Below are 113,597 nucleotides of genomic sequence, written 5' to 3' on the forward strand. Positions count from 1 at the left end.
CGTAGAGTTCGGCCTGGCTGTCGGCGATCATCGCCTGGATGAGCTGGAATTCGGCAATGGGCTGGCCGAACTGCTTGCGCTCGGTGGCGTACTTCACGGCGTCGCGCAGCAGGCGGTCGGCAATGCCCACGCACAACGCGGAAATGTGCAGGCGGCCCTTGTCCAGCACGCGCATGGAGGTCCGGAAGCCATTGCCTTCCTCGCCGCCAAGCAAGGCGCTGGCCGGCACGCGGCAGTTGTCGAACACGACGTCGCTGGTCAGCGCGCCGGCCTGGCCCATCTTCTTGTCCGGCTTGCCGATGATGAGTCCCGGCGTGCCGGCCTCGACCAGGAAGCACGAGATGGAGTTGGCCCGGCGCTCGGGCGCCGTGCGCGCCATGACCGAAAACAGGCCGGCGATGGGCGCATTGGTGATGTAGCGCTTGGTGCCGTTCAGCACGTAGCAATCGCCGTCACGCTCGGCGGACACGCGCAGCGACATGGCGTCGGAGCCCGCATCGGGCTCGGTCAGCGCAAACGACCCGATCAGTTCGCCGCTGGCCAGCTTGGGCAGGTATCGGGCGCGCTGCTCGTCGGTGCCGGCCAGGACGATGGCCTGCGAGCCGATGCCGATGTTGGTGCCGGCCAGCGACCGGAACGCGGGCGAGGTCTGGCCCAGTTCGAACACGACGCGGACCTCTTCTTCCATCGTCAGGCCCAGTCCGCCGAAGTCCGGCGAGATGGACAGGCCGAACAGGCCCAGGTCGCGCATTTCATTGACGATGTCCGGCGGCACTTCGCCGCTGGCGGCCAGTTCGTCCTCGGCGGGAATCAGCCGTTCGTGCACGAAGCGGCGGACGGCGTCGATCAAAAGGTTCAGGGTTTCGGTGTCCAGGGCCATGAGGAAAGTCTCTTAGAGCGAATGCAGGTCAGGGGTTTGGTATGGCGGCGCGTTCAGGGACGCATGCCGCCCACCAGCAGATCGAAATAGCCGTCGGCGATGGTTTCGGCGCTGTCACCCTGCCCGGGCTTGTACCAGCGCACCATCCAGTTCAGCATCGACAGCACGGCACGGCCCGTGGCCGCCACGTCCAACGCGCGGAATGCGCCGTCGGCCACGCCTTGCGCGATCACGTCGCGCAACAGCTTTTCGTAGCTGTCTCGCAGGCGGGCCGCGTCTTCGCGTTCGGACAGCGCCATGCCGGAGTAGCCGATCAGCATGGTCACGAATTGGGCGTGGTGCTGCTCGAAATAACGGGCATGTCCCACCATGAACGCGCGCAGGCGGGCCACGCCGCCCACGGCGCCGGCCACGTCGCGGCCGACGGTTTGCGTCAGGCCTTCCAGCACCTGAAGGATGATGGCGTCGTAGATGTCCTGCTTGGTGGGGTAATAGTGATAGATGGCCGCCTTGGACACGCCGATGGCGGCGGCCAGGTCGGAAATGGAGCTGCCGTCGTAGCCGCTGCGGGCAAACAGCTTGGCGGCTTCTTCCAGGATGCGTTCGCGCGGGGCGGGCAGCGTGGGCGGCCTGCCGGCGCGGGCGCGTTTCTGTACGGGTGGGGCGGTAAGCGCCATGTCGGCCTTTGACAGGGGCCGCGCGGGGCCGAAAAGGTTCTGGCGAACCTCCATTGACAGCCCTTCCGCGCATGCCGTTAAATAAAGATTAATTAATTACCGGACGGTCGGTAGGTAATTAATATACTCCAAAACCAACAACGAGACGACGCCCCATGCCCCATCCCCTCGTGACTGATTTGTATGGCCAGATGTCCCTGCCGGTCATCAGCGCCCCGATGTTCATCGTCTCCAATCCCAAGCTGGTCATCGCCCAGTGCACGAGCGGCATCGTGGGGTCGTTTCCCGCGCTGAACGCGCGGCCGCAGACGCTCTTGACCGACTGGCTCGACGAAGTCCAGGCGGGGCTCGCGTCCCACCGCGAAGCCCACCCCGGCGACCGCGTCGCGCCGTTTGCCGTCAACCAGATCATCCACCAGTCCAATGACCGCCTGGAAGCGGACCTGGCTGTATGCGCCAGCCACCGCGTGCCCCTCATCATCACCAGCCTGCGCGCCCCCGGCGACCTGGTGAAGGGCGTTCACGATTGGGGCGGCAAGGTTTTCCATGACGTCACCACCATCCGCCACGCCGAAAAGGCGCTGGAAGCGGGGGTGGATGGGCTGATCCTGGTGTGCGCGGGCGCGGGCGGCCACGCCGGCACGCTGAGCCCCTTCGCGCTGATCTCCGAAGTTCGCCGCTTTTACGACGGCCCGCTGATCCTGTCGGGCGCCATCACCTCGGGCGCGCATGTGCTCGCCGCGCAGGCCATGGGCGCGGACTTTGCCTACATGGGCACGCGCTTCATCGCCAGCGAGGAAGCCAACGCCAGCGAGGGCTACAAGGCCGCCATCGTCGAGGCCAGCGCGTCGGACATCCTGTACACGCCGTTCTTCACGGGCATCCCGGGCAACTACCTGAAGGCCAGCATTGCCGCCGCCGGCCTGGACCCTGCCAACCTGCCCGCGCCCGATAGCGGCGCCTCCAATTTCGGCTCGACGCGCGTCAAGCCTTGGAAGGACATCTGGGGCGCCGGCCAGGGCGTGGGCGGCATCGCCAGCGTCGAACCCACGCGCAAGATCGTCGACACGCTGCGGCGCGAATACGCCGAGGCGAAAGCCCGCCTGGCCGCGGCCCCGCACGCATGAGCGCCGGCCTGAAGGTCCAGCGCGACGGCGCCGTCCTGACGCTGACGATCGACCGGCAGGACCGCCGCAACGCGCTAGACACCGCCACCTACGCGGCGCTGACCGAGCAACTCTCGCTGGCAAGCGCCGACGTGACGCTGTCCGCGGTCATCCTGACCGGCGCGGGCGATCACTTCACGGCGGGCAACGACTTGCGCGACTTCCAGGCCGAGCGTGGCGCGGGCGACAGCGCGGGCCTGACCTTCCTGCGCGCGCTGACCACGGCCGACGTGCCGGTCATCGCCGCCGTCGAGGGCTACGCCATCGGCATCGGCGTGACGCTGCTGCAGCATTGCGACTTTGTCCACATCGGCGAAGGCGCCACCCTGCGCATGCCGTTCGTCGCCCTGGGTTTGTGCCCGGAAGGCGCGTCCAGCCTGCTGATGCCGCGCCTGGCCGGCCGCCGGGCAGCGCAATGGCTGATGCAGGGCAAGGCCTTCACGGCGGACGACGCGGTGCAGGCCGGGCTGGCCACGTCGGCCACGCCCAAGGGCCAGGCGCTGGCCGAGGCCCAGGCCACCGCCGCGGACCTGGCGCGCCAGCCGCCCGCCGCGCTACGGCTCACCAAGGCGATGATGAAGCGGGCGGACCGGCAGGCCATCCAGGAGACGCTGGACTACGAAGCCCAGCAGTTTCGCGCGCGCCTGCAGACCGAAGAAGCGCAGGCGGCGTTCGCGAAGTTCTTCAAGAAGTAGGTCAGAACGGCGAATCGGGCCGGAAATTCGGCGCCCGGCGTTCGCGCAGGGAATTGATGCCCTCGCGCACATCCGGGCCGCCAAAGCCCATGAATTCCAGCGCCAGCGAGGTGTCGAAGGTCGGCCCCGCCATCCGCAGCCAGTTGTTCAACGAGTACTTGGTCCAGCGGATCGCCGTCTGCGACCCGGCCGCCAGCTTGTTGGCCACCTCGAAAGCCTTGCCGATCAGCTCGGCCTCGTCCACGCAGAGCGACACCAGGCCGATGCGCTCGGCTTCCTCGCCCGACACCGTCTCGCACAGCATCAGGTAGTACTTGGCCTTGGCCATGCCGCACAGCAGCGGCCAGACAATGGCGGCGTGGTCGCCCGCCGTCACCCCCAGGCGGGTATGGCCGTCGATGATGCGGGCGTCGCGCGCCGCGATGGAAATGTCGGCCAACAGCCCGGCCACCAGACCCGCCCCCACCGCCGCGCCGTGCATGGCGGACACGATCGGCTTGCTGCAATTGATGATGTTGTAGACCAGGTCGCGCGCCTCGCGCCAGACGCGGGTGCGCACGTGGAAGTCGTCGGCCATCTGCTGCACCAGCTCCAGGTCGCCGCCGCCCGAGAACCCCTTGCCCTCGCCGCGGATCACCACCACCCGCGTGTCCGGATCGGTGTCGATGTCGCGCCAGATGTCGGCCAGTTCGCGGTGCATGCGGTCGTCGGCCGTGGACAACTTGCCCGGCACGCCGCCCTTGGTCCCCATGATCAATTCCAGCACGCCGCCGGGGTGGCGGCGCAGCTTCAGGGATTCGTAGGCCGAATAGTGTTCCAGCGTAATGTCGGTCATTGTCTGCTCCGGGTCGTCTCTTGGTGGTTCGCGCCCCGCCCGAGGCGGCCGCGTTTTTGCGCACTATAGTGGATACGGCCGACCCGCCATGACGATTTCCCCCCCGGAGCCTCACCCCATGAACACCCCCGCCATCCCCATCGACCGCGCCGCGCTGCCTGCCCTGTTCGCCCCCCGCGCGCAGGATACGCACAAGGGCAGCTTCGGCACCGTGGGGGTGGTGGGCGGCGGCGCCGGCATGACGGGCGCGGCGCTGCTCGCCGCCCGCGCCGCCTTGAAGACCGGCGCCGGCAAGGTGCTGGTGGGCTTTGTCCAGGACACGCTGCCCTTGCCCTGCGACCCCCTGCAACCCGAACTGATGCTGCGCGACTTCCGCTCGCTGCTGGAAGAAGACTGGGGTGTGACCGCCTGGGTCGCCGGCTGCGGAATCGGCACGAGCCAGCTGGCCGCAAATGCGTTGTCGGAGTTGTTCGTCCTGCGGCGCGAGGCCCCGCTGGTGCTGGACGCCGACGGCCTGAACCTGCTGGCCCGGGGCGAAATCCATCCCAACTGGGGAGCCGGCCCCGTCGTGCTGACCCCCCACCCCGCCGAGGCCGCCCGCTTGCTGGGCGGCAGCACACCCGATATCCAGCGCGACCGCCCCGCCGCCGCCCGGCAGTTGGCGCAGCGCTTCCAGGCCTGGATCGTCCTCAAGGGTGCCGGCACCGTCGTATGCGCGCCCGACGGCAGTCTGCACATCAACACCAGCGGCAACCCGGGCCTGGCTACCGCGGGAACCGGGGACGTATTGGCCGGCATGCTGGGCTCCCTGCTTGCCCAGAAACTGCCGCTGGACCAGGCCGTGCACGGGGCGGTCTGGCTGCACGGCGCCGCCGCCGATGCGCTGGTCGCCCAGGGTGTCGGCCCCATCGGCCTGACGGCCGGAGAGCTTGCGGACGCGGCCCGCGCCCTGCGCAACGGGCGCTAAGTCCATGTCCCACAAACATTTTTACAACATACTAGGGTTTTCCCTTAAAATGACATTGCTATTTGCCTAGGGTTATCCCTATAATGGTTTACCCCATGACGAAACGGACTGGAGCCAAACCATGAGCGAACTGACCCTGAACAACACTGCCCGCCTGACCGACGCGCTGGAGCGTGACCTGTTCCGCGGCGCTCTCGAAAACCAACCGAATTCTCACCCGCTGACCAGCCTGAAGAAGGCTGGCCAATCCGTAGCAGCCGCTGTTGCCGCCGTCTTTGCCTTCATCGACGAAGTGAACGAATCGATGAACAAGGCTCGCGCCGCCAGCTCGCGCTTCTCCGGATCGCAGTGGTAATAACAGCCGCGCCAGGCTGATTCGCGACAGATCTCCCGCGAATCAGCCTGGCGCGCTGACGTTGCAGCGCCCGTCGGGTAAGCCCCGGCGCCCGCCGCAACGCATCGGCGCTGATCCCTCACCGGCGCCATCGCGCCGCGGGCGGCCCCTAAAGGCCCCGCGACGCCCTCTTTCCCTCCCCCCTCTCGGCGTTTTCCCTAGCGCCTCGATCGCCGCTGCGCATTGACAGCGCGCGAACCCCCTACCGATAATCGGCCCCTTGCCATCGTGCCCTGGCGACAATTTCCTCGCACGCCCCCGGCCGACGCAGTCGTCCCCAGGCACGCGAGGCCGCCCGCACGATCCGGTTCGTTCCCCATCCGGAGTTGTCACCATGAAGTTGCGCACTACCCTGGCCCTTGTGGCCGCCGCCATCCCCCTGGCAGCCGCCCAAGCCCAGACGCTGAAGATCGGCCTGTCGGCCGAACCCACCTCGGCGGACCCCCACTATCACAAGATGACGCAGAACGACGCGTTCTCCGCGCACGTCTACAACTCGCTGGTGGGCCGCAGCGCCGACATGAAGCTGATTCCCCAGCTTGCGACTTCCTGGAAGAACCTGGACGACCTGACCTGGGAATTCAAGCTGCGCGACGACGTCAAGTTCTCCAACGGCAAGCCGTTCACCTCCGAAGACGTGCTGTTCACGATCTGCCGGACGCTGAACAACGAAACCAACGTGTCGCAGTCCTACATGGACATGACCAAGCGCATCACCGACGTCCAGACGCCGGACGCGCACACCGTCATCATCAAGACGGGTGAACCCTTCCCCCTGATGCCCGCCGAACTGGCCCGCTCGCTGCCGATCATCTGGAACGGCATCGTCGAGCACGGCAAGCTCACGTACGACCCCAAGAAGGGTTGCGGCGTGACGGGCGCCTGGCCCACCGTGGTCGACTTCAACAACGGCAAGGACGCCATCGGCACCGGCCCCTACATGCTGAAGTCCTACGTCAAGGGCACCGGCATCGAACTCGTGCGCAACGAAAACTACTGGGGCGAGAAGCCGCACTGGAAGGAAGTGAAGTTCGTGCCGGTGCCCTCGGCCGGCCCGCGCCTGACCGGCCTTCTGTCCGGCGACTTCGACATGATCGAAAACCCCGCCGCCCGCGACCTGCCGCGCCTGAAGGACAATCCGAAGTTCGGCTTCGTGGCCACGCCGTCCACCCGCCTGGTGTTCTTCCAGCCCGACGTGGCCCGCAACCCGAGCCCGTTCGTCAAGAGCGCCGACGGCAAGAACCCGCTGCAGGACCTGCGCGTGCGCAAGGCCATCAACATGGCCATTGACCGCAAGACCATCACCGCCCGCATCATGGACGGCATGGCCACCCCCGCCTACCAGTACATGCCCGACGGCATGTTCGGCGCGCTGCCCAAGGCCCCGGAAATCAAGTACGACCCGGAAGGCGCCAAGAAGCTGCTGGCCGAAGCCGGCTATCCGAACGGCTTTGAACTGACGTTGTCGTCCACCAACGACCGTTACGTCAACGACGGCCAGATTGCCCAGGCCGTGGCCCAGTACCTGTCGCGCGTCGGCATCAAGACCAACGTGGACGCGATGACCGCCTCCATCTACTTCCCCAAGCGCGCCAAGCGCGAGTTCAGCTTCTCGATGGGCGGCTGGCCGGCGGAAACGGGTGAGGCCTCGGCGCTGTTCCAGCTGTGGGTCGCCACGCTGGATTCGCCCGTCAGCCTGGGCACCAGCAACTACGGCGGCTTCTCGAATGCCGACTTCGACAAGGTCTACAAGCAGGCCATCGTGACGGTCGATCCCGCCAAGCGCGAAAAGCTGCTGCAGGAATCCACCCAGATCGCCCTGGACAACGTGCCGCTGATCCCGCTGCACTTCGAGAGCAGCATCTGGGCGTACCGCAAGGGCATTTCGTACGAAGGCCGCCGCGACCAGTACACCCTGGCCACGTCGGTCAAGCCCGACGCGAAGTGAGCAGGCAGGGCTGAGTAAAGAAGAAACGGCTGCCTCGTGCAGCCGTTTTGCCTTGGGGCGGCGCAGTTGCCGTACCCAGGCCCGCAGCCCCCCGCCTCATCCCCTATACAATCGTCTGGCTTCATCGGAACTGCCATGCCCACGTCTTTGCCCCCGTCTTCGTCCGCGCCCCCGTCTCCCCTGCGTCCTTTCCTGCTGGCCTGTCCGGACCTGTCGGCCGAGCGCGTGGGCAACACCGACACGCCCGGCGTCTGGCATTTCGATTCCGGCGCGCCCGGCAAGCGCGTGCTGCTGAGCGCGCTGATCCACGGCAATGAGCTCTGTGGCGCCTGGGCGCTGAAGGACCTGCTTGCCGCCGGCCTGCGCCCGCGCCGCGGCACGCTGACGCTGGCGTTCTGCAACCTGGCCGCGTTCGACCGGTTCGACGCGCGCAACTACGCCCCCGCGCGCTTCGTGGACGAAGACATGAACCGCGTCTGGAGCGACGACAAGCTTTCCGTACCGACTTCGCAGGAGCGCCGCCGCGCCGCAGCCCTGCGCCCGTGGGTGGAACAGGCCGACTGGCTGCTGGACTTTCACTCGATGAGCAATTCCGACGTGCCGCTGCAGCTGACCGGCCTGGAACAGCGCAACATCGATCTGGCGCTCGCCCTGGGCAATCCCGCCACCATCATTGCCGACGCGGGCCACGCCGCCGGCGTGCGCATGCGCGATTTCGGCCGCTTCGGCGAAGCCGGCGACAACGGCACGCGGTCCCTCCTGATCGAATGCGGCTTTCACGGCGCCCCCGAGGCGCGCGGCGTGGCCGCCGACCAGATGGCGCGCTTTCTGGTGCAGGCCGGCACCGTGGACCGCGGCGACATCCCCGCCGCCTGGTTCGCGCCCGGCGCGCCGCTGCAGCGCGCGCTGCGCGTCACGCACGCCGTCGCCGCCAAGAGCGCCGACTTCCGTTTCGCCGAGCCCTGGAAGGGCCTGGAAACGCTGCCCCGCGCCGGCACCGTCATCGGCTGGTCGGAAGGCGAGCCCGTCACCACGCCCTACGACAACTGCGTGCTCATCATGCCGTCCACCGCCAACCTGCGGGCTGGCGTGACCGTCGTGCGCCTGGCGCAGCCGATCACCTAGCGTGCAGGCTGGCCTGACTTGAATATCCGGGCCCTGTCCGCCAGGCCCGCCCGATAACCCCGGCTTTTCCCCAACCCCGAGCCCACCAAGGAAATCATCACGTGGCCTTGTTCATCCTACGCAGACTGATACAGAGTCTGTTCGTGCTGCTGGCCGTTTCGGTCGTGGTCTTCTTCGCGGTGTATGCCGTGGGCGACCCGATCGAGCTGCTGGTCAGCCCCGAAGCCAGCCAGGCCGCGCGCGAGGCGATGATCGCCCGCCTGGGCCTGGACCTGCCCGTGTGGCAGCAGTACACCGGGTTCCTGTGGCGCGCGCTGCATGGCGACCTGGGCACCTCCTTCGTGCACGGCATTCCCGCGATCGAACTGATCGTGCAGCGCATTCCGGCCACGTTCGAACTGGTGTTCGTCGCGATCATGCTGACCTGTGTGATCGGCATTCCGCTGGGCCTGGTCGCGGGCCTGTACCGCGACGAGTACGTGGGCCGCGGCATCATGGCCTCGTCGGTGCTGGGCTTTTCGCTGCCGAACTTCTGGCAGGGCATGATGCTGATCCTGCTGTTCGCCGTCTGGCTGGGTTGGCTGCCCGCCACGGGCCGCGGCGACACGGTCGACGTGCTGGGCGTGCGCCTGTCCATCCTGACCGCCGACGGCTGGTCGCACCTGATCATGCCGGCGATCAACCTGGCGCTGGCCAACATCGCGCTGGTGCTGCGCATGACCGCCTCGGGCGTCGTCGAGGCCCGCAGCCAGGACTACGTGAAGTTCGCGCGCGCCAAGGGCGTCAAGCCGGGCCGCATCGTGCGCCGCCACATCCTGCGCAACATCCTGATCCCCGTGGTCACGGTGATCGGCATGGAATTCGGCACGCTCATCGCCTACTCCACCATCACCGAAACCGTGTTCGCGTGGCCCGGCATGGGCAAGCTGCTGATCGACAGCGTCTACCAGCTCGACCGTCCCGTGGTCGTTGCCTACGTGATGCTGGTCACGCTGATCTTCGTCGTCATCAACCTGGTTGTGGACATCCTGTACGCGGCGCTCGACCCGCGCGTGCAGCTCGTGGCCCCCGCTCAATAAACCGCCATGGCTAATACTCCGAATCCTGGCCGCACCCGCACCGTCCAGCCCCTGGCCGAGACGCCGCGGCGCGCCGCCATCCTGAAAAAACTGCACGCGCGCCCGACGGTGCGCGGCTCCGTCATCGCGCTGGCCGTCCTGGTGATCCTGGTGGTCTTCGCGCCGTTCTTCGCGCCGCAGAACCCTTACGACCTTGCCAACCTGTCGCTCATGGACGGCCGGCTTGCGCCGCGCCAGGCGCTGATGGACGGCAGCATCGCCTGGCTGGGCACCGACGACCAGGGCCGCGACATGCTCAGCGCCATTTTGTATGGCCTGCGCATCAGCCTGATGGTGGGCCTGTCCGCCGTCGTGCTGGCCACCGCCATCGGCGGCGCGATCGGCCTGGTTGCCGCCTACGTGGGCGGCTGGGTCGACACCGTGCTGATGCGCATCGTCGACTTCATCCTGGGCTTTCCGACCATTCTGGTGGCGCTGGTGCTGCTGGTGGTGCTGGGCCGCGGGGTCGACAAGGTGATTCTTGCGCTGGTCCTTGTGCAATGGGGGCACTACGCGCGCATCATGCGCAGCCGAGCCCTGCAGGAACGCCGCAAGGAATACGTCGAGGCGGCCGCCAACCTGGGCTTTCCGGCCTGGCGCATCATGCTGTATCACCTGCTGCCCAACTGCCTGGGGCCGGTGATGGTGTTCGCCACCATCCAGATCGCCACCGCGATCGCGCTGGAAGCGACGCTGTCGTTCCTGGGCGTGGGCGTGCCGATCACCGAACCGTCGCTGGGCCTGTTGATCTCCAACGGCTTCCAGTACCTGCTGTCGGGCGACTACTGGATCAGCCTGTTCCCGGGCATTGCGCTCCTGGTGCTGATCCTTTCCATCAACATCGTGGGCGACCGCCTGCGTGAAGCCCTGGACCCCCGCCGAGCATGAGCGACATTCTTCTTGATGTGCGCGGCCTGCGCACTGCATTCCATACCGAGGCCGGCGCGTGGCTGGCGGTCGACGGTGTCGACCTGACCGTGCGCCGTGGCGAGATCGTGGGCCTGGTGGGCGAATCCGGTTCCGGCAAGTCCGTGACGGGCTTTTCGCTGCTGGGGCTTATCGACACGCCGGGCGAAGTCGTCGACGGCGAGGTGAAGTTCAAGGGCACGGACCTGCGCAAGCTGTCCGAAGAGCAGATGCGCCAGTTACGCGGCAACCGCATCGCCATGATCTTCCAGGACCCGCTGATGACGCTGAACCCGGTGCTGCGCATCGGCGAGCAGATGATGGAAGCGATCCTGACGCACGAGGACGTGCCGCGCGCCCAGGCCGAGGAGCGCTGCCGCGAGGCGCTGGCCATGGTCGGCATCCCGTCGCCGGAAAAGCGCCTGAAGAGCTACCCGCACGAGTTCTCGGGCGGCATGCGCCAGCGCGTGGCGATCGCCATCGCGATGCTGAACAAGCCCGACCTCATCATCTGCGACGAGCCCACCACGGCGCTGGACGTGACCATCCAGGGCCAGATCCTCTACCGCATGCAGCAGATCTGCCGCGAGCACAACACGGCGCTGATCTGGATCACCCACGATCTGGGCGTGGTGGCCGAGCTGGCCGACCGCGTGGCCGTGATGTATGCCGGCCGCATCGTCGAAAGCGGCCCGGTCGAGCAGGTGCTGGATGCGCCGCGCCACCCCTACACCCGCGGCCTGTTGGACTCGATGCCCGGCGCCACGCAACCGGGCGCGCGCCTGCACCAGATCAATGGCATGGCGCCCAGCCTTGCCGCCCGTCCGGCGGGCTGTGCGTTCCGGCCGCGCTGCACCCACGCGGTCACGCGCTGCACCGAGCAAGCCCCCTCCGTCACCACCGAAGGTTCGCGCAGCTATCGCTGTTACGTGCCGATCGCCCGCGAGGCACAGTAAGCAATGAGCCAAGCCGATACCCCCGTCATCGAGCTCAAGAACGTCCACAAGCGCTTCGAGCAGCGGCCTGACCTGGCCCAACGCATTCTCGCCCTGACCGGCCGTCCCATCGACCGCCGCACCGTGTACGCGGTCAACGGCGTGGACCTGTCCATCAAGCGCGGCGAAGTCGTGGGCCTGGTGGGCGAGTCCGGTTGCGGCAAGTCCACGCTCGGCCGCGTCGTGGCCGGCCTGCACCGCCAGACCGAAGGCGAGCTGCTGTACCAGGGCATGGACGCAAACCGTCTGCGCGGCGCCGACAAGCTGGCGTACACGCTGGGCGTGCAGATGATCTTCCAGGACCCGCAGGCGTCGCTGAACCCGCGCCAGCGGCTGCGGCAGATCCTGGGCGAATCGCTGAAGGTGCACAAGCTGGCGCCTCCCAACGAGATCCCCGCCCGCATCGACCAGGCGCTGACCGAAGTGGGCCTCGCCACGGAATACCGCGACCGCTTCCCGCATCAGATCTCGGGCGGCCAGCGCCAGCGCATCGGCATCGCCCGCGCGCTGATGGTGGCCCCCAAGTTCCTGGTCTGCGACGAGCCCGTTGCCGCCTTGGACGTGTCGATCCAGGCGCAGGTGATCAACCTGTTCATGGACCTGCGCGAGCAGCACGGCTTCACGTATCTGTTCATCAGTCACGATCTGGGCGTGGTCAAGCACATCTCGGACCGCGTCGCGATCATGTACCTGGGCAAGATCGTCGAGATCTCGACGTCAGCCGAGATCTTCGCCCGCGCCAACCATCCGTACACGCAGGCGTTGATGGCCGAGGTGCCGGACGTGGCGCGCCGCGGCCGCAAGTTCACGCCGATCAAGGGCGAGATTCCGTCGCCGCTGAATCCGCCTTCCGGCTGCACGTTCAATCCCCGTTGTCCCCACGCGATGCCGCGCTGCCGTGAAGTGGCGCCGCCCTTGAAAGAAATCTCGGCTGGCCACTGGTCGGCCTGCCACCTGAACGAAGCGAGCGCCTGATGAAACCTTCCGACATGTCCAATGTGGACCGCATCGCCATCGAAATGGGCCATGCGGGCCGCAACGCCATCCTGTACGTGGATGAGGACCGCAACTACGACCGTCCGTTCAAGCTGCAGACCTACCGCCCTTACGGCTACACGCCGGACCGCCCGGTGGTGATCGTGCAGCACGGCGTGCTGCGCAACGGCGACGAATACCGCGACTTCTGGGTCGAAGCCGCCGACAAGCACAAGCTGCTGATCGTGGCGCTGACATTCTCGAACGAGATCTGGCCGGGCGTTGAAAGCTACAACAATGGCCGCGTGTTTTCGGCGGGCGGCAATCCGCGCCACATCGATGGCTGGACGTACGCGCTGGTGGGCAACGTCATCAGGGACATGATTGCCGGCGAGATCACCGACGGGCAGAACGTCTACCTGTTCGGCCACAGCGCGGGCGGCCAATTCGTCCATCGCCTGATGAGCAGCCAGCCGCATGCGCCCTTCAAGGCGGTGACGGCGGGCAATCCCGGCTGGTACACGCTGCCGACGTTCGACTATCCCTATCCCGAGGGCATGGACGGCGTGGGTCTGACCGAGGACCACCTGGTCAAGCTGCTGGCCTACCCGATGACCATCCTGGCAGGCGACAAGGACATCGAGACCAACGACCCGAACCTGCCGTCCGAACCCGCCGCCATGCGCCAAGGCCCGCACCGCTTCGCGCGCGCGCAGAATTACTTCGAATTCGGCCGCAAGGAAGCCGAGCGCCGCGGCGTGCCGTTCGGCTGGAAGCTGCATGTGGTGCCCGGCATCGGCCACGACGGCCGCGCCATGTCGGCCGTCTGCGCGAGCCTCTGGTTCGACGGCAAGATGCCCGACGACGCCGAACTCGCCCGCCTGGCCGGCCAGCAGGTCGCCTGAACCCTTTTCCCATCGCTGAACCCCGATATCGCCATGTCCAACACCCAGAGCACTGAACAGATCGTCGCCGGCATCCAGAGCTGGCTGCAATGCGAGTCGCCGTCGAACTTCCCCGAAGGCATCGCCGCGATGGCGCGCATCATCGCCGACTACGCGGCCGCCGCCGGCCTGACCGTTGAGCTGTCGTCGCTGGGCCCCACGACGGGGCCGCTGCTGTACGCGACCAACCGCGCCCCCGGCGACACGCGTCCGGGCATCCTGATCCTGGCGCACATGGACACGGTGCATCCGGTTGGCACGCTGCTGGAAAACCCCGTGCGCATCGACGGCGACCGTCTCTACGGCCCGGGCAGCTATGACATGAAGGCGGGCATCTACCTGGCGCTGACGGCCCTGGCCGGCGTGGCGCGTCCGGGCGCTACGCAACTGCCGGTGGACTTCCTGGTGGTTCCCGACGAAGAAACCGGCAGCCACGCCTCGCGCCCGCACATCGAGCGCTTCGCCGCGAACGCGAAGTACGCGCTGGTCTGCGAACCTGCCCGCCCCAACGGCGGCAAGTGCGTGACGGCGCGCAAGGGCACGGGCATGCTGAACCTGAACGTCAAGGGCCGCCCCGCCCACGCAGGCATGCAGCACGAGAAGGGCCGCAGCGCGATTCGCGAAATGGCCCACCAGGTGCTGGCGCTGGAAGCCATGACCGACTACGACCGCGGCATCACGGTCAGCGTGGGCACGATCGCCGGTGGCACCGTCACCAACACGGTGCCGGCCCTGTGCCGCTGCGTCGTCGACTTCCGCGTGCCCGACATGGGCGCCGCCGAAGACGTGCTGCGCCGCATGCGCGAACTGTGCGCGGTGGGTCCGGACGTTGAACTGGACATCGACGTCGAACTGAACCGCCCCCCCATGGTCAAGACGGAAGAAGCCGCTGCATTGCTGGCATTGGTGCAAGGTTTCGCGGACCGCGCGGGCTTCCTGCTTGAAGACGCGCCGATGACGGGTGGCGGCAGCGACGCCAACTTCACGTCGGCAATGGGTATTCCGACGCTGGACGGTCTCGGCGCGGATGGAGATGGGGCGCATACGCTGAACGAGTATGTGCTGGTGTCTACGTTGGAGCAGCGGTTGAAGTTTTGGGAATTGCTGCTGCGGGATTTGGCTTGAAGGTTTGGTTTTTTGGATGTTGTTGGTGGGGTTGATGGGGGTTGATGTCGCGCGGGGGGGGAGTTCTTTTGACGCCCGGCGCGGCGTGGGCCTGGGGTGGGCGGGGCTCCGATTGCGGTCCGGAGCCTTCGCTCCGGACTTGCCTAGGCGGCCCCCCCCGTGCACAACCTCGTCCGCCTTCGGCTCCCTTCGGTTTCCGCCGGGCGCATCTAAACGCCCCGCCCACCCCAGGCCCACGCCACACCGGGCTCTGCGGTTGAATCTTTACGGGCGGCGGGGCGAGTCGGGTTCTTGAGGTTCTTGCACGCAGTCGCTTGGAAGAGAAGCGTCTTGCGGTGCCCGTCCCCGTTCGGCCGCGCGGGCGGCCTCCGGGGACTTACGCGGCGTCTTGCGTCGTAGCTTTGACGCTTCGCGTGTGGCTGCTTCCTCTCAAGGTGTCTGACACCCTGGTGAAATTCCCGTCATGCCAAGTGCGTCTCCCTAGGGTGTCAGACACCGGCAGCAGCAGACGCGCTGGGCACGTTCAGGCAGAGACGCCAATAATCGCCACTTGAACCCCAGTGCGCGATGGGCGGCGCGTACGGGTCGGCAAGCTGTGGCGACCCGTCGCCGCGCCGCCCATCACCGCCCCTCCCCCCGTGACGGCGGCCCATTAGCTAACAACTCTCTGCCAGCGCGAAGCGCACAACGCCACGACGTCCCGCCGCCCCGATGCCGATTGCCGCCGCCCGGGCGGCAGCAATTCGGCGGCCCCGCAAATCCCCTTCCCTGACCACAGGTCTTACAGCGCCACATACCAAAGACCCTCGCAGCACGGCGTCGCGGGCACCGTGGGCGCGAGCGCCGTCGATGCGCCCGACGGAATCCGTAGGAGTCGCCGCAGGCGAGGACGAGGATGAGGACGGGGCAGTCCGGAGCGAAGGCTCCGGACCGCAATCGTGGGCGATCGTGCCCACGGTGACCGCGGCGTCGCGCGACCTACGAAGACGGTCGCAACGCACATCCGTAGACAAAAGCGCCACCAACCAAATACCACCAACATCCACCCCCATTCGCCTAGAATGTCGCCCACCAAAATCGCCATCAATCGCCCCCCGTCATGTCCGCCCCCCCCACAAGCGCCATCGCCTACGGTCTGGCAACGTTAGCCGCCGACGGCACCATCCTAGACACCTGGTATCCGCGGCCCTCGCTCGCCGATAACGCCCCGCCCACGGGAACGCGTCACTTAACGCCGGAAGAAGCGCGGGCCGCCCTCGGCGAGCACGTTGCCACCGCGCTCGTCCGTGACACCCGCCGCAAGGTGGATATCGTCGCCGTGCGGACCGCGATTTCGTCGCTGGATGAGCCGCCCGTCGATGCGCACGATGCGTACCTGCGGCTGCATCTGCTCAGCCATCGGCTCATCCGGCCGCACGGCGCCAATCTGGATGGGTTGTTTGGGGTGCTTGCCAACGTCGCGTGGACCTCAGTGGGGCCGTGTGCGGTGGAACAGGTGGACGCGCTGCGCTGGCATCTGCGCGCCACCGGGCAGGTGCTGGAAATTCGCAGCGTGGACAAGATCCCGCGCATGACCGATTACGTCGTGGCCAGTGGCGTGCGCATCGCGGACACCGCGCGTGTGCGGCTGGGCGCGCATCTGTCGCCGGGCACCACCGTGCTGCACGAAGGGTTCTGCAACTTCAACGCTGGCACGCTGGGTGCGTCCATGGTCGAAGGCCGCATCAGCGCGGGCGTGATCGTGGGCGATGGCACCGATATCGGCGGCGGCGCGTCGATCATGGGCACCATGTCGGGCGGCGGCAAGCAGGTGGTGTCGATTGGCAAGCGTTGCCTGCTGGGCGCCAATTCCGGCCTGGGCATTTCGCTGGGCGATGACTGCGTGGTCGAAGCCGGCTGCTATGTCACGGCCGGCACGCGGGTGCTGACGCCGGAAGGGGCCGTCGTGAAGGCGGTGTCGCTGGCGGGCCAGCATGGGCTGCTGTTCCGCCGCAACTCGCAGACGGGCGCGGTGGAGGCGCTGGTGCGCACCGCGGCCTGGGGCACGTTGAATCCTGCCCTGCATTCGGGGCATTGAATGAAACATGGCCGCCCCCCGGCGGCCATATCTTGAGAAGCGTGGCGCGATCGGCTTGCTGGGCCGGCGCCCGGCGTCAGGCGTATTGCGCCGTCTGACCCAACCGGTCGTAGACCAGGTTTACAAAGAGGTCGGAACTCAGGATGTTCGCGACACGGCACGTGAAGACCGTCTCGCCGTTGTCGTCCTGCAAGGTGACCGTGTCGGTCCAATCGTCCAGATCGATGGGCTGCAGCGACTCATACGGCCACGTGGCGCCGTCGATATGCAGGCCTTGCGCGGACAGGGACAGCTCGCGCGTCTTGAGGTCGGGGAAGGCGCCGCCCGCGATATAGCGGAACGCGACGCGCGCGCCTTGCGCCTGCAGCGCTTCCAGCACCGGTAGGCGTTGCGCCACGTACTGCGCGCGGAAGGCGTCCATGAAGGCGGGGAAATCGTCGACGCCGTCGGCGGTGGTCCAAGCGCCTTGCGGGGCGCTGCGAAACGCCAGGCTGTCGACGGGAGCCGCGGCCGTGTCCGGGCGGCTGGCGTACAGGCAGAGGTCGTGGATGTCCGCGAACGCGGTGTAGCAGCGGGCGCCGCCTTCCTGAGCGACTACGCCTTTTTCGTGCAATTCAAAGCAATCCGGGGCGCGCCCCGTGCGCGTAAACACCGCGAATGCGTCTATGGCCTGCGGGGTTTGGCTATCTGTCATGCAACTTCCTGATTGGATTGGGGTGCTCTCGCGGCCCAGGACGTCGCAATGTCTTGCGAGCCGTATTCTCGCCCATATGCGAAATACGTGCTTGATGACCCAATTCCCGCACTTTCGACGCAGATCACTCGCCCGGCGGAATCGGCGCAAACCGGAAGTGCTGCACGTTGCCGCGTCCCGCGATGATTGCCGTGGACTCGGGCACTTCTTCCCAGACGCCCGCCATGTCCGACAGGGGCTCGGACAGCAGCAGGAAGGCGTCGTCGTCCATGGCGGCGATCTGCGCGTTGTCGGGATAGAGTTCGCGCAGGTGGCGCACGCAGGTGTTGTGAAACAGCGTGCGCGAGTCGCTTTCGCTGGAATAACGCACGGCGATGAGACGTTCGCCGTCCAACGCGCACACCGTCATGTTGATGGGATGCGCCACGCCGTGACGCCGGCCGGCTTCCTCGACGGCGCCGACCATGCGGGCGATGGCCGCGATGGGATCCTCGTCCAGGCCGAACGTGAGGGCCAAGAGAAACATCACCTCGGAATCCGTGGAGCCTTCCAGCGACCCGAAATAGCCGGGCGCGATCATCAGCATCAGATCGCGCCGCAACAGCGGATAGTCGCGGATGAGGCCGTTGTGCACGAACAGCCAGTGCCCGTGGCGGAAGGGGTGGCAGTTGGTTTCCTGCGCGGGGGTATCGGTGGCGGCGCGGATGTGCGCGACGAAAAGCGGCGCATGGATGGCGCGCGCCGCCTCGCGCAGGTTGCGGTCGTTCCAGGCGGGGTGCACGCTGCGGTAGCGAAACGGCGGCTCGGCGGGCCGGCCTTCGATGGCGCGGCTGTACCACCCCAGCCCGAATCCGTCCCCGTTCGTGGTGGTCGCGCCCAGGCGCGAATGCAGGCTCTGTTCGATGAGCGAGTGCTTGGCCTTGAACAGCACGCTCTCCATCTGCAGGGGACTACCGGTATAAGCCAGCCAACGGCACATGATGCGCTCCTTCGATCCGGACAGGCCAGTGTAGGAGCGAGGCAGGGCTTTCTTCAAGCCCGCGCCGCCGGCCCTATTTGTTCAGCAGCGCCTTCAGCATGGCCATGCGCTCCTTGGGGCTCATGGCGGCCGTCGCGTCGTCTTCCTGGATGCGCACGTCGCCCAGTCCCATCTCCTCGATGAAGCGTGAGGGCTCGCGGACCAGGTCTTCGCGCGCACGGCGGCGGCGCTTGCACCAGCTCAGGTGCAGGCTGCGCTGCGCGCGCGTGATGCCGACATACATCAGTCGCCGTTCTTCCTGGATGCGGGTGGCCAGGTTTTCGGCGGCACGCGCCGGGTCGCCGACTTCGTCGTCCTTGCCCAAGTGAGGCAGCAGGCCTTCTTCCACGCCCGCGAGGTACACGTGCGGATACTCCAGGCCCTTGGAAGCGTGCAGCGTCGACATCTTCACGGCGTCGGGCTCTTCTTCCTCGCCGCGTTCCAGCATGGTGACCAGGGCGACGTGCTGCACCAGGTCAAAGAGCGTCATGTTGTCTTCCTCGGCCTTGCGCTTGAGCCAGCCGGTCAGCTCCAGCACGTTCTGCCAGCGCGTCTGCGCGGGCCGTTCCTCGAAGATTTCGAACAGGTGGCGCTCGTACTGAATGGCTTCGAGCAGGTCGTCGAGAATCGCGCCGGCCGGTTCCGCGGGCGCCGCGTCCTTGCCCGAGGCCGCGCCGCGACCGGCGCGCCACTGCATGCGGCGGATGAATTCGGCAAACGTGCGCAGCTGTTCAAGCTGGCGGGGCGCGAGCACGCTTTCGAGGCCGGTCTCGGCCACGGCGGCAAGCAGCGACAGTTCCCGGCTGGCCGCGTACTGGCCCAGCGCCTGCAGCGTGGCCTGGCCGATGCCGCGCTTGGGCGTGGTTGCGGCGCGGATGAAGGCGGGATCGTCATCGTCGTTGGCCAGCACGCGCAGATACGCCAGGATGTCGCGCACTTCTGCCTTGTCGAAAAAGCTTTGCCCGCCGGAAATCGTGTACGGGATCTTCAGGTTGCGCAGTGCCTGCTCCAGGATGCGCGACTGATGGTTGCTGCGGTACAGGATGGCGAAATCCTTCCACTGGGCCTGGCGCTCGAAGCGCGCCGCCGACACCTTCATGGCGATGGACTCGGCCTCCTGTTCCTCGCCGTCCATGGCCGCCACCGTGATGGGTTCGCCCACGCCCAGCTCGGACCACAGTTTTTTCTCGAAGAGCTTGGGGTTCTTTTCGATGACCTGGTTGGCCGCCGCCAGGATGCGCTGCACCGAGCGGTAGTTCTGCTCAAGCTTGATGAGCTTGATGTTGGGGTAGTCGGTAGTCAGCTTGGCCAGGTTCTCGATGGTGGCGCCGCGCCAGGCATAGATGGCCTGGTCATCGTCGCCCACCGCGGTGAACATGGCGCGCGGGCCCGTCAGCAATTGCACCAGCCGGTACTGGCACACGTTGGTGTCCTGGTACTCATCGACCAGCAGGTAGCGCACGCGGTTCTGCCAGCGGGTGCGCACTTCTTCGTTGCTGGCCAGCAGCTGCGCGGGAATGCGGATCAGGTCGTCGAAGTCGACGGCCTGATAGGCGGCCAGCGTGGCGGCATAGCTGCGATAGACGTTGGCGGCTTCGACGTCGCCCGGGGTGATGGCTTCACGCGCGGCGTCGTCCGGCTCCATCAGCGCGTTCTTCCACAGCGAGATGATGCCCTGCACGTGGCGCAGGCGGGCCTTGTCGGTGGTCGCCAGCAGTTCCTGGATGATCGACATGGCGTCGTCGGCATCCAGGATGGAGAACGTGGGCTTCAGGCCGGCGTTGCGCGCTTCTTCGCGCAGCATCTTCACGCCCAGCGAGTGAAAGGTGCTGATGATCAGGCCCTTGGACAGCTTGCGGTCCACCAGCGTCTTCACGCGCTCGTCCATTTCGCGCGCGGCCTTGTTGGTGAAGGTCAGCGCCACCACGTTGCGGCCCATGTAGCCGCATTCGCGCAGCAAATACGCGATCTTCTGCGTGATGACGCGCGTCTTGCCGCTGCCGGCGCCGGCCAGGACCAGGCAGGGGCCGTCCAGGTAAAGCGTCGCCTCCCGCTGCGCGGGATTCATGCCGTGGCCAATCGGTTCGCTTGCGGACATTGGAGAGTCAGATCGTCATGCGTTGCGGCGGCCATGCCAGGACAGCCGGCAAGCAAGGGGCCTGCCGCTGCCCGTCAATGGGCCGGAAAAACGCGAGAAAAAGGGGACGGGCGCAGCCGCCGCAGCGGGTCTGCCGCGCCGGTGCGATAGAGGAAGACGATCATAGAACAATCGGGTCGATGGCGCATCGGCGGGTGGCCGTAGAAGCGCCCCGCGTGGCCGCAGGTTCGCGACACCGGAGCATCGTCGCAGCGGCGAACTGTTGCCGCAGCGCCCCGTCGCCCGAGCGTCCCGCTTCGCCGCCGATCAGATTTCCAGCGGATCGACTTCCAGTTGCCAGCGCACGCGCGCCTCGTTGGCCAGATAAGGCAGGTGGTGCGACCATGAAGCCAGAAACGCCTGCAGGGCCGGCCGGCTGCTGCTTTCTGCCAGCAGTTGGGCGCGCTCGATGTTGGCCACGCGCACCACGCGCAGCGGCACGGGGTCATACAGCATGATCGCGTCCATGCCCGGAAAATCGGCGGCCCACTCGCCCTCGGGCAGCACGCGCGCCTGCTCCAGGAACGCCTGGGCCACCTTGAGCTCACGCGCTTCGGCGGTCAGCAGCGCTTGGTAAACGAAGGGCGGAAGCCCCGTGCTCTCGCGCTCGTGCAGCGCATGGCGCGCGAATCCGGCGTAATCGTGGCGCAGCAGGGCCTGGTACACCGGCTGCTCGGGGTAGCCGGTCTGGATCAGGACTTCTCCGTTGCCCTGGTGGCGGCCCGCGCGGCCGGCCACCTGCATCAATTGCGCAAAGAGGCGCTCGGGCGCGCGGAAATCATGGGCGAACAGCATCGAATCCGCGTTCAGCACGCCCACCAGTCCCAGGCGCGCAAAGTCGTGGCCCTTGGCCACCATCTGCGTGCCCACCAGAATGTCGACCTCGCCGGCGTGCACGGACGCGAACAACGCCTCGGCACTGCCCTTCTTGCGCGTGCTGTCGGCGTCGATGCGCAGGATGCGCGCCTCGGGAAAGAGTTCGGCCAGGTGTTCCTCGACACGCTGCGTGCCGCGGCCCATCGGCGCCAAGTCCTGATCACCGCATTCGGGGCAGGCGCGCGGCACGGGGGCCTGGTAACCGCAGTGATGGCATTGCAGGCGATGGCCGCGGCCATCGGTGCGATGCAGCACGGTAAAGGCCGTGCAGCGCGGACAGTTGCTGACCCAGGCGCAGGACTGGCAGTGCAGGACGGGCGAATAGCCGCGCCGGTTCAGGAAGATCAGCACCTGTTCCTTGCGCTCGAGCCGCTGGCCGATGGCCTCGACAAGCTGCGGCGACAGGCCTTGCTTCATTTGCAGGCGGCGCGTGTCCACCAGCCGGATCTTGGGCAGTTCGCTGGAGCGGGCGCGGCCCGGCAGCGTCAGGCGCAGGTAGCGGCCGCGTTCGGCGTGCTGCCAGGTCTCCAGCGACGGCGTGGCCGAGCCCAGCACGACCGGGATGTTCAGATCGTGAGCGCGCCACACGGCCAGGTCGCGCGCCGAATAACGCAGTCCGTCCTGCTGCTTGTAGGAGGCGTCGTGTTCCTCGTCGACCACGATCAGTCCTAGCTGCGTCAGCGGCGCGAAGATCGACATGCGCGTGCCCAGCAGCATGCGGGCTTGCCCGCGATGGGCGCGGGTCCAGGCCTGCAGCCGCTCGCCGTCGGACAGGCCGCTGTGCATGACCGCCAGCCCCTCGGGCCCGACCAGAGACTCCAGGCGCGCCCGCAGCGCGGCTTCAAGCTGCGGCGTCAGGTTGATTTCCGGGACAAGCAACAGCACCTGCCGCCCCGCCGCCAGGACCTTTTCGGCGGCACGCAGGTAGACCTCGGTCTTGCCGCTTCCCGTCACGCCATGCAGCAGCACCGGCTTGAATCCGTCCAGCGCGCCAATGGCTTGCACCGCGGCTTCCTGCGCGTCGTTCAGCGCGGGCGGCTGGTCGGGCGTGGCCGGCGCGCGCACAGTCTTGCGCTTGCGCGCATCCATGCGCGCCACGGGCCCTTCCCCGGACCGTTTGCCCTGATAGGACGTGGGCTTGCGCAGCGGCGGCGGCAGCGTGGGCAGCATCACCTCGCCCAGGGGCCGCTGATAGTAGTCGGCGGCAAAGCGCGCCATGCGCAACCACGCTTCGTCGAACGGCGGCAGATCGTCCAGCACCGCCTCGATGGGCCGAATCTGCTTGGGCTCGAAAGAAGGTTCGGCGGGATTGTCGACGACAACCCCGATCATCTTGCGCCGGCCGAACGGAACGATCACCCGCAGGCCGACGGCGATCGGCGCATCACTGCGGTAATCGAACGGGCCGGGCAACGGCACGTCCAGCGCGACGCGCACCCAGCACACCGCTGAGGAGTCGGGCTTTACTTGCGCGTCAGGCAGGGAATCGGGGGACATTCATCTACTGAAATAGGACTAGCCGAAAGGATGAGAAGCGCCAGGCGCGGCATGGGACGATTGTCGCCTGCCCGGACGCCATCGATCCACCGACGCCTGTGGATAACTTTGGGGAAAAGGCAAGAGCAACATCGGAAAATGGAATATGGCAAGAATGCACAAACTATTGCACCCCTGTTGATAAGCGACATTTTCCGATATAAAACAGGCACTTGAGGCCGGTTTCGAGAATGTAAGCCAGCTTGGGAAGGGTTTTCCCCGAGGCCGAATTTATTGTGCACAAGTCGCCTTCGCGGCCTGCTTGCTTCGGCCCTTCGGGCCGAAGCGTTCACTTACTTACGCGTGTAGGGCACGGCTGTGTTGGTGGACTTCATCGACCAATTCAGCTACCGCTTCTGGCGGAGTGAAGCGGGAAATGCCATGCCCCAGATTGAACACATGGCCGCCCTTGCCCACCGGTCCGAACGCGTCCAGCACCCGGCGCGCCTCTTTGCGGATGGCGCTGGCGCCACCAAAGAGCGCCATCGGATCCAGGTTGCCCTGGAACGCGACCGAATCCCCGGTGCGCCGGCGGGCCGCCGCCAGGTCCACCGTCCAGTCCAGGCCCACGGCGTCGCTGCCACAGGCCGCGATATCTTCAAGCCATTGGCCGCCGCCCTTCGTGAACACGATGACGGGCACGCGCCGGCCTTCGTGCTCGCGGGTCAGGCCCGCCACGACCTTCTTCGTGTAGGCCAGCGAGAACTGCTGAAAGAGGCCATCAGCCAGCACACCGCCCCAGCTGTCGAACAGCATGACGGCCTGAGCGCCCGCGGCGATCTGGCCATTCAGGTATTGCAGGGTAGCTTCGGCGTTGATCTCGAGGATGCGATGAAGCAGATCTGGGCGCGAGTACAGCAGGGTCTTGATGAGGCGGTAGTCGTCGCTGCCCTTGCCTTCAACCATGTAGCAGGCGATGGTCCAGGGGCTGCCGGCAAAACCGATCAGCGGCACCTTGCCGTCAAGATCGCGCCGGATGGTGCTGACCGCATCGAACACGTAGCGCAGCTTGTCCATGTCGGGCACCGCCAGGCGCGCGACGTCCTCTTCGGTGCGGATAGGATGCGCAAACCGCGGGCCCTCGCCTTCGGCGAAGTCCAGCCCCAGACCCATCGCGTGCGGCACGGTCAGGATGTCCGAGAACAGGATGGCCGCGTCCAGGTCATAGCGTTCCAACGGCTGCAGCGTGACTTCCGAAGCAAAGTCCGGATTCTGCGCCAGGCCCATGAACGAGCCCGCACGCGCGCGCGTCTCGCGGTACTCGGGCAGATAGCGGCCCGCCTGGCGCATCAGCCAGATGGGGGTATAAGGCACGGGTTCGCGCATCAGGGCGCGCAAGAACACATCGTTCTTCAAACGGGGAGCGGACACGGCTAACCTCGATGATCGGAAGCCGTGAGTTTACTTCCCCTGGCCGGCAAGGCGCGCGGCGGCCGTATCCGGGGGATTGCGCACGCGCAAGGGGCAGCGCAGGGGACGGGTTGGCGCCTTTGCGCCTTAGCCGCCTTCGTGCTGCAGGGAGGCCGCCTGCGCGGCCTGGCGGTAGGGTGCGGCTTCTATGCCGTGCTTGCGCATCAGCGCCCAGAACGCCCGGCGGTGCTTGGCGCACGCGCGCGCTGCCTGGGCCACGTTGCCCCCGTGACGCGACAGCGCATGGCGGATGTATTCGCGCTCGAATCCGTTCACCACCTGCGCCTTCGCCGCGCGAAAGGTCTCTGGCGCGCCCCGCTTGTATTGGTGGCGCATGCTGCTCAAGGCGTGTTCGATGACATCGACGGCCACCCTGGGACGCGCGGACGCCGCGTGGGGACCGATAGACGGGTGGTGCGCATGAGGCGAATGACGCCCGAGCAATGCGTGGGACGCGTGATGCGAGAGCGGCGCGCGCTCAAGCTCGCCCGCATCGGAGAAGCGTTGACCGGCGAGCGCATGCCCGGCGCCGCCCCTCGGCGCGTCAACGCTTAGATAACTGGCCCGGCGCTCATGGACCCCGCCCGTCGCGCCGGCGCCCGGCAAGGCGCTGCGGCGGGCGAGGCGAACCAGCCGTACGCGCAGGCTTTCCAGGCACACCGGCTGGCCGATGAAATCGGCCGCGCCCAAGCTGAGCAGATCGAGAATCGCTGGCGCCTTCACGTCGTGGATCAGCAGCAGAATGGGGGTGGAGAGCGTGCTGCGGGCTTGCTGCAGGGCCATGCGGGCCCACGCCAGCGACCCCGGCGCCACGGGCAGGATGCAGGCGTCGTAACGCCGCAGCGACAGCGACTGCCGGGCGAGGGAGTCCGGCGGCGGCGCCAGGGACACCGCATGCAGCCGCACGCGCGTCACCCTGCCCTGATGGCCTGCGACCCAGGCGCCCATCGTCGTTTCATGATCGGGCGCCATCAGCACCCCGCAATCCAGCACGTCTCGCATGCCTTCCTCGTTTGCATCGCAAAACTGAAGGCTACTGTTGCAACACCGCCGCGACTATTCGTAGTGAACGCATTGCGGCTGGCCGTGACGGGGCGTCCGCATGGGTTTCGCAGTTTCGCACCCCCATAAAAAAAGCGGCCCGGGGGCCGCTTCTTTCGTGTCCGGGGCAAGCCCGGAGAACCGCGTTGCCGCTTAGTGCGAGCGGCCGCCTTGGCGCAGCTTGCGCGCCGCGATGGCTTGTGCAGCCAGCATGGCGAGCTCGGCTTCGACGACAGCGATGTCAGCCTTGTCCTTGGCGTTGGCCAGGGCCAGTTCGGCCTTCTGGCGCGCTTCCAGGGCGCGGGCTTCGTCGAGGTCGGCGGCGCGGATAGCCGTGTCGGCCAGAACCGTCACACTGCCCGGCTGAACTTCCAGGATACCCCCGGCGACGAAGATGTTTTCCTCGCCTTGGTCGGCACGAACGATCTTGACCGTTCCGGGGCGTATGCGCGAGATCAGCGGGGTGTGGCCGGGCAGAATGCCCAGTTCACCCGACTCGCCAGGCAGAACCACGAACTTCGCCTCACCGGTGAAGATCGCTTCCTCTGCGCTGACCACATCCACATGCAGGGTAGCCATATCGGTTCCTTATTGCAGTTTCTTGGCCTTCTCGAAGGCCTCGTCGATCGAACCGACCATGTAGAACGCCTGTTCCGGCAGGGCATCGCACTCGCCGTTGACGATCATCTTGAAACCACGGATGGTTTCGGCCAGCGGAACGTACTTGCCGGGCGAACCGGTGAACACTTCGGCGACGTGGAACGGCTGCGACAGGAAGCGCTGGATCTTACGCGCGCGGGCCACGGCCTGCTTGTCTTCCGGCGACAGTTCGTCCATGCCCAGAATCGCGATGATGTCGCGCAGTTCCTTGTAGCGCTGCAGCGTCTGCTGCACGCCACGGGCCACGGCGTAGTGCTCTTCGCCGACGACTTGCGGGTCGAGCTGGCGGCTGGACGAATCCAGCGGGTCCACGGCCGGGTAGATACCCAGGGCGGCGATGTCACGCGACAGCACGACGGTCGAGTCCAAATGCTGGAAGGTCGTGGCAGGCGACGGGTCGGTCAAGTCGTCCGCAGGGACGTACACGGCCTGGATCGAGGTGATCGAGCCGGTCTTGGTCGAGGTGATGCGCTCTTGCAGCTTGCCCATTTCCTCGGCCAGCGTGGGCTGGTAACCCACGGCGGACGGCATACGGCCCAGCAGTGCGGACACTTCGGTACCGGCCAGCGTGTAGCGGTAGATGTTGTCCACGAAGAACAGGATGTCGCGGCCTTCGTCGCGGAACTTCTCGGCCATCGTCAAGCCGGTCAGCGCCACGCGCAGACGGTTGCCGGGGGGTTCGTTCATCTGACCGAACACCATCGCGACCTTGTCCAGAACGTTCGACTCTTCCATTTCGTGGTAGAAGTCGTTGCCTTCACGGGTACGCTCACCCACGCCGGCAAACACCGACAAACCGCTGTGCTGCTTGGCGATGTTGTTGATGAGTTCCATCATGTTCACGGTCTTGCCCACGCCGGCGCCGCCGAACAGGCCGACCTTGCCGCCCTTGGCGAACGGGCACACCAAGTCAATAACCTTGATGCCGGTTTCCAGCAGTTCCACCGACGGCGACAGTTCGTCGAAACGGGGAGCGGCTTGGTGGATACCACGCTTTTCGTCGTGCTGGATCGGGCCGGCTTCGTCGATGGGACGACCCAGCACGTCCATGATGCGGCCCAGCGTGCCGGTGCCGACGGGCACCGAGATCGGGGCGCCCGTGCCGGTGACCTTCATGCCGCGGCGCAGGCCGTCGCTGGAGCCCAGCGCAATGGTACGCACCACGCCGTCGCCCAGCTGTTGCTGCACTTCCAGCGTCAGACCCTTTTCGGCGAACGAGGAACCCTCGTCGGCCAGAGTAAGCGCTTCATAGATCTTGGGCATTTGATCGCGGGGGAACTGAATATCCACCACGGCGCCGATGCACTGAACGATGGTTCCGTTGCTCATGTCGATTCCTTGCTTGATAGCTTTTGACGGGATGCTGCCTGCCTCAAACGGCGGCAGCGCCCCCTACGATTTCCGAAATTTCTTTGGTGATCGCGGCCTGACGGGTCTTGTTGTAGACCAGTTGCAGATCGCCGATGACCTTCTTGGCGTTGTCCGACGCCGCCTTCATGGCGACCATCCGGGCCGACTGCTCCGAAGCCATGTTCTCGGCCACGGCTTGGTACAGCAGGCCTTCAACGTAACGCTGCAGCAGGTCGTCGATCACGCTACGGGCGTCGGGTTCGTAGATGTAATCCCAGCTGTATTCCGACTTCACTTCCGAGGTCTTGGCCAGGCTTTCGGCGCCCGTCTGGTACGGATCTTCCAAACCGCTGGCCAGCGGCAGCAGACGCAGGAACAGGGGCTCTTGCTTCATCGTGTTGACGAAGCGGGTCGAGGCCACGTACAGCGCGTCGATACGGCCTTCCAGGTAGGCGTCCAGCTGCACCTTGATCGCGCCCAGCAGGCGGTCCAGTTGCGGCTTGTCGCCCAGTTGCACTTCCTGGGAAACCAGTTTGGCGCCGATACGGGTCAGCACACCCACGCCCTTGTTGCCGAAAGCGGTCGCTTGCACGGCGATGCCGTTTTTCTCGAACTCTTTCAGCTTGGCCAACGTCACGCGGGTGATGTTGGTGTTCAAGCCGCCGCACAAACCCTTGTCGGTCGTCACCATGACCACGCCGACCGCCTTGATTTCGCGTTCGACCAGGTACGGGTGGCTGTACTCGGGATTGGCCTGCATCAGGTGCGCAGCAATCTCGCGCACCTTGGTGGCGTACGGACGGCCAGCACGCATCCGTTCCTGCGCCTTGCGCATCTTGGATGCGGCGACCATTTCCATCGCCTTGGTGATCTTGCGCGTGTTTTGCACGCTCTTGATCTTGGTTCGGATTTCCTTAATTCCGGGCATTGCGCTTTCCTGTGAAGACTGGCCGATGGGTTCCGCTCGCGCCTCAACCATCCGGGAAGGATGGGTGAGGCGCCTTGGACGCCTAACCCATCACTTTCTTAAAAAGCACCGTGCTTCTTGAATTCCTGAACGGCGGCGGCCAGTTCGGCCTCGTCGTCCTTGGACAGTTCCTTGGTGTCTTCGATGCGCTGGATCAGGGCCGCGTGCTTGGCCTTGAGCTGATCCTTCAGCGACTTCTCGAACGACAGCACTTGGGCCACGTCCACGTCATCCAGGTAGCCGTTGTTGACCGTGTACAGCGTAACGGCCAGTTCCCACACCTGCAGCGGCTGGTATTGCGGCTGCTTGAGCAGTTCCACGACGCGCTTGCCGCGCTCGAGCTGGCGGCGGGTCGCGTCGTCCAGGTCGGAGGCGAACTGCGCGAAAGCGGCCAGTTCACGGTACTGCGCCAGGTCGGTACGGATACCGCCGGACAGCTTCTTGACGACCTTGGTCTGGGCAGCGCCACCGACGCGGGACACCGAGATACCGGCGTTGATTGCGGGGCGGACACCGGCGTTGAACAGGTCGGTTTCCAGGAAGATCTGGCCGTCGGTGATCGAGATCACGTTGGTCGGAACGAAGGCCGACACGTCGCCTGCCTGGGTTTCGATGATCGGCAGCGCGGTCAGCGAGCCGGTCTTGCCCTTGACGGCGCCTTCGGTGAACTTCTCGACGTACTCTTCGTTGACGCGAGCGGCACGCTCGAGCAGACGCGAGTGCAGGTAGAACACGTCGCCCGGGTAGGCTTCGCGGCCCGGCGGACGGCGCAGCAGCAGCGAGACCTGGCGGTAGGCCCAGGCTTGCTTGGTCAGGTCGTCATAGACGATCAGGGCGTCTTCGCCGCGATCGCGGAAGTATTCGCCCATCGTGCAGCCGGCGTAGGCGGCCAGGTACTGCATGGCGGCGGAGTCGGAAGCCGAGGCGGCCACGACGATGGTGTATTCCATCGCGCCGTGCTCTTCGAGCTTGCGGACCACGTTGTTGATCGTCGACGCCTTCTGGCCGATAGCGACGTACACGCAGGTGACGCCCTTGCCCTTCTGGCTGATGATCGTGTCGACGGCCACGGCGGTCTTGCCGGTCTGGCGGTCGCCAATGATCAGTTCGCGCTGGCCACGGCCGATGGGAACCATCGAGTCGATAGCCTTGATGCCGGTTTGCAGCGGCTGCGACACCGAGCGGCGGGCGATAACGCCAGGCGCCACTTTTTCGATGATGTCGGTGGCCTTGGCGTTGACCGGACCCTTGCCGTCGATCGGCTCGCCCAGCGTGTTGACCACGCGGCCTTTCAGTTCCGGACCAACCGGAACTTCCAGAATGCGGCCGGTCGTCTTGACCTGGTCGCCTTCGGAAACGCCGGTGTAGTCGCCGAGAATAACGGCGCCGACGGAATCACGCTCGAGGTTGAGCGCCAGACCGAAAACGTTGTTGGGGAATTCGAGCATTTCGCCCTGCATCACGTCCGACAGGCCGTGGATGCGGGTAATACCGTCGGTCACGGACACGACGGTGCCCTGAGTACGGACATCAGCCGAAGCGCCCAGGCCCTCGATGCGGCTCTTGAGCAGTTCGCTGATCTCGGAGGGATTGAGTTGCATATTGACTCCTGGAATCCTGTTAGTAGCCTTAAGCGGCGAGCTGATCGCGCATGCGGACCAATTGGGCTTGTACGGAAGTATCGAGCACCTGGTCGCCGACGGCCACGCGCACGCCGCCGATCAACGACGGGTCGACGGTAACGCTGGGCTTGAGCTTGAGGCCGAATTTTTGTTCGAGCGCGGCGACCAGATCCTTGACCTGGGCATCGCTCAGCTCGAACGCGCTGGTGATTTCCGCCTGCGCCGTGCCTTCGTGACGATTCCGCAGCGCGACGAATTGCGAGGCGATCTCGGGCAGCAGCAGCAGCCGGTCGTTTTCGACCAGCAGCTCGATGAAATTACGGGCGGCTTGCGGCAAATCGGCCTTGATCAGGCCGGTAAACAGTTCGACGCGCTGCTTGTCGCCCAGACGCGGATCGGCCATGGCCTCGCGCACGTCGGGGTTGGAGGCGACCTGCGACATTTCGCTGACCAGGTCGGCCCACGCCGGCAGACCGGCCTTGTCGTCGCGCGCTGCGCTGAAGAGCGCTTCAGCGTAGGGCCGGGCAACAGTGGAAAGTTCAGCCATGACGGTCCCGGATTAGAGCTGCGCGCGGAGCTGGTTCAGCAGCTCGGCGTGTGCGCGGGCGTCAACCTCGCGCTTGAGGATCTGTTCAGCACCCTTGACGGCCAGCGCGGCGACGTCGTCGCGCAACGCTTCGCGGGCGCGCTGGACTTCCTGCGCGGCATCCTGGGCAGCCTGCGCCACGATGCGGGCACGTTCGGCTTCCGCTTCGCGGCGGGCCTGCTCGATCAGGGAGGCGGCTTGCTTCTCGGCCTCGATGATGCGTGCGTGGTTTTCGGACTTGGCAGAAGCCTCGATCAGACTGACGCGCGCCTGGGCTTGAGCCAGGTCGGCTTTGCCCTTCTCGGCGGCGGCCAGGCCGTCGGCGATTTTTTGGCGGCGCTCGTCCATCGCCTTCGTCAGGGGAGGCCACACGAATTTCATCGTGAACCAGCCCAGAACGAAGAACACGAGCATCTGGAAAATGATCGTCGCGTTCAGATTCACGGTCGTTCCTTTAACACCTTTCGGCTCCGACCGCACCCGGAAAGGGGCGTCGCGGAGCACTCGATACCTTGCTGACCGGCGATGGAGCCGTTGCTCTCATCGCCGCCAGCGTCATGACCCACCTATTTGCCGGCGGGCGGTGCCTTAGCCGACGAACGGGTTGGCGAAGGCGAACAGCATGGCGATACCCACGCCGATCAGGAATGCCGCGTCGATCAGGCCAGCCAGCAGGAACATCTTCGTTTGCAGAGCGTTCATCAGTTCAGGCTGACGAGCCGAAGCTTCCAGATACTTGCCGCCCATCAGTGCGATGCCGATGCAAGCGCCGATAGCGCCCAGACCGATGATAAGACCGCAAGCGAGGGCAACGAAAGCGACGTTGGTCATGACAACTCCTTGGTTAGAAATCTGAAGTCAAAAATTGAAAAATAAGAGGTACAGCTCAATGCAAGATAATCTTGCTATCCGGTGCCGGCCGGGTGGCCGACGCCGGAAATTCGGGGGATCAGTGGCCTTCGTGAGCCTGGCCGAGATACACCAGCGTCAGCATCATGAAGATGAAGGCCTGGAGCAGAACGATCAGGATGTGGAAGATTGCCCAGATCGAGCCGGCCAGGATGTGGCCGATGCCCAAGCCGATGCTGGCGCCGTTGAAGCCGGTCCAGGCGCCGCCCAGGAGGGCGATCAGCATGAAGATCAGTTCGCCGGCGAACATGTTGCCGAACAACCGCATGCCCAGCGATACGGACTTGGCGGCGTATTCGATCAGGTTCAGCAGCAGGTTGAACGGGGCCAGCACGATGGCGCCCAGGCCATGCGCATGGAACGGCGCGGTGAACAGTTCTTTGACGAAACCGCCCGGCTTCTTGATCTTGATGCCGTAGTAGAACATCAGGAGCAGCACGCCCAGCGACATGCCCATCGGCACGTTCAGGTCGGCGGTCGGGAGGATGCGGTGGTAATAGAGGGGATCGCCGTGCTCAGCACCCAGGCCGGTCAGGCGCCAGATCGAGGGCAGCAGGTCGACGGGCAGCAGGTCCAGCGCGTTCATCAGGATGATCCAGAGGAACACGGTCAGGGCCAGCGGGGCGATGAAAAGACGGCTCTTGGCGTTGTGGACGATGCCCTTGGCCTGGTCGTCGACCATGTCGACGATCATTTCCACGAAGGCCTGGAAGCGGGAAGGAACACCGCTGGTCGCACGGCGGGCAGCGCGCCACAGGAAGAAAATGACGATCAGGCCCATCAGGCCGGACCAGAACAACGAGTCGTAATTGATGATGTCGAACTGAGCAATAGCGCTCTGTTTCTCACCGGTATTGTTCAGATGCACCAAGTGATGCTGAATATACGCGGATTGAGGCGACACGTCGCTGGCAGCAGCCATTTGAACCTATCCTATTTGCTGTATGCCCGGTCCTTGCGAACCGGACGATTCCACGATTTCGTTTGCCGCAACTTACTCGGCGCTAAGACAGCCTGCGGAACATCAGAAGCAGGAGATAGCCTTTCAGGGTGAGTATCAGGCCGAGCAACGCGGCAGGCCACACAAGCCAGTCATGCGTCACACGCGAAAGCAGCCACAACAGCAATGCCGTTGCGAACAACTTGATCAACTCACCAGAGAGAAAGGTAAAGGGACTGGCCTTGCCGGCCCGAACGCTGACAGCCAGGCGCAATGCGAACAACGCATTGGGTATGAAATACGCTCCTGCCCCCGCCAGCGCCGACCAACCTGCCGCCGCCCCTCCTACAACCCCCGCTATTACTGCTGCTGCGAGCCCCATGGCGCCTTGCGCCGCCAATGCCAACAAGAGCCCACGGCTGGCTTGAGCGTTCAGCGCCGCGCGATCCGCGTCACTGAGCACCAGAACTTCCACCACGTCCGGATCGATCGAATCCTGATCCAGACTGGGCCTCAGACCTTGGGGTCTCAGACCTTCGGGTCTTAGACTTTCAGCCCCCGGACCTTGTCCAGGACCCTGCCCTAAACCCTGCTGTTGCTGCATGGAGTTCTGCCGCATCAAACTTCCCCGCTTAACCTGGCCCTGTGGGAACCGACGCGCTTTATGAAGCGCACGTTTCTTATCCCGCAAGCGTCAAACCCGCAGAGTATAGCTTGGTTTTTTGCACCCTAGCAAATGAACTTTCGGCCGTTTGTAAGGTGGCAACAACGCCTGCTTGCGGCGGAGAAATTGGGGACGAGCGAGCGCTCTGCCGGGGCGTGGCCGCCGGTCCCGCCTCTACAAGAAAAGGCGCGCGGCCCCTTGTCGGAGACCGCGCGCCTTGTGCGTTCTGGCAGATGCGCGTCGGCAGCGATGCGTTCAGCAGATTCGCGCTTGCCCGCGCTTAGTCTTCCTTGACAGGCGGCGGCGCCCACTGCCCGTCCAGGGCGGTGTTCTGCGGCGAGTGCAGGCGCATGCTGAGCACGAACGGACCGTCGGCGGCAGGCGTGCTGACCCAGTTGGCGCGCTTGGATTCGCCCGGATCGCGGCGCTGCACGTAGATGTCCAGCGAACCGTCGGCGTTGTACTTCAGGCCGTCGGTGCTGCGGATCACGTAGCGGTTGGCCGGATTCTCGGCAAAGCCGTACTTGCTGTTGTAGACGTGCAGCGACCAGAGCTGGGCCGGCGGCAGCTGACCCTTGTCGAAATGCAGGACGTAGTCTTCGCTGGAATCCAGCGGACGGCCCTTGGAATCGGACACGGTCACCGGGTACAGCACGTCTTCCGGCGTGGGCGCGCCCAGACCGGCATAAGCGATGGCCGCACGGCGCGTGTAGTCGGTGCCGTAGGTGCCGATGCCCGTCAGCACCGTGTTCCAGCCGTTGATCGGGGTGGCCAGGCGCGAGACGTTGTCGGCGATGCGGCGGCCGGCCAGGGGTTGCGCGTCGGTCAGCGCCTGCTGCACTGCCGGGCTCAGGCGGCCATACGAGAACGGCTGGCGGTCATCCAGGCCGATGCGGCGCATGCGGTCCAGCATGGGCGTGTCGTTGGCATGCGGCGGGTTGTTGCGCAGCGCGTCGAAGAACACGGCAAAGTACGAGGCGGCATCCATGCCCGCGACCTGCTCGGCCGGGGTGCCGTCGGGCACCGTGACGGCGGGGGCCGGCATGGGCAGGTTGCTGCCGATGGGCGCGGTGCCGATGCCCGAGCCGGTCTGCGGGTACGCGTTGCCGGCGTTGCGGCCGCGCGGCGCGGTGGCGGGCGTCACGGGGACCAGCAGCGGACGCGCGGTCATGCCGGACTGGATCTGATTGACCGCGGCGTAGTCCTGCGGACCGCCCGCCTGTGTCCAGCCGATCAGCCAGCCCATCGCGGTCGGGCTGCGGATCACGTCGACGCCGGCCGGCACGGTGCCGCTCCAGTTCGGACCGACGATGGCGAAGGACTGCGCGCCGTTGCCATTGGTGCGCGTGCCGCGCGAGGCAAAGACGTCGCTCCACATGTCCAGCGCCGACAGCACGGTGTAGCGGCCGCCGGTGTCGGGCAGATTGATGATGAGCGGCGCGCGCGAGACGTCAAACCACAGGCTGGAGTACAGCGCGTCGGCGCTGGGCCAGGGCGTGTCGGCCGCGCGCGGATCCGGGAAGGCGGCCTTGTGACCAAACTGGTTCATCGGCGCCTTGCCGTCCAGCGGGCTTTGCACCGCCGTGGCCTGGCGGCGCGCCAGTTCCATGAGCACCATGGGATACGCGTAGACGTAGGCATCGATGGCCGTATCGCGCAATTCCGCCTCGCTCATCCGCGGGGCGGCCTGCGGGGCGGCGTACGGCGTCTCGGAGACCAGGCGCAGCGTGGATTGCGGCGATTGAGCCTGGGCGACATTGATGAAGCAGACGCTGAGCGCGCCGGCGAGCGCAGCCGTGGTCAGCCGGCGGGTAGCGATGGGTTTACGCATGCAAGGCTCCTTCTTGATTTTGTTTGCAATCGAGCCGCCGCGCGGGATTTGCCAGTGACAGCAAACCGCTCTGGCGCGGCACCTCGGGATGACGCTCATTCAGGATAGGGCCGAAGTCTGCAACAAGGTGCTAGCCAGACGTTTCAAGGCGAAACGTGCACTTTGCGTGCAGATGGCCATGAAAAAGCGCGCCTTCATAGGGCGCGCCTGGCAATGCGTGGCCCGCGATTCACGCAGGCACAGCCGTAACAAGGATTAACGGTGTTTGAAGTCGGGTTTGCGCTTTTCGGTGAACGCGGCCATGCCTTCCTTCTGGTCTTCGGTAGCAAAGAGCGAATGGAACACGCGGCGTTCAAACAGCAGCCCTTCGTTGAGCGAACCTTCGAAGGCGCGGTTGACGCATTCCTTGGCCATCATGACCGACGGCAGCGACATGGAGGCGATGACGGTGGCCGCGTCCATGGCTTCTTCAAGCAGCTTGTCCGCGGCAACCACGCGCGACACGAGGCCGGCGCGCTCGGCTTCCTCGGCGCCCATCATGCGGGCAGTCAGCGCCAGGTCCATGGCCTTGGCCTTGCCGACGGCGCGCGGCAGACGCTGCGTGCCGCCCGCGCCGGGGATCACGCCCAGCTTGATTTCGGGCTGGCCGAACTTGGCCGTGTCGGCCGCGATGATGATGTCGCACATCATGGCAAGCTCGCAGCCGCCGCCCAGCGCGTAGCCGGCCACGGCGGCGATCACGGGCTTGCGGATGCGCTTGAGCGTTTCCCAGTTGCGCGTGATGTATTCGCTGCCGTACACGTCCATGTACGACCAGTCTTTCATGGCGCCGATGTCAGCCCCCGCCGCGAAGGCCTTTTCGCTACCGGTGATGACGACGCAGCCGACGTCGGGATCGGCCTCGAATGCCAGCAGCGCGGCGCCCAGTTCGTCCATGAGCTGATCGTTCAGCGCGTTGAGCGCCTTGGGACGATTCAGCGTCAGCAGGCCGACTCGGCCCCGGGTTTCGACCAGTACAAACGACTCGCTCATGAATGTCTCCGGTAATAAGATATGAGCATGAAAAAAAATGATGACGTACCTCCCATACTTTACCGCCTTGCGCCGCACGATCCCGCCGGCCACCGCTACCGGATAACCCTTACGATCGCATCGCCCTCGCCCGCCGGGCAGCGCCTGTCGCTGCCCGCCTGGATCCCGGGCAGCTACCTGATCCGCGATTTCTCGCGCCAGATCGAAACCGTGTCGGCCCGCGCCGGCACGCGGCGCGTGACCGTCGACAAGATCGACAACCACACCTGGCAGGCCGCGCCGTGCGAAGGCCCGTTGCTGGTCGAGTACACGGTCTACGCCTGGGACCTGTCGGTGCGCGGCGCGCATCTGGACGAGACGCACGGTTTCTTCAATGGCACCAGCGTGTTCCTGCGCGTGCACGGCCAGGACCACGAGCCCTGCCTGGTGGACCTGGCGCCGCCGCGCGGCATCGACGGCTGGAAGGTCTACACGAGCCTGCCCGAAGCCGCAGGCCACAAGGGCGCGGCGCGCCGTCACGGTTTCGGGCTATACCTGGCGCCGGACTATGACGCGCTGATCGATCACCCGGTCGAGATGGGCACGCCGCAGGTGTCGCGCTTTGTGGCGCATGGCGCGGAACACGAACTGGTGTTCACGGGGGTGGCGCCGAATCTGGATCTGGCGCGCATCACGGACGACGTGAAGAAGATCTGCGAGACGCAGATCGCTTTCTTCGAACCCCGCACGAAGCGCGCGCCGTTCCTGGACAGCGCGGACCGCTATGTCTTCATGACGATGGTGACGGGCGACGGCTACGGCGGCCTGGAGCATCGCGCCAGCACGGCGCTGATGACGGCGCGCAAGGACCTGCCGGTGCTGGGCCAACAAGGCCAGGGCGAAGGCTACCGGGGATTCCTGGGGCTGGTGAGCCACGAGTATTTCCACACCTGGAACGTCAAGCGCATCAAGCCGGATGTCTTCGCGCCGTACGATCTGTCGCAACCGGACCTGACGCGCCTGCTGTGGGTGTTCGAGGGCTTTACCTCCTACTACGACGATCTGCTGCTGCTGCGCTCGGGCGCGATCACGCGCGCGGACTACCTGCGCCTGCTGGCCAAGACGATCACCAGCGTGGCCCGCACGCCGGGCCGCCACAAGCAGTCGGTGGCAGAGAGCTCTTTCGATGCGTGGACGCGCTATTACAAGCAGGATGAGAATTCGCCGAATGCGCTGGTGAGCTATTACACGAAGGGCGCGCTGGTGGCGCTTGGGCTGGATCTGCTGATCCGCGAGGAATCGTCGGGCGCGCATTCGCTGGACGACGTGATGCGGTTGCTGTGGGATCGCTATGGCCGGGACTTCTATCGAGGCAAGCCGCACGGTTTGCCGGAAGACGGACTGCCGGCGCTGATCGAGGAAGCGACGGGGGTGGACACGCGGCGCTTCATCGCTCGGCATGCGTACGGGACGGCGGATGTGCCGCTGGCTTCATTGCTTGAAACACACGGCGTGAAGCTGCAATGGAAGACGTCGGCCAATATTCCGTCATTGGATGTGCGCACACGCAAGCAAGGCGACTCGCTGACGCTGGCGACGGTTCTTGAAGGCGGGGCGGGGCACAAGGGGGGCTTGTCGGCGGGAGATGTGCTGGTGGCTATCGATGGACTACGGGTGGATGCGCCGGCGGGGTTGGATCTGCTGCTGGCGCAGTACCGGGTTGGGGATCGGGTGACCGTGCATGTGTTTCGGCGGGATGAGCTGCGGGAGTTTCGGGTGAAGTTGAGTGGGCCTGAGGCTGCGGAGTGTGTGTTGGTTTGAGGGTGGGTACCGGCCTGATGGATTGAGTTCTTAAGGCGTCCGGTACGGTTCGTCCGTTATAGGGTTCTTAAGGCGCCCGGCGCGTCGTGGGCCTGGGGCGGGCGGGGCTCCGATTGCGGTCCGGAGCCTTCGCTCCGGACTGCCCCATCCTCAACCTCGTCCGCCTTCGGCTCCCTTCGGTTTCCGTCGGGCGCATCTAAACGCCCCGCCCACCCCAGGCCCACGACGCACCGGGCTCTACGGTTGAATCTTTACGGGTGGCGGGGCGAGTCGGGTTCTTGAGGTTCTTGCACGCAGTCGTTTGGAAGAGAAGCGTCTTGCGGTGCCCGTCCCCGGGCGGCCGCGCGGGCGGCCTTCGTGGACTTACGCGGCGTCTTGCGTCGTAGCGATGACGCTTCGCGTGTGGCTGCGCCTGCCCTAGGTGTTTGACACCCTGGTGAGATTCCCGTCATGCCAAGTGCGTCTCCCTAGGGTGTCAGACACCGGCAGAAGTGGGCGTCCGCCAATCGAATGTACCGGGGCTGTGGAGCTGCAGTAGCTGGGTGGCGAACGGTCCCTTCTGGAAAGCGAATCCAGTCTTCGGCCTCAACCGGCTTCATGGTGCCGTTCGTGATTCAAGATCCATATCCGCCGGCCACTGAACCTTTGGGGCCAGGCGCAAGGCGATGTTGTAGGGAGCGACGTCATTGGCATCGCGAGGTTCGGCACGATCGGGGTCGAGGCCGTTGATGCCGTTCTGCATATAGGCGCACACATACGCCCAGAAGTTGGAGGTGTTCGCAGCGTCGGTGTTCAATTGGAAGCGCGTCACGACGTTGTTGGTGCCTGGTTTCACCACCGCGATGGAGACGCCTTCCTTGATGATGAGCAGGCCGCCAGGCGTCGCGCCACGGACTTTCCACTTCTCTGCGCGCAAGTCGTCCCAGTAATAACTCGCCGTCGTCACATACCCGCGCTCGAAGGGATTCCACCAGACTGAATGGAAGCCATAAACGTAGACCTTGCGACGTAGGCGATTGAAGCGAAGCGGGAGATCGCGGGGCGGGGAGACGTCCGCGCGATAGAACACACATGCTGCCCAAACGCATACTGCGATGGCAATTGCAAACAGCAAGAACATTCCTATTTCAAAAGCCCCCACACCCGTCGTCGTGATGGCCCTGAGATTTCTAGTGATCAGAATTGTCTGTTCGAGACATGTCCATGCAATCAGCAGCGAAAAGAAAAGGAGCGTTCCGCGAAATATAGATGTACTCCGAGCGAACTCGACATACGTTTCGTCCATATGCGTCGGAGCTCGCCATAGCAGCAGAGGGGGCTCAATGAGAGGGTCATTGGGGCCCGGCAGATCACACTGCCATCCGGCGCACGGGGGACTTAGCTGTGGTCTCGCCATCAAATTTCCTCCGTGATCTCGATAGCTGCGAAGCCGGTGCTGTCGTCCTTATCCGGCCAGAATGCCACAGCAAATGTTGCCGATTTAATCGTGTTGATCGGATCCAGCCAGTATCGGCCGCTGAGAATCGGCCGTTCCGATGTTGGTTTCGTCTCGCCGACCAGCGTGTAGTCGGGATGATTGAAGTCCGAAGTTTGCACGCCGTGGGCGGTATCGTTAACTTGCCCAGATGCCATGACGTGCGAAGACAGAGTAGGACTTCGTTTGCCATCTTGTGCGAGGCCAAAGCGCTCGGTAGTGAGGGTGAAGCGGTAGCGGGATCGTACGGTATCGAAGCCAGGTAGGATCGCCCTATAAACAAGCGCTTTTGTCTGTATTACCGCGCCGCGGTTCTTGAGCACTTCAATGTCTTCGCTATAAAGCTCATCTGAACTGGCGCAGATAGCCTTCCGGGGTGACCTGATAGGCATGCCAGATTTCTTTGTCCAGCAGCACATAGACATACCCCTGCCGCAATACACGCAATGCGGTCTGAATGGATTCGTGACTCAGTGCGCCATGTTGCTTGAGTCCGTCTGTGAGCGGCATGACTGCAAGCCGTAGCGGCAGGATCGGTAAGCCGGTACGTTCACACGCGCTGCACGTGCCGGTGGGATTGGGCGCCGCCTGGCGCCGGGCCTGGGTCAGGGTCTTGCTGATGCTCATGTGTAGCTCGCGGCGGGAGGTAATGACGCAACGATGCGCTGCCACGCACAGACGTCGTAGTTTTTAAAGCGCGCACGGGTTGTCCTTGGTGCCAAGCGGCACTACCGCTTTTAGAAGCTGTCGATACTGCGTGTAAATCAAAGGAGTCTTATTAGTGAACCGAATTGATCTGGTGTTAGCAGATGCTTGAAACGATCCGATTTATCTGCCGCAGTATCCTGAGCGACAGCACGTGACGAACGCCGACAGCGCTAATAGGTTGGGCGACGGCGGTCACGTCCAGGCACAGCGCAGCGGCCGATCCGACGGCCAGGGTTGTGAAACGTAGCTTCTTTGCCGGGCGCTCGACGTTTACGCGTAGCGCGGCACGCCCTCACCGTCCAGGACGATCGTGCACGGCGCTTGCGTGAAGTGCAGCGGCGCGCCGGTGACGGTGCGCAGGAAGGATTCGCTGACGCCCGCCTTCATGGCGTGCACCTGCTTGGCGCCGACGGTCAGGTCCATCGCGGCGCCGGCCCGATTCTCCACGATGACCCTGCCCCAGCCTGGCCGACAGCTTGTCGGCGATGCGGCGCGCCGAGATGTCGATGGTGCCGCCGGGCGCGGCGCGGTCAAATGCCTATTCTGGAATCCGGAGGTGTGGGTTCGCCTGGGCTGAAGAGCGCATCGTGGCCCGCGGCCCGTTCACGCCCCCGCGCGCTCCCAGCGCCGCTGGATGGCCTTGGCGGCCACCACGCCGTCGGCCATCGAGGTCACCACGCACGGGTGCATGCGGTGCGCGACTTCGCCAATGGCGTAGATGTCCGGCACGCTGGTCTCGGCGGTGGCGAAGTCGGTGCGGATGTAGCCGCGCTCGTCGCGCGCCAGGTGCAGCGTGTCGGCAAACGCGGCCTGCGGTTCCCAGCCGTAGAAGACCAGGATCAGGTCGTACTGGCGGCCGTCCACGCTGCGCGCGGCGGGATCGACCTGGTAGGGCCCGATGTGCACGCCTTCGGACCCGGCGCGCGTGACCCACTGCTGCTGGGCGCGCACGCTGCGGGCATACAGATGAACCGTTCGCGCGCCGCGGTTGCGCACGTAGACGAAGTTTTCAAAGGCGTTGTCGCCCCCGCCCAGCACGGCGACCGACAAACCCGAATAGTCCTGCGCCACGATGGGTGAGCCGGGGCCGATCAGCACGCCCGGCCAGGACGCGCCCGGCGGATGGCCGGGCAGGCCCTTGGCGCGCACGCCCGAGGCGATGACCAGGGTGCGGGCACGGGCCAGGGTCTGCTCGCCGTCGGGACCAGAGAGCGTGGCCTCGATGCCGCCCTTGCACGGCCGCACGCCGGCGACGCGGGTTTCCAGCCGTAGGGGCACATTGGCGGCGCGCACGCTGGCGTCGATATTGGCCGCGACCTGCTGGCCGGTGACGCCGGGCAGGACCGCGATCCAGTCGTCGGCAAACGGGTTGTCATTGCCCAGGCCGCCCAGGCGGGCGCTGGCCTCGACCAGCAGCGGCGACAGGCCCAGGCGGGCCAGCCAGAGGGCGCAGGAGGCGCCGGCCGGGCCGCCGCCTACAATGACCGAATCGTGCATCTGTTGCATTTCACCCCTTATTGACTGCGCCGGCGCCTCGCGGGCGCCCGGACATGGCCGGATTGTAGCCAGCGCGTCACCCCATCCGCCGTCGCCTTACAATTCGGGCTATTCCACCCAGGTTTTCATCATGCCCACTCGCCGCATCATTCTTTCCGGGCTTGCGCTCGACGCCCGCATCGGCATCCTCGAGCACGAGCGCCGCGCCACCCAGCCCCTGCACGTCGATGCCGAATTCGACGTCGACATCCAGCGCTCGGTGGACGACCACGATATCCACAGCGTGCTGGACTACCGCCAGCTGCGCGAGGCCATCGTCGAGGAATGCACGCAGGCGCACGTGAACCTGATCGAAACCCTGTCCGAACAGGTCGCGGCGCGCCTGCTTGCCGACTTCCAGGAAATCCGCGCGCTGCGCCTGCGCATCAGCAAGCCCATGGCCTTCTCCGACTGCGCGGCGGTGGGCGTGGAAATCCAGATCACCCGCTGACATGAACGATATCGCTCCCCCCGGCGTGCAATTTCGCACGCCCGCCGACGAAAAAGCCCGGCACGAAGGCAACAAGCTGACCAAGCGGCTGGCGCGCGAGACCACGCGCGCCCTGTCCGACTACAACATGATCGAGGAAGGCGACCGCGTGATGGTCTGCCTGTCCGGCGGCAAGGACTCCTATGCCATGCTGGACATCCTGCTGCAGCTCCAGAAGCGCGCGCCCTTCAAGTTTGAACTGATCGCCGTGAACCTGGACCAGAAGCAGCCGGGCTTTCCCGATCACATCCTGCCGCAGTACCTGAAGGAACTGGGCGTTCCCTTCCACATCGAGACGCAGGATACGTATTCCATCGTCACGCGCGTGCTGGAAGAGGGCAAGACGATGTGCTCGCTCTGTTCGCGGTTGCGCCGCGGCATCCTGTACCGCGTCGCCTCGGAATTGGGCGCCACCAAGATCGCGCTGGGCCATCACCGCGACGACATCCTGGCCACGTTCTTCCTGAACCTGTTCTACGGCGGCAAGGCCAAGGGCATGCCGCCCAAGCTGGTGTCCGACGACGGCCGCCACACGGTGATCCGCCCGCTGGCCTACGTGGTCGAGTCCGACCTGATCGCCTACGCCGAGCTCAAGCAATTCCCGATCATTCCGTGCAATCTTTGCGGTTCCCAAGAGAACCTGAAGCGCAAGGAAGTGGGCCGCATGATCAAGGAATGGGACAAGCAGCACCCGGGCCGGTCGTGGAACGTGTTCAACGCGCTGTCGCGCGTCGTGCCCTCGCACCTGATGGACCGGGACCTGTTCGACTTCGTGGGCTTGAAGCCCACGGGCGTGCCGGACGCCAACGGCGACACGGCGTTCGATACGGTCGACCCCACGGAAGACGCGGACGAAGCGTGCGGCGATACGCCGACGGCGTTGGAGCCGGGCGCGATCATCGAAAAGAAGGTGATGTTCTCGCGCGGGTGATGCGGCGCAGGACAAACAAACAAGGGGCTGCGATTGCAGCCCCTTTTTTTTGCAGCCTTGCGCTTGCGCTGCAGAATCAGGCGTTCAGCACGCGGATCGGCGCGCCCGCCGCCCATGCCTTCACGGCTTGCAGGCAGTTCTGGTAGAACGCCTCGAAGTTTTCGCGGCTGACATAGCCCAGGTGCGGCGTGAGGATCACGTTGTCCAGGTCGCGCACGGAGTCAGTGGGCGACAGGGGCTCCTCGGGAAAGACGTCCAGGCCCGCGCCGGCGATGCGGAATTTCACCAGGGCGTCCATCAGCGCTTCCTGGTCGACAAGACCCGCGCGCGACGTGTTCACGAGGTACGCGGTGGGCTTCATGGCGGCCAGCGCGGTGGCGTCCACGATGTGTCGGCTGCGCTCGGACAGGATCAGGTGCAGGCTGACCACGTCGGACGTGGAAAAGAGCGCGTGCTTGTCCACGCGCGTGACGCCGGCGGCCTGGGCGCGCTCATCGGTCAGGTTGGGGCTCCAGGCCACGACGTCCATGCCAAAGGCCAGTCCCACCTTGGCGACTGCGGCGCCCAGCTTGCCCAGGCCCACCACGCCCAGGCGCTTGCCGGCCAGCGGCTCGGGCATGCCGGTCTGCCACATGCCGCGGCGCATGGCGGCGTCTTCGGCGGGAAGGTGCTTGAAGAGACCCAGGATGTGCGCCCACGCGAGTTCCGCGGTGGCGGTGTTGGCATCGGCGCTGCCGGGCGCGCCGGACACGACGATGCCCTGCTCGGCGCAGGCCTGCATGTCGATGGCGTTGTTGCGCATGCCGGTGGTGACCAGAAGCCGAAGCTTGGACAGCGCGCGAATGCGCTCGGCGGGGAACGGCGTGCGTTCGCGCATGGCGACGATCACGTCGAAGGGCGCGAGCGCGGTTTCGACCTGGTCGTCGGGGATGAAGTTGTTGAAGATCTGCACCTCGGCGTCGCCGCCCAGCGAGGTCCAATCCGCATAGCGCCGGGCTACGTCGTGGTAATCGTCGAGAATTGCGATTTTCAAGTCTTGTCTCCGGGAGGGATGGCGCTTGCCGCGCCCCCCTTTCCCGGGCCGGCGCGACGCGCGCCGGTCAGTTCAAACGGGCCTTGAGCTGGTCCAGCGGCAGCGCGCCGCTGATGCGCGAGCCGTCGGCGAAGAACAGCGTCGGCGTGCCGCGCACCATCAGTTGCTGGCCAAGCGCCAGCAGCTTGTCTTCGGGCACGTCGCAGTTGGCGGTGGCCGGCGTCTTGCCGCGCAGCATCCAGTCGTCCCAGGTCTTGCCCTGGTCCTTGGCGCACCAGACGTTGCGCACCTTGACCTTGGAGTCGGGCGACAGGATGGGATAGAGGAAGGTGTAGACGGTCAGGTTGTCCACGTCTTCGAGCGTCTTGCGCAGCTGCTTGCAGTAACCGCAGTTGGGATCTTCAAAGATCGCGACCTTGCGCGAGCCATCGCCCTTGACCTGCTTGATCGCCAGATCCAGCGGCAGTTGGTCGAAGGTGACGGCGCTGAGCTTTTCCTGCGATTCGCGGGTGACGTCGCGGCGCGTGGCGGCGTCGATCAGCGGTCCTTCCATGACCCAGGTGACGCCTTCGTCGGTGTAGATCAGGTCCATGCCGAGCTGCACTTCGAACAGGCCATAGGGCGTGCGGCGCACGGTCGTGACATTCATGCCCGAGAAACGCTGCTGAAAGCGCTCCTTGACGGCGGCCGACTGCGGATCGAGTTCGGTGGTGGAGACACTTTTCTCGCCTTTGGCCGCCTGACCCACGGACTGCGTGGAAACGGACTTGGCGCCCTGCGCTTGGGCCGTGGCGGACAAACCGATGCCCGCGGCGAGGAAACAGGCCGCCAACGTGGCGGGAATGCGGAATTTCATCGGTACTCCTGGTCTTGTCAGTCGTGTGTCTTGCCGGAAAGCGTAACCGATCCGAGAGGGACAGCCGCGGCAGGCGGCGGGTGTGCGTATCCCTATCAGACGGCCGCCGACCGCCGCAGGTTCCGCCCGGCACCGCCGCCGGACCTGGCCGGCCTAGTTGGCGGACGCCCCCGCGATCAGGCGGCGCTTGATCAGCGGCGCGCGCTCGACCCAATGCATGCCGGCGTTGCGCAGCCAGACAAGCGGCGTCGCCTTCGATCCGAAGAGCTTGTGCAACCCGTCCGTGGCCAGCCGCATGGCCAGTACCGGCTCGGCGCGCGCCCGCTGGTAGCGGTGCAGCACGCGCAGGTCGCCGGCCTGGCGGTAGGGTTCACGTCCGGCGACGATGCGGGCCAGCGCCTCGACGTCGCCCAGCCCCAGGTTCAGGCCCTGCCCCGCCAGCGGGTGCAGGCGGTGCGCCGCGTCTCCGGCCAGTGCGATGCCGGGCGCGACCATCTGGGCGCGCTCCAGCGTCAGCGGAAAACCGTGCAGCTTGCTGCGGACCTTCAGGCGGCCAAGCCGCCCTTCGGCGGCCTCGGCCAGCAAGGCTTCCAGGCGGGCGGTTTGCGCTTCCTGGGGCAGTTCCAGCAATTGCTGCGCCAATTCGCTGCGCATGGACCAGACCATGGAAACCTGCGGACCGTCCGCGGTATCGGGCAGCGGCAGCAGGGCCAGCACGCCGTCGTCGCGAAACCATTGGAACGCGGTGCCCTGGTGCGGCAGTTCGGCGTCCAGATGCACAACGAGTCCGGTGTCGTTGTAGGACTGGGCTTCGTGCTTCAGCCCGGCCGCCTCGCGCAGCGGCGAGGCCGCGCCGTCGGCGCCGACGAAGAGCTCGGCCTGAATGCGTGCGCCGCTCTCAGTCTGGACCGCGCCATCCTGGTAGCCGGTGCAGCGGTCTTCCAGCCAGGCGATGCCGAACATGCGCACGGCCTGGATCAGGACGCGCTCGATCTCGCCGGATTCGACGATCCAGGCCAACTGCGGCAGCGCCGCCTGCCAGGCGTTCAGGTTCACCTGGCCGTCCGCGTCGCCGTGGATCTCCATGGCCTGCACGGGCATCAGGCGGGACGCGGGCATGGCGTCCCACACGCCGATGTCGGCCAGAAAACGCTGGCTGGCAGGCGAGATGGCGTAGACGCGCGGGTGATAGTGGTTGGGATCGGCCGGCGGCACGGCGGCGCGCGGCGCCAGCACGGCCACGCGCTGGCCGCGGCGGGCCAGCGCCAGGGCGGTGGACAGGCCGACGATGCCGGCCCCGCAAACTACGATCTGATGGCTCATCGTGCGGAAGGCTCCCCGGCCTGTTTGGGCCACAGCAGCCACATCTGGCCGCGTTGCTTCATGCGGCCGGCCTGCTGCCCGGCTTCTTCGCCGTAACCCCAGTAGAAGTCGGCGCGCGCCGCGCCCCGGATGGCCGTGCCCGTGTCCTGGGCGAACACCAGGCGCTGCAGGGGCCGGTCGGAGGCCGGATAGGTGGTGGACAGAAAGAGCGGCGTGCCCAGCGGCACGAAGGTGGCGTCCACCGCCACCGAGCGCCGCGGCGCCAGCGGAATGGCGTACGCGCCCTTGGGGCCTTGCTCGGGATCGATCACCGCCTCTTCGCGGAAGAACACCACCGCCGGGTTGGCGTTAAGCATTTCAGGCACGCGCTTGGGATTGCGCTGCGCCCACGCCCGGATGTTCTGCATCGACGCCTGGTCGGCGGTCAGTTCGCCGCGTTCGATCAGCCAGCGGCCGATGGACACGTAGGGCTGGCCATTGTGGTCGGCGTAGGCGACGCGGATGGTCTTGCCGGCATCCGGGCCGTCCGTCAGCTGCACGCGGCCGGAGCCCTGGACCTGCAGGAAGAAGTTGTCCACGGGGTCGTCGACCCACACCACCACCGGTGGGCGGCGGCCGGAAGACGATTCGATGGCGGCGCGGGTGTCGTAGGGCACGACGCGCTTGCCGTCGAGCTTGCCGCGCACGCGCTTGCCGGCCAGGTCCGGATAGACCGACCCCAGGTCGATCGTCAGCAGGTCGGCGGGCACCGCGTACAGCGGCCACTGGTAGACGCCGCCCTGACGGCGCGAGCCGCGCACCAGCGGCTCGTAGTAACCCGTCACCGTGTTCGTGGCGGGCTTGCCGTCGGCGGCGTTCAGGCGCCAGGGTTGCAGGTAGGTCTGCAGAAAGCGGCGCACGCCTTCGCCATCGCCCGCAGCGGGCGCGCGGGCCGGATCGATGGCAGCGGCGCAAACCGGCTGCCAGGCGCGCGGCGTGGCGCGCGCGGGCGCGGCCAGGTTGCCGCTGGTGGGCCGCATCAGGCCCTTGCAGTTGCGCAGGAAAAGGGGCCAGAACTGGTTCAGGTCGTCGGCGCTCCAGCCGGGCAGCTCGGACCAGTTGGCCGGTTTGAGCTTGCCGGCCAGCGCGCGCGGCGGGGAATCGGGCAGCGAGGCCAGCGGCGGCACCACGAGCGGACCGTCGGTCACCGCCGGAACGCGCGCGCCGGGGGTGGCGGGCTGGCCGGATTCAGGGGGGATATCCGAAGGGGTGGAACATGCCGCCAGAAGGACCGACAGCACGGACAGGCTAAGAATGCGCTTCATGAGCTAATGGAAAGACGTGCAACGGATGGCCGGGCCATGCTCAGTGCAAGGTGCGCGGCATGGCCAGGACGAATTCGGAGATCGGCACTTCGAACGGGATGCCGTTCTCGCCGACGCAGTGGTAGATGCCGCGCATCGTGCCCACCGGCGTGGGCAGGGGACAGCCGCTGGTGTACTCGAAGGTCTCGCCCGGGGCCAGGAGGGGCTGCTGCCCCACGATGCCCAGGCCGCGCACTTCCTGCACGCGCTGGTTGCCGTCGGTGATGATCCAGTGGCGGCTGATCACCTGCGCGGGGTGTTCGCCGGTATTGGTGATGCGGACGGTGTAGGCAAACACGAATTGCTGTTCGCCGGGGTCGGACTGTTCGGGCACGAAGCGCGGAGAGACAGAGACGCTCAGGTCGTAAGGTTTCACAGTCCTTCCCTGTGTGGCTGCACGCGGGCGGCGCAACGTCGGCGCCCACGCTTGAAAGACGGAATTTCAGACGCGCCAGACCGGGGCATACCCGCTGCGGCGCCTCAAACTGCAATAATGGCACATTATGCCCTCCCCGACCCCGAACATCATGTCCAAGCAAACGGCCTGCACCCGCATTACTCCCAGCATCCTGTCGGCTGACTTCGCCCGGCTGGGCGAAGAAGTCCGCAACGTCGTCGCCGCCGGCGCCGACTGGATCCACGTGGACGTGATGGACAACCACTATGTCCCCAACCTGACCATCGGCCCGATGGTCTGTGCGGCCATCCGCCCCCATGTCCAGGTGCCGATCGACGTGCACCTCATGGTCGAACCGGTGGACGCGCTGGTGCCGCAATTTGCCAAGGCCGGCGCCGACTACATCAGCTTTCACCCCGACGCGAGCGCCCACGTGGACCGCACGCTGTCGCTGATCCGCGAAAGCGGCTGCAAGGCGGGCCTGGTCTTCAACCCGGCCACGCCGCTGTCCTACATGGACTACGTGATGGACAAGATCGACCTGGTCCTGATCATGTCGGTGAACCCGGGCTTTGGCGGCCAGAGCTTCATTCCGGCGGCGCTGACCAAGCTGCGCGAGGCCCGCGCCCGCATTGACGCCTGGATGCAGGCCGGCGGCCAGGAGATCGTTCTGCAGGTGGACGGCGGCGTCAAGATCGACAACATCGCCGAGATCCGCGCCGCGGGCGCCGACACCTTCGTGGCGGGCTCGGCCATCTTCGGCAAGCCGGATTACGCCGGCATCATCAAGGCCATGCGCGAGCAGATCGCCATCGGCGAAACCACCGCCGTCTAAGGAAATCGACATGACCGCTTTTCGCGCCGCGCTGCTGGACCTGGACGGCACCCTGCTCGACTCCATTCCCGATCTTGCCTTCGCCGCCAACGCCATGCGCGTCGAACTTGGCATGATCGCGCTGCGCGAGGACGTGGTGGCCACGTTCGTAGGCAAGGGCGTGGACAACCTGGTGCGGCGCAGCCTGGCCGGTTCGCTTGATGCCGCCGACCCGGCGCCCGACGAATTCCAGCGCGCCCGCGAGGCCTTCTACCGCCATTACCACCTGGTCAACGGCGAGCGGGCGCAGGTCTACCCGGGCGTCATCGACGGGTTGAAACTGATGCGCGATCAGGGCCTGAAGCTGGCCGTGGTCACCAACAAGCCCACGGAATTCACCCTGCCGCTGCTGCAGCGCACGGGGCTGGCGGGCTTTTTCGAGGCCGTGGTGTGCGGCGACACCTGCGAGCGCCGCAAGCCCGACCCCGACCAGATCCACCATGCGTGCGACCTGATGGGCGTGGGCGTGAACGAGGCCGTGACGATCGGCGATTCGATCAACGACGCGCAGGCCGGCCGTAGTGCGGGCACGCAGGTGCTGGTGGTGCCGTACGGCTACAACGAAGGACGTGACGTGCGCGAGTTGGATGTCGATGGTATAGTTGACACGCTTGTTGACGCCGCCCAGTGGGTCGCGCTCTGGAATCAGAACCAGAACGCAGCTAAAGTCCCAGCCTGAAGCGCGTCGCAACCCAAGCACGAATTCACTACCGCGTACTCATACCGAACCGCTAAATGAACGTCTCCATCCAGAACCAAATGCTCGGCGCCTCGTGGCGTTGGTGGCGTTTGTCTTCCGGGTGGCGATGATTCCCTTCCCGGCCCTAGACGCGACCTTGCCGCCTAGCGCCGACACTGTGTAAATAGAGCCCAACCCGGAACCAGTCAACTGGACCGGGTTTTTTGTTGCGTGCCCGGTCCGAAAGCAGACACCGCTTACGAGACCCGACATGACCGAAATCGAATTCAAGGCCCTTGCGGCACAAGGCTACAACCGCATTCCGCTGGTGGCCGAGACCTACGCCGACCTGGACACGCCGCTGGGCATCTACCTGAAGCTGGCGCACGCCGGCCCCCTGGCCGGCCGCATGACCTGCCTGATGGAATCCGTGGTGGGCGGCGAGCGCTTCGGCCGCTATTCGTTCATCGGCCTGCCGGCGCGCACCGTGATCCGCGCCAGCGGCACGCGCACCGAGGTGCTGCACGACGGCAAGGTCGCCGAAACCCACGACGGCGATCCGCTGGCGTTCATCGAGCAATACCAGAGCCGCTTCAAGGTCGCGCTGCGCCCCGGCATGCCGCGCTTTTGCGGCGGCCTGGCCGGTTACTTCGGCTACGACACCGTGCGTCACATCGAGCCCTGCCTGGGGCCCGCGGTCAAGCCGTTCCCGGCGGGCATGGAAGGCGGCACGCCCGACCTGATGCTGATGCACGTGGACGAACTGGTCATCGTCGACAACCTGGCCGGCCGCATCTACCTGATGGTCTACGCCGACCCCAGCCAGCCCGAAGCCTACAGCCGCGCGCAGCAGCGCCTGACCGACCTGCGCGCCCGCCTGCGACGCCCCGTGGAAATCCCGTATAGCCACGCCAGCATGCAGACCGAGGAACGGCGCGATTTCAAGAAAGAGGACTACCTGGCGGCCGTCCTGCGCGCCAAGGAACATATCGCCGCCGGCGACCTGATGCAGGTCCAGATCGGCCAGGTCATCGCCAAGCCCTTCCGCGACTCCCCGCTTTCCCTCTACCGCGCCCTGCGGTCGCTCAACCCCTCCCCCTACATGTACTTCTGGAACTTCGGCGACTTCCAGGTCGTGGGCGCGTCGCCCGAGATCCTGGTGCGCCAGGAGCGCACGGTGGAAAACGGCGAACCGAAGTCGCAGATCACGATTCGTCCGCTGGCGGGCACGCGCAAGCGCGGCGGCACCCCGGAAGAAGATGCGGCGCTGGCGGCCGAACTGCGCGCCGACCCGAAGGAGATCGCCGAACACGTCATGCTGATCGACCTGGCGCGCAACGACGTGGGCCGCGTCGCGCAGGTGGGTTCGGTGAAGGTCAGCGACACCATGGTGATCGAGCGTTACTCGCACGTAATGCACCTGGTGTCCAACGTGACCGGCACCCTTAATCCTGGCATGAGCAGCATGGACGTGCTGCGCGCTTCGTTCCCGGCCGGCACCCTGACCGGCGCGCCGAAGGTCGAGGCCATGAAGATCATCGACGAACTGGAACCCGTGCGCCGCGGCATCTACGGCGGCGCGGCCGGCTACCTGAGCTACGGCGGTGAGATGGACGTGGCGATTGCCATCCGCACCGGCGTCATCAAGGACGGCACGCTGTACGTGCAGGCCGCCGCCGGCATCGTGGCCGATTCGAACCCCGAAGCCGAATGGGCCGAGACGGAAGCCAAGGCGCGCGCGGTGCTGCGCGCCGCCGAGCAGGTGCAGCACGGCCTGGACGAACCCATCTGAGCCCCCCGGCCGAACCGAAACCGCCCGGGCCACCGAACGGCCCCGAGGAGAAAAAAATGCTGTTGATGATCGACAACTACGATTCCTTTACCTACAACCTGGTGCAGTACTTTGGCGAATTGGGCGTGGACGTGCGCGTGGCGCGCAACGACCAGATCACGCTGGAAGAGGTTGCCGCGCTGAACCCCGACCAGATCTGCGTGTCGCCCGGCCCCTGCTCGCCGGCCGAGGCGGGTATCTCGGTGCCGCTGATCCAGGCCTATGCCGGCAAGAAGCCCATTCTGGGCGTGTGCCTGGGCCACCAGGCCATCGGCGCGGCCTTTGGCGGCAACATCGTGCGCGCGCAGCAGATCATGCACGGCAAGACGATTCAGCTTTCACACACGGGCACCGACATCTTCCAGGGCCTGCCGACGCCGTACACTGTCATCCGCTACAACTCGCTGACGATTGACCCGGCCACGCTGCCGGACTGCCTGGCTGTCACCGCCACGGCGCCGGACGGCGACATCATGGGCGTGCGGCACAAGACGCTGCCGCTGTACGGGGTACAGTTCCACCCCGAATCCGTACTGAGCGAGCACGGCCACGCCCTGCTGCGCAATTTCCTGAACCTCGCCTAAGAAGGACGCACCGTGACGATTTCCCCCACCGAAGCGCTGACGCGCTGCATCGAACACCGCGAAATTTTCCACGACGAAATGCTGCATCTGATGCGCATGCTGATGCGCGGCGAGATGTCGCCGCAGATCGCCAGCGCGCTGCTGATGGGCCTGCGCGTCAAGAAGGAAACCATTGGCGAGATCACCGCGGCGGCGCAGGTCATGCGCGAATTTGCCACGCCCGTGGTCACGCCCAATCCGAACGACCTGCTGGACATGTGCGGCACGGGCGGCGACGGCAGCCACACGTTCAACATTTCCACGACCGCGATGTTCGTCGCGGCCGCGGCCGGCGTGCCGATTGCCAAGCACGGCAACCGCAGCGCCTCGTCGTCCAGCGGCAGCGCCGACGTGCTGGAGGCCTTGGGCGCCAACCTGGTACTGACCCCGGAACAGGTGGCCGAGTGCATCCAGGAAACCGGCATTGGCTTCATGTTTGCCCCCGCCCACCACGGTGCGATGAAGAACGTGGCCGCCGTCCGCAAGGAACTGGGCGTGCGCACGATCTTCAACATCCTGGGCCCGCTGACCAACCCGGCCGGCGCCGCCAATCAGCTGATGGGCGTGTTCCACCCTGACCTCGTGGGTATCCAGGTCCGCGTGCTGGAACGCCTGGGCTCGCGTCATGTGCTGGTCGTGCACGGCAAGGACGGCATGGACGAGGCCTCGCTGGGCGGGGCCACGATGGTCGGCGAACTGAAGGACGGCGTGGTCCGTGAATACGAGATCCACCCCGAGGACTACGGGCTATCCATGATGTCCAACCGGAGCATCAAGGTGTCCAATCGCGAGCAGTCGCGCGAGCTTGTCATAGAGGCGCTGGAAAATGTCGAGGGCGCGGCCCGTGACATCGTGGCCCTGAACGCCGGCCTCGCCATCTATGCCGGCAACAAAGCCGATTCCATTCCCGAAGCCTTAGCGCTAGCATTTGAACTAATTTCCACCGGCGCGGCGCGAGCCAAGCTGGAAGAATTCTGCGCATACACCCGGACATTCCAGAAATGAACGATATTCTTGCGAAGATCCTCGCCGTCAAGGCCGAGGAAGTCGCCGCCGCCCGCCAGATGCGCAGCGAAGCCGAAGTCCTGCGCGAAGCGCAGGCGCGCCAGGACGTGCGCGGTTTCGCCCAAGCCATCGAAGACAAGATTTCGCAGGGCAAGGCCGGCGTCATCGCTGAAATCAAGAAAGCCTCGCCCTCCAAGGGCGTCATCCGCGAGGGCTTCGCGCCCGCCGAGATCGCGGCCACCTACGCCGTGCATGGCGCGGCCTGCCTGTCCGTGCTGACGGACGTGCAGTTCTTCCAGGGTTCGCACGACCACCTGCGCCAGGCGCGGGCCGCGTGCGCGCTGCCGGTGCTGCGCAAGGACTTCGTGATCGACCCCTACCAGATCGTCGCCGCGCGCGCGATGGGCGCCGACTGCGTGCTGCTGATCGTGGCCGCCCTTACGCCCTCGCAATTGCGCGATTACGAAACGCTGGCCATCGAGCTGGGCATGGACGTGCTGGTTGAAGTGCACGACGCGCAGGAACTGGACGTTGCGCTCACGCTCAAGACGCCGCTCCTGGGCATCAACAACCGCAACCTGCGCACGTTCGAGACCAGCCTGCAGACCACGCTGGACCTCCTGCCGCGCATCCCCGCCGGCAAGCGCGTCGTGACCGAAAGCGGCATCCTCAAGCCGGAAGACGTGAAGCTGATGCGCGACCACAAGGTCGATGCCTTTCTGGTGGGCGAAGCGTTCATGCGCGCCAAGGACCCGGGCGCCGAGCTGGCGCGTCTGATCGGGTAAAGACAGGGCGCTGGCAGCGGTTATTTCGGCCGCGCCAGCCCCAATGCGGAAGCGCGCCGGTACACCGTGCTGCGGTGCACGCCCAGCGCGCGCGCCGCGCGGCTGACGCTGCCGCCGTGCGCCTCAAGGGCGCTGCGGATGGCGGCATCGGTCATGGCGTGCAGGTCGGCGGCCGCACCGGCCAGCGCGGGCGTGGACGATGCCGGGCCCGGCGCGGGTATCTCCTGTTTCGCTACGTTCGCTGCACCGCGCAATTCCGCTGGCAGCATGTCGGCATCCACCCTGCCCGCCGGCCCGGCCAACACATGCAAGGTGCGCAGCACCGACGCCAGTTGACGATAATTGCCCGGCCACGAATACGCCGCGAGGACGGCTTCGATGGCAGGCGGCAGCGCCGGACCCGCACCCTGCGCGGCCCACAGGTCGCGCAGCAATTCCAGGCGGTCGGCCCGCGCGCGCAAGGGCTCCAGCGTGACGGTGTATTCGGCGATGCGAAAGTACAGGTCGGGCCGCACCGGCGCGTCCGGACCTTCATGCGCAAGTGGCCGATGCGTCGCGCACACCAGCGTGAAATCCACCGGCACAGGCCGCGCCGCGCCCAAGGGCGAGACCTCGCGCGTCTGCAGCACGCGCAACAGGCGCGATTGCAGAAGGAGCGGCATGTCGCCGATCTCGTCCAGGAACAGCACGCCGCCATGCGCCTGCCGCAACAGGCCCTTGCTGCCCTGGCGGCGCGCACCGGTGAAGGCGCCTTCTTCGTAGCCGAAGAGTTCCGATTCGATCAGGCTCTCGGGCAGGGCGGCGCAGTTCACCGCCACGAAGGGACCGGCGGCCCGCTGGCCGCGCGCATGGATCTGCCGCGCGAACACTTCCTTGCCCACGCCGGTTTCGCCCTGCAGCAGAATCGACACGCCCGCGTCCGCCAGGTGCACGGCGCGCGCCAGGGCCCCTAGCGTGGCGGCGTCAAAGCTGGGCGCGGGCGTCTTGGCGGCGGCGCCGGGCGCACGCAGCGCCGGGGTGGCGGGGGGTTGCGGCGGGCGCGTGCGCGGCATGCGCAGGCGCGCGTGATAGACCGCGCCAGTCCGCGTGTGCACGCGGCCCGCGGCATCCGGGCCACGTCCGATATCGCCGTCGAACACATCCGCGTAGCGGTACACGCCTAGCGCAGTGGCCGCCAGCCCCAGCGCATGCAGCGCACGGCGGTTGGCGCCGACCAGCAGGTCGCCCTGAAATGCGAGCAGCGCTTCGCCGGGCTGACCCAGCCCCGCGAGGTCGGCATGCAGGCGCAGCACCGTGCATTGTTCATAGGCGCCTTCGAACAGCTGGTGTTCGATGCGATCCACCGCCCCGCGCACCAGCGCCAGCACATCCGGACGCACGTCGCGGGCCTGGCTGGACAGATCCAGCACGCCCACGGTGCGGCCTTCGCTGTCCGTGATGGGCACGGCCGCGCAGGTCAGGATGCGATTGGGTTCGAAATAGTGTTCCGCGCCATGCACGGCAATGGGACGGCCTTCGACGAGCGCGGTGCCGATGGCGTTGGTGCCGGCGGCGGCCTCGTCCCAGGGCGCGCCCGGCATCAGGGCCACGCGCGAGGCGCGATGCGCAAAGCCCGTGTCGCCGTCCGAGTCCAGCACCAGGCCCTGCGCGTCCGACAGGATGACCAGGTTGCCGCTGCCGCCCGCCTGGTGGCGCAAATAAGCGATGGCGGGTTCGGACATGCGGCGCAGCGCTTCGTTTCTCTGCTGGGCTTCGCGCAGTTCGCCCTGCGTCATGAGTTCGGCGCGGCGCACGCCGCGCATGTCAAAGCCCAGGTCGGCGCAGCGGCGCCAGGAACGCAGGATCGGTTCGGCAACCATGCCGCCCGGCACTGCGCCCTGCTGGTTAAAGAGCAGCCGTGCCTGCGTCAGCGTCTGCCGACGGGAGTGAGAGGCCATGTATGTCTCCTGGGAGCGGCGTTCTGCGACGCCTGTGCTGCGACACCTGTTTCGCGACAACGTCGCAGATTGCGACACTGAAAGCGGAAAAACTACTTTCGCACGCGTGGGGCGGGCTGTCCAGCCGGGATGCCCCGACTGGCATGCGTTTTGCTTGATGCAGGACAGGCAGCCCACTGCCGCCATCCCAACGATACGGAGACAAGCATGGACATCGCGACCCGCGTTACCCCGCAGACCTATGGCACCCGCCTGGACCTCAGGACGCAGTACGACAATTTCATCGACGGCAAATGGCAATCGCCCGCGGATGGCGAATACTTCGACAACGTCACCCCGGTCACGGGCGAGACGCTGACCCGCCACGCGCGCTCGAAAGAGCGCGACATCGAACTGGCGCTGGACGCCGCGCACCGCGCCGCGCCCAAATGGGGTGCGACCCCGGCCGCCGAGCGCGCCCGCATGCTCATGAAGATCGCGGACGTGATGGAAGCCAATCTGGAACGCCTGGCCACGGCGGAAACCTGGGACAACGGCAAGCCCATCCGCGAGGCCCGCGCGGCCGACATTCCCCTGGCCATCGACCACTTCCGCTACTTTGCCTCGTGCATCCGCAGCCAGGAAGGCGGGCTGTCCGAGATCGATCAAGACACGGTGGCCTACCACTTCAACGAACCGCTGGGCGTGGTCGGACAGATCATCCCGTGGAACTTCCCCATCCTGATGGCCGCCTGGAAGCTTGCACCCGCGCTGGCGGCGGGCAATTGCGTGGTGTTGAAACCCGCCGAACAGACGCCGCTGGGCATCCTGCTGCTGATGGAACTGATCGGCGACATCCTGCCCCCGGGCGTCGTGAACGTGGTGACCGGCTTCGGCCTGGAAGCCGGCAAGCCGCTTGCCTCAAGCAAGCGCATCGCCAAAATCGCCTTCACCGGTGAAACCACCACCGGACGGCTGATCATGCAGTACGCGTCGCAGAACATCATTCCGGTCACGCTGGAACTGGGCGGCAAGTCCCCCAACATCTTCTTTGCCGACGTGGCCGCGCAGGACGATGACTTCCTGGACAAGGCGATCGAGGGCTTCGTCATGTTCGCGCTGAACCAGGGCGAAGTGTGCACGTGCCCCAGCCGCGCGCTGATCCAGGAATCGCTCTACGACAAGTTCATGGAACGCGCGCTGAAACGCGTGGCCGAGATCAAGCAGGGCAACCCGCTGGACGCCGACACCATGATCGGCGCGCAGGCCTCCACCGAACAGCTCGAGAAGATCCTTTCGTACCTGGACATCGGCAAGCAGGAAGGCGCGGACGTGCTGGCCGGGGGCTCGCGGGCGCAGATGCAGGGCGCGCTGGAAAGCGGCTATTACGTGCAGCCCACGGTGTTCAAGGGCCACAACAAGATGCGCGTGTTCCAGGAAGAAATCTTCGGGCCGGTCGTGGCGGTCACCACATTCAAGGACGCGGACGACGCGCTGGCGCTGGCGAACGACACGCTCTATGGCCTGGGCGCCGGCGTGTGGTCGCGCGACGCCAACACGTGCTACCGCATGGGCCGCGCGATCAAGGCGGGCCGGGTGTGGACCAACTGCTATCACGCCTATCCGGCGCACGCGGCATTTGGCGGCTACAAGCAATCGGGCATCGGACGCGAGAACCACAAGATGATGCTCAACCACTACCAGCAGACGAAGAACCTGCTGGTGAGCTATTCGCCCAAGAAGCTGGGGTTCTTCTGATCCGCCAAGCTTGATTCGCCAACCCCGGGCCGCTTGCCGCGGCCTGTCCTGCGCGCCGGGCCTGCCCCGGCGCGCCTGCAAGGAATCCAGCCATGGCAGAGCACACGCCACGCGTGGTGGCGACCGACGAGGCGCGCCACCTGATCGACACCCTGCGGGCCAAGCACGGCCCGCTGATGTTCCACCAGTCCGGCGGCTGCTGCGACGGCAGCTCGCCCATGTGCTATCCGCAAGGCGAGTTCATGGTCGGCGGCTCGGACGTCCTGTTGGGCGACCTGGAAGGCTGCCCGTTCTGGATCGGCGAGGACCAGTTCGCGTACTGGGAGCACACCCAGCTGGTCATCGATGCCGTGCCGGGACGCGGCGGCGCCTTCTCGCTGGACAGCGCCGAGGGCAAGCGCTTTCTCTTGCGCTCACGGCTCTATTCCGATGAAGAGTGGGCCAACGTCGGACCGGTGACCAAGGGCTAGCGCAGGTTGCCACGGCCACGGCCGCTGCCGCTGGGCACGCTGTCGTCCTGCACCGCGGCCCGGTCGGCCTGTTTCCACTGAAAGGACACCCGCCGGATGCGGGCGGCGCGAAATTGCGTGAACGAGCGGCCGCCCGGCATGGGCGCGCCGCGATAGGCGCTGCTTGCGTTTTTCATTGCTGATGAAGCGTTGACGAGAAATCTTGCGGTGCGTGGGTGATAGCCGTGGCGGAACGGAGAGCCTGCCCTAGCGAGGCTGCCGCGGCGACCAGGCGCTGACGGGCGCGGTGCGGCGGGTCCATTCCAGCGCATCTTCCAGACGGTCGTTGCCCCAGAACATTTCGCCCTCCACGAAGAAGGTGGGCGCGCCGAACAGTCCCAGGTTGCGCGCGCGGTCCACGCGCTTGCGCAGCGCCTCCTTGGCGCCTTCGGTCTTGGCGCGGGCGATGAGCGCGTCAGCATCCAGCGACAGGCCGGCGAGCAGGTCGTGCACCACGTCCTCGGCCTGGATGTCCAGGTCGTGCTGGAAGTTCGCCCGGAACACCGCCACGCAGAAATCGCGGCCCCACGGCTCGTCCTCGCCCAAGAGCGCGATGCGCGCCGGCAGCACGCTCATGCGCGGGAACATGCGCGGCCGGTTGTAGACCACGCCGTACTTGTCGGCCAGCCGCGCAATGTCGCGCATCATGTACGCGCCCTTGCCGGGGAACAACCGGAACGGCGTGTCGTTCCAGCCCTGCGCCTGAAAGATCGGCCCCAAGAGGAAAGGCCGCAGATCGACCTGCACGCCCGCTTCCCGCGCCAGCGCATCGATGCGCTCGATTGCCAGATAGCTGTAGGGGCTGGCGAAATCGAACCACATTTCGATCCGGGGCGTATCGGGCAAGGACGCGGTCATCACAGGAACTCCAGTTGGCCTGCATGGCAAGGCGAAGCGGCGGCACACTGCACCTGCCGCCCCCCCAGGGAAAGTAGCGCGACCTGCGCATCCGGCAGGCCGCTGATGACGACGTCGCGATCGCTATCCACGGTCAGGGTCTGGCCCGCTTGAAGCACGCTGTCGTCAAAGCGGCGGTACTCGGATATCCACAAGGCGCCGGCGTGACACACGATGCGAACGCCCGAAGCGCGCTTGAGCAGCATAGTCGAGCCGCCGGCCAAACGGAATGACATTCCCGCAGTGCAACATAACTGGATCATGGCGTACCTCCTGGCCGCGGCAGCGGCTATCGCGGCGGGCGGCCGGGATTTTGTCCCGGTCACCCAACGTCTGAGTCATATTGGACGCCCCGGCGTACTATTGCTCAAGCGACATTTCCGCCCGATACGCATGAGTTTTACGAATGCCATACCCCTTAGCGAAACTGCCTCCCCTTGATCTCGTCCGCGGCTTCGTCGCCGTCGGCCGGCGCATGAGCATCACGCTCGCCGCCCAGGACCTGCACGTCACGCAGTCGGCCGTCAGCCGCCAGATCCGCGCGCTGGAAGCGCACCTGGGCGTGCCGCTGCTGGTGCGGGGGTTTCGCAGCGTCACCTTCACCGCCGAGGGCGCGCAGCTCTTTCGCATGGCGGACGTCTGGCTGAGCCAGCTGGGCGATCTGACCGAGCAACTGCGCGCGCCCGAGCGGCGCACGCCCGTCACGGTCACCACCACCATCGGCGTGGCCTCGTTGTGGCTGCTGCCCCGGCTGGGCGACTTTCAGGCGGCGCATCCGGACATCGATGTGCGCGTGGCCGCCGACAACCGGCTGATCGATATCGACCGCGAAGCCGTCGACATCGCCATCCGCTACAGCGAGCGCAACACGGTACCCGACGGCGCCCTGTGGCTCTTTGGGGAATCGGTGGTGCCCGTGGCGCACCCTTCGCTCAAGGCCCGCGAACTGGATGCCCGCGAACTGGCGCGCCACGTCCTGCTGGAGTTCGACGATCCCACGCGTCCGTGGCTGCAATGGCCGGAATGGCTGAGCGCGCGCGGGCTGGGGCGTATGCGCGCCAAGGGCATGCTGCGCTTCAATCAATACGATCAGATCGTGCACGCGGCGCTGGCGGGACACGGCATCGCGCTGGGACGGCTGGCGTTGATCGCGCCCATGCTGGCGGACCGGCGGCTGGAGGTTGTGGGCAGCCCGACGGCCAGCGCCACCGAACACGCCTACTGGTTGGTGCGCAATGCGCGCCGCAGCACGCCTGACGCGGACGTCGTCACGCAATGGCTGGTGGAACAGGCAGCCGCAACCGCGCGCGATCTGCCCGATTGAAATCACGCACAGCCAGGCCGCGCGTCGCAGCAAACCAAGCGGCACGGCCGCGCATGCCAGGCGGCCGTGCGATTGGCCGGTCAGTCCACCACGACCTGCGGTTCGCCAGCGGCCATCTCGCCGATCACGGCAGCCTGATCGAAGCCCTGCTCATGGAAGATCTTGAGCACTGCATCGGCCGCGTCCGGCGCGCACGACACCAGCAGGCCGCCCGAGGTCTGCGGATCGGTCAGCAACGCCCGCTGCGTGTCCGAAACCCCTGTCCCCAGACGCACGGATTCGCCATACGACGCCCAGTTCCGGCCCGAGGCGCCCGTGATCACGCCATCGGCGGCAAATTCCTGCACGCCCGGCAGCCACGGCAGCGCCGCCAGCCGCACGCGGGCGGTGAGCTTAGCGCCGCGCGCCATCTCCAGCGCATGGCCCAACAACCCAAACCCCGTCACGTCGGTGATCGCATGCACACCGTCCAGCGCGGCGAGCGCGGGGCCGGGGCGATTGAGCCGCGTCGTCGTGTCGATCATTACGCGATAGCCGTCCACGTCGAGCCGGTTTTTCTTCAACGCCGCCGACAGAATGCCCACGCCCAGGCCCTTGCCCAGGATCAGCACATCGCCCGCGCGTGCGTCGGCGTTGCGCTTGATCTTGTCCGGGTGCACCAATCCCATCGCGGCCAGGCCGTAGATGGGTTCGACCGAATCGATGCTGTGCCCCCCGGCCACCGGAATGCCCGCATCCGCGCACACCGATTCGCCGCCCTTCAGGATTTCAGCGATGACGCTGTGCGGCAGCACGTTGATCGGCATGCCCACGATCGCCAGCGCCATGATCGGCGTGCCGCCCATCGCGTACACATCCGACAGTGCGTTGGTGGCGGCGATGCGGCCAAAGTCGAAGGGGTCGTCCACGATGGGCATGAAGAAGTCCGTCGTGGCGATAAGCGCCTGCGCATCGTTCAGCCGATACACCGCCGCATCGTCGGCGGTTTCGGTGCCCACCAGCAGGTTCGGATAACTGGCCGCGGGACCGAACCGCGCCAGCAGCGCCGACAGCACGCCCGGCGCGATCTTGCAGCCGCAGCCGCCGCCATGCGACAACGAAGTCAGGCGCGGCACGTTCGAGGACGCAACATCCTGGGTCATCTCTATCTCCGTGGAAACAATCGAAAAAGGATAGCACCGCCCCCGCGATTGGCCCTATGATCGATCGCATGCAGCAACGGACGGCCGCCCGGCCACGGGCGCACCGATAGCCAATCTTCACCGTGCGTGGGGGCTTCATGGATCGCCGACACTTTCTCCGTTTCTCGGGCGCCGCGTGCGCCGCCACTGCCGCCACCGCCGTGCTGCCGCACGCCGCGCGCGCCCAGCAGACTCCGGTCGCCACCGCGTGGCGCACCTACGAACTGACCACCGCCGTCAGCATCACCGACCCCGCCGCCCACACCCGAATCTGGCTGCCCGTGCCCTATGCCACCGACACGTCCTACCAGCGCGGCGTGCAGAACACCTGGCAGGCCAGCGGCGGCGGCGCCACGCTGACCCGTGCGCCCGGCTACGACGTCCAGATGCTCGCCGTCCAATGGCCCGACGCGCAGTCGCCCCGCACCGTCACGCTGACCAGCCGCTTCCAGACCCGCAACCGCCGCGTCGACCTGACCCAGCCCCCTCCCGCCGACGCCGCGCGCGAGAACGCAGCCGCGCTGCGCGAATACCTGCAACCGACCGCCCTCTTGCCCACCGACGGCATCGTCAAAACCACCGCCGACCGCATCACCCAAGGCCACCAGGGCGACCTGGCGCGCGCCCGCGCCATCTACGACTGGGTGGTCGAAAACACCTGCCGCACTGCGTCCACGCGCGGCTGCGGCACCGGCGACGTGCGCTACATGCTCACCGCCAACGACCTGAACGGCAAATGCGCCGACATCAACGCGCTCTTCGTCGCACTGGCGCGCGCCGCCGGCATCCCTGCGCGCGACGCCTACGGCCTGCGCGTGGACAACTCGCAACTCGGCTACAAGAGCCTCGGCAAGGCCGGCGACGTCACCCGCGCCCAGCACTGCCGCGCCGAGTTCTACGCCGCCGGCTACGGTTGGATTCCCGTCGACCCGGCCGACGTGCGCAAGGTCATGCTCGAGGAACCGCCCGGTGAACTCCCGCTTACCGACGCCAAGGTCCGCGCCGCGCGCGTCATGCTGTTCGGCGCATGGGAAATGAACTGGGTCGCCTACAACCACGGCCACGACGTCGTCCTGCCCGGCACCGCGCACGGCCCCATCCCGTTCCTCATGTATCCCAACGGCGAAACCGCCGCCGGCCGCCTGGACAGTCTCGATCCCGACAGCTTCAGCTACCGCATCACCGCCAGACCCATCGCCATCTGACCGCCACTTCCTTGCGGGAGTCCGCCTTGATCAGCCGCCGCCGTCTCCTGCAAACCAGCCTGTCGCTGGCGGCCCTGCCCGCCTGGGCCCGCGCCGCCAGCGACTCCGCCTTGAAAACCGCCACCGGTCCCGATTGGGCCCCGTGGACCGCTCCCACCCCGCCCCTTGTCCTGCCGGACCTGTCCGGCCGCGAACAAAAGCTCTCTTCCTGGCGCGGCAACGTGGTCATCGTCAGCTTCTGGGCCACCTGGTGCGACCCCTGCCGCGACGAGATTCCCATCATGTCCACCATGGCCAAACGCCACCGCGAAGAAGGCCTGCGCCTGATCGCGGTCAACGTGGGTGAGTCCCCCGCCAAGATCACCGCCTTCCTGAAAAAATGGCCCGTCGCCGGCGCGGTCCTGCACGACCGCAACAGCACCGCCTCCAAAAAATGGGACGCCGCCGGCCTGCCCGCCAACTACCTGGTCGACCGCGGCGGCACGATCCGCTATTGGCACTTGGGCGAACTGGACTGGACATCGCACAGCGTAAGTGGCGTGGTAACGCGCATGCTGCGCAGTTGAAGGAGAGTGCAGCGACCTCCCGATCACTCACCGACCCAGCACGTGGTGGCGCGGGGTCAGTGTTGCGGGCCGTTTAGATGGCGCCCGGCGGAATCCGAAGGGAGCCGAAGGCAGACGAGGATGAGCACGGGAGCGTCCGGAGCGAAGGCTCCGGACCGCCATCGGAGGCCCGCAACGCGGACCCCGCGACGCCGCGGGCGGCAGAAGAACCACCTCGACGCGGGCAAGAATAAACACGGCAGGACGAATATCCAGGCGTGTCAGACACCCGAAGAAGGAACCCTTGGAACCTGCCTGCGCAGAAGAACGCCAAGGCCCAAAAAAACTGGCGGAAGGCAGCAGGAGTCGAACCTACCTGGGAACGTCTGACGCCCCCAACCGGGTTTGAAGCCCGGCCGTGCCGCCGGGCACGAATGCCTTCCGTGGCGGACCGCCTATGATACCGGCTCGGCGCGCTGCTGCATGGCTGCATAGGCGCTTTCGCCCCGCAGCACATGCGTATCCCGCACGCGCCGCGTATAGCCCACCCGGTTGAAGAACTCCAGGATCTGGATCGCCCGCTTGCGCCCCAGCCCCGTCGCGTCCCGGAACACCGCCGCATTCAGCCCTGGCGGCTGCCCCGCCAGGTCCGCCGCCAGCGCCGCCAGCTTGCGCACCTGATCGCGGTGATAGAAAAGATCCTTCACCACCTGCGCCACTTCCCCCCGCCGCAACAGCTTGCGCAGCAACTGGCGCACCGCATCCTCGGATACGTTCTGCATCCGGGCCAGATCGCGCACCCACGGCGGATCGAATGCGCCCTCATCCAGCAGCGGCAACAGCCGCGCCGCCAGCGCCGATTCGGCCTGTCCCAGCGTCGCCGTATGCGATGGCAGATGCAGCCACGGACCATTGCGCGCGATGCGGCCGTCGCCTTGCAGTTCTTCCAGCAGCGACGTCCAGAGCGTGTCCGGCATCGCCGGCATTGCCATGCGCCGCAGCCGCGCGCTGTCCGGACCCGGTTCGTCCGGCGCGCCCTGGTGAAACGCCGCCAGCGCCGCTTCGGCCCGCTCGCGCAGCGCCGCCCAATGCGGCGCCAGGATCAGCGTGCGGGATCCCTGCGCATTGCGAGGCTCGATCCAGCGCGCGCCCGCCGGCGTCGTGATTTCATTGACCGGCCGGCCCGTCAGCCGCTGCAGCGCGGCCTCATCCAGGCCCTGCGGCGCGTGCGCCAGCACCGGCTGCAAACCGCCGCCATCCAGCATCTCGGACAACGCCTGCAACCCCGCCAGCCGCGACGCCGCGCGGCGCTTCCGGTCCGGCGCATTCGGATCCAGCACCCGGCCGCCGCCCACCGTGCGCGTCGCCTGCGCATTGCGCACGATGAAGCGATCACCCGGCATCGCGCATACCGGCTCGTCAAACACCAGTTGCACCCACCCCGACTGCCCCGGCTGCAGCGACTCCGCACTGATCGGCACCACATGCGCCACGTGGCGCGCCGCGCCCATATGCACGTGCAGCGGCGCCCAGGCCCGCACCGGCGCATCCGCCGACGGCAGTAGCGTCAGCGCCACATCCACGTGCTTCGAGGGCAGGAAACCGCGCGCGTCCGCAATCCAGTCGCCGCGTGAGATGGCGCTCTTGTCGATGCCCGCCAGGTTCAAGGCGCACCGCTGCCCGGCCGAGCCCGTCTCGCTGGGCTGATTCTGCGCATGGATGCCGCGCACCCGCACCCGCGTGCCGGCCGGCATCAGCCGCAGATCGACAGTGTCGTCGTCCGCCCGGACCTGGCCGGCATGCGCCGTGCCGGTCACCACTGTGCCGTGGCCGGACAAGGTGAACACGCGATCCACCGCCAGCCGGAAGAGACCGGTGGCTTCGCGCCGCGCCACCGCCTCGGCCTGCGCGTGCAGATAATCTTTCAGCGCCGCTACCCCCGGGTCACCCGACTGCGCCGCAAAATCCGCTTGAGCCGAATGCACCGCTTGCGCCGGCCGAGCCGCCTGCGTCGTCTGGCCCGCCTGGACCGCGCTCGTGCCAAACACCGGCGCGCCTTGGAGGAACGTGCCTTGCACCAACGCCTCGATCTCGCCGCGCACGCGGTCCCGTTGCGCGGCGTCCGCGCGATCCGTCTTGGTCAGCGCCACCGCGCCGCGCCCCACGCCCAGCATCGCAAGAATCGCCAGATGCTCGCGCGTCTGCGGCATGACGCCGTCGTCCGCCGCCACCACCAGCAGCCCGAAATCGATGCCGCTGGCGCCGGCCGCCATCGTGTGCACGAGCTTTTCGTGGCCCGGCACGTCGATGAAACCCAGCACGTCGCCATTGGCGAGCGGCGTGTACGCATAGCCCAGTTCAATGGAAATGCCCCGCGCCTTCTCTTCCTTCAGCCGGTCCGTGTCCACGCCCGTCAGCGCCCGCACAAGCGTCGTCTTACCGTGGTCGATATGCCCCGCGGTGCCGACGATCATGCCAGCGGCTCCGCCAGTTGCGCCGCGAAAGCGGCTTCGTCGCGGTCTTCCAGGCAGCGCAAGTCCAGCCACAACGCGTCATCCGCGATGCGGCCGATGACAGGTACCGGAAGCCGGCGCAGCAGCGTCTCAAGCCGGTCCAGATGCCGCCCGGGACGGCCGCTGCCCGCGTAGCGCACCGCCAGTCCGTAACTGGGAAGCTGGTCGATCGGCAGCGCACCGCTGCCGATCTGGCTGAACATCGGCACTGCCTCCACCGCATAGCTGGGCCCCGCCGCATGCGCCAGCACGCCGCGCAGCCGTTCGGCCTGCGGCTGGATATCGCGCATGGGGCGGGTCAGGAGGCGCAGCGTCGTCAGCCGTTGCGCCAGGAATTCGGGCGCGCGGTACAGCTGCAGCACCGGTTCCAGTGCGGCCAGCGTGAGCTTGCCCACGCGCAGCGCGCGCTTGAGGGGATTCTTCTTGATCTTGCGGATGAGGTCGGCGCGGCCTACCAGGAGGCCCGCCTGCGGCCCGCCCAACAGCTTGTCGCCGCTGAACGTGACCAGGTCGGCGCCCGCCGCGATGGTCTCGCGCACGGTATCTTCCTTGGGCAATCCGAACTGCGTCAGGTCCACCAGCGTGCCGCTGCCCAGGTCCACCGTGGCGGGCAACCCGCGCGCGTGCGCCAGCGCGGCCACGTCGGCCACGTCCACGCTTTTCGTGAAGCCGGTCACCGCGTAGTTGCTGCAATGCACCTTCATCAGCATCGCGGTCCGCGGGCCGATGGCGTTCTCGTAGTCGGCCGCGTGCGTGCGGTTGGTGGTGCCCACTTCGACCAGCTTGGCGCCCGCGCGCTTCATGATGTCCGGGATGCGAAACGCGCCCCCGATCTCGACCAGCTCGCCGCGCGACACCACCACGTCGCGGCGGTCCGCCAGCGCGTTCAGCATCAGCAGCACCGCGGCCGCATTGTTGTTGACCACCGTGGCCGCCTCGGCCCCGGTCAGCTCGCACAGCAGGTCGTCGATGAGGTCGTCGCGATCGCCGCGCCCGCCCGTGTCCAGGTCGAACTCCAGGTTGGCCGGCGAAGTCAGCGCGCGCAGCACCGAGGCCACCGCTTCGTCGGGCAGCAGCGCGCGGCCCAGGTTGGTGTGCAGCACGGTGCCGGTCAGGTTGTAGACCGCGCGCAAGCGCGGGCGCGCAGCCTCGTCCAGCGCTGCCGACGTGCGAGCCGCCACGGCGGCCGCGTCGAGCTCGTGGCGCGGCACGCCGCCGTCCAGCGCGCGTTTGCGCAACGCCTCCAGGTCGCGGCGCAAGGCGGCCACCACCTGCGTGCGGCCGTGGGTGGCCAGCGCCGGCCGCAGCGCCTCGGCGTTCAACAGGCGGTCCAGCGAAGGAATGTCGGATGCCGCGGCCAAGCCGGCCCCGGACAGTTGATCGGCCATGCGAGACTCCGTCATCGAGAGGCGCTAGTCCTGCGCGCCATGCCACAGCAGCGGATTGCCGCTGGACCGCGAATACCCTGCCTCGCCCACCAGCACGTCCAGCATCAGGCTGGCAAGGTCGTCGGCCACCGGCTCCACGTACAGGTCCTTGTCCTGATAGAAGATCTTGCGATACGTGTGGCAGTTGTCGCAGGTTTCGGCCTTGATGGCGGGCGTGCGGCCCTCGATGGCCTGGTAGGCGACCTTCTCGACGTCCTCGCAATGCGAGCACTTCACGCGCACCATGTGCCATTGCGTGGCGCACAGGCTGCAGCACAGGTAGCGGTAGCCCTCGTACTGGCCGCCCACGCGGACGATGCTGGCCACGGGCAGGCTGGCGCAGACCGGACAGACCCCAAACGGGCTGGCGACAGGCAGCTGCTTGGGATCGAAGCGGTTGGCAAGGTCCGTCCAGTAGACCTGCAGCGCGGCCATGACGAAGGGCGCGGCGGCACTGTCCACGCCCTCGTCCTGCTCGGACAGCACGGCCTGGGCCAGGTCTTCGAGCGATTCGGGATCGTCGTCCAGCGCGCGGCGCAGCGCGGCGCAGACGTCGATCGCCTCGGCAGGCACACCGGACGCGCGCGACACGTCTTCCAGCAATTGGCCCAGGATGCGGCGCCACAGCGGGTCGCGGGGCCAGCCCACAGCCTGCAGCGGCGGCATGCCGTGCGTCTGCGCCAGCGAAATGCGGTCTTCGGTGGCGGGCGGCGCGGCGCAGTCCTGCAGCGCGCGGTGCTGGGCATCGACCAGATGCGCCATCAGCAACAGGTAGTCGCCGACCGGATTGCCCTCGGCCAGCTGGCGCAGGCGCGCGGCCCGCGCGGCAAAGACGGTTTGCCGCTCCGGCAGGGTGATGCGGGGAATGGCGTTATGGTCTAGCGCTTCGATCTCGCCGCGCGGAAGGATTCGCTGCAATTCTCGTCTCCAGAAAAACAAACACGGCTGCCAGCCTGCGAAGAGGATAACAGCCGTGCGATCACGACATGCCGGGCCAAAAAACTATTTCTTCACCTGCTCCCGGAACCAGGCGCGATGGTGTTTCCACGCCCAGCCGGCGGTGACATAGCCGCGCAGCATTGCCGTGAGCGACCCCTTTACCCAGATCGCCGCGTAAATATGCACAATGATCGCGCAAATGAGCACCAGCGCACAAACCGCGTGCAGCACCGAGGCGGCGCGGACCACCCAGATCGGGAAGTAGAACGCGAAATATTCGCGCCAGATCACGATGCCGCTGACCATCAGCCCCAGCATGCACAGGATCAGCACGAAGAACAGCAGCTTCTGGCCGGCGTTGTACTTGCCGACCTCGGGGAGCTTTTCCTCGCGGTTCTCGACCACGTCATTGAGCTGCCTGAGCCACTGGCGGTCCGCGCGGGTCAGCAGGTTGTGCCGCCACATGTGTCCGGCGAACACGGCAAAGCACACGAACATCACCACCCCGATGAACGGATGCAGGATGCGTGTCCAGGGCCCGCCCCCGAACAGATTGGTCAGCCAGTACATCGACGGATGAAAGAGCGCCAGCCCGGACAGCGCGAGCAGGATGAACGTGAGCGCGATGATCCAGTGGTTGGTGCGCTCGCCCGGGGTGTAGCGCTTGATGCGGCGATAGTGGTGTTCTTCACTCATGGCGCACCTCCTCTTCGGCTCGGCGTTCGTCTTCCTCGGTCACTTCGTTGCGGCCGACGCGCGCATAGTGGAAGAAGCCCGCCAGCGCGGTTAGCGCCATCGTGGCCAGGCCAAGCGGCTTGGCCAGCCCCTTCCACAGGGACACCATCGGACTGATCTGCGGATCGGCGGGCAAGCCGTGGTACAGCCCCGGCTGGTCGGCGTGATGCAGCACGTACATGACGTGCGTGCCGCCCACGCCCGGCGGATCGTAGACGCCGGCCTGCGCGAAGCCCCGCGATTTCAGGTCCTCGACGCGTTCGGCCGCATGCTGGTGCATGTCGTCCTTGGTGCCGAAGACGATGGCGCCGGTGGGACAGGCCTTGACGCATGCGGGCTCCATGCCGACGGCCACGCGATCGGAACACAGCGTGCACTTGTACGCCTTGTGATCCTTCTTGGAGATGCGCGGAACGTTGAACGGACAGCCGGTGATGCAGTAGCCGCAGCCGATGCAGTTTTCCTCGTGGAAATCCACGATGCCGTTGTTGTACTGGATGATGGCGCCCGGCGAGGGACAGGCTTTCAGGCAGCCCGGATCCTCGCAGTGCATGCAGCCGTCCTTGCGGATCAGCCATTCCAGGTCGCCGGCAGGGTTCTCGAATTCCGAGAAGCGCATGACGGTCCAGGAATGCTCGGTGAGGTCGGCCGGATTGTCGTAGACGCCCACGTTGACGCCGATCTCGTCGCGCAGGTCGTTCCACTCCATGCAGGCGCTCTGGCAGGCCTTGCAGCCGATGCACTTGGAGACGTCGATCAGCTTGGCGACCGAGCCCGTGACGGGTTCACGGATGCCCGGCGGCGGCGTGGTGGTGGCGGAGCGCCGCTTGATGTCCAGGGATTGCATTGACATGTCGGTTCTCCTATACCTTTTCGACCTTCACCAGGAACGACTTGAACTCCGGTGTCTGGGAGTTGCCGTCGCCCACGAATGGCGTCAGGGTGTTGGTGAGGAAGCCCGGCCTGGCGATGCCCACGAAACCCCAGTGGATCGGAATCCCGACCTGGTGCACCGTCTTGCCCTCGATGACGAGCGGACGGATGCGCTTGGTGACGAGCGCCACCGCCTTGATGTAGCCACGGTTGGACGACACCTTCACACGCGAGCCGTTGGGAATGCCCAGCTCCTTGGCCAGCGCCTCGCCGATCTCCACGAACTGCTCGGGCTGCAGAATCGCGTTGATGCGGACGTTCTTGGTCCAGTAGTGGAAGTGTTCCGTCAGCCGATACGTGGTGGCCACATACGGGAAGTTCTCCACCGTGCCCATCGCCGCCAGGTCATCCTTGAAGATGCGCGCGGCCGGGTTGCTGGTGACGCCCTTGGCCTTCGGATGCAGCGGGTTGTAGCCCAGCGGGTTTTCAAAGGGCTCGTAGTGTTCCGGGAACGGCCCTTCGGCCAGGCCCGCCCGCGCAAAGAAGCGCGCCACACCTTCCGGGTTCATGATGAACGGCCCCATGCCGCCTGCGGGGTTCTCGTCGCCCTTGAAGTCGGGGATGTCGGCGCCCACCCAGGCGCGGCCATTCCAGGACACGACGCTGCGCCGCGGATCGAACGGCTTGCCTTCGAGGTCGCACGAGGCGCGGTTGTACAGGATGCGGCGGTTGGCCGGCCACGCCCAGGCCCAGTTCAGGGTCTGGCCGATGCCGGTGGGATCGCTGTTGTCGCGGCGGGCCATGAGGTTGCCGCTGGGACTCCAGGCGCCCGCGAAGATCCAGCAGCCGCTGGCGGTGGACCCGTCGTCGCGCAGCTCGGCAAAGCCTGCAAGCTGCTCGCCGCCGCGACGCATGATCTTCGCCGGATCCTTGGGATCCGCAAGGTCGACCAGCGCGCGGCCCGTGTACTCCTTGGCCAGTTCCTCGGCTGTCGGGTTCTGCGGATTGGAATACGGCCACGACAGGTTGACGATGGGATCGGGGTACTTGCCGCCCTCGTCCTGGTACAGCTTGCGCAGGCGCGTGAAGATGAGCGCCATGATCTCGATGTCGCTCTTGGCCTCGCCCGGGGGTTCGGCGCCCTTCCAGTGCCATTGCAGCCAGCGGCCGGAGTTGACCAGCGCGCCGTCTTCCTCGGCAAAACAGGTGGTGGGCAGGCGGAAGACCTCGGTCTGGATCTTGGACGGATCCACGTCGTTGGCCTCGCCGGCGTTGCGCCAGAACTCGGACGTTTCCGTGACCAGCGGGTCCATGATGACCAGGAACTTGAGCTTGGCAAAGCCGTCGTTCAGCTTGGCCTTGTTGGGCGCCGCGGCCAGCGGGTTGAAGCCCTGGGCGATGTAGCCGTTCATCTTGCCCTGGACCATGAGCTCGTAGACTTGCAGCATGTCGTACAGCTTGTCCAGCTTGGGCAGGTAGTCGAACGCCCAGTTGTTCTCGGCGGTGGCCGCGCCGCCCCACCAGGCCTTCATGAGGCTGACGTGGAACTTGGGATAGTTCTGCCAGTAGCTCAGCTGGTTGGGACGCAACGGCTTGAGCGTGCGCGTGTCGATGTACTTGGCGTAGTCCTGCTCCGGCTCGTTGGGCAGCGTCATGTAGCCCGGCAGCAGGTTCGACATCAGGCCCAGGTCGGTCAGGCCCTGGATGTTCGAGTGCCCGCGCAGCGCGTTCATGCCGCCGCCGGCGATGCCGATGTTGCCCAGCAGCAGCTGCACCATCGCGCCGGTGCGGATGATCTGCGAGCCGATGGAGTGCTGCGTCCAGCCCAGCGCGTACAGGATCGTGGCGGCCCGGTTGGTGGTGGCCGTGGACGCGAGCATGTCGCACACCGTCAGGAACTTGTCCTTGGGCGTGCCGCAGACCCGCTCGACCATTTCGGGCGTGTAGCGCGAATAGTGTTTCTTGAGCAGCTGGTACACCGAACGCGGATGCTGCAGCGTGGGATCGGTCTTGACGTAGCCGTCATCGCCGCGCTCGTAGTCCCAGCTTTGCTTGTCGTAGGTGCGCTTTTCGGCGTTGTAGCCCGAGTACAGGCCCGCGTCGAACGCGAAATCCTCGCGCACGATGAACGAAAAGTCGGTGTAGTTGCGCACGTACTCGTGCTGGATCTTGTCGTTATCCAACAGGTACTTGATGACGCCACCCAGGAAGATGATGTCGGTGCCGGTACGTATGGGCGCGTAGAAGTCCGCCACGGACGCCGAACGCGTAAAGCGCGGATCCACGACGATCAACTTGGCCTTGTTGTGGGCCTTGGCTTCAGTGACCCATTTGAACCCGCAAGGGTGGGCCTCGGCGGCATTGCCGCCCATGATCAAAACTATGTCCGCGTTCTTGATGTCGACCCAATGGTTCGTCATCGCTCCACGGCCAAACGTCGGGGCAAGACCTGCCACCGTCGGGCCATGTCAGACACGGGCTTGATTGTCGAACGCCAGCATCCCCATGCTGCGCACAGTCTTGTGCGTGATGTAACCGACCTCGTTGCTGCTTGCCGAGGCGGCCAGCATGCCGGTGGTCAGCCACCGGTTCACCGTCTTGCCGTCCGCGGTCTTCTCGACGAAGTTCGCGTCGCGGTCTTCCTTCATGAGCTTGGTGATGCGCGTCAGGGCTTCATCCCACGACATCCGCACCCACTTGTCCGAACCGGGCGCCCGGTATTCCGGGAATTTAAGGCGGTTGGGGCTGTGGATGAAGTCGATCAGGGCCGCGCCCTTCGGACAGAGGGTGCCGCGGTTGACGGGATGGTCGGGGTCGCCTTCGATGTGCATGATGCTGGCGCGGGCGTTCTTCGAGCCATCGCCCAGGCCGTACATCAGCAAACCGCAGGCGACCGAACAGTAGGGACAGGTGTTGCGCGTTTCGGTCATGCGCGCAAGCTTGAACTGGCGCACTTCGGCCATCGCCGTGCCGGGGGCAGCCCCCAGCATGGCCAGGCTGGAGCCCGCCAGCGTCGCACCGGTCACCTTGAAGAACTGGCGGCGATTCATGTTGACCATGAAGCACTCCTCTCCTGGTGAATTAAGGAAGCGAAAACGATTAGGACGAAAAGCCCTACAACTTCCAAGGGAATGTGAGGAAGTATAGCCTTCAATATGGGGTACGCCGTGCCTGTTGGCGCGTCAGACCGGCGTTCTAGTCTGAATTTGACGGCAAAAGGCGCTTATTTCGCGGATTTTGTCGCAGTGCAGCACTGCTACGATGCCCGGGATTGCATGACTTGGAGCGCCGATGCGCCGCCTTGCCCCCTTGGCCCGAACTCTTGCCCTGTCGCTGGCCATCGCGCCCTGCGTGCTGGCGCCGCAGGCGTCCGTCCACGCGGCGCCCGCATCCCCGTCGCCCGCCGCCGCCGCCACCGAGGCGGCGCAGCAGGCGGCGATGGAAGGCTATCTGTATTTCTACCCGCTGGTCGTCATGGACCTGACGCGCCGACAGTTCACCCATCCCGCGCAAGGGTCGCCAGGCGCGCCATCCAACACCTTCGCGCACGTGCGCACCCTGCCCCGCGCGGGCGAGGCCACGCCGTGGTCGAACTTCGATGTGCTGCGCAGCACGGCTTGGCTGGACCTGACCGACGGACCCGTCGTGCTGTCCACGCCCGACACGGCGGGCCGCCGGTACACGCTGACGCTGCTGGACATGTGGACCGACGTCTTCGCGACGCTGGGCGCGCGCACCACCGGCACGTCGAAGGGCAACACCGCCATCGTGCCGCCCGGCTGGACCGGCACGCTGCCCTCCGGCATGGCCCGCATCGATGCACCCACCGCCCACGTCTGGGCGAAGGTGCTGATCGACACGCGCGGCGGCGCCGACCAGGCGACGGTCAACGCGTTGCAGGACGGCTTCGCCGTGACGCCGCTGGCGCAATGGAACCTGCCCGCGCAGGCGCCGCGCCCGAAGCCGGACCCGTCCCTCGATCTGAAGATTCCGGCAAGCGAACAGGTGGACGCCATGCCGACCGACGCGTTCTTCACCTATGCGGCCGAGTTGCTGCGCAAGCATCCGCCGCATGCGACGGACCAGCCGGTCCTCGTTCTGCTGCGGCGGGTGGGACTGGCGCCGGGCCGTCCGTTCGATTTCGACAAGCTCGACCATTCCGCCAAACAGGGCATGCGCCGCGGCGTGCGCGCGGCGCGCGACCGCATGGCGGCGGCGGCAGGCCACTCGCTGCGCGCCACGAACGGCTGGCTGCAGGAAACCGCCAGCATCGGCGTGTACGGCAACGACTGGCTGCGCCGCGCGCTGGCCGCGCAGGCGCAGCCGGGCAGCGGGTTGCCCGAGGACCTGACCGTGCAAGTGCTGGCCACCGACAGCGAAGGCGCGCTGCTGGACGGCGCCCACGCATATACGCTGCACATCGCCAGCGACCAGTTGCCCGACACGGGCGCGTTCTGGACGCTGGCAGCCTACGACGGCCAGGGCATGCCCGTGCCCAACCCGGTCAACCGCCACGCGCTCGGCAGCCGCGATCCGCTGCGCTACAACGCGGACGGCTCGCTGGACCTGATTTTCAGCAACACCGCGCCGGCGCCCGAAGACCAGTCCAACTGGCTGCCGATCCCTGCGGCCGGTCCGGTCGGCATGCTGCTGCGCGTCTACACCCCGGGTCCGGCGGTGCGCGATGGGTTGTGGACGCCCCCGGCCGTGAGCCGGATCGCAGCGGAAGGTGAGGAAGGTGCGGCCGGCGTACCGGCGGCCAGCGATCCGGGGGCCGGCCAACCGGGGGCCAGCCATCCGCCGCCGAGCGAACCCGCGGCAGCCGCGGAGACGCCGCCCGCGCCGCCCCCCAAGAAACCCTGATCCGCCGCGGAAATACGGCGCGATGTCATGCGCCTACCGCTACCATTAGCCTTTTATTCATGAATGAGCCGCCCGCCATGGACGACGCCTTTAGCCACCAATTGTCGATGACCATCCTGATGACGCCAGATATGGCGAATTTTTCGGGAAACGTACACGGCGGAACCATCCTCAAGTATCTGGACCAGGTGGCCTACGCCTGTGCCAGCCGGTACGCCGGCCAATATGTCGTGACGCTGTCCGTCGATCAGGTGGTGTTCCGCGAACCGATCCACGTGGGCGAGCTGGTGACGTTCCTGGCGGCCGTGAACTACACGGGCCGCACGTCGATGGAGATCGGCATCAAGGTCGTGACCGAGGACATCCGCAAGAAGCTGGTGCGTCACACCAACAGCTGCTATTTCACGATGGTTGCGGTGGACGACAAGGGCGCCCCGACGGCGGTGCCGCCGCTGGAGCCGCGCACGCACGAGGAAAAGCAGCGCTTCAAGGCGGCCGGCCTGCGCCGCGAACTGCGTCAGGAAATGGAACGCCGCCACGGCGAGATCAAGCGCGAAACCACGCACGACACGCCGGGCGCCTGATTGCCGCGTGGCGGCCCGGCAGCAGTTATCCGGCCGCTACCCGATTCGCCCCCGCCGCTGGACGGCCAGCCGCGGGGGTTTTTCATGCGCGTTCGGCGCCGGCGGGCGGCACCGGCGGCGCGGCAGGTTCGCGGTCGCGGCCGATCATGCGCTTGATGCCCAGCCATTGCTGCGACCAGAAACTCCGGCCGTAATCGCGTCCGCCCAGTTCGGCCTGCTGGTCGTGGATGCCGGTGGGGCCGTACCCGACGCCAAAGCGCGCGGTGCGAAACACGACATCCCAGATCGGAAACAGCGCGGCAAAGTTGTAGCCGCCGGCCGGCCCTGGCGAGGAGGCGTCGTAGGCGATGGAATGATGATGGCGATGAAAACGCGGGCTGACCAGCAAACGCTCGCCCAGCGCGCCGAAATGCATGCGCAGGTTGGCGTGCGAAAAACTCTGCGCAAGCTGGGTGATCGCCACCACCATCACGAACTGCGCGGGCGGCACGCCCACCAGTTGCGACACGAACACGATGAGCACGTCGCGCAGCATGTCGTCCAGCAGGTGGTTGCGGTCGTCGCTCCAGATGGTCATCTGGCGCTGGCTGTGATGCACGGCGTGCAGCGCCCAAAGCCAGCCGAAGCGGTGCTGGGCGCGATGGTAGAAGTAATCCACCGCATCGAACAGCAGCAGGTAGATGATGAGGCTGACCCACGCCTTGTCCGTCACGCCGGGCCAGTACTGATCCAGCTGGAAGGGCGCGAAGCCCCACACGTGAAGCTGCCCGAAGACGCTGTCCCAGAAGGGATCGATGGTGAAGAACAGCACGAGCCGGAATGCGCCCAGGCGGTGGATCAGCGTGTACAGCACGTCGATGCCGATCTGGCGGCGGTCGGTGACGGGTTCCACGGGACGCAGGCGCTGCAGGGGCCCGAAGACCAGCACCAGCACCGCGATTTGAAGCAGGCCCACCAGCAGCCACATGGTGGCGTCGTAGCCGTCTTCGATGAAGTTGCTCAGGCCCAGGTGGAACAGCGCGGGCTGAATCGCCGTCTCGAAGAGCCATTGCTGGCATTCCCCGAAGAGTTGGCTAAGCGTATCCATGATCAGTGATGCGTGGCGATCCAGTCGCGATAGGCCGGATGGGTGTTCAAGGTGGCAAAACAATAGCCCTTGCGCTGCAAACCTTCAATCAGCGGTTCCAGCACGGCGGGCGCCCACGGGTCCTGGCGCGACCAGATGCCCAGGTGGGCCAGCAGGATGTCGCCGGGCTTGATGGTGCGCAGCGCCTGGTCCAGCAGCTTGGCGTTGGGGTATTTATCGCTGGGCAGTTCGTCGCCCAGGAAGCCCGCCGGCGACCAGCCCACGTGCTCGAAACCGCAGGCCTTGGCCGCCTTGAGCAGCGCGGGCGAGGTCTTGCCGCCGGGCGCGCGGTACAGCGGCAGCATGGCCTTGCCCGTCATCTGGCGGAACCGCTCGGCGGGGCGGCGGATCTCGGCGCAATACTGCTCGGCCGTCCACTCGGCGCGCTTGCCCGCATCGGGCCCGGCGCTGGGCTTGACGCGGAACTTGCCGCCCGGCAGGTCGCCCTGCCAATAGACGTGGTCGTAAGTGTGCGAGCCGAACGCATGGCCTTCGGCGGCGCGCGCCTTCCACCAGGGCGCCCAGACGTCGTCCAGGCTGGCGCCGTCGGTCAGCGTGCGTTCGTTGGCCAGAAAGAAGGTGACCTTGACCTGATGGCGGGCCAGCACGTCGGCCACCAGCGGGGCAACGCCCATGTGACCGGTGTCGAACGTCAGGTACACGGGCTTGTCGCAGGTGGCCTGCGGTGCCGCGCCGGCCGCCGTGGTCGTCAGCGCCAGAAACAGGGCCGCGAAGCGGACCGCTCCCTTAGCGGGTCGGCGCATGGTTCAACGTCCAGACGCCGTGCGGCGACTTGCCCACGGGCACCTGATTGACGACCTTCTTCTGTTCCAGATCCACCACCGTGAGCTTGCGCGCCCAGCGCGAGGTGACCAGCAGCGTCTTGCCGTCGGCCAGCACGTCCATGCAGTCCGGGCCGCCCGGCACCGGGAAGGTGTCCACGACCGTCAGCGTCTGCATGTCGATGCGGCTGATGGAGTTGGCGGTGCGGTTGCTGACGAACAGGTGGCGGTGGTCGCCCTGCGCCCGGAAGGCGTGCGCGCCCGGCGCGGTCTGGATGCGCTTGACCAGCTTGGCCGGGCCATTGCTGACGTCATATGCCTCCACGTAAGAGTCGCCGGTCAACGCCACCAGCAGCGTCTTCTGGTCGGGCGTCAGGAACACGTCGGCAGGCGTCTTGCCGACGGACACCGTCCACTTGGGGGTCTGCGTGGCCAGGTCGATGGCGATGAGCTGATCGCTGTCCTGCAGCGAGACGTAGGCCGTCGTGCTGTGCTTGTCGATCATGATGTGGCTGGGCGTCTTGCCCGCCTGGATGCGCTTGACCAGCGTCAGGTCAAAGCCCTTCTCCAGCGGCTTCCAGGCATAGATGTCGATGTGGTCCAGGCGGTTGGCCGCCGTGACGAACCACTTCATGTCCGGCGAGAACTGCAACTGGTAGGGATCGACGATGCCGGTCAGCGTGCGCTGCACGTCGCCTGTCTTGGGATCCATCAACGTGATGGTGTCGCCCGTGGCGTTGGCCACCATGAGCGACTTTTCATCGGGCGTCAGATACAGGTGATGCGGCTCTTTGCCCGTGGGCACGCGGCGCAGTTCCTTGTAGGTGGCCGGGTCGATGATGCTGACGTTGGCGTCCAGGGAGTTCAGGACAAAGATCGGGGCCGAAGCCGCCGCGGCGCTAAGCGCCATCCCCACGCCGAAAACGGCGTAGCGGAGGAAAGACATGGGGTTCAATTTGGAGATCCGGCAAAGGGAAATCGGGCAGTCACCCGGTGCTCGCCATTGTAGGCACAGCCGCCTGACAAAAGAGTCACAGAGGGGCTTGGGAATGCGGCGCGGCAAGCGCTTGAGAGGCAAACCCGCACGCCTGTTGCGACCCCGCAACAGGCCCGTGAAATAGGCGTCATATGGCCCCGAAAAACCTATTTGACGGGCGTGGCCTGGCCATTCGCGTCGACCCAGTTTCCGGTGCGGATATCGGCCTCCCGCAAGGCCGCCGCGCGCGCCGCCGACGACGGCCCCAGATCGCTTTCCAGGACGCCGCCTTCCGGGCCGACGACGAACGTGCCGATCCCGGTCTGCCCGTATCGCGCGGGCCACGCGACGATGCGATACGCGTTGTCCGGCCCGCCCGGCAGCACCTTGTAGCGATAGCCGAAATAGGCGTCGTCCACGGGCACGTCGGGGCCCATCGCCAGCGCGTCCGGTCCGAACGCCTGCTGGGGCGCGCCCGGCACGTCCGGCCAGTAAAGACCGTCGCGCTCGCCGGCGCGGCTGACCAGCCGCATGGCATACCGGCCCTGCCCCACTCCTTGGGCGTAGCGCGTCTGCGCGGCCTGCAGTTCCTGCAGGGTTTCGATGGCGGTCAGCTCGTTGCGGTCGATGGCGCGGCGCTGAATCTCCGCCTTGCCCGCCACCGGGTCGAAGCGCCATCCCTGGCCGGCGCGCACCAGCGGCACCGGCAGCGTCCAGCCCGACTCGCCCACCGCCACCCACGCCCGGCCGCCGTCGGCAACGATGTCGTGCTTACGCGCCCATGCCGCCAGGTAGCGATAGATGTTCTCCTGGTCGACGCCGCCCGGCACGAGCTGCCGGTGGTTCGGGCCCAGCACTTTTCTCAGGGCATCGACGTCGTTCAGGGCCAGCGAATCGGTGAACGCCTGCGCGGCGGCCTGCGCGCTGGGATACACGGCCTGCGACATGGCGGGCGCCGATGCGCCGAGCGCAAGGGCCAAGGCAAGACACAGCGCGCGCAAACGGGCGATCGTCATAGGTAGTCCCTTGTCCATGATGCTTATCTCCGGCCGCCGCCACCGCCACGGCCGCCCCCGCCGCCGCGCGGGGCGCCCGCGCCACCGCTGCGGTGAGGTGCGCTGGCGCCAGTGCTGCGTTGTCCGCCGCCGCCGCGGCTCATCTCGCCGCGCTGGTTCTGCTGCCGCATGCGGTCGCCGTCGCCCGCCCCGGAGAGGGCGTTCTGGCTGTTCGATGCCCGCGCCCGGTCGCGCGCGGCCGCTTCGTCGGCGCGCTGGCGCTGTGCCGCCGCCTGGCGGTCCTGCGTGGAGACGCTGCCCGTCGACACGCTGGCGCCTCGGTCTTGCGGGCGGTTCTGGGTCGACACGCTGGAACTGCGATCCTGCGGACGGTTCTGGGTCGACACGCTGGAGCTGCGATCGCGCGCACCTTTCCCCGCTTGCGATCCCTGCTCCCGGCCCGCCGCGCCGTCGCCACGCGCCGCGCCCTGGCCGCGCGAACCATCGGCCCCGGCATGCCCGGCAATGGGCTGCCCGGTGCGGCCTTCGAAGGACTGCGCCGCCCGCTGCCGCGCGGCGTCGCGAGACCCCGCGGCGGGCGCCGTGCCCGTCGTCCGGGCCCCTGCGCCGCCCGACTGGGCCCGGCTCTGCAGCCCCGCCTGCCGCTGGCTGTCAAACCGCTGGCGGCTTGCAGAGTCCGCATACGGCGCGTTGCCCCGGTTGGCGGCGTTGTGCTGCCAGGTGGCCCGGTTGCTGTTCACGTTGTTGCGGTCGATGCGATTGTTGACGTTGATGTTGTTGTAGCGGTCCACGTCGATATCGACGTCGCCGTGCCCCCAGTTGGCGTCGCCCCACAACGAATTGATCGCCGCCACGCCCACGCCGAAGCCAATGCCGGCCACAAGCGCGCTCCCGAACACCGAGCCCGGCGGCGGCGGATAGTAATAAGGGGGGTACGACGGATAAGCCCACGTGCCGTAGACCACCGTGGGGTTGTAACTGGGCACATAGACCACCTGCGGATCGGCCGGTTCGATCACCACCACGGTCTTCTCGTTGGCGGTGGTCGTCTTGACCGTCTGCTGCGGCGTGCTTTTCAGATTGCCTGCCTTTTGCGCCTGCGTGCGCAGCCGCTGGACGGCGTCCATCACGGCCTCGGGTTGCGCCAGGAAAGCGTCGCCCACGGACTTCACCCAGCCAGGCTCGCGGCCCATCATGTCCATGACCGAGGGAAAGGCGACCAGCGACTTGACGCTGGGATCCCAGGTTTCGGCGTCGACGGCGCGCACGGCGTCATCGCCGGACTGATCGGTGTGCGCGGCCGACCATTTGGCGGCGGCCGCGATGTCGTCCGGGTACGTGGACCCCATGAGGATTTGCGACAGCAGCGCATCTGGGTAAAGCGCGACGGGCGCCATGAGCTGATCGAGCTGCGCGTTGCTGAGCTTGGTCTGCGCCAAGGCGGGAAAACAGAGGGACAGCCCCAGGCACATCAGGCCGATGAACCACTTTTGCAGTCGCCGCATTTCCGTTCTCCGCACACAGCAAGACGCCACAAGCCAGGAGGAACCGCCGGATATCGCCCGGTCAATATATGCCTAACGCCGACGGTTTGGAAGCGCTGCGGGAAGATGAACGGTGCCCGACACCGGCGCGCACGCGGCTCGTCCTTTTGCACGCTGGTTTGCGTTCGCCCAGGGGCCTATACTGGATTCGCCGTTGCTGGACATTCCTTTTCCTAAAGGAGAGGCAACATGTACAGGCACTTGCTCATCGCCGTGGACGGTTCGCTGCTGTCCGAGTCGGCATTCAAGCGCGCGCTCGTTTTCGCCAAGGAAATGGGCGCCACCATCACCCTGCTGCGCGCCATCCCGGAAGACCATCTGCTGGTCTACCAGGCCGAGATGCTGGGCACAACCGAAGGGCACCACACGGACCAGGCGCGCCGGAATGCGCAGGCGTATCTGGACGGACTGGAGACCGAGGCGCGGCACGCGCTCGTGCCTTGCGAAGCGATCGTCATGGTGAACGACCATCCGCACGAGGCCATTGTCGAGACCGCGCAGAAGACCGGGTGCGACCTCATCGTGATGGGCTCGCACGGGCGGCACGGAATGACGGGCTTTCTGCTGGGCAGCGAGACGCAGCGCGTGCTGGCGCGCACGCGGCTGCCGGTGCTGGTGTATCGCTAGCCGGCCGCTCAGACGGCGGCCAACGCGTGCTGGAAGGTGAAGCTGTCGGCGTACAGGTGATCCAGGCTGGCGCCCCGTTCGGCCAGCAGGCTTTTGGCCTGGCGGATCATTTCGGGCCCGCCGCACAGGTAGAAGGCGTGCTCGGACAGGTCGGCGTGGTCGGCCAGGACCGCCTCCTGCACATAGCCGCGACGCCCCTGCCAATCGGTCCCCGCGCGCGACAGCACGGGCACGAAGTTGAATTCGTACAGGCGGGAGGCCCAGCTTTCGATCTCGTCGCGCAGGTACAGGTCGGCTTCGGTGCGCATGCCCCAATACAGCGTCACGGGCGGGCAGTCCTCGTTGTCCAGCAGCGATTCGAGGATCGCCTTGATCGGCGCGATGCCGGTCCCCGTGGCCATCATGATGAGCGGGCGCCAATCTTCCTCGTGGTAGCTGAAGACGCCCAGCGGCGCCTCGATCTCCACGGGCGCGCCCGCCGCCGCCTGCCCCAGCCACTGGTCCGTGTAGCGGCCGCCGGGAATGCGCCGCACGTGAAAGTCGATCAGGTTGCCCGCGGGCGCCGAGGCCATGGAGAAACTGCGCGTCTCGCCGTCGGGCAGCACCACGTTCATGTACTGGCCGGGCACGTAATCCAGCACCTCTGGCAACGCCAGCGTCAGGTGGACGACGTCGTCGCAAAAGCGCTGGATGCGGTGGATCGTGGCGCAGATGCGGCGGGGATCGGGAAACACCTGCCGGCTGCTGGCCACGCTGATGCACAGGTCGCCGGCCGGACGCGCCTGGCAGGCCAGGGCAAAACCCTGTTCGGCCTCTTCGGAGGTCAGCGCCATGGGGAATTCGTCGTAGCGCACCGCTCCCGATTCCAGCTTGATGCGGCAGGTGCCGCAGCCGCCGAACGTGCATTCGTGCGGCAGCTTCACCGATGAGCGCTCGGCGGCCTGCAGCACGGTTTCGCCTTCTTCGACCTCGAAGGCGGTCTCGGTTTCCAGAATGTGCACGCGGTATGCCATGGCGCCCTCGCCTATTTCTTGATGTCCGCTTCGACCAGCACCTTCATGCCGCGCGGCTCCAGCAATTCGCCCAGCGCGGCCAGCGCCGCCAGGCCGGCTTTGGTGTCCTGCTCGCCGTTGCCGCCGCTCAGGCCCACGCCGCCGATCACCTCGCCGTTCACGACGATGGGAAAACCGCCGACGAAAACCGCGAACTTGCCGTCAAAGCTCCACTGGATGCCGAAGGCTTCGTTGCCGGGCAGCGCCGGGCCATTCGGCGGGGTGTTGAACAGGTGGGTCGAACGCTTGTGGCCGGCGGCGGTAAAGGCCTTGTTCCAGGCGATCTGCGGACCGGTGATGCGCGCGCCGTCCATGCGCTCCAGCGCGATCGGATAGCCGCCATCGTCCACGATGCAGATCGATTCCAGGACGCCGATCTCCTGCGACTTGGCGATGGCGGCGCGCACCATGACGCGCGCTTCTTCGAGTTCCAGGCGATAGATCTGTTTCATGTGCAAAACCTCGGGTGGGGGATGGGCCGTCAGCCGGCGCGGTAGACGGTCTTGATCTGGGTGTAGAACTCCAGGCCCACGCGGCCCGACTCGCGGAACGTGGACGTGCTGGAATGCTTCAGGCCGCCAAACGGCGCGTTGATCAGGTTGCCGGTGGTGGTGCGGTTGATCTTGACGGTGCCCGCCTGGATGTCGCGCGCAAAGCGGTGCGCGTAGCGCGCGTCGGTGGTGGCGATGGCGGCAGACAGGCCATATTCCGTGTCGTTGGCCTGGGCGATGGCGTCTTCATAGCCGTCGACCTCGATCATCGCGATCACGGGCCCGAAGATTTCCTCGCGTGCGATGCGCATCTGCTGGGTCACGCCGGCAAAGAGCGCGGGCGTCACGTAATACCCACGATCGAAGCCGGGACCGGTCAGGCGGTCGCCGCCATGCAGGTGTGTGGCCTCCTCCTTGCCCAGTTCGATGTAGCCCAGCACATTGTCCAGCTGCCGGGCGGTGGCCAGCGGGCCCAGGTCGAAGTTGCCTTCCAGGCCGTTGCCGATGGTCAGCGTGCGGATCTTGGCCAGCAGCTTTTCCGTGTAGGCCTGGCTGACCTTGCGATCGACCAGCACGCGGCTGGTGCCCGTGCAGGCCTGGCCGCTCAGCGAGAAGCCGCCCTTGACCGCCAGGTCCACGGCACGGTCCAGGTCGGCATCGGCCAGCACGATCAACGGATTCTTGCCGCCCAGTTCCATCTGCGTGCGGGTGGTCAGCCCAGCGGTCCGGTGAATCTGCTCGCCGGCGGCAGTCGATCCGGTGAACGAAATGGCGCGGACCTGGGGCGCCCCCGTGATGGCTTCGCCCACCGCCCCCGCCGGGCCGGTCAGGAAGTTCAGCACCCCGGCGGGCAGCCCGGCGCGCACGAACGCTTCGGTCAGGCGATAGCCCGACATCGGCGCGTCGGAAGACGGCTTGAACACCACCGTGTTGCCCATGATGAGCGCGGGCGCAATCTTGCGCGCCGGGATCGAGATGGGGAAATTCCACGGCGAGATCACGGTCACCACGCCCAGCGGTTCGCGCTGGCTGTAGACAATCATGTCCGGGTCGTCGTTGACGAAGGTCTCGCCCGTGAAGGACTGGCCCTCGACGGCGTAGAAGCGGATCGTCTGCGCCGAACGCAGCACCTCGTCTTTGGCAAGGTTCACCCCCTTGCCCTCTTCGCGGGTCAGTTCGCGCGCAATGGAATCGGCGTTGTCTTCCAGATGCTGCGCGGCCCGGAACAGGATGGCCGCGCGCTTGGAGATCGGCGTGTCGCGCCACGCGGCAAAGGCGGCCTCGGCGGCGTGCACGGCCTGCCGGGCGTCGTCGGCGCCGGACACCTGAAAGTGGCCCACGACGTCGTCGGTGTCGGCCGGATTACGGTTGGGCGCGGTCTTGCCCGTGCCGCTGGGCGTCCACTGGCCGCCGATGTAGTTCAAAAAGGCTTGCTGCGAGAGATCGTCCACGGGAGCGCTTCCTTGAGTTGGGACCGGCGTGGCCGGGCGTGAGGCGGTCGGGCTAATTTCAGAACATTGTATACTTTAATCACTGCGCGACGATCAGTGGAAACCCCACCCGATCCGGCAGCAAAAAGGCTCCCTCGCGGAAGCCTTTTCCCATGCGCGCGCTGAACATCAACGCCAGATCAGCACCGCGCAGGTGGTCGAAACGAACAGCGCAAGCAGCACCGGCAGCAACAGCGCGCGAACCAGCGACAGCACGTTGACCCGCGCGAACCCCGCCACGGCGATCAACGACGACCAGGCAATCAGCGTGCCCCCGCCCGTCCACACCGCGCCCATCTGCCCCACCGCCGCCAACGTGGCGGGGTCCACGCCCACCACCGGGCCCAGCGCGCCGGACAGCGTGCCGGTGAGCGGCAGCCCGGCAAAGCCCGAGCCGTCGATGCCGGTGATCATGCCGACCAGGAGCACGCCGAAGGCGACCAAGAAGTGGTTCTCGGGGATCAGGTGCTGGGCTGCCGAAATGACTTCGAACAGCAGGCCGGGGGCCTGCGCCGGTGGCACGCCCAGGATCTGGGCGGCCGTCTCGTGGGCGCCCACGAAGAAGAAGCCGGCAATCGGCAGGACCGAGCCCATTGCCTTGAAAGCGAACACGAAGCCGTCGGTCACGTGCTCGGGGCAGACGTCCAGCATCTTGCGCGGGCCCTCGGCCGCCAGGGTCACCAGCATCATGACCACGAACGCCACGCCGCCCACCAGCGCCGCCGCATCGCCGCCGCGCAGCGCAGGCAGCGACGGAAAGAGGCGGGGCAGCACCATCACCCCGATCACGGCCAGGAACGCCAGCGGCGTCACCACGGCGAACACCTTGGACCAGCGCACGCGGCGTCGCTCTTCTTCACTCAGCACCGGGCCGCTGGGCAAGGCCGGATCGGCGCCCATCGTGCCGCGCGCCAGTTCCGCCTTGTCGAACGAGCCGGCCTGTTCGATCTTCGCCAGGCTGCCGTCCTGCGCGCGGGCCTGCCAGGCCGACAACAGGGCCGGATCGGCCGGCACGATCTGGCGGCGCACCAGCAGATAGGCAGCCACCAGCGCAATCCCGCCGGTGATCAGCGACAGCACGAGCGCGCGGTCTGCCACCACCGCCGCGCTAACGGCCGCCCCCGCCGCCTTGGCGCTGATGCTGGGCGCCACGCCGATCACGTAGTCGGAAGACAGGGCCATGCCCTGGCCCGCGATGGCGATGGCCATGGCGCCGGCCAGCGGCGGCAACCCGGCGGCGATGGCAGCGGGCAGCAGGATGGCGGACACCAGCGGCACGGCGGGCGTGGGCCAGAAGAACAGCGAGATCACGTAGGTACAGAGGGCGATGATCACGAAGGAGGAATGCCCGCCCCGCATGACCCGCCGGAACGGCTGCACCATGCGCACGTCCGCCTGAAGCGTCTTGAGCGCGTTGAGCAGCGCCGTCATGAACGTGATGACCAGAAAGATGTTGAAGAGCTCTTTGGCGGCGACAAAGCTGGCCGAAAAGATGCCGATCAGCGCGCTGATCGGATTGCCCGTGATCGCCAGCACCACCAGAAACGTGCCAATGACCGATGGCACCACGACATTGGCGCGCAGGATCATCGTCAGGATGATGGCGGCCACGCTGATCAGGTAAATCCAATGAGCCGCAGTGAGCACGACGTCGGATTGCATGCGCTATTCCCCTTGTATGCGTGGCTGTTGGGTCGCCACACTCGGTATACTATATTTCGTTGAAGGCCATACCAATCGAAATATGCGCCGCCTAGGGAAATCGATAGTGCCGTTTTCGGACACCTTTTGGACGAAAAATCAAGGGATTACCCTTAATTTTCAGGATTTGTCTGGCGGCGCGCGATTTCCTGGATAGACTATCGTATACATAAATTACAAAGTCCGACGCATGCTGTCTTCCCTGTCGTTCCCGGATGCGTGGCATTACGCCGCCATGGCTGCCGTGGTGTTTGGCGCCGCCGTGGCGCAGGGCGTCGGCGGGGTGGGATTTGCGATGTTCGCCGCGCCCGTTGCGGCGATGTTCTTTCCGCAGCTCGCGCCCGGACCGCTTTTGACACTGGGCGGCTTCATCTCGCTGTTGACCGCCCTGCGCGAGCGCGCCGCCATCGATTGGCCGGCCGTCTCGTACGCGTTGGCCGGGCGGGCCGTCGGCACCCTGATCGCCATCTACGCCATGGCGCGCTTCGCCCCGCAGGCGCTGGGCGTGCTCTTTGCCTGCATGATCCTCGCCGCCGTGGCGCTGAGCGTGGCGGGCCTGCGGTTTTCCGCGACGCCCGGACGGGTGTCCGGCGCGGGCGTCGCCTCCGGCATCATGGGCACGATGACCTCGGTGGGCGCGCCGCCCATTGCCATCGTGCTGCAGCATGCCGCCCCGCCGCGGCTGCGCGCCACCCTGGGGATGGTGCTTTTTCTGGGATCCATTTTTTCGCTGGCCATGCTGGCGTTGGCCAAGCGCTACACGGGTTATCACGCGGGCCTGGCGCTTAGCCTGGCGCCATTTCTGCTGGCCGGTTTTGCGGTCTCCAACCGGCTGCGCACCCTGCTGCCACCCCGCGCCGTGCGCGGCGTGCTGCTCGCGGCCTGCGCCATGGGCGCGGTGGGGGTGCTGGTCAAGACATTCTGGGTGCACTGATGCGGCACGCCACCGGCGACGGCCGGCGACACCCGGTAATACAATGGAGACTGTATCCATTACGCCAAACCTGCTCGCCATGACAACCTCCCCCGTCAGTCCGCAAGCCGCAGAGACGCAGCACTCCTCCCCGCTGAAGATCGGCGAGCAGCATCCGCAGTTGTTTGCCGTCATCCGCGACAAGCTGCGCGAACGCATCCTGAGCGGCGAATTCACCCCCGGCGACCGCCTGGTCGAAGGCCGCCTGTCCGAGGAAATGGGCGTGTCCCGCATCCCGGTGCGCGAGGCGCTGCGCGCGCTCGCCGCCGAAGGTCTGGTCACGATCGAGCCGCGCCGCGGCGCATCCGTGTCGGTGCTGTCGGATGCCGTGGCTTACGACATGGTGGAAGTGCGCGCCACACTGGAAGGCTTGAACGCCAAGCTGGCCGCGCAGCGCCGCGACGAGAAAACAGTCGAGCGCCTGCAGGCCTTCCTGCGCGAGGGCACCGAGGCCGCGCGCGAAGAGAAGCTGGACAAGTTCCTGGCGCTGAACTCGCAGTTTCATGAAATGCTGGCCACGATCGGCGGCAACGTGGTGCTGACCGACCTGATGCGTTCGCTGCGCGACCGCACCGCGCTGCTGTTCGCGCCCAGCAACATGCGCCGGGCCAAACAGAACTGGGACGACCATTCGCAGATCCTGAACGCCGTCATCGCCGGCAATGGCGATCTGGCAGCGCTCTTGGCCAGCCAGCATGTGCACAATGCCGCCAAGGCTTACGCCGAGGCCCAGCAGCCGCCGCAGCAGGCCTCCGTGGCCTGATTGCCGAGCGCCGGCGCACTCAGGCGCCGGCCTCATTCATGCCGGGGACGCTTCTACCGGGCCGGACGCCGCGTCCACTACGATGCCCTTGCCGTTCTGCACCACCCACGACACCTTGACGTCGCCATTCACGAAGGTCTGGCAGGCCATGCGGTAGCCGGCCTCGAAGTCCTCAGGCCGCAGGTGCTTGCGCTCCTTGGGCTTGATGGCGTCGGTGTTTTCCAGCCCTTCCTCGATCCGGCACTTGCAGGTGCCGCACAGGCCGCCCCCGCACTTGAACGGGATGCCGCCCTTCTCCTTGAGCGACACGCGCAGAAGGTTGCTGTTCGCCGGCGCGGTGGCGACCTTGCCGCCGTTGGATATGAACGTGATCTGAACCATGTCGTCAGTGCTCCGTGGCGCGCACGCCGGACCGCAGCGTCAGCGTCGACGCCATGCTGCCAAAACGCGTCAGGTGCGCGAGCTCCTTGCGGGCCGCGTCCACCGACGAGAACTTCTCCAGAAATTTGGACGGCACGTGGTTGACCACGTAGGGCGGCGTTTCCTCGGTGACGACCAGCTTGATCTCGCGGTCCAGGCGGGCGATGCTGAACACGGCCAGCGCGCGTCCGTAGAACACGTAGTCATAGGTCTCGATGATGTCCGCGCCCTCGCCTGCCTCGGTGCGGAAGATGCCGGGCTTGGAGGTCAGGATCACATAGGTCGAATCCTGCGCCATCATGCCTCCACGTCCTGGGTCAACTCGATGTCGCTGTTCAGCCAGAGCTGGCACGCCAGCCGGTAGCCCTGCTCGACGCGTTCGCCCAGCTGCTTCTTTTCCTTCCAGTTCACCGGCGGCAGATGCTCGGCCCCGGCGATGATGCGGCAGGCGCACTTGGCGCACTTGCCCATGCCGCATTCGTAGCGCAGATGCGGAAACGGAAACTGCTTGATGCCGGCCCGCACCACCAGGTTGGTGTTGTCCTTCACCACGTCGGTGTAGGTCTGGCCGCCTTTATGAAAAACAACGGTAGGCATGAGGTCTTCGTCCAGGTTCTGCGGTGCGGCGCCCGCCCGGGCATGCCGGGCGGGCAAGAGCACGATCAGGCGGCAAGGCCCAGTTCGGGCAGCTTGATCTCGTCCTGCACGTAGTCGGTATAGAGCGCCGTGGTGTAGAGCAACCGCATCTGCGCCCCGATCTCGCAGATCTTCAGGCAGCGCTGTTGCAGGTCCACCGTGTTGGCGTGCTCCAGCACGATCTGGTAGCCGCGTTCGCCGTGGATCTCGTCGGAGACGATATGCAGGTCGAAGAATTCGACTTCCTCGTCCGTGAAGCCGTACTTCTCGCGCAGGGTCGGCGTCTGCTTGCGGTAGATGGACGGCACCTGCGATTCCAGTCCCACCACCAGACCAGCCACCGCCACGATCGGATCCTCGCGCATGGCCACGGCATAACACCAGCTCTGCAGCGCGCGGGTCGTGGGCGACATGTTGTCCGGATTGGTGACCCGTTCGCGCGTGGTGCCGCAGGCTTCGGCAAAGCGGATCAGCAGGTCGGTGTGGCGGTCGCCGCCGATTTCCTCTTCATACATGTTGGCCAGGAGAAAATCCTTGGCCTCGGTGTAGGTGTCCGGCGTGCGGGCGTACAGGTAGCCCAGGTAATCGGCGAACGGGCCGACGTAGTGATAGTGGTTTTCGGCCCAGCGCGAAAGGTGCTCGCGGCTCAGCTTACCTTCGGCCCAGGCGATGGAAAAGGGCGACGCGTTTGCGCTCTTGCCCTTGATTGCGTTTTCCAGCGCCGTGCGGAATTCATCTCGGTTCATCAGTTCTGCCATGACTCGCTCCAGGTCCAGTGGGAGAAATTCCAGGCCTATCGAAGCCCGGGCATGATGAACATTGTATACCGTCTACTCTTTTGGGCTGCTAGGGCAATCCCGAAGTCGCACCCTTAATCAGGGACAGTTTCATGCATATCAAGCACTTGTGCTGATCGAGGCCAACTGGACCCCGAGGCACGAACGCCGTACAATGAATACAATTTCAACGCAATACGGAAATACCATGAATACCCGCCATCCCCTGGGAGACGCCCCGATCGGCCAGCAGCTGCTCACCCATTACGCCCGCCGCGATGCCGTGCGCCACGCGACGCCGCTGTTTCCTTCTTCCTGGTCGGAATTGCTGGCACCGTTCCGCAATGCCCGCCTGCAACCGCTGCGCGCAGCCGCGCCCGCCGTGCGCGCGCAACGCGACGACACGGTCTGCCAAGCCGGTTAAGAATCAGGTCGTGCCCGTGGGGCCGGCGTCCAGCCGGCCCCGCCCCGTTCAGCGTCTTGCGCGCAGGCTGGCCTGCATCCGGGCATTTTGCAGCGCGGCGCGCCGCTCCCGTCGCGCAAGGCCGCCGGCAAGCGCCAGCACCACCACAAAGCCCACGGTATAGGCCAGCACGTCCCACCAGTCCGGCACACTGCCGAACACGACGCGCAGCACGGGCTGCTCGATGCGCCATCCGAATTGGGGGCCCAGGTACTGCGCGAACTCCACCGCATACCCGGTGAACAGCGCCGCCAGGGCCAGCGGCAACACGCGCGCGCGGATAAAGCTGCGGTACAGCAGGTAGGCCCAGCCCACCGCCACCACGTCGCCCACGAAACCCCGCAGGAAGGGATAGGGCGCGCCGAAAGTGGCGATCAGCGCCAGCACGGCGGTCACGGCAAGCAGGGCGGCGAACGCGCGCCCATTGAAAGTCAGGGTCATTGAATCAGCAAACGTAAAGAGTGAAACAGGGGCAGCCGGGAGGTTACCGGAAACGGGCATGCCACCTCCCCCGAGGCATGGCTTGGGCGTACCATGGAGCGCCCCCCATTCACGATGACGCGCGAGGCTCGATCATGCTGACTTCTTTGTGGCGCAATTGGCGGGCTTCGCGGGGCGGGGCGCAGCTCGACGTCATCCTGGCCAATGCCGATCCGCAGTCGCCGCTGGCCGAGCGCAATCTGTGGCTCATCGACCTGGGCCGCTGGCTGAACCGGCCGGGCGGCGCACCAGCGCGGCAGGATGGGGGGGATCCCCGCCACGCGCGGCTGCGCTACCTGCTGCAGGTGCTGGAAAACAATCCCGCCGTGGCCGCGCGCACGGCAGCCACGTTGCGGTCGGTGCTGGTGGACAACGATCCCACCACACTGCTGTGTGACACGGGCGTCGCATCGCAGCCGGGCTTCTGGGGCGAATTGTGGCGCCGCATCGTGGACTGGATGCTGCCCCCGCCCGCCAACCGCGGCGACATGGACGGGTTGTTCACCCTGCTGTTTCGCCGCGCCGGCGACGCGCAATGGATCGAGTCGCTGGACGACGCGACACTGGCCCGCGTGCGCGCGCTGATGCACCGGGACGAAGACGCCCCTGCGCACGACTCGGACGCGCCCGCCGCCCCTACGCCCGACGCGCTTGCCCGGCGCCTGACGCATGCACTGACCAGCAGCATGCAGGTGCTCATCAGCCAGGTCCGCGCGGCCGGTCTCAGCCAGGACATCCGCTCGCGCCTGCCGGGCCGCGTGGAAGACACCCCGTTCTTTGCGCTGTCGGATGCGGCCGCCGATCTTTTTGCCAGCACGCCGGACACGCCGCGCGAGGCCGTGGGCCAGCGCCTCAATGTGCTGCGCGCGCTGCTGGACGAATGCCGCGCGGCGGGAGATGCGGTCTACGAAGAACTCAAGCGCAATGGCGTGGCGGTGGACGTGGTCTACCAGATCGAGTGCATGAAGCTGCGCCTGGCGCGTATCGAGCTGCTGCTGAGCGTCTGGATCGACCCCACGCAGCGCCATCGCTACGTGCACCTGATGGCCGAGCTGATCCGTTGCACGCTGGCGCGCAGCAGCATCCGCCATCTGGCGGCCTCATCACTCGCCCAGCTGGCGCGCCGCGTGATGGACCGCAGCGCGGAAACCGGCGAACACTACATCGCCCGCGACACGCTGGAATACATGGACATGCTCAAGGCCGCCATGGGCGGCGGCTTTGTCGTCGCGTTCACCGTCTACGTCAAGTTCATCATCACGTCGGCGCATCTGGAGAAGTGGCTGGAAGGCCTGTTGAACGCGTTGAACTACGCGGGCAGCTTTCTGGTGATCCAGTTCGCGCATTTCACGCTGGCCACCAAACAGCCGGCCATGACGGGACCGGCGCTGGCTCGCCGGCTGGATGCGGCCTACACGCCCGACGGCCGCGATGCCTTCGTCGACGACACGCTGGCGATGGTGCGTTCGAACGCGGCCGCGATTGCGGGCAACCTGGCCGTGGTGTTTCCGCTGGCCTGGGCAATCCAATGGCTGGCCATGCGGATGCTGGAACAGCCGCTCATCGACGCCGACAAGGCGCAAGACACGCTGCAGTCTCTGTCTTTCTGGGGACCGACGCCCCTTTACGCCGCGGTGACCGGCGCGCTGATCTGGCTGTCCAGCCTGATCGCCGGCTGGGCCGACAACTGGTTTGCGCTGCACCGCGTGCACGACGTGATGGCGTATGGCCGCCGCACCCGGCAGTTGCTTGGCGCGCGGGGCGCGGTGCGCTGGGCCGGCTTCTGGCAGCGCAACGTGTCCCTGATCGCCGCCAACGTCTCGCTGGGGCTGATGCTGGGCCTGCTGCCAGTCTTCGTCAGTGCGCTGGGATCGACACTGGAGGTGCGCCACGTGTCGCTCAGCGCCGGCCAGATCGCCGCCGCGCTCGCCACGCTGGGCTGGGATGTGGTGCACACGCAGGTGTTCTGGATGGCCGTGGCCGGCACGGTGGCGACCGGCGCCCTGAACGTCATCGTCAGCTTTGCGCTGGCCTTCAACGTGGCGATGGCCTCGCGCGACATGCGCCGCGACGATCGCACCTCCCTCACGGCCGGCGTGCGACGCCGCATCCTGCGGCGGCCCGCGGCGCTGTTCTGGCCGGTCAAGCCGCGCCCGGCGCCGGTGGAGTCCTGACGGCGGCGCGGCGGTTATGCCGCCCGGTCAGAACGCACCCCGCATTAGAATCTGTCCCTACGACTCCAGGCGCTCCGCCCGGACGCCCTCGCAGCGCAGCCCATCCATGCTCTCGTTCTCCCGCAGCACCGTCTATCCGGCCGGCGTCGGCCTGCCCGCCGCCGAACGCCTGGGCGCCCTCGTGGCCGTCATGCTGGCGGTCTGCATAGCCAGCCTGGACACGGCCATCGCCAATACCGCGTTGCCCACCATCGCGCGAGACCTGCAGGCCAGCGAGGCGGGTTCCATCTGGGTCATCAGCGGCTACCAGCTAGCGATGGTGGCCGGCCTGCTGCCGGCGGCCGCGCTGGGCGAGATCCTGGGGCACCGGCGCGTCTACATCGTCGGCCTCGCGGTCTTCACGCTGGCCTCTTTGGCAAGCGGCCTGGCGCCATCGCTGCCCGTGCTGGTGGCCACCCGCATCCTGCAAGGCCTGGGCGCGGCGGGGGTGATGAGCGTGAACGGCGCGCTGCTGCGCTTTATCTACCCCTCGCACATGCTGGGCCGCGGTCTGGGCCTGAACGCCATGGTCGTCGGCCTGTCGTTTGCGGGCGGGCCGACCGTGGCGTCGGCCATCCTGATGCTCGGCTCGTGGCACTGGCTGTTCCTGGTCAATTTCCCCATCGGCATCCTGGCCGGTGCGCTGGCCCTGCGCGGGCTGCCGGACACCACGCGATCCAATCACGGGTTCGACGGCATGGCCGCGGTGCTGTGCGCCATGACGCTGGGCCTGCTTATCCTGGCGACGAACGAACTTGCCCACGGCGCGCCGTGGCCGCGCGTGGCGTTGGAAGGCGCAGTGGCGGCGGCCAGCCTGTGGCTGCTGATGCGGCGTCAGGCCGGCCATCCCGCGCCCATCCTGGCCGTGGACCTGCTGCGCCGTCCCCTTTTTGCCCTGTCCGCCGCCACGGCCGTGTGCGCGTTCGCCGCGCAGGCGCTGGCCTTCGTGTCGTTGCCGTTCCTGTTCCAGACGGTGCTGGGCTACAGCCAGGTCCAGACCGGCTTTCTGATCACGCCGTGGCCCGTGGTGGTGGCTTTCATGGCGCCCATCGCAGGCCGGCTTTCGGATAGCTACCCGGCCGGCATGCTGGGTGGCGTGGGACTGGCGATGCTGGCGCTGGGCATGGCGTTGCTGGCGCTGATGCCGGCCGACCCGTCCGTGCTGGACATCTCGTGGCGCATGGCGATCTGCGGCGCGGGCTTTGGCTTTTTCCAGTCGCCCAACCTGCGGGCCATCATGACCTCCGCACCCGCGTCGCGCGCCGGCGGCGCCAGCGGCATGATCGGAACCGTCCGCCTGCTGGGCCAGGCGTCCGGCGCGGCGATGGTGGCCGCGTGTTTCAACGTGTCGACCACGCACGGCGCCATCGCGGCGCTGTGGCTGGGCGCCCTGTGCGCCGGGCTCGCCTGCATCGCCAGCTTTGCCCGGCTGCGGTTCGACGCAAGCGAACCGGCGCAGACGCCCGCTTCCCGCTGACGGAGCCACGCGGGCCGGCCGGGCCCGCGCCTGCTTCCAACCGCAACACTGTTGCCGTTCGTGTCGATATATTCGCCCATCGCGTCGACATATTCGTAAGATGTGCAACATCCGGCTAAATAAGGCCCTGGCGACGTCGTTGTCCTTAAGCAGGCTTGCTGCACCTTTGGGACGACGCGTATGACACAGCTTCTGAAAGACATCACCATCCGCCGCATGATCCTGGGCACCTTGCTCGTGATCAGCCTTTTCATCGCCGGCCTGTCGGCCATCAGCGTCCATGGTCTGCGCAGCGCCGGCGAAGCGCTTGCAGCCAGCAACGATCTTCTGCATGAGGTATCCGCGCTTTCCCGCGTCAACGACCAGATCATGCGCGCCCGGCTGCGGCTGTCGCGCCAGCTGGAGTACGTTGCGGGCGGCCAGAAGGACCTGGCGGCCGCGGAAGGCCGCAGCATCGACACGGCGCTGACCGAAGCAAAAAAACACCAGGCGCAGTTCATTGAACTGGCCCGTGGGGACGCCCCTGCCGCGCTGCTGGACGCGATGCGCTCGGGCTTTGACGCCCTGGTCAACGGCATTGACGTGCAACGCCAGCATCTGGACGCCGGCGCGGTGGACAAGGCGCGCGCGCAGGCGGCAGGACCGGTCGTTACCGCCAGCCGCAGCTTCGGCAAGGGCATGGAGGATTACGAGGCCTACGCCAAGGCGCGCGAAGTCCAGTTGTGGGCAGACGCCGACGCCAACCGCCGCGAGGCCTATATCGGCATGGGCGTGGTTCTTGGCATCTGTCTGCTGCTGCTGATCCTGGGAGACCGCTATGTCGTGCATTTCGTGAAGCGTCCGCTGGATTCGCTCAAGGGTCATTTCCAGCGCATCGCGGGCGGCGACCTGACCACGCCGATTCCGTCGTTCGGCAAGAACTGCGTGGGCCAGATCATTCCTTTCCTTCAGGACATGCAGGCAAGCCTGGTGCGCACCGTGCATGCCGTGCGCGATGGCGTGGTCGAGATCAACACGGGCTCCAGCGAAATCGCGGCCGGCAACCAGGACCTGTCCAGCCGCACCGAGCAGCAGGCGGCGTCGCTGGAGGAGACCGCGGCCAGCATGGAGCAGTTGCTGTCCACCGTGACCAGCAATGCCGAAAATGCCCGCATGGCCAACGAGATGGCCGCCACCGCCTCCGACGTGGTGCAGCGCGGCGGCGACGCCGTGCAGGCCGCGGTCAGCACGATGCGCAAGATCGCGCAGGATTCGAGCCGCATCGAGGACATCGTCGGCGTGATCGACGGCATTGCATTCCAGACCAACATCCTGGCCCTGAACGCGGCGGTGGAAGCGGCGCGAGCCGGCGAGGAAGGCAAGGGCTTTGCCGTGGTGGCTGCCGAGGTCCGGTCGCTGGCGCAGCGCAGCGCCGGCGCCGCCAAGGAGATCAAGCAACTGCTGGACGCCTCGGGCGCGACCGTGCAGGCCGGCTCGGCGCAGGTCGAGGCGGCGGGCCTGACGATGACGGAAATCCTGGAGACCATCGAACAGCTGACGATGCTGGTCAACGACATCGCCACCGCATCCAACGAGCAGGTGACGGGCATCGACCAGGTCAACACCGCCGTCACGCAGATGGACCAGGTGACGCAGCAGAACGCCGCGTTGGTCGAAGAAGCCGCGGCGGCCGCGTCGTCGCTGGAGACGCAGGCGCAGCGGTTGCAGGCGGCGGTCAGCACATTCCGCCTGCCCGCGCAGGGACAGGACGCCGTCCAAGCCCCGGCCCATTCCTACGCCCAGCCGGCGCTGTTGCCGGCGTAGTGTCCCGCCTGACCGCCGGCAGGCCCTGATCCCTCACATCGCAGGGAGACGGCGGCTGCGGCGGGCGGGGCCTCGCGAAGCCCGCGCGGAAAGCCTCAACGTCCGCCCGCGCGCGGCGACAGTTCGATCACGCAGGCGTCAAGGTCCGCCTGCGCGGTCAGGCAATACCGTGCCAGCCCCGCCTGCCCTTCGACGTGCAGGCAGTCATAGCGCGACGCCAGCCGGTGCTGGGCACCGTCCAGCTCGACCGCCATGACGCCGCCGGCATTCAGGATCAGCACGTTGCGCGCGCTGCTGTGAAAAACCCACGGATCCGCGCCCCGCACCCATTGCAGGCGGGCGTGCCACCGGTCGGGCGCATAGATCAGGTTGAAGTCGCGGATCGGGCCGTCCAGCAGGCGGCAGTCCACCTGCGCATCGCCCGAAAACGCATACGCCGTGCGCGGGCCCAGCGGCGCCTGGCGATTGCCGTCCACCGTCAGTTCGATGCCGCGCCCTTCCAGCACGGTGATGATGCGCTGGAAACCGCCAAAGGCGGAAAAGCCGCCGTCCTGCGCCACGTCGGCCAGCGACAGCCGCCAGTCGAACGACGCCGTATGGCCCCCGGGGTTGCAGGCGACCTCCTGGGTCGTGCCCCCGCCATTGCGCCACGGCATGCGGGGATGGTCCTCGGCCCGGTACAGCCGCACATCAGGGAAATTCATGGCCTTGGATAAGTCCTGTAGGGGTCCGGTGGAAACACGCGAAATGAATCACGCGAAATTATAGGTCGCACGCCCCCGCCGGCTGCCCGCCCGGCTGCGCGGGCCTGGACGCGCGCCGCCGGAATCCGTATACTCCCCCCCTGTATCGAATCGGAGCTTGCCGTGCCGCACTCCCCAGAAGAAAAGAAACGCGTTGTCACCCGCCTGCGCCGCATCCAGGGGCAGGCGTTAGCATTGGAACGCGCGGTGAACGAAGGCACGGAATGCGGCGCGCTGCTGCAGCAGCTGGCGGCGCTGCGCGGCGCCACGAACGGCCTGATGGCCGAAGTGCTGGAGAGTCATCTGCGGGAAACGTTCCTGCAGTCTGCTCAGGGAAGTCCAACGGACCCCAGGCCCGAGACCGAATCGCAGATCGATGACCTTATGCGCATCGTCCGTTCCTATCTGAAATAACCCCCTCTACGTGGAGCATCGTTATGAAATCACGCGCAGCAGTCGCATTCGGCCCCGGCAAGCCGCTGGAAATCGTTGAGATCGATGTCGCGCCCCCGCAGCGCGGCGAGGTGCTGGTCCAGATCACGCACACCGGCGTCTGCCATACCGACGCCTTCACGCTGAGCGGCGACGATCCCGAAGGCCTGTTCCCCGCCGTGCTGGGCCATGAAGGCGCGGGCGTGGTGGTGGAAGTGGGCGAAGGCGTGACCTCGCTGAAACCCGGCGACCACGTCATACCTCTCTACACGGCCGAATGCCGCGAATGCAAATTCTGCCTGTCGGGCAAGACCAACCTGTGCCAGAAAGTGCGCGCCACGCAGGGCAAGGGCGTCATGCCGGACGGCACCTCGCGCTTCAGCTACGAAGGCAAGCCGCTTTATCACTACATGGGCTGCTCGACGTTCAGCGAATACACCGTCGTCAATGAGATCTCGCTGGCCAAGATCAACCCGGCCGCGCCGCATGAAAAGGTCTGCCTGCTGGGCTGCGGCGTGACGACCGGCATCGGTGCGGTGCACAACACCGCCAAGGTCAAGGAAGGCGACACGGTCGCCGTGTTCGGACTGGGCGGCATCGGCCTGGCGGTCATCCAGGGCGCGGTCCAGGCCAAGGCCGGCCGCATCATCGCGGTGGACACCAACCCGAACAAGTTCGTGCTGGCCAGCGCCATGGGCGCCACCGACTGCATCAACCCCAAGGACTACGACAAGCCCATCCAGGAAGTCATCGTCGAACTGACCGACGGCGGCGTGGACTTCTCGTTCGAGTGCATCGGCAACGTGCACGTGATGCGCGCCGCGCTGGAATGCTGCCACAAGGGCTGGGGCGAAAGCATCATCATCGGCGTGGCCGGCGCGGGCCAGGAAATCAGCACCCGCCCGTTCCAGCTGGTGACGGGCCGCGTGTGGCGCGGTTCAGCGTTCGGCGGCGTCAAGGGCCGCACGCAACTGCCCGGCATGGTGGAAGACGCCATGAGCGGCAAGATCGATCTCGACCCGTTCGTCACCCACACGCTGCCCCTGGACCGGATCAACGAAGCGTTCGATCTGATGCACGAAGGAAAGTCGATCCGGACGGTGATCCACTACTGACGTAGGCGTTCTCGCGGTAGACGCGTTCGGTATTGCCGACGAAGGTCGCCAGCGAGAACTCCTTGAGCGCCGTGCTGCGCGCATCCACGCCCATGGCGTGCAGCACGCCGCGGTTGGCCATGATGTCCGACAGCGTCCGGGCCACCGATTCCGGGGCCCCGGGCGGCACCACCCAGCCGTTGCGGCCCTCGGTCACGTTCTCAGGCAGTCCGCCCACGCGGGTCACGATGACCGGCTTGCCCGCGGCCATCATCTCGCGGCAGGCGAACGAAATCGTCTCCAGCCGGGACGACAGCACAAAGCCCACGTCCAGCGCCGCCAGCACCGGCTCCACATTGTCGAGCAACCCGGTGAAGACCACCTGATCCTGCATGCCCAACGCGGCCACCTGACCGAGCAGGTCGTCGCCCGGCATCGCGCCGGCGATCAGGATGGCGACCTGCTCGCGCTGCGCGGCGGGCAGCAAGGACACGGCGGCCACCATGTCGATCCATCCCTTGTAGTCCGCGGTGCCGGCGTTGCTGCCGACGACCAGCCGGTTGCGCAAGGCGGGCGGCAGGAAGCGCGCGCGCGCCTCGGCCTTTTCGGTGCGGCAGGCGGGGCGGTACTTCGCGGTGTCCACCCCGTTATGCACCACGCGCAGGTCTTCATCGCGAAACACCGACTGCTTCATGCGCCGGAACGTGTGGCTGCACACGCAGATGACGCGATTGGTGGCCCACTTGGCGCGCAGGCGCACGCCCAGGCTGCTGGCGCTGCGGTCGGTGTGCTGCGTGTAGACGATGAAGGGGCGCTTTTTTCCCATCCCCAACGTCGCCAGCATGCACAAGCGGTGATCGGCCGAGCCATTGACGTGGATGACGTCGAACTGTTCCTGGCGCACCAGGCTGCGCAGGCGGCGCAGCGCGGACAGCTGTTCGGCCAGCGTGCCCTTGAATTCGAGATCGATAGTGCGCAGGCCCGGCAGGGCCTCGGCCTCGGCCAGCAGCCGGCTCTTGCGCGGCGCACCGACCATGACTTGCGATTTCTGGCACAGGATGCGCGCCAGCGACATGACGTAGGTCGTGTGCCCGCCGCCATCGCCCTGGTGGAAATTGGTATAGAGGATCTTCATGATTCGGGTCTCGTCGGCGGTTGCGTGGCGGGGTCGAGCAGACAGCTCCAATGCCGCTTTTCAAAGATGTCGTCGCCCAGCCGGCTGAGCAGCGACAGGTTGTAGACCTGGATGCCGCGCGCGCGCAGCAGCTTGCCGGCCTGCCGGAACGCCGGCTCGATGTGGCCGGCAAACTGGCGGTCCAGCGCGGTGGGCAGTTGTGCGCCGGCTTGTTCGTAGAAGCGCGGGCCTGCGGTGGCCGTCAGGTCCAGCCCATGCAGAAACACCGTCCGGGCGCCCAGCCACGCCAGCAATTGCAGGGACGTGTAGGCCACCGTGCCGCCGCCGAACAGGCCGCGTGCCGCGTTCAGGCTGAAGCCATGGGCGTGCATCGGATGATGCGCATCGAACAGCACCAGTTCCGGGTCGCCGGCCAACTGCGCCTGCAGCGCCTGCGGCTCGGCGCGCGGCTGCTGGGCGCGCTGATGCACTTCCTCGAAAAGCGCGATGCGGCAGCGAACAGCCCGATGGTCGAACAGCAATGCGATCCAGCGGTACACCTCCGGCGTCACGAAAAGCACCAGATCCTGGTCCAGCACCTGCGCCACGAGGTCGCGGCGCTTCTTGACGAATCCAGCGTCCAGCATGGCGTAGTAATCAAAACGCAGCGCGGGATGCCGGGCGCGCAAGGCGATCGAGCCGTTCACGCCCATCACGGTGCGCATGCGGCATTGCGCGTAATCGATCTGCGCGACCGATGGGCCGCTGAGAATCAGATGGGCATCGCCGCCGAGGCCGCGTGGCAATTGGTCCAGTGAAACGGTTGCCGGCCCGCGCACCCCATGCAGGTTGCAGCCGGTCAGGCGGTCGGGGCCATCGCGCCGCACCGTGACAAACGGCCAGAGCGTCTCGTTGTGGCGATGCGCCTTGGACCGCGTGACGCGATACAGGTAGCGCAGACCCTTGGTGAGGGGACGAGAGCGCAGCAAGCGGGGAACGAGCGCAAGACGGGGCATGTGGATTGCGCGGGTACCGCGGCGTAGCCTGACAACGGCCTGATTCTACGAAGCGCACCGCCCAAAATCGCGAGGGGATTATGTGAGATGTAACCCTTTGAAGAGGCGAACAATCCGCCCCCGAATTTGCGTGATCCTTCGGGGACCGGTCCCTGTCTTTCATCATATGGAAAACCACCCGTCCCTCCGTGAGGACACGCTGGCGCACACGTCGCGCGGCGTCCTGCCAGCGGCGTCCCCCAGACGGACGAGGCGTATTCACCCGATTACGTTTTGCGCCAAAGAAGTCATCCTCTGATATCGTTCCGGCATCTTCCCTTGCCCGCCACGCCCCCTTTGATGAGCGCCATCCGCCCCGACCACCCCGACCTGCAAGACGCCATCGCCGATGCGATCAGCACCGCCACGCGCGGCGCCGGGCGCGTCAACATCCTGGTCGCCGGCAAGACGGGCGTCGGCAAGAGCACACTGATCAACGCCGTGTTCCGCGGCGATCTGGCCAGGACGGGCGCGGGCAAGCCGGTCACCCAGACTATTCAGGAATTCACCCGGCCGGGGCATCCGCTCACCATCATCGATACCCGCGGCCTGGAAGTCGCCGACTACGCGCGCTCGCGCGAACAGCTTGCCGAACTGATCGAAGAGCGGTCGGCGTCGGACGACCAGGACCGGCACCTGCACGTGGCCTGGCTCTGCATCCAGGACAGCAGCCACCGCGTCGAGGACGCGGAAATCGAACTGTGCGACATGCTGGACAAGGCCGGCATCCCTGTCGTTGCCGTGCTGACCAAGGCGCGCAAGAACAGTCCCTTCCTGGAAGAGGCACGCAAGCTGCTGCCGCGCGCCCGGCAGGTTGTGGCGGTGCGCGCGTTGCCCGAATGGATCGAGGAGCTGGACGCCGAATTGCCGCCCATGGGGCTGGACCGGCTGATCGAGGTGACGGCCGAGCACGTGCCCGAGGCCCAGCAGCGCGCCTATGCCAACGCGCTATCCACGCGCAACAAGAAGGCCCTGGAAGTAAAAAAAAAGCGGGCTGAGATCGAGGTGAACGTGGCTGCGGGCCTGGCCGCATCGGCCGCTGCCGCGCCCATTCCGTTCTCGGACGCCTTTGCGCTGGTGCCGATCCAGGTCGGCATGATCGCCAAGATCGGCATCACCTTCGGCATGGAACTGAACACCACCGCGATCACCACGCTGGTCACGTCCACGCTGGGCGCGTCGGCCGCCACGCTCATCGGGCGCTCGGTGGTGTCGGGCATGCTGAAGTTCATCCCGGGCGCAGGCAGCGCGGTGGGCGGCACCATCGCGGCCACCACGGCCGGCGCCATCACCAAGCTGCTGGGCAATGCCTACATCGCGGTGCTGCACGACTTCTGCCTGAAGAACCCCGGCAAGGACATCGACGTTCCGATGATCGCGCAGGCGCTCAAGCAACGCGTCAAATTCTGATCGCGCGGCGATGCAATGAAATGAGATTGAGCGCCACGATTCGATAGATTGTTCTTTTTGGTGACAGCGCGGTTAATACTGGCGCCCTCACGACGTAAATCTAGTCACCACTCCCATTCTTTCAGGGCAGATCCGCCCACGCGCGTTGCCGCAACGCGGCCCGTGTGCGCAAAGCCCGCCGCATCCCATGAACTTCGCCAATTCCGACGTCATGTACCGCCATCTGGTGCAAGGCGTCGTCGACTACGCCATCTACATGCTCAACCCGGATGGCACGGTCGCCAACTGGAACGCCGGCGCGCAACGCGCCAAGGGCTACACCGCCGACGAAATCGTCGGCCGGCATTTCTCCTGCTTCTATACCGAGGAAGACCGGGCGCGTGGCGTGCCGCAGCGCGGCCTGGCCACGGCGCGGGAATCCGGCAAGTTCGAAGCCGAGGGCTGGCGCGTGCGCAAGGACGGCACGCTGTTCTGGGCGCACGTCGTCATCGACGCCATCCATGACGATACGGGCACGCTGATCGGCTTTGCCAAGGTCACGCGCGACAACACCGAGCGGCGCGAACGCGAACAGCAGCTGCTCAAAGCCAAGCAACTGGCCGAGCACTACAACAGCGAGCTCACGTCCATGTCGACCTTCTTGCAGGCGGTGGTGTCGCACATCCCCTCCTGCGTGCTGGTGCTGGATGCGGTGTCGCGCCAGTTCCTGCTGGCGAACCGGCAGGCCGAAGAGACCTTTGGCGGCACCCCTGGCGGCCTGAAAGGCAAGACCGCGCAGCAATGCCTGCCCGAGCTGGTGTGCGCGTTCTTCGACCGCCTGACCAACGACGCGCTGCGTTCGGACGGCGCCATGCGCGAAGAGGAAGAGGAACTGGCCACGGCGCGCGGGCCGCGCACGTTGCACACCAAGACCCTGGCCTTTCACAGCACGGACCCGCGTTCCCGCTACGTCCTGCTCATCGCGGACGACGTCACCGACGAGAACGCCGCCCACGCGCAGGTGCGCTACATGGCGCACCACGACACGCTGACGGGCATGCCCAACCGCCGGCTGTTCCGCGACCGGCTGCTGAGCGCGCTGGGGTCGAGCCGCGACCGGTCGACCGCCGTGCTGTGCCTGGACCTGGACAATTTCAAGAGCGTGAACGACACGCTGGGCCATCAATCCGGCGACGAACTGCTGCGGCTGCTGGCCAAGCGCCTGCCCCGGCACCTGCGCGAACAGGACACGCTGGCGCGCCTGGGCGGCGACGAATTCGCCATCGTGCTGCCCAACATCGCGGAACAGGACGACGTGCGCAAGCTGGCCGAGCGCCTGATCGAGGCCGTGCGCCAACCCTTCGAGATCGCCGGCCACACGGTCCCCGTCAGCGTGAGCATCGGCATCGCGATCTCGGAGTCGCAGTCGCTGTCGGCCGACCACCTGCTGCGCTACGCGGACATGGCGCTGTACGAGGCCAAGCGCAATGGCCGCAACTGCCTTGCGTTCTTCGAGCCCGACATGGAAGCGGCCGCGCTGCGGCGCCACGAGGTCGAGATGGACCTGCGCCAGGCGATCATCTCGCAACAGCTGCAGTTGTATTACCAGCCCATCATGGACGTGAGCCACGTGCGCATCGTGGGCCGCGAGGCGCTGATGCGCTGGCAGCACCCGAAAAAGGGCCTCATCATGCCGCAGGACTTCATTCCCATCGCGGAAGAAACCGGGCTCATCCACGAACTGGGCGCGTTCACGTTGCACGAGGCGTGTCTGGAGGCCACGCGCTGGGACGACCACGAAACCGTGGCGGTCAATTTGTCTGCCAGCCAGTTCACCAACGGCGCGCTGGTGTCGCTGGTGGAATCGGCGCTCGCCAAATCCGGCTTGCCCGCCCGCCGCCTGGAACTGGAGATCACCGAATCGGTGCTGCTCACCAATTCCTCCGGCAACCTGGATACGTTGCACCGCCTGAAGGAACTGGGCGTCAAGGTGGCGCTGGACGACTTCGGAACCGGTTATTCGTCGCTGGGCTACCTGCGCAGCTTCGAGTTCGACAAGATCAAGATCGACAAATCGTTCACGCAGGATGTCGAATCCAGCCGCGAAGCGCTGGCCATCATCCGCGCCATCAATGGCATCGGCCGCAGCCTGGACATCCCCACGACGGCCGAGGGTGTGGAAACACCGGAGCAGTTGCAACGGCTGACGGCGGAAGGCTGCTCGCACTTTCAGGGATATCTGCTGGGCCGTCCCGTGTCGCACGGCGACACGCACACCGGCCCGGCACAGACCTATACTTCCTAGACACCGGCCGCGATGCGACGCGCCATCGCGCCGGCGCAGTGCGCCTGGCGCGTCTGCTGTTCCAACACGCAGCCCCTTTGCGGGACATGCGAGAAGGAGAGCCTCATGACACGCAAGTACATCGATTGCCGCGAGTATCCGAGCGAGATGAACTGCTCGGTGGCCTTGTCCGCAGACTCGGACGAGGAACTGCTCGAAGCCGCGGTGCAGCACGCCACCACGGTGCACAAGCACGCTGACTCGCCTGAACTGCGCACGCAGCTCAAGTCTCTTTTCCACCACGGCACGCCGCCTGTCGAAGCGCCCCGCCGGGGCTGACGTCGCGGGCCGTTCGGGTCTTGCCGGCGGGCAGTCAGGCCTGCCGTCAAGGCCCGCCCTTCCCAGGCAGGCCCCGGCCCTTGGACCGGCGCGTTACCCCGCCTGACCGGCCTCGGCGACCCAGCACAGCGTGTTGACCAGCGCCATCTGCTCGGGCGTCTGGCATCGCACGGACAGCAGGGCGGGGCTGGCGACCAGGATCGCCAGCGACTTGGCCCGCGATACCGCCACATTCAGGCGGTTCCTGCTGAACAGGAATTCCATGTCGCGCGGCATGGTCTCGCCGCTGGAGGTGGCCATGGAAATGATCACCACCTGCGCCTCCTGGCCCTGGAACTTGTCCACGGTGCCCACCCGCGCGCCCTCGGGCAGCGCCTGCCGCAACGTATTGACCTGCACGTTGTACGGCGCCACCACCAGCACGTCGTCGGGCGTGATGGGCACCGCGCGGCCCGTCTTGTCCAGATAGCGCTGGCGCATCAGGCTGCCATACAGCGCGGCGACTTCGCGCGCTTCCTCGTCGCTGGACTGCGCATTGCCCTCGTGCACGACCGGCACGTACCGGATGCCGCTGGCGGCCAGTGCGTCCGCAGCGTCCGCGCCCAGCACCAGGCCCTGCCCGGCCGCCGATTCCGCGGCGCGCAGCCGGCCGTCGTAGATGGCGTCCGAAATGAAACCGCAGATCGCCGGGTGCATGCGGTACGAGGTGTCCAGGAAGATGCCGCGATCGGCCGCGATGGTGGCATGTCCGTTCAGCAGATATTCCAGCGTGGATTCGCCCGAGCGGCCGGGATGCGTGCCCTTGGTCGGCTGGCCCAGCTGCATCTGGTCGCCCAGCAGCACGATGTTGCGCGCGCATTGGCCCAGCGCCACCAGGTTCGCCAGACTGACCTGGCCTGCCTCGTCCACGAACAGGTAATCGAACTGCTGCTGAAAATCGGCCCGGCTAAAGAGCCACGCCGTGCCTGCCACCAGTTGATGGCGCGACAGGTCGATCTTGTCGTTGGCAAAGACGTCTTCGATGAATTCGCCGTTGAAACAGGAATCGTCGCCTTCCTTTCCCGACTTCTTCGCGCCCGTGAACGCCAGCCCCGCCTCGCGCGCCGCCTTTTCCAGGCCGGCGAGCAGGTTGTTGATGGCATGGTGGCTGTTGGACGTGACAGCGATGCGCTTGCCCTGGCGCAGCAGGTGTACCAGCACGCGCGACCCGGTGTAGGTCTTGCCCGCCCCCGGCGGCCCCTGCAGGAACAGCGTGGTCTCGTCCATGCGGCCGACGATGTCCACGACCTGGTCAACCAGGTTCGTGCCCGGATCGGCCAGCGGGGCGCCGGGCGCCACGCCGGCGATGCGCGGCGGTTCATGCCGCAGCAGCGCGTCCACCGCCCGGAACGGCGTGCTGGCGCCATCGGCCGACGCCAGCAGCGCATCGCCGTAGCGGAACATGGCATTGGCCAGTTCGTCGATGCTGACCGGCCTGCCCGGCCCGAGCGACAGGCGCTGCGGCGGCGCGGCCTTGCGCGACAGGGTGAAGGTGGCCACGCCGGCCCCCATGTCGACCGTCAGCCGGCTGATGGCCGGTCCGCCGCGCACGTCCGTACAGGACGATCCGGTGCGCAGCTTGGTCTGCTGCGCCGGGAAGCGGTAGGTGTAACGCAGCGATTGCGCCACAGGCTCGGGGGCCACGCTGTCGTCACGCACCAGCCCGCCCAGGCATTCGTTGTCTTCCACCAGCTCGGCCTCCGTCGCCTGCATGCGGGCGAACATCGCCCACCACTCGGGCTTCTGCTCGCGGCGGTGAAAGTCCAGCAACTGGTAGACCAGCGCGCGGTAGCGGTCGCGGCCGGACCAGTCCGCTTCGTCGGCCGGCAAGGGCCCGAGCAGCGCGGCGCGATACGGATCCAGACGCAGTTCGGCCTGAGTCTTTTCGCCGACCTGGAACCTGGCGGCATCGATCGCTTCCTGCGCATCGCGGCGGTTCGCCCAGGGCATGCCGTCAGGGCGCAGCGCGCACAGCCAGTCGCGCAGCTTGTACGTGGACAGCACATCGTCGCGGTTGTAGTCCGCAATGTCCTGCAGCAATTGCGCCTCGCCCGTGCGCTTCCAGCGTTCGTAATAGACGATGCTGGCGCCGGCGTTGGTCACGCCGCCCTCGCGCTGCGGCAGGTAGAAGTGTTCGATATTCTTGATCGAATAGCCCGGCTCGGACACGCGCACGCCTTCGCGCACGACCTGGTACAGGTCCACCAGCTTGTTCATGCGCAGCAGGTTGTCGACTTCGGCCTCGCGGGTGGCGTGAACCGACATCAGCCGCTTGATTGCCGTCGCCTCGTAAGGCGCGTAGTGGTAGATGTGCGCCTCGGGATGGCGGTGCAGGCGCGCCACCACGAAGTCGATGAAGGCTTCGAACGCCTGCTTTTCTTCGCTGCGGTTGTGCGCCCAGAACGGCACGAAGCGCTCCTGCCCGTCGTCGATGACGTACAGGCCAAACAGATATTCCAGCCCGCCTTCCTCGAGCGGATCGCCTTCCATGTCGAAGAACATGTCTCCCGGGTCCGGCTGCGGCATGCGTTCGAAACCGCGCGGCGCGGCATCGTCCGGGTCCTTGGCGATGCGGTCCCAGTGACGCCCCCCGTCGGTCCGGGCGCGCAACTGCAGCGCCGCCTGCGCCCGCAGCTTGTGCAGGATGGCGGGCTCCATGCGCGTCACGGCGGCGTCCGGCGCCAGCCTGCCCAGCTGCGCCAGCGTGCGGATGCCCTGGGCGTTCAGCTTGCGGATCTGCTGCCGCGTGATGTTGGCGACCAGCGACAGATGATCGTCTTGCACGCGGCGCGCCTTGCACAGCGGGTCCCACCGGCACTGGGCGCATTTCTCGCAAGGGTCGGGATAGGTGGCCGCATCGCCGCGCTTGTCCACGTGCGCCTCGAAACGGCGCATGACCTGGCGAAAATAATGCGCGTAGTCGGCCACGCGCAGGGATACCTCGCGGCCGCTGCCCAGCACCACGTGCATGTACAGCGGCGCCGCGCCCTGCTCCAGGCCCAGCAGCCACGAATAGAACGAGAGCTGAATGGCGAATTTGGCGCGCGCCGAACGCGCCAGCTTGGTGTCGCTGGCCTCGTAGCTGTAGGCGCCCAGCCGCGACGGGCGCGCGGTCTTGAGCAAGAAATCGGCATGGCCGATATACCGGTCGTGACGAAACGCCGCCTGGTAGATCATGTCGGCGCCGTCCGCCATCGCCTCGCGCGTGCGGGCCAGACGCGCGGCCAGTCCGTCGCCCGCCTCGCTCACATCGACGATCCGCCGTCCGCTGGCGCGCAGGCGTTCCAGATACGCGCGTTCGTGGTCCAACCCTTTTTGCTGGATCAGTTCGAGCTGTTCGTCCTCTTCTGCTTGCGGCAACGGGTCGTCCAGATTGATCAGATCCAGCGTGGTGAGGTGCTCGCATTCCAGAAACGCCACCAGGTCGGAAGCGGAAAACAAAAGGCGGTCGCCGTTTTTTTGCATGGTGCGGGAAGGAGCCGGTGCGATGGCGGGGGCCAAGAATAGCAAATGAAGCTGCGGCCATTATGCAGCCGGATAATCAAGTAATCGGCTGAAATACCGTCCCGAGTGATTCAACCCCTTTTTGTCCAAATACGCTCTCATAATCCGTTGTGTTTCAGAGAATGGAAGCGACATGCCTGGTTTGTTCGATACGATTATCTTCAGCCTTGATCGCACGGTATTTGACGGGCGGCTCGCATGAAACTTCGCACACTCGATATTCCCGATTCGCTCGTGCAACGGCTGCGCGACGCGCGCCTTGTCGTCGTGCTGACGGGATCGGGCCTGAACCCCGCCAGCCGTCTGCCGCAAAGCCGGGATGGCATGCGCGGGCTGTGGGCCCGCTACGACGCCGCGGCGCTCGCCACCGACGAGGGATTCCGCAAGGATCCGGCGCTGGTGTGGGCCTGGCACGAGGAACGGCGGCGCCGGGCGCTCGCCGCCACGCCCAACGCGGCGCACCGCGCGATTGCCGCGCTGGCCGAACGCTTGCCCGGCACATTCGTGGTGACGCAGAACGGCGACACGTTGCACGAACGCGCGGGCAGCCCGCGCATCCTGCACCTGCAAGGCCGGTTCGACCAGCCGCGATGTTCGGCCTGCGCCATGCCACATACGCTGACGGCGCCGCCGGATGCGCCCGCGCGGCATGGCCCGTATCCCCCCGCGCCCGCCTGCCGCATCTGCGGCGGCCTGGTGCGCCCGGGCCGGCTGTGGCACGGCGAGGCCCCCGCGCCCGCGGTGTGGCGGGTGGCCAAGGGACTGGCGGCCAACGCCGATCTGGTCCTGACGGCTGGCACGTCATGCCAGACGTCCGCGGCGGCCGAACTCTGCTACGAGGCGATGGGATACGGCGCGCAGCTTGTGCAGGTCAATCCCAACCCCACGATGCTCGATCGCGTGGCCAGCCACAGCATCAGGGGTCCGGCCGAAAAGGTGCTGCCGCTGCTGCTGGCGCGCGCGTGGCCCGGATGATGCGGGGCGGGCTAGAGGTAGCGGCGCGCCAGTTCGCGCGCCTCGTGGGCAAAGCGGTTGCGAATGGCCTCGGGTTCCAGCACCTCGATCGACGACGCGTGGCCGTGCAGCAATTGCCACAGCATGACGGATGGGCGCACGGTGGCCGTCAGCATGAAACCGTGCTCGTCCTCTTCGATCTGCTGATCGCCCGACAGCCAGAACTCGCGCAGCGGATGGCGGCGCCGGCGGCCGTCGTCCATCATGGGCTCGGCGGCGTGCAGCCGGATCCGGGTTTCCTCGCCCGGATCGAAGTTCAAGGCTTCCTCGCGGCGCACGAAGTCCTGCAGGTCGAACGTGGGGTCCGGATCGGCCGGCTCGTCCAGCAGCCGCACCTCGGACAGCCTGTCCATGCGGAACAGGAATCGCCTGCCAGGCTGGCTCGGCCCCCACGCCACCATGTACAGCACGCCCGCGCGGTCGACCATCGCCAGCGGCGTCATCACGTAAAGGCGCTCGGCTGGCGACTTCTCGCCAAAGGGGGTGTTGCGAAATGACAGTTTGCGGTTGTAGTACAGCGCGCCGCTGACCTGGCGGTAGACCTCGGCGGACACCGTGGGCAGCACGATGGGATGCGTGCCGTCGATACGCAGGATCTTGCGCGCCCAATCATGCGCCGGTCCGATCGCGGGCTGGGAGCGATGCGTCTGCAGATATCGCCACGCGCTGTCGAAGGTGGCTTCCAGGTCGTCCAGCACGACGGCCGGCAGGTGGCGGTCGGCCACCTGCTTGAGCGCGCACATGGCCATCGCCATGTTGGCGTTCATGTTCTGGATGTGGAAATCGGTGCGCCGCAGGGTGCGGTACCAGAGCTTGCCGCGGGTGGCGCCCGCACTGCCGACGCAATCGAGCTTGAGCAGCGTGCGGCGGATCTGCTTGTCGCCCGGCGCGGGGTTCAGCAGCATCGCGAGCCGGTTGCGGATTTCCGCCATGCCCATGCCCCTCTCCATCGCTTCGGCCTCTTCATCCTCGACATACGGCAGGATGCGCAGCAGGTTATCGACAAGCGTATGGTCCAGTCCCATGGCAGATACAACAAATTAACCCGTTAAACAACGCAGGCATTCTATCTGCAAAACCGGCCAATAATAATTTGGTGCGGTAAAGATAATGCCGGCGGCGCGCCAGGATGGGGCTTCGGATTATGTCGGCTGTGCGCAAAATAAAATAGACATTCGACAAATCTGCCGCCAGCCTGTCACTCGGCGACGATGTCGCTCAAGGGCACCGGCCGGCCGAATAGCCAGCCCTGGCCGACCGCCGCGGGCTGGCGTTCAAGCAGATAGCTGGCCTGCGCTTCGGTTTCGATGCCCTCGATGATGAGGTTGATGCCCAGCTCGCGCGAGATGGCAATCACGTGGTCCACGATCAGGGTGCCCGCTTCCTCCTCGCCGATGGCGGTGGTGAAGCTGCGGTCCAGCTTGATCGCGTCGGCCTGCAGTTCGGCCAGGTAGTTCAGGTTCGAATGGCCCGTGCCGAAATCGTCGATGAATACCTTGAAGCCCTTGCCGCGCAATGCCTTGACCATCGCCAGCACGTGGCCGTCGGACAACGGCGTGCCCTCGGTAATCTCCAGCGCCACATTGGCGGGCATCAGGCCGCGCTCGCTGACCGCGTCCATCAGGAAGTTCCGGTAGCCCGCGTCCTTCAGGTCGGCCGCCGACACGTTGATGCTGACGTAGAGCGCCGGGTTCTCCCGAAGGCGTTCGTGCAGATCGCGCAGCGCCTGCGACGTCACCAGCCGCGACAGCGCGCGGCCCAGTCCCATCGCCTCGGCCAGCGGCACGAACAGGATCGGCGAGACGTCGCGGCCGCGGGCGCGCCAACGGGCAAGCGCCTCGAAGCCGGCCAGTTGCCGCGTGGCGAGCTGGCGCAGCGGCTGGTAGTGGACCTGGATGTCGCCGGCCAGGATGGCCTTGCGCAGTTCGGTCCGGGCGCTGCCCGCGTGCAGGCGCCACATGACGCAAAGGCCGGCCAGGAAGGCAAGCGCCAGGGCGCCGACGACCGACATCACCATCGCGGGAAGCTGGAACCAGGCGTCGGACCGCAGCCGGGACACGACGCAGATGTCCGGGCCGCCATCCGGCGCGCACAGCCAGGCGCGGCGCTCGGGCGCGAAGCCGAGACCGTCGCCGGCATCCCCATCGGCGGGCACGTCCAGATCGTGCGCGCGGCCGAAGCGCCGGTACACGTGGCTGCCGTCACGCGTCACGATTTTGGCGTCGATGCCCGAGCCCGGTTCGGGAAAACCGTCGAACGCGCCCGGCGCCGTGAACACAATGACGTCGCGCAGTGAAGCCATGTCGCCGATGATGCGGCGGTCGACGATATTGGCCGCGCCCACCCAGAGCTGCAGTCCGCTGGACACCGTGAACGCCGGCGGCGGCAGGGCCAGCGGCTCGGGCAGCTTGCCCCAGGCGGCCGAGCAACGCAGCATGCCGCCCAGCGTGCGGCCGATGTCGCGGATGTAGGTGGAATTAAAGAGCAGCACGCGCAGGGTCGCCACGTCCGACTCCGAACACAGGGCGCCGCCCTGCGTGGCCGCGGCCATGAGGCGGTGGCCCTCCTGCGCCACGCGCAGGGCGTGCGCCAGCAGCCGGGCGTTATGCCCGGCAAGCCTGTCGTCGGCCTGATTCAGCTCGATCTGGCGTCCAGCCAGCACCCCCGCGAGGAATCCAAGCGCCGACAACAACAACACGAAAGCCGCAATTCTGGGACGTGACATGGGGACCGGTGACACATGGGCGGCGCGTGGTAAGTCATTCTGCGCGTAAGGCAATGTAACCGAAGAATCACATCCTTAAACGGGAAATTCACCCCTGCAGACCCGTCAATTGTGGCTTTCGAAACGGGGCCCCGCCCCACACGCCGCCCTCGCCAGAATCCCGGCCTGCGTGGCTTGGCGGCCCCTACTACGGGGAAACCCGATATCAGAATTTGCGCGACGCCCATGATCCCGCGTTATGCACAGGTACGGACCCGCCCGGGGCCATGCCGAAATTTTCCAGGCAGATCAACGGGTTGCATCGGCGCCCGCGGCCGGCTGCGCGCGCCCCGCGCGCGCTCGGGCGCGGTATCGGATCGGCTCGGACCCGGGCATGCTTGCCGCCTTCGGCCTTTCTTCTGGAGATTTCTGTGACCCCCTCTTCCCCGTCCCGCAAAATGGGCCTGGCCGTCGCTCAGATGGGCGCCGTCAATCTTGCCGATTCCCGCGCGGCGGTCGTGCGCCGTCTCGTCGAGATGATGCGCGAAGCTGCCGCCCGCCAGGCGGAATTCGTCGTGTTTCCCGAGCTGGCGCTGACGACGTTCTTTCCCCGCTACTGGATGGACGACGCCGAGGCGGTGGAGCGCTACTTCGAGAAGAGCATGCCCAACGCCGACGTGCAGCCGCTGTTCGACACGGCGCGCGAGCTGGGCATCGGCTTTTACCTGGGCTATGCCGAACTGACGCCGCAAGGCCGCCAGTTCAACACCGCGATCCTCGTGGACCGCAGCGCCAAAATCATCGGCAAGTACCGCAAGATCCACCTGCCGGGCCACTCGGACCACAAACCCGACGCCCCCTTCCAGCATCTGGAAAAGAAGTTCTTCGAAGTCGGCGACCTGGGCTTTGGCGTTTGGGAAACCAACGACGTGAAGATCGGCATGTGCCTGTGCAATGACCGGCGCTGGCCCGAGACCTACCGCGTCATGTCGCTGCAAAGCGCCGAGCTGATCGTGCTGGGCTACAACACGCCGTCGTTGAACATTCACTGGAACGAGCCCGCGCACCTGCGCACCACCACGCACGAGATCGTGCTGCAGGCCAGCGCCTACCAGAACGCGGTGTGGATCGGCGCGGCCGCCAAGTGCGGCTTCGAAGACGGTCATCACATGATCGGCAGCTCGATGATCGTGGCGCCGTCCGGCGAGATCGTGGCCCGCGCAAGCGGCGAGGAAGACGAGGTGATCACCGCCCGCATCGACCTCGCGCTGGGCCAGACGTTCCGCGACCACGTCTTCAATTTCGCCAAGCATCGCAGCCCGCATCACTACAAGCTCATCGTCGAGCGCACCGGCGCGGGCGACCCGCTGCCGCGGCCCGACGCCGACTGAGGCCGAGAGCGGCTTGCCCTACCCGAGATTGCCCGCGCCACCGCGGGCAATTTCTTTTGGGTGCCGCCGCCTTCGCGCTGCTAGACTGCCCGGTGGCCCCTTGATTGACCAACCATGCAGGCAACGATCCGATGCGCTTAATCGACACCGAGCAGACCCGCAACGCCCTGTCCTTCGACACCGTCATTCCCGCCCTGCGGGACGCCTTCCGCGAAGGCGCCACGGTGCCCGCCCGCCACGTCCACGCCATCCAGTCCGGCAATGCGCACGGCACCTCGCTCATCATGCCCGCGTGGAGCGAACGCGGATATTTCGGCGTGAAGATCATCAACATCTTCCCTGACAACACGCATCAGGGCCTGCCGGGCCTGCACGCCACCTACAACCTGTACAGCGCCAGGACGGGCGTGCCGGTCGCGCACGTGGACGGCGACATCGTCACGGTGTACCGCACCGCCGGCGCCGCCGCGCTGGGCGCGGACTACCTTGCCCGCGCCGATGCCCGCACGCTGCTCATCGTGGGTTCCGGACGCATCGCGGGACTGGTGGCGCAGGCCATGCGCACGGTACGCCCGATCGAGCGCGTGCTGGTCTGGAACGTGCGGCCGGCGGGCGCCGAGGCGCTGGCG

At 66.5% G+C, this 113,597-nt stretch carries 105 protein-coding genes and 1 tRNA gene (2 of these 106 cut by a window edge); 44 read left to right on the plus strand and 62 right to left on the minus strand.

From position 1 onward, the window contains the following. A protein-coding gene (locus KVT32_RS09335; RefSeq protein WP_063956629.1) for an acyl-CoA dehydrogenase family protein crosses the window boundary here: on the minus strand, positions 1 to 880 show its 5' portion. The gene continues 269 nt to the left of window position 1, outside the view; only the first 880 of its 1,149 coding nucleotides appear in the window; its start codon is at positions 878 to 880; its stop codon lies beyond the left edge, outside the window. A 53-nt stretch (positions 881 to 933) separates the two neighbouring features. Beyond that, complete coding sequence (locus KVT32_RS09340; protein ID WP_217618149.1) at positions 934 to 1,557, minus strand: TetR/AcrR family transcriptional regulator; 624 nt, start codon at positions 1,555 to 1,557, stop codon at positions 934 to 936. 155 nt (positions 1,558 to 1,712) lie between these two features. Here KVT32_RS09340 and KVT32_RS09345 point away from each other — a divergent pair, with 155 nt between their 5' ends. Both KVT32_RS09345 and KVT32_RS09350 read left to right on the plus strand, forming a co-directional pair. Continuing rightward, positions 1,713 to 2,684, plus strand: coding sequence for a nitronate monooxygenase family protein (locus KVT32_RS09345; protein WP_062839571.1), 972 nt, complete (start codon positions 1,713 to 1,715; stop codon positions 2,682 to 2,684). Continuing rightward, the gene (locus KVT32_RS09350; protein ID WP_180100438.1) at positions 2,681 to 3,418 is read left to right on the plus strand and encodes an enoyl-CoA hydratase-related protein; all 738 of its coding nucleotides are present in this window, start codon (positions 2,681 to 2,683) and stop codon (positions 3,416 to 3,418) included. Before KVT32_RS09345 ends, KVT32_RS09350 begins: the two co-directional genes overlap by 4 nt. 1 nt (position 3,419) lies before the next feature. Here the strand turns inward: KVT32_RS09350 and KVT32_RS09355 are convergent, their stop codons facing one another. After that, positions 3,420 to 4,253: an enoyl-CoA hydratase/isomerase family protein gene (locus KVT32_RS09355; protein WP_056327593.1), complete on the minus strand. Its 834-nt coding sequence runs from the start codon at positions 4,251 to 4,253 to the stop codon at positions 3,420 to 3,422. A gap of 118 nt (positions 4,254 to 4,371) precedes the next feature. Here KVT32_RS09355 and KVT32_RS09360 point away from each other — a divergent pair, with 118 nt between their 5' ends. The 11 genes from KVT32_RS09360 (at position 4,372) to dapD (ending at position 16,827) form a co-directional block, all read left to right on the plus strand. Continuing rightward, on the plus strand, positions 4,372 to 5,220 hold the full coding sequence (locus KVT32_RS09360; RefSeq protein WP_217618084.1) for an NAD(P)H-hydrate dehydratase: 849 nt from the start codon (positions 4,372 to 4,374) through the stop codon (positions 5,218 to 5,220). 121 nt (positions 5,221 to 5,341) lie between these two features. After that, the gene (locus KVT32_RS09365) at positions 5,342 to 5,575 is read left to right on the plus strand and encodes a hypothetical protein (protein WP_217618085.1); all 234 of its coding nucleotides are present in this window, start codon (positions 5,342 to 5,344) and stop codon (positions 5,573 to 5,575) included. A 373-nt stretch (positions 5,576 to 5,948) separates the two neighbouring features. Next, positions 5,949 to 7,562 (plus strand): ABC transporter substrate-binding protein, encoded by a 1,614-nt coding sequence (locus KVT32_RS09370; RefSeq protein ID WP_152383246.1) that lies wholly within the window; start codon positions 5,949 to 5,951, stop codon positions 7,560 to 7,562. 135 nt (positions 7,563 to 7,697) lie between these two features. After that, positions 7,698 to 8,687, plus strand: a complete 990-nt coding sequence (locus KVT32_RS09375) for a succinylglutamate desuccinylase/aspartoacylase family protein (RefSeq protein WP_217618086.1) — start codon at positions 7,698 to 7,700, stop codon at positions 8,685 to 8,687. A gap of 101 nt (positions 8,688 to 8,788) precedes the next feature. Beyond that, positions 8,789 to 9,766: an ABC transporter permease gene (locus KVT32_RS09380; RefSeq protein ID WP_062839574.1), complete on the plus strand. Its 978-nt coding sequence runs from the start codon at positions 8,789 to 8,791 to the stop codon at positions 9,764 to 9,766. 6 nt (positions 9,767 to 9,772) lie between these two features. Next, a complete protein-coding gene (locus tag KVT32_RS09385; protein ID WP_063955397.1) occupies positions 9,773 to 10,693 on the plus strand; it encodes an ABC transporter permease in 921 nt (306 codons plus the stop codon). Beyond that, positions 10,690 to 11,667, plus strand: coding sequence for an ABC transporter ATP-binding protein (locus tag KVT32_RS09390; protein ID WP_217618087.1), 978 nt, complete (start codon positions 10,690 to 10,692; stop codon positions 11,665 to 11,667). Before KVT32_RS09385 ends, KVT32_RS09390 begins: the two co-directional genes overlap by 4 nt. A gap of 3 nt (positions 11,668 to 11,670) precedes the next feature. Further along, on the plus strand, positions 11,671 to 12,681 hold the full coding sequence (locus KVT32_RS09395; protein WP_056327600.1) for an ABC transporter ATP-binding protein: 1,011 nt from the start codon (positions 11,671 to 11,673) through the stop codon (positions 12,679 to 12,681). After that, positions 12,681 to 13,586 carry a S9 family peptidase gene (locus tag KVT32_RS09400; RefSeq protein ID WP_217618088.1) on the plus strand — a complete coding sequence of 302 codons (906 nt, stop codon included), beginning with the start codon at positions 12,681 to 12,683 and terminating at the stop codon, positions 13,584 to 13,586. The genes KVT32_RS09395 and KVT32_RS09400 overlap by 1 nt, the downstream gene beginning before the upstream one ends. 33 nt (positions 13,587 to 13,619) lie before the next feature. After that, the gene (locus KVT32_RS09405; RefSeq protein WP_062839577.1) at positions 13,620 to 14,750 is read left to right on the plus strand and encodes a M20 family metallopeptidase; all 1,131 of its coding nucleotides are present in this window, start codon (positions 13,620 to 13,622) and stop codon (positions 14,748 to 14,750) included. A 1,099-nt stretch (positions 14,751 to 15,849) separates the two neighbouring features. Continuing rightward, a complete protein-coding gene (dapD, locus tag KVT32_RS09410; RefSeq protein ID WP_217618089.1) occupies positions 15,850 to 16,827 on the plus strand; it encodes a 2,3,4,5-tetrahydropyridine-2,6-dicarboxylate N-succinyltransferase in 978 nt (325 codons plus the stop codon). 76 nt (positions 16,828 to 16,903) lie between these two features. Here the strand turns inward: dapD and KVT32_RS09415 are convergent, their stop codons facing one another. The 17 genes from KVT32_RS09415 to KVT32_RS09495 form a co-directional block, all read right to left on the minus strand. Beyond that, positions 16,904 to 17,521 carry a hypothetical protein gene (locus KVT32_RS09415; RefSeq protein WP_152383241.1) on the minus strand — a complete coding sequence of 206 codons (618 nt, stop codon included), beginning with the start codon at positions 17,519 to 17,521 and terminating at the stop codon, positions 16,904 to 16,906. 124 nt (positions 17,522 to 17,645) lie between these two features. After that, a complete protein-coding gene (locus KVT32_RS09420) occupies positions 17,646 to 18,500 on the minus strand; it encodes a class II glutamine amidotransferase (RefSeq protein WP_056327605.1) in 855 nt (284 codons plus the stop codon). 73 nt (positions 18,501 to 18,573) lie between these two features. Further along, complete coding sequence (locus KVT32_RS09425) at positions 18,574 to 20,637, minus strand: UvrD-helicase domain-containing protein (protein WP_152383240.1); 2,064 nt, start codon at positions 20,635 to 20,637, stop codon at positions 18,574 to 18,576. Between the two features lie 306 nt (positions 20,638 to 20,943). Then, entirely contained in the window at positions 20,944 to 23,049 is a 2,106-nt protein-coding gene (locus KVT32_RS09430; protein WP_152383239.1) for a primosomal protein N', read from the minus strand. A 336-nt stretch (positions 23,050 to 23,385) separates the two neighbouring features. Then, positions 23,386 to 24,459, minus strand: coding sequence for a uroporphyrinogen decarboxylase (gene hemE, locus KVT32_RS09435; protein ID WP_108697056.1), 1,074 nt, complete (start codon positions 24,457 to 24,459; stop codon positions 23,386 to 23,388). A gap of 126 nt (positions 24,460 to 24,585) precedes the next feature. Then, entirely contained in the window at positions 24,586 to 25,500 is a 915-nt protein-coding gene (locus KVT32_RS09440; RefSeq protein WP_217618090.1) for a helix-turn-helix domain-containing protein, read from the minus strand. A 192-nt stretch (positions 25,501 to 25,692) separates the two neighbouring features. Then, positions 25,693 to 26,118 carry a F0F1 ATP synthase subunit epsilon gene (locus tag KVT32_RS09445; protein ID WP_056327609.1) on the minus strand — a complete coding sequence of 142 codons (426 nt, stop codon included), beginning with the start codon at positions 26,116 to 26,118 and terminating at the stop codon, positions 25,693 to 25,695. A gap of 9 nt (positions 26,119 to 26,127) precedes the next feature. Continuing rightward, positions 26,128 to 27,528 (minus strand): F0F1 ATP synthase subunit beta, encoded by a 1,401-nt coding sequence (gene atpD / locus KVT32_RS09450; RefSeq protein WP_054455184.1) that lies wholly within the window; start codon positions 27,526 to 27,528, stop codon positions 26,128 to 26,130. A gap of 43 nt (positions 27,529 to 27,571) precedes the next feature. Next, positions 27,572 to 28,477, minus strand: coding sequence for a F0F1 ATP synthase subunit gamma (gene atpG, locus KVT32_RS09455; protein WP_008167500.1), 906 nt, complete (start codon positions 28,475 to 28,477; stop codon positions 27,572 to 27,574). 98 nt (positions 28,478 to 28,575) lie between these two features. Continuing rightward, a complete protein-coding gene (atpA, locus tag KVT32_RS09460; RefSeq protein WP_056327611.1) occupies positions 28,576 to 30,117 on the minus strand; it encodes a F0F1 ATP synthase subunit alpha in 1,542 nt (513 codons plus the stop codon). A gap of 28 nt (positions 30,118 to 30,145) precedes the next feature. Next, positions 30,146 to 30,685, minus strand: coding sequence for a F0F1 ATP synthase subunit delta (locus KVT32_RS09465; protein WP_056327612.1), 540 nt, complete (start codon positions 30,683 to 30,685; stop codon positions 30,146 to 30,148). Positions 30,686 to 30,697: 12 nt separating this feature from the next. Then, positions 30,698 to 31,168, minus strand: coding sequence for a F0F1 ATP synthase subunit B (locus tag KVT32_RS09470; RefSeq protein ID WP_008167494.1), 471 nt, complete (start codon positions 31,166 to 31,168; stop codon positions 30,698 to 30,700). Positions 31,169 to 31,312: 144 nt separating this feature from the next. After that, positions 31,313 to 31,555 (minus strand): F0F1 ATP synthase subunit C, encoded by a 243-nt coding sequence (gene atpE, locus KVT32_RS09475; protein ID WP_003815363.1) that lies wholly within the window; start codon positions 31,553 to 31,555, stop codon positions 31,313 to 31,315. A gap of 118 nt (positions 31,556 to 31,673) precedes the next feature. Next, positions 31,674 to 32,555, minus strand: coding sequence for a F0F1 ATP synthase subunit A (gene atpB / locus KVT32_RS09480; protein WP_056327613.1), 882 nt, complete (start codon positions 32,553 to 32,555; stop codon positions 31,674 to 31,676). 82 nt (positions 32,556 to 32,637) lie between these two features. After that, a complete protein-coding gene (locus KVT32_RS09485; protein ID WP_063955419.1) occupies positions 32,638 to 33,051 on the minus strand; it encodes an ATP synthase subunit I in 414 nt (137 codons plus the stop codon). 466 nt (positions 33,052 to 33,517) lie between these two features. Beyond that, the gene (locus KVT32_RS09490) at positions 33,518 to 35,068 is read right to left on the minus strand and encodes a DUF1254 domain-containing protein (RefSeq protein ID WP_217618091.1); all 1,551 of its coding nucleotides are present in this window, start codon (positions 35,066 to 35,068) and stop codon (positions 33,518 to 33,520) included. 255 nt (positions 35,069 to 35,323) lie between these two features. Next, on the minus strand, positions 35,324 to 36,100 hold the full coding sequence (locus KVT32_RS09495; protein WP_056327615.1) for an enoyl-CoA hydratase: 777 nt from the start codon (positions 36,098 to 36,100) through the stop codon (positions 35,324 to 35,326). Positions 36,101 to 36,127: 27 nt separating this feature from the next. Between KVT32_RS09495 and KVT32_RS09500 the strand changes: the two genes are divergently transcribed. Continuing rightward, entirely contained in the window at positions 36,128 to 37,900 is a 1,773-nt protein-coding gene (locus KVT32_RS09500) for a M61 family metallopeptidase (protein ID WP_217618092.1), read from the plus strand. A 595-nt stretch (positions 37,901 to 38,495) separates the two neighbouring features. Here the strand turns inward: KVT32_RS09500 and KVT32_RS09505 are convergent. From KVT32_RS09505 to KVT32_RS09525, 5 genes are all read right to left on the minus strand, one after another. Further along, the gene (locus KVT32_RS09505) at positions 38,496 to 39,020 is read right to left on the minus strand and encodes a DUF6708 domain-containing protein (RefSeq protein WP_152383235.1); all 525 of its coding nucleotides are present in this window, start codon (positions 39,018 to 39,020) and stop codon (positions 38,496 to 38,498) included. Positions 39,021 to 39,295: 275 nt separating this feature from the next. Next, positions 39,296 to 39,697, minus strand: coding sequence for a hypothetical protein (locus tag KVT32_RS09510; RefSeq protein ID WP_175156450.1), 402 nt, complete (start codon positions 39,695 to 39,697; stop codon positions 39,296 to 39,298). Positions 39,698 to 39,719: 22 nt separating this feature from the next. Continuing rightward, on the minus strand, positions 39,720 to 40,001 hold the full coding sequence (locus KVT32_RS09515; RefSeq protein ID WP_152383233.1) for a toxin VasX: 282 nt from the start codon (positions 39,999 to 40,001) through the stop codon (positions 39,720 to 39,722). A 351-nt stretch (positions 40,002 to 40,352) separates the two neighbouring features. Next, positions 40,353 to 40,505, minus strand: coding sequence for a hypothetical protein (locus KVT32_RS09520; RefSeq protein ID WP_175156449.1), 153 nt, complete (start codon positions 40,503 to 40,505; stop codon positions 40,353 to 40,355). 180 nt (positions 40,506 to 40,685) lie between these two features. Continuing rightward, positions 40,686 to 41,588, minus strand: coding sequence for an NAD(P)/FAD-dependent oxidoreductase (locus KVT32_RS09525; RefSeq protein ID WP_152383232.1), 903 nt, complete (start codon positions 41,586 to 41,588; stop codon positions 40,686 to 40,688). A 121-nt stretch (positions 41,589 to 41,709) separates the two neighbouring features. On the opposite strand from KVT32_RS09525, the gene folB reads away from it, so the two are divergent. Both folB and ttcA read left to right on the plus strand, forming a co-directional pair. Further along, on the plus strand, positions 41,710 to 42,069 hold the full coding sequence (gene folB / locus KVT32_RS09530; RefSeq protein ID WP_152383231.1) for a dihydroneopterin aldolase: 360 nt from the start codon (positions 41,710 to 41,712) through the stop codon (positions 42,067 to 42,069). Between the two features lies 1 nt (position 42,070). Further along, positions 42,071 to 43,039, plus strand: a complete 969-nt coding sequence (ttcA, locus tag KVT32_RS09535; RefSeq protein WP_128827104.1) for a tRNA 2-thiocytidine(32) synthetase TtcA — start codon at positions 42,071 to 42,073, stop codon at positions 43,037 to 43,039. A gap of 76 nt (positions 43,040 to 43,115) precedes the next feature. Here ttcA and KVT32_RS09540 read toward each other — a convergent pair whose 3' ends face one another. The 5 genes from KVT32_RS09540 to apaG form a co-directional block, all read right to left on the minus strand. Continuing rightward, positions 43,116 to 44,072, minus strand: coding sequence for a D-2-hydroxyacid dehydrogenase family protein (locus KVT32_RS09540; protein WP_217618093.1), 957 nt, complete (start codon positions 44,070 to 44,072; stop codon positions 43,116 to 43,118). Between the two features lie 67 nt (positions 44,073 to 44,139). Further along, entirely contained in the window at positions 44,140 to 44,928 is a 789-nt protein-coding gene (locus KVT32_RS09545; RefSeq protein WP_056319260.1) for a DsbC family protein, read from the minus strand. Between the two features lie 153 nt (positions 44,929 to 45,081). Continuing rightward, positions 45,082 to 46,251 carry a UbiH/UbiF family hydroxylase gene (locus KVT32_RS09550; RefSeq protein WP_056319262.1) on the minus strand — a complete coding sequence of 390 codons (1,170 nt, stop codon included), beginning with the start codon at positions 46,249 to 46,251 and terminating at the stop codon, positions 45,082 to 45,084. Further along, the gene (locus tag KVT32_RS09555) at positions 46,248 to 47,555 is read right to left on the minus strand and encodes a murein transglycosylase A (RefSeq protein WP_063955998.1); all 1,308 of its coding nucleotides are present in this window, start codon (positions 47,553 to 47,555) and stop codon (positions 46,248 to 46,250) included. The genes KVT32_RS09550 and KVT32_RS09555 overlap by 4 nt, the downstream gene beginning before the upstream one ends. A gap of 40 nt (positions 47,556 to 47,595) precedes the next feature. Further along, a complete protein-coding gene (apaG, locus tag KVT32_RS09560) occupies positions 47,596 to 47,970 on the minus strand; it encodes a Co2+/Mg2+ efflux protein ApaG (RefSeq protein ID WP_056319266.1) in 375 nt (124 codons plus the stop codon). Positions 47,971 to 48,097: 127 nt separating this feature from the next. Between apaG and rpe the strand changes: the two genes are divergently transcribed. The 6 genes from rpe to trpC all read left to right on the plus strand — a co-directional run bounded on the left by rpe (position 48,098) and on the right by trpC (position 53,788). Then, positions 48,098 to 48,826, plus strand: a complete 729-nt coding sequence (rpe, locus tag KVT32_RS09565; RefSeq protein ID WP_056319268.1) for a ribulose-phosphate 3-epimerase — start codon at positions 48,098 to 48,100, stop codon at positions 48,824 to 48,826. A 10-nt stretch (positions 48,827 to 48,836) separates the two neighbouring features. Beyond that, complete coding sequence (locus KVT32_RS09570) at positions 48,837 to 49,544, plus strand: phosphoglycolate phosphatase (protein ID WP_063956000.1); 708 nt, start codon at positions 48,837 to 48,839, stop codon at positions 49,542 to 49,544. 271 nt (positions 49,545 to 49,815) lie between these two features. Beyond that, on the plus strand, positions 49,816 to 51,336 hold the full coding sequence (trpE, locus tag KVT32_RS09575; RefSeq protein WP_056319273.1) for an anthranilate synthase component I: 1,521 nt from the start codon (positions 49,816 to 49,818) through the stop codon (positions 51,334 to 51,336). 56 nt (positions 51,337 to 51,392) lie between these two features. Then, complete coding sequence (locus KVT32_RS09580; protein WP_062840098.1) at positions 51,393 to 51,959, plus strand: aminodeoxychorismate/anthranilate synthase component II; 567 nt, start codon at positions 51,393 to 51,395, stop codon at positions 51,957 to 51,959. Positions 51,960 to 51,971: 12 nt separating this feature from the next. Then, complete coding sequence (gene trpD / locus KVT32_RS09585; RefSeq protein ID WP_152383227.1) at positions 51,972 to 53,003, plus strand: anthranilate phosphoribosyltransferase; 1,032 nt, start codon at positions 51,972 to 51,974, stop codon at positions 53,001 to 53,003. After that, positions 53,000 to 53,788: an indole-3-glycerol phosphate synthase TrpC gene (gene trpC / locus KVT32_RS09590; protein ID WP_062840097.1), complete on the plus strand. Its 789-nt coding sequence runs from the start codon at positions 53,000 to 53,002 to the stop codon at positions 53,786 to 53,788. The genes trpD and trpC overlap by 4 nt, the downstream gene beginning before the upstream one ends. Positions 53,789 to 53,808: 20 nt before the next feature. On the opposite strand, the gene KVT32_RS09595 is transcribed toward trpC, so the two are convergent. Then, positions 53,809 to 55,725: a sigma-54-dependent Fis family transcriptional regulator gene (locus tag KVT32_RS09595; RefSeq protein WP_217618094.1), complete on the minus strand. Its 1,917-nt coding sequence runs from the start codon at positions 55,723 to 55,725 to the stop codon at positions 53,809 to 53,811. A gap of 207 nt (positions 55,726 to 55,932) precedes the next feature. On the opposite strand from KVT32_RS09595, the gene adh reads away from it, so the two are divergent. Together adh and KVT32_RS09605 are read left to right on the plus strand one after the other, a co-directional pair. Further along, positions 55,933 to 57,462, plus strand: coding sequence for an aldehyde dehydrogenase (adh, locus tag KVT32_RS09600; RefSeq protein WP_062840095.1), 1,530 nt, complete (start codon positions 55,933 to 55,935; stop codon positions 57,460 to 57,462). Between the two features lie 92 nt (positions 57,463 to 57,554). After that, a complete protein-coding gene (locus KVT32_RS09605) occupies positions 57,555 to 57,932 on the plus strand; it encodes a DUF779 domain-containing protein (protein WP_056319287.1) in 378 nt (125 codons plus the stop codon). Here KVT32_RS09605 and KVT32_RS09610 read toward each other — a convergent pair. The 3 genes from KVT32_RS09610 to KVT32_RS09620 form a co-directional block, all read right to left on the minus strand. Continuing rightward, entirely contained in the window at positions 57,929 to 58,108 is a 180-nt protein-coding gene (locus KVT32_RS09610; protein ID WP_152383225.1) for a hypothetical protein, read from the minus strand. The genes KVT32_RS09605 and KVT32_RS09610 overlap by 4 nt on opposite strands. A gap of 70 nt (positions 58,109 to 58,178) precedes the next feature. Next, positions 58,179 to 58,829 carry a 2-hydroxychromene-2-carboxylate isomerase gene (locus tag KVT32_RS09615; RefSeq protein WP_217618095.1) on the minus strand — a complete coding sequence of 217 codons (651 nt, stop codon included), beginning with the start codon at positions 58,827 to 58,829 and terminating at the stop codon, positions 58,179 to 58,181. After that, complete coding sequence (locus KVT32_RS09620; RefSeq protein WP_056319478.1) at positions 58,829 to 59,104, minus strand: DUF2917 domain-containing protein; 276 nt, start codon at positions 59,102 to 59,104, stop codon at positions 58,829 to 58,831. The genes KVT32_RS09615 and KVT32_RS09620 overlap by 1 nt, the downstream gene beginning before the upstream one ends. 170 nt (positions 59,105 to 59,274) lie before the next feature. Here KVT32_RS09620 and KVT32_RS09625 point away from each other — a divergent pair, with 170 nt between their 5' ends. Further along, positions 59,275 to 60,192: a LysR substrate-binding domain-containing protein gene (locus tag KVT32_RS09625; protein WP_217618096.1), complete on the plus strand. Its 918-nt coding sequence runs from the start codon at positions 59,275 to 59,277 to the stop codon at positions 60,190 to 60,192. Between the two features lie 80 nt (positions 60,193 to 60,272). On the opposite strand, the gene selD is transcribed toward KVT32_RS09625, so the two are convergent. After that, positions 60,273 to 61,334 carry a selenide, water dikinase SelD gene (selD, locus tag KVT32_RS09630; protein WP_152383222.1) on the minus strand — a complete coding sequence of 354 codons (1,062 nt, stop codon included), beginning with the start codon at positions 61,332 to 61,334 and terminating at the stop codon, positions 60,273 to 60,275. 137 nt (positions 61,335 to 61,471) lie between these two features. Here selD and KVT32_RS09635 point away from each other — a divergent pair, with 137 nt between their 5' ends. After that, on the plus strand, positions 61,472 to 62,578 hold the full coding sequence (locus KVT32_RS09635) for a transglutaminase-like domain-containing protein (protein WP_217618097.1): 1,107 nt from the start codon (positions 61,472 to 61,474) through the stop codon (positions 62,576 to 62,578). Between the two features lie 26 nt (positions 62,579 to 62,604). Continuing rightward, positions 62,605 to 63,144, plus strand: coding sequence for a TlpA disulfide reductase family protein (locus tag KVT32_RS09640; RefSeq protein WP_152383220.1), 540 nt, complete (start codon positions 62,605 to 62,607; stop codon positions 63,142 to 63,144). 326 nt (positions 63,145 to 63,470) lie between these two features. Here the strand turns inward: KVT32_RS09640 and KVT32_RS09645 are convergent. The 7 genes from KVT32_RS09645 to fdnG all read right to left on the minus strand — a co-directional run bounded on the left by KVT32_RS09645 (position 63,471) and on the right by fdnG (position 72,669). Then, a tRNA-Sec gene (locus KVT32_RS09645) sits at positions 63,471 to 63,566 on the minus strand. Positions 63,567 to 63,578: 12 nt separating this feature from the next. Next, complete coding sequence (locus KVT32_RS09650) at positions 63,579 to 65,597, minus strand: SelB C-terminal domain-containing protein (protein ID WP_217618098.1); 2,019 nt, start codon at positions 65,595 to 65,597, stop codon at positions 63,579 to 63,581. Next, positions 65,594 to 67,024, minus strand: coding sequence for an L-seryl-tRNA(Sec) selenium transferase (selA, locus tag KVT32_RS09655; RefSeq protein WP_217618099.1), 1,431 nt, complete (start codon positions 67,022 to 67,024; stop codon positions 65,594 to 65,596). Before selA ends, KVT32_RS09650 begins: the two co-directional genes overlap by 4 nt. A 24-nt stretch (positions 67,025 to 67,048) precedes the next feature. Further along, positions 67,049 to 67,981, minus strand: coding sequence for a formate dehydrogenase accessory protein FdhE (fdhE, locus tag KVT32_RS09660; protein ID WP_217618100.1), 933 nt, complete (start codon positions 67,979 to 67,981; stop codon positions 67,049 to 67,051). 84 nt (positions 67,982 to 68,065) lie between these two features. Beyond that, the gene (locus KVT32_RS09665; protein ID WP_062840087.1) at positions 68,066 to 68,698 is read right to left on the minus strand and encodes a formate dehydrogenase subunit gamma; all 633 of its coding nucleotides are present in this window, start codon (positions 68,696 to 68,698) and stop codon (positions 68,066 to 68,068) included. Then, positions 68,691 to 69,590, minus strand: coding sequence for a formate dehydrogenase subunit beta (fdxH, locus tag KVT32_RS09670; protein WP_056319313.1), 900 nt, complete (start codon positions 69,588 to 69,590; stop codon positions 68,691 to 68,693). The genes KVT32_RS09665 and fdxH overlap by 8 nt, the downstream gene beginning before the upstream one ends. Positions 69,591 to 69,600: 10 nt before the next feature. Continuing rightward, positions 69,601 to 72,669: a formate dehydrogenase-N subunit alpha gene (gene fdnG / locus KVT32_RS09675; protein ID WP_217618101.1), complete on the minus strand. Its 3,069-nt coding sequence runs from the start codon at positions 72,667 to 72,669 to the stop codon at positions 69,601 to 69,603. 232 nt (positions 72,670 to 72,901) lie between these two features. Between fdnG and KVT32_RS09680 the strand changes: the two genes are divergently transcribed. Both KVT32_RS09680 and KVT32_RS09685 read left to right on the plus strand, forming a co-directional pair. Continuing rightward, positions 72,902 to 74,473: a DUF1254 domain-containing protein gene (locus KVT32_RS09680; RefSeq protein ID WP_217618102.1), complete on the plus strand. Its 1,572-nt coding sequence runs from the start codon at positions 72,902 to 72,904 to the stop codon at positions 74,471 to 74,473. 77 nt (positions 74,474 to 74,550) lie between these two features. Next, positions 74,551 to 75,057, plus strand: a complete 507-nt coding sequence (locus KVT32_RS09685) for an acyl-CoA thioesterase (protein WP_056319320.1) — start codon at positions 74,551 to 74,553, stop codon at positions 75,055 to 75,057. 82 nt (positions 75,058 to 75,139) lie between these two features. Here the strand turns inward: KVT32_RS09685 and KVT32_RS09690 are convergent, their stop codons facing one another. The 5 genes from KVT32_RS09690 to KVT32_RS09710 all read right to left on the minus strand — a co-directional run bounded on the left by KVT32_RS09690 (position 75,140) and on the right by KVT32_RS09710 (position 80,462). Next, complete coding sequence (locus tag KVT32_RS09690) at positions 75,140 to 76,144, minus strand: sterol desaturase family protein (RefSeq protein WP_056319322.1); 1,005 nt, start codon at positions 76,142 to 76,144, stop codon at positions 75,140 to 75,142. 2 nt (positions 76,145 to 76,146) lie between these two features. Then, on the minus strand, positions 76,147 to 76,947 hold the full coding sequence (locus KVT32_RS09695; protein WP_217618103.1) for a polysaccharide deacetylase family protein: 801 nt from the start codon (positions 76,945 to 76,947) through the stop codon (positions 76,147 to 76,149). Beyond that, positions 76,931 to 77,911: a hypothetical protein gene (locus tag KVT32_RS09700; protein ID WP_056319327.1), complete on the minus strand. Its 981-nt coding sequence runs from the start codon at positions 77,909 to 77,911 to the stop codon at positions 76,931 to 76,933. Before KVT32_RS09700 ends, KVT32_RS09695 begins: the two co-directional genes overlap by 17 nt. Before the next feature lie 197 nt (positions 77,912 to 78,108). Further along, the gene (locus KVT32_RS09705) at positions 78,109 to 78,975 is read right to left on the minus strand and encodes a DUF2950 family protein (protein ID WP_217618104.1); all 867 of its coding nucleotides are present in this window, start codon (positions 78,973 to 78,975) and stop codon (positions 78,109 to 78,111) included. Positions 78,976 to 78,980: 5 nt separating this feature from the next. After that, positions 78,981 to 80,462: a DUF3300 domain-containing protein gene (locus tag KVT32_RS09710; protein ID WP_217618105.1), complete on the minus strand. Its 1,482-nt coding sequence runs from the start codon at positions 80,460 to 80,462 to the stop codon at positions 78,981 to 78,983. A 228-nt stretch (positions 80,463 to 80,690) separates the two neighbouring features. On the opposite strand from KVT32_RS09710, the gene KVT32_RS09715 reads away from it, so the two are divergent. Beyond that, a complete protein-coding gene (locus KVT32_RS09715; protein WP_056319334.1) occupies positions 80,691 to 81,128 on the plus strand; it encodes a universal stress protein in 438 nt (145 codons plus the stop codon). Positions 81,129 to 81,136: 8 nt separating this feature from the next. On the opposite strand, the gene KVT32_RS09720 is transcribed toward KVT32_RS09715, so the two are convergent. The 4 genes from KVT32_RS09720 to KVT32_RS09735 form a co-directional block, all read right to left on the minus strand. Then, positions 81,137 to 82,141 carry a 2Fe-2S iron-sulfur cluster-binding protein gene (locus KVT32_RS09720; RefSeq protein WP_217618106.1) on the minus strand — a complete coding sequence of 335 codons (1,005 nt, stop codon included), beginning with the start codon at positions 82,139 to 82,141 and terminating at the stop codon, positions 81,137 to 81,139. A gap of 11 nt (positions 82,142 to 82,152) precedes the next feature. After that, positions 82,153 to 82,632 carry a heme-binding protein gene (locus KVT32_RS09725; RefSeq protein WP_056319338.1) on the minus strand — a complete coding sequence of 160 codons (480 nt, stop codon included), beginning with the start codon at positions 82,630 to 82,632 and terminating at the stop codon, positions 82,153 to 82,155. A gap of 29 nt (positions 82,633 to 82,661) precedes the next feature. Beyond that, entirely contained in the window at positions 82,662 to 84,122 is a 1,461-nt protein-coding gene (locus tag KVT32_RS09730) for an aldehyde dehydrogenase family protein (protein WP_217618107.1), read from the minus strand. Between the two features lie 168 nt (positions 84,123 to 84,290). Beyond that, positions 84,291 to 85,823 (minus strand): hypothetical protein, encoded by a 1,533-nt coding sequence (locus tag KVT32_RS09735; RefSeq protein WP_056319341.1) that lies wholly within the window; start codon positions 85,821 to 85,823, stop codon positions 84,291 to 84,293. Between the two features lie 229 nt (positions 85,824 to 86,052). Here KVT32_RS09735 and KVT32_RS09740 point away from each other — a divergent pair, with 229 nt between their 5' ends. Then, entirely contained in the window at positions 86,053 to 86,796 is a 744-nt protein-coding gene (locus tag KVT32_RS09740) for a sulfite exporter TauE/SafE family protein (protein ID WP_175156427.1), read from the plus strand. Positions 86,797 to 86,875: 79 nt separating this feature from the next. Further along, positions 86,876 to 87,598, plus strand: a complete 723-nt coding sequence (locus KVT32_RS09745) for a GntR family transcriptional regulator (protein ID WP_056319346.1) — start codon at positions 86,876 to 86,878, stop codon at positions 87,596 to 87,598. Positions 87,599 to 87,634: 36 nt separating this feature from the next. On the opposite strand, the gene KVT32_RS09750 is transcribed toward KVT32_RS09745, so the two are convergent. The 4 genes from KVT32_RS09750 to KVT32_RS09765 form a co-directional block, all read right to left on the minus strand. Further along, on the minus strand, positions 87,635 to 87,979 hold the full coding sequence (locus tag KVT32_RS09750; protein WP_175156426.1) for a 2Fe-2S iron-sulfur cluster-binding protein: 345 nt from the start codon (positions 87,977 to 87,979) through the stop codon (positions 87,635 to 87,637). A 4-nt stretch (positions 87,980 to 87,983) separates the two neighbouring features. Further along, positions 87,984 to 88,319, minus strand: a complete 336-nt coding sequence (locus tag KVT32_RS09755) for a hypothetical protein (RefSeq protein ID WP_063953027.1) — start codon at positions 88,317 to 88,319, stop codon at positions 87,984 to 87,986. Then, entirely contained in the window at positions 88,316 to 88,615 is a 300-nt protein-coding gene (locus KVT32_RS09760) for a 2Fe-2S iron-sulfur cluster-binding protein (RefSeq protein WP_056319481.1), read from the minus strand. The genes KVT32_RS09755 and KVT32_RS09760 overlap by 4 nt, the downstream gene beginning before the upstream one ends. Before the next feature lie 65 nt (positions 88,616 to 88,680). Then, positions 88,681 to 89,412 carry a TenA family transcriptional regulator gene (locus KVT32_RS09765; RefSeq protein WP_056319353.1) on the minus strand — a complete coding sequence of 244 codons (732 nt, stop codon included), beginning with the start codon at positions 89,410 to 89,412 and terminating at the stop codon, positions 88,681 to 88,683. A gap of 226 nt (positions 89,413 to 89,638) precedes the next feature. Between KVT32_RS09765 and KVT32_RS09770 the strand changes: the two genes are divergently transcribed. Then, on the plus strand, positions 89,639 to 89,854 hold the full coding sequence (locus tag KVT32_RS09770) for a hypothetical protein (RefSeq protein ID WP_063953026.1): 216 nt from the start codon (positions 89,639 to 89,641) through the stop codon (positions 89,852 to 89,854). A gap of 48 nt (positions 89,855 to 89,902) precedes the next feature. Here the strand turns inward: KVT32_RS09770 and KVT32_RS09775 are convergent, their stop codons facing one another. Beyond that, positions 89,903 to 90,334, minus strand: a complete 432-nt coding sequence (locus KVT32_RS09775) for a DUF2809 domain-containing protein (RefSeq protein WP_152383205.1) — start codon at positions 90,332 to 90,334, stop codon at positions 89,903 to 89,905. 134 nt (positions 90,335 to 90,468) lie between these two features. On the opposite strand from KVT32_RS09775, the gene KVT32_RS09780 reads away from it, so the two are divergent. The 3 genes from KVT32_RS09780 (at position 90,469) to KVT32_RS09790 (ending at position 95,866) form a co-directional block, all read left to right on the plus strand. Next, positions 90,469 to 92,547 carry a site-specific recombinase gene (locus tag KVT32_RS09780; protein ID WP_217618108.1) on the plus strand — a complete coding sequence of 693 codons (2,079 nt, stop codon included), beginning with the start codon at positions 90,469 to 90,471 and terminating at the stop codon, positions 92,545 to 92,547. A gap of 106 nt (positions 92,548 to 92,653) precedes the next feature. Continuing rightward, positions 92,654 to 94,063 carry an MFS transporter gene (locus KVT32_RS09785; protein ID WP_152383203.1) on the plus strand — a complete coding sequence of 470 codons (1,410 nt, stop codon included), beginning with the start codon at positions 92,654 to 92,656 and terminating at the stop codon, positions 94,061 to 94,063. Between the two features lie 180 nt (positions 94,064 to 94,243). Further along, the gene (locus KVT32_RS09790) at positions 94,244 to 95,866 is read left to right on the plus strand and encodes a methyl-accepting chemotaxis protein (protein ID WP_152383202.1); all 1,623 of its coding nucleotides are present in this window, start codon (positions 94,244 to 94,246) and stop codon (positions 95,864 to 95,866) included. Positions 95,867 to 95,961: 95 nt separating this feature from the next. Here the strand turns inward: KVT32_RS09790 and KVT32_RS09795 are convergent, their stop codons facing one another. Beyond that, the gene (locus tag KVT32_RS09795) at positions 95,962 to 96,570 is read right to left on the minus strand and encodes a HutD family protein (protein ID WP_152383201.1); all 609 of its coding nucleotides are present in this window, start codon (positions 96,568 to 96,570) and stop codon (positions 95,962 to 95,964) included. A 162-nt stretch (positions 96,571 to 96,732) separates the two neighbouring features. Here KVT32_RS09795 and KVT32_RS09800 point away from each other — a divergent pair, with 162 nt between their 5' ends. Both KVT32_RS09800 and KVT32_RS09805 read left to right on the plus strand, forming a co-directional pair. Beyond that, positions 96,733 to 97,023 carry a metal-sensing transcriptional repressor gene (locus tag KVT32_RS09800; protein WP_056319375.1) on the plus strand — a complete coding sequence of 97 codons (291 nt, stop codon included), beginning with the start codon at positions 96,733 to 96,735 and terminating at the stop codon, positions 97,021 to 97,023. 23 nt (positions 97,024 to 97,046) lie between these two features. Further along, complete coding sequence (locus tag KVT32_RS09805) at positions 97,047 to 98,156, plus strand: S-(hydroxymethyl)glutathione dehydrogenase/class III alcohol dehydrogenase (protein WP_056319378.1); 1,110 nt, start codon at positions 97,047 to 97,049, stop codon at positions 98,154 to 98,156. Here the strand turns inward: KVT32_RS09805 and KVT32_RS09810 are convergent. Beyond that, positions 98,095 to 99,270: a glycosyltransferase family 4 protein gene (locus tag KVT32_RS09810; protein ID WP_217618109.1), complete on the minus strand. Its 1,176-nt coding sequence runs from the start codon at positions 99,268 to 99,270 to the stop codon at positions 98,095 to 98,097. The two genes, KVT32_RS09805 and KVT32_RS09810, sit on opposite strands and share 62 nt — an antisense overlap. Then, positions 99,267 to 100,265, minus strand: coding sequence for a hypothetical protein (locus KVT32_RS09815; RefSeq protein WP_152383199.1), 999 nt, complete (start codon positions 100,263 to 100,265; stop codon positions 99,267 to 99,269). Before KVT32_RS09815 ends, KVT32_RS09810 begins: the two co-directional genes overlap by 4 nt. A gap of 339 nt (positions 100,266 to 100,604) precedes the next feature. Between KVT32_RS09815 and KVT32_RS09820 the strand changes: the two genes are divergently transcribed. The 3 genes from KVT32_RS09820 (at position 100,605) to KVT32_RS09830 (ending at position 104,316) form a co-directional block, all read left to right on the plus strand. Continuing rightward, on the plus strand, positions 100,605 to 101,714 hold the full coding sequence (locus tag KVT32_RS09820; protein WP_152383198.1) for a YcjF family protein: 1,110 nt from the start codon (positions 100,605 to 100,607) through the stop codon (positions 101,712 to 101,714). Between the two features lie 187 nt (positions 101,715 to 101,901). Beyond that, entirely contained in the window at positions 101,902 to 103,998 is a 2,097-nt protein-coding gene (locus tag KVT32_RS09825; RefSeq protein WP_108696257.1) for a bifunctional diguanylate cyclase/phosphodiesterase, read from the plus strand. A gap of 105 nt (positions 103,999 to 104,103) precedes the next feature. Beyond that, positions 104,104 to 104,316, plus strand: a complete 213-nt coding sequence (locus tag KVT32_RS09830) for a DUF1059 domain-containing protein (RefSeq protein ID WP_056319388.1) — start codon at positions 104,104 to 104,106, stop codon at positions 104,314 to 104,316. Positions 104,317 to 104,409: 93 nt separating this feature from the next. Here KVT32_RS09830 and KVT32_RS09835 read toward each other — a convergent pair whose 3' ends face one another. After that, positions 104,410 to 107,796, minus strand: coding sequence for a TM0106 family RecB-like putative nuclease (locus KVT32_RS09835; protein ID WP_227741334.1), 3,387 nt, complete (start codon positions 107,794 to 107,796; stop codon positions 104,410 to 104,412). Positions 107,797 to 108,057: 261 nt separating this feature from the next. Between KVT32_RS09835 and KVT32_RS09840 the strand changes: the two genes are divergently transcribed. Then, positions 108,058 to 108,834 (plus strand): Sir2 family NAD-dependent protein deacetylase, encoded by a 777-nt coding sequence (locus tag KVT32_RS09840; RefSeq protein ID WP_108696259.1) that lies wholly within the window; start codon positions 108,058 to 108,060, stop codon positions 108,832 to 108,834. Between the two features lie 11 nt (positions 108,835 to 108,845). Here the strand turns inward: KVT32_RS09840 and KVT32_RS09845 are convergent, their stop codons facing one another. Together KVT32_RS09845 and KVT32_RS09850 are read right to left on the minus strand one after the other, a co-directional pair. After that, positions 108,846 to 109,898, minus strand: a complete 1,053-nt coding sequence (locus KVT32_RS09845) for a YafY family protein (RefSeq protein ID WP_152383196.1) — start codon at positions 109,896 to 109,898, stop codon at positions 108,846 to 108,848. A gap of 173 nt (positions 109,899 to 110,071) precedes the next feature. After that, positions 110,072 to 111,598, minus strand: a complete 1,527-nt coding sequence (locus KVT32_RS09850; RefSeq protein WP_227741333.1) for an EAL domain-containing protein — start codon at positions 111,596 to 111,598, stop codon at positions 110,072 to 110,074. A gap of 437 nt (positions 111,599 to 112,035) precedes the next feature. On the opposite strand from KVT32_RS09850, the gene KVT32_RS09855 reads away from it, so the two are divergent. Together KVT32_RS09855 and KVT32_RS09860 are read left to right on the plus strand one after the other, a co-directional pair. Further along, positions 112,036 to 112,968 (plus strand): N-carbamoyl-D-amino-acid hydrolase, encoded by a 933-nt coding sequence (locus tag KVT32_RS09855; protein WP_152385403.1) that lies wholly within the window; start codon positions 112,036 to 112,038, stop codon positions 112,966 to 112,968. 131 nt (positions 112,969 to 113,099) lie between these two features. Next, a protein-coding gene (locus tag KVT32_RS09860; protein WP_152383195.1) for an ornithine cyclodeaminase family protein crosses the window boundary here: on the plus strand, positions 113,100 to 113,597 show its 5' portion. The gene runs 438 nt beyond the window's last position; 498 of the gene's 936 nt are visible here — the first part of the coding sequence; it begins with the start codon at positions 113,100 to 113,102; its stop codon lies beyond the right edge, outside the window.

The sequence above is a fragment of the Achromobacter sp. GbtcB20 genome (assembly GCF_019091095.1).
Lineage (GTDB): Bacteria > Pseudomonadota > Gammaproteobacteria > Burkholderiales > Burkholderiaceae_B > Achromobacter > Achromobacter mucicolens.

Bases quoted from the DNA above. Each gene is read 5' to 3' on its own strand.
- KVT32_RS09760 (WP_056319481.1), bottom strand. From the start codon at position 88,615: ATGCCTACCGTTGTTTTTCATAAAGGCGGCCAGACCTACACCGACGTG.
- KVT32_RS09465 (WP_056327612.1), bottom strand. From the start codon at position 30,685: ATGGCTGAACTTTCCACTGTTGCCCGGCCCTACGCTGAAGCGCTCTTC.
- KVT32_RS09805 (WP_056319378.1), top strand. From the start codon at position 97,047: ATGAAATCACGCGCAGCAGTCGCATTCGGCCCCGGCAAGCCGCTGGAA.
- KVT32_RS09430 (WP_152383239.1), bottom strand. From the start codon at position 23,049: ATGTCCCCCGATTCCCTGCCTGACGCGCAAGTAAAGCCCGACTCCTCA.
- KVT32_RS09365 (WP_217618085.1), top strand. From the start codon at position 5,342: ATGAGCGAACTGACCCTGAACAACACTGCCCGCCTGACCGACGCGCTG.
- KVT32_RS09780 (WP_217618108.1), top strand. From the start codon at position 90,469: ATGCTGACTTCTTTGTGGCGCAATTGGCGGGCTTCGCGGGGCGGGGCG.
- KVT32_RS09620 (WP_056319478.1), bottom strand. From the start codon at position 59,104: ATGTCATTCCGTTTGGCCGGCGGCTCGACTATGCTGCTCAAGCGCGCT.
- KVT32_RS09700 (WP_056319327.1), bottom strand. From the start codon at position 77,911: ATGTCTTTCCTCCGCTACGCCGTTTTCGGCGTGGGGATGGCGCTTAGC.
- KVT32_RS09550 (WP_056319262.1), bottom strand. From the start codon at position 46,251: ATGAGCCATCAGATCGTAGTTTGCGGGGCCGGCATCGTCGGCCTGTCC.
- folB (WP_152383231.1), top strand. From the start codon at position 41,710: ATGCCCACTCGCCGCATCATTCTTTCCGGGCTTGCGCTCGACGCCCGC.
- fdxH (WP_056319313.1), bottom strand. From the start codon at position 69,590: ATGTCAATGCAATCCCTGGACATCAAGCGGCGCTCCGCCACCACCACG.
- atpG (WP_008167500.1), bottom strand. From the start codon at position 28,477: ATGCCCGGAATTAAGGAAATCCGAACCAAGATCAAGAGCGTGCAAAAC.
- KVT32_RS09525 (WP_152383232.1), bottom strand. From the start codon at position 41,588: ATGCAACAGATGCACGATTCGGTCATTGTAGGCGGCGGCCCGGCCGGC.
- trpC (WP_062840097.1), top strand. From the start codon at position 53,000: ATGAACGATATTCTTGCGAAGATCCTCGCCGTCAAGGCCGAGGAAGTC.
- KVT32_RS09385 (WP_063955397.1), top strand. From the start codon at position 9,773: ATGGCTAATACTCCGAATCCTGGCCGCACCCGCACCGTCCAGCCCCTG.
- KVT32_RS09830 (WP_056319388.1), top strand. From the start codon at position 104,104: ATGACACGCAAGTACATCGATTGCCGCGAGTATCCGAGCGAGATGAAC.
- KVT32_RS09505 (WP_152383235.1), bottom strand. From the start codon at position 39,020: ATGTTCTTGCTGTTTGCAATTGCCATCGCAGTATGCGTTTGGGCAGCA.
- KVT32_RS09815 (WP_152383199.1), bottom strand. From the start codon at position 100,265: ATGCCCCGTCTTGCGCTCGTTCCCCGCTTGCTGCGCTCTCGTCCCCTC.
- selD (WP_152383222.1), bottom strand. From the start codon at position 61,334: ATGACCCAGGATGTTGCGTCCTCGAACGTGCCGCGCCTGACTTCGTTG.
- KVT32_RS09685 (WP_056319320.1), top strand. From the start codon at position 74,551: ATGGACGACGCCTTTAGCCACCAATTGTCGATGACCATCCTGATGACG.
- KVT32_RS09350 (WP_180100438.1), top strand. From the start codon at position 2,681: ATGAGCGCCGGCCTGAAGGTCCAGCGCGACGGCGCCGTCCTGACGCTG.
- KVT32_RS09795 (WP_152383201.1), bottom strand. From the start codon at position 96,570: ATGAATTTCCCTGATGTGCGGCTGTACCGGGCCGAGGACCATCCCCGC.
- KVT32_RS09735 (WP_056319341.1), bottom strand. From the start codon at position 85,823: ATGCAATCCGACGTCGTGCTCACTGCGGCTCATTGGATTTACCTGATC.
- atpA (WP_056327611.1), bottom strand. From the start codon at position 30,117: ATGCAACTCAATCCCTCCGAGATCAGCGAACTGCTCAAGAGCCGCATC.
- KVT32_RS09755 (WP_063953027.1), bottom strand. From the start codon at position 88,319: ATGATGGCGCAGGATTCGACCTATGTGATCCTGACCTCCAAGCCCGGC.
- KVT32_RS09445 (WP_056327609.1), bottom strand. From the start codon at position 26,118: ATGGCTACCCTGCATGTGGATGTGGTCAGCGCAGAGGAAGCGATCTTC.
- KVT32_RS09775 (WP_152383205.1), bottom strand. From the start codon at position 90,334: ATGACCCTGACTTTCAATGGGCGCGCGTTCGCCGCCCTGCTTGCCGTG.
- atpB (WP_056327613.1), bottom strand. From the start codon at position 32,555: ATGGCTGCTGCCAGCGACGTGTCGCCTCAATCCGCGTATATTCAGCAT.
- KVT32_RS09855 (WP_152385403.1), top strand. From the start codon at position 112,036: ATGGGCCTGGCCGTCGCTCAGATGGGCGCCGTCAATCTTGCCGATTCC.
- ttcA (WP_128827104.1), top strand. From the start codon at position 42,071: ATGAACGATATCGCTCCCCCCGGCGTGCAATTTCGCACGCCCGCCGAC.
- KVT32_RS09370 (WP_152383246.1), top strand. From the start codon at position 5,949: ATGAAGTTGCGCACTACCCTGGCCCTTGTGGCCGCCGCCATCCCCCTG.
- KVT32_RS09440 (WP_217618090.1), bottom strand. From the start codon at position 25,500: ATGCGAGACGTGCTGGATTGCGGGGTGCTGATGGCGCCCGATCATGAA.
- KVT32_RS09765 (WP_056319353.1), bottom strand. From the start codon at position 89,412: ATGGCAGAACTGATGAACCGAGATGAATTCCGCACGGCGCTGGAAAAC.
- KVT32_RS09810 (WP_217618109.1), bottom strand. From the start codon at position 99,270: ATGAAGATCCTCTATACCAATTTCCACCAGGGCGATGGCGGCGGGCAC.
- KVT32_RS09490 (WP_217618091.1), bottom strand. From the start codon at position 35,068: ATGCGTAAACCCATCGCTACCCGCCGGCTGACCACGGCTGCGCTCGCC.
- KVT32_RS09355 (WP_056327593.1), bottom strand. From the start codon at position 4,253: ATGACCGACATTACGCTGGAACACTATTCGGCCTACGAATCCCTGAAG.
- KVT32_RS09415 (WP_152383241.1), bottom strand. From the start codon at position 17,521: ATGACAGATAGCCAAACCCCGCAGGCCATAGACGCATTCGCGGTGTTT.
- KVT32_RS09650 (WP_217618098.1), bottom strand. From the start codon at position 65,597: ATGATCGTCGGCACCGCGGGGCATATCGACCACGGTAAGACGACGCTT.
- KVT32_RS09725 (WP_056319338.1), bottom strand. From the start codon at position 82,632: ATGAAACAGATCTATCGCCTGGAACTCGAAGAAGCGCGCGTCATGGTG.
- KVT32_RS09375 (WP_217618086.1), top strand. From the start codon at position 7,698: ATGCCCACGTCTTTGCCCCCGTCTTCGTCCGCGCCCCCGTCTCCCCTG.
- KVT32_RS09345 (WP_062839571.1), top strand. From the start codon at position 1,713: ATGCCCCATCCCCTCGTGACTGATTTGTATGGCCAGATGTCCCTGCCG.
- KVT32_RS09715 (WP_056319334.1), top strand. From the start codon at position 80,691: ATGTACAGGCACTTGCTCATCGCCGTGGACGGTTCGCTGCTGTCCGAG.
- KVT32_RS09770 (WP_063953026.1), top strand. From the start codon at position 89,639: ATGAATACCCGCCATCCCCTGGGAGACGCCCCGATCGGCCAGCAGCTG.
- KVT32_RS09425 (WP_152383240.1), bottom strand. From the start codon at position 20,637: ATGTCCGCAAGCGAACCGATTGGCCACGGCATGAATCCCGCGCAGCGG.
- KVT32_RS09400 (WP_217618088.1), top strand. From the start codon at position 12,681: ATGAAACCTTCCGACATGTCCAATGTGGACCGCATCGCCATCGAAATG.
- KVT32_RS09605 (WP_056319287.1), top strand. From the start codon at position 57,555: ATGGCAGAGCACACGCCACGCGTGGTGGCGACCGACGAGGCGCGCCAC.
- atpE (WP_003815363.1), bottom strand. From the start codon at position 31,555: ATGACCAACGTCGCTTTCGTTGCCCTCGCTTGCGGTCTTATCATCGGT.
- KVT32_RS09395 (WP_056327600.1), top strand. From the start codon at position 11,671: ATGAGCCAAGCCGATACCCCCGTCATCGAGCTCAAGAACGTCCACAAG.
- KVT32_RS09695 (WP_217618103.1), bottom strand. From the start codon at position 76,947: ATGCGCCGACCCGCTAAGGGAGCGGTCCGCTTCGCGGCCCTGTTTCTG.
- KVT32_RS09570 (WP_063956000.1), top strand. From the start codon at position 48,837: ATGACCGCTTTTCGCGCCGCGCTGCTGGACCTGGACGGCACCCTGCTC.
- KVT32_RS09515 (WP_152383233.1), bottom strand. From the start codon at position 40,001: ATGAGCATCAGCAAGACCCTGACCCAGGCCCGGCGCCAGGCGGCGCCC.
- KVT32_RS09545 (WP_056319260.1), bottom strand. From the start codon at position 44,928: ATGAAATTCCGCATTCCCGCCACGTTGGCGGCCTGTTTCCTCGCCGCG.
- KVT32_RS09595 (WP_217618094.1), bottom strand. From the start codon at position 55,725: ATGGCCTCTCACTCCCGTCGGCAGACGCTGACGCAGGCACGGCTGCTC.
- dapD (WP_217618089.1), top strand. From the start codon at position 15,850: ATGTCCGCCCCCCCCACAAGCGCCATCGCCTACGGTCTGGCAACGTTA.
- KVT32_RS09710 (WP_217618105.1), bottom strand. From the start codon at position 80,462: ATGCGGCGACTGCAAAAGTGGTTCATCGGCCTGATGTGCCTGGGGCTG.
- KVT32_RS09360 (WP_217618084.1), top strand. From the start codon at position 4,372: ATGAACACCCCCGCCATCCCCATCGACCGCGCCGCGCTGCCTGCCCTG.
- KVT32_RS09845 (WP_152383196.1), bottom strand. From the start codon at position 109,898: ATGGGACTGGACCATACGCTTGTCGATAACCTGCTGCGCATCCTGCCG.
- trpE (WP_056319273.1), top strand. From the start codon at position 49,816: ATGACCGAAATCGAATTCAAGGCCCTTGCGGCACAAGGCTACAACCGC.
- KVT32_RS09785 (WP_152383203.1), top strand. From the start codon at position 92,654: ATGCTCTCGTTCTCCCGCAGCACCGTCTATCCGGCCGGCGTCGGCCTG.
- KVT32_RS09820 (WP_152383198.1), top strand. From the start codon at position 100,605: ATGAGCGCCATCCGCCCCGACCACCCCGACCTGCAAGACGCCATCGCC.
- KVT32_RS09740 (WP_175156427.1), top strand. From the start codon at position 86,053: ATGCTGTCTTCCCTGTCGTTCCCGGATGCGTGGCATTACGCCGCCATG.
- KVT32_RS09750 (WP_175156426.1), bottom strand. From the start codon at position 87,979: ATGGTTCAGATCACGTTCATATCCAACGGCGGCAAGGTCGCCACCGCG.
- KVT32_RS09680 (WP_217618102.1), top strand. From the start codon at position 72,902: ATGCGCCGCCTTGCCCCCTTGGCCCGAACTCTTGCCCTGTCGCTGGCC.
- KVT32_RS09520 (WP_175156449.1), bottom strand. From the start codon at position 40,505: ATGGACCTGACCGTCGGCGCCAAGCAGGTGCACGCCATGAAGGCGGGC.
- KVT32_RS09665 (WP_062840087.1), bottom strand. From the start codon at position 68,698: ATGAGTGAAGAACACCACTATCGCCGCATCAAGCGCTACACCCCGGGC.
- KVT32_RS09825 (WP_108696257.1), top strand. From the start codon at position 101,902: ATGAACTTCGCCAATTCCGACGTCATGTACCGCCATCTGGTGCAAGGC.
- KVT32_RS09745 (WP_056319346.1), top strand. From the start codon at position 86,876: ATGACAACCTCCCCCGTCAGTCCGCAAGCCGCAGAGACGCAGCACTCC.
- KVT32_RS09340 (WP_217618149.1), bottom strand. From the start codon at position 1,557: ATGGCGCTTACCGCCCCACCCGTACAGAAACGCGCCCGCGCCGGCAGG.
- KVT32_RS09495 (WP_056327615.1), bottom strand. From the start codon at position 36,100: ATGAGCGAGTCGTTTGTACTGGTCGAAACCCGGGGCCGAGTCGGCCTG.
- KVT32_RS09500 (WP_217618092.1), top strand. From the start codon at position 36,128: ATGAAAAAAAATGATGACGTACCTCCCATACTTTACCGCCTTGCGCCG.
- KVT32_RS09580 (WP_062840098.1), top strand. From the start codon at position 51,393: ATGCTGTTGATGATCGACAACTACGATTCCTTTACCTACAACCTGGTG.
- KVT32_RS09625 (WP_217618096.1), top strand. From the start codon at position 59,275: ATGCCATACCCCTTAGCGAAACTGCCTCCCCTTGATCTCGTCCGCGGC.
- KVT32_RS09705 (WP_217618104.1), bottom strand. From the start codon at position 78,975: ATGGACAAGGGACTACCTATGACGATCGCCCGTTTGCGCGCGCTGTGT.
- KVT32_RS09635 (WP_217618097.1), top strand. From the start codon at position 61,472: ATGGATCGCCGACACTTTCTCCGTTTCTCGGGCGCCGCGTGCGCCGCC.
- KVT32_RS09405 (WP_062839577.1), top strand. From the start codon at position 13,620: ATGTCCAACACCCAGAGCACTGAACAGATCGTCGCCGGCATCCAGAGC.
- KVT32_RS09420 (WP_056327605.1), bottom strand. From the start codon at position 18,500: ATGTGCCGTTGGCTGGCTTATACCGGTAGTCCCCTGCAGATGGAGAGC.
- KVT32_RS09720 (WP_217618106.1), bottom strand. From the start codon at position 82,141: ATGGCATACCGCGTGCACATTCTGGAAACCGAGACCGCCTTCGAGGTC.
- atpD (WP_054455184.1), bottom strand. From the start codon at position 27,528: ATGAGCAACGGAACCATCGTTCAGTGCATCGGCGCCGTGGTGGATATT.
- KVT32_RS09615 (WP_217618095.1), bottom strand. From the start codon at position 58,829: ATGACCGCGTCCTTGCCCGATACGCCCCGGATCGAAATGTGGTTCGAT.
- rpe (WP_056319268.1), top strand. From the start codon at position 48,098: ATGCCCTCCCCGACCCCGAACATCATGTCCAAGCAAACGGCCTGCACC.
- KVT32_RS09840 (WP_108696259.1), top strand. From the start codon at position 108,058: ATGAAACTTCGCACACTCGATATTCCCGATTCGCTCGTGCAACGGCTG.
- adh (WP_062840095.1), top strand. From the start codon at position 55,933: ATGGACATCGCGACCCGCGTTACCCCGCAGACCTATGGCACCCGCCTG.
- selA (WP_217618099.1), bottom strand. From the start codon at position 67,024: ATGGCCGATCAACTGTCCGGGGCCGGCTTGGCCGCGGCATCCGACATT.
- KVT32_RS09850 (WP_227741333.1), bottom strand. From the start codon at position 111,598: ATGTCACGTCCCAGAATTGCGGCTTTCGTGTTGTTGTTGTCGGCGCTT.
- KVT32_RS09690 (WP_056319322.1), bottom strand. From the start codon at position 76,144: ATGGATACGCTTAGCCAACTCTTCGGGGAATGCCAGCAATGGCTCTTC.
- KVT32_RS09390 (WP_217618087.1), top strand. From the start codon at position 10,690: ATGAGCGACATTCTTCTTGATGTGCGCGGCCTGCGCACTGCATTCCAT.
- KVT32_RS09790 (WP_152383202.1), top strand. From the start codon at position 94,244: ATGACACAGCTTCTGAAAGACATCACCATCCGCCGCATGATCCTGGGC.
- KVT32_RS09555 (WP_063955998.1), bottom strand. From the start codon at position 47,555: ATGAAGCGCATTCTTAGCCTGTCCGTGCTGTCGGTCCTTCTGGCGGCA.
- KVT32_RS09610 (WP_152383225.1), bottom strand. From the start codon at position 58,108: ATGAAAAACGCAAGCAGCGCCTATCGCGGCGCGCCCATGCCGGGCGGC.